Origin of the sequence: Thauera sp. WB-2, assembly GCF_027594845.1 — a bacterium.
GTDB classification, from domain to species: Bacteria; Pseudomonadota; Gammaproteobacteria; order Burkholderiales; family Rhodocyclaceae; genus Thauera; species Thauera mechernichensis.
This window is the reverse complement of sequence record NZ_CP088935.1, coordinates 512,897-627,421: the sequence shown is the minus strand read 5'-3', so window position 1 is coordinate 627,421 and position 114,525 is coordinate 512,897. Positions and strand designations below refer to the sequence as shown.

Here is a 114,525-nt window from a genome sequence, read left to right as displayed (position 1 = left end):
CGTCTTCAACCCTGCCGGGTTCGGGATGCCGGGTGAGCCCTCGCAGCCAGTGTCGCTGCCCGCCCGCATCGCAGCCCGGCCATAGCATGGAGCTTCACATGAACGCTGTGGCTGACACCAACTTCACCGACTACGTCGTTGCCGACCTCTCGCTCGCCGACTGGGGGCGCAAGGAAATCCGCATCGCCGAGACCGAAATGCCCGGTCTGATGGCAATCCGCGAGGAATACGCCGCCAGCCAGCCGCTCAAGGGCGCACGCATCACCGGCTCGCTGCACATGACCATCCAGACCGCGGTGCTGATCGAGACGCTGACCGCGCTCGGCGCCCAGGTGCGCTGGGCCTCGTGCAACATCTTCTCGACTCAGGACCACGCCGCCGCCGCCATCGCCGCCGACGGCATCCCGGTGTTTGCGGTCAAGGGCGAGTCGCTGACCGACTACTGGGACTACACCCACCGCATCTTCGAGTGGTCGGACGGCGGTTACTCCAACATGATCCTCGACGACGGCGGCGACGCCACGCTGCTGCTGCACCTGGGCGCACGTGCCGAGCAGGACATCTCCGTGCTGGCCAATCCGGGCTCGGAAGAGGAAACCATCCTCTTCGCCGCGATCAAGGCCAAGCTCGCCACCACCCCCAACTGGTATTCGACCCGCCTGGCGCAGATCAAGGGCGTGACCGAGGAGACCACCACCGGCGTGCATCGCCTGTACCAGATGCACGCCCGCGGCGAGCTCAAATTCCCGGCGATCAACGTCAACGACTCGGTGACCAAGTCCAAGTTCGACAACCTTTACGGCTGCCGTGAATCGCTGGTGGACGGCATCAAGCGCGCCACCGACGTGATGATCGCCGGCAAGATCGCCGTGGTGGCCGGCTACGGCGACGTGGGCAAGGGCTCGGCCCAGGCCCTGCGCGCGCTGTCCGCGCAGGTGTGGGTGACCGAGATCGACCCGATCTGCGCGCTACAGGCGGCGATGGAAGGCTACCGCGTGGTGACCATGGAGTACGCTGCCGACAAGGCCGACATCTTCGTCACCGCCACCGGCAACTACCACGTGATCACCCACGATCACATGGCGAAGATGAAGGACCAGGCCATCGTCTGCAACATCGGCCACTTCGACAACGAAATCGACGTCGCCAGCGTCGAGCAGTACCCGTGGGAAGAGATCAAGCCGCAGGTCGATCACATCATCTTTCCCGACGGCAAGCGCATCATTCTGCTCGCCAAGGGTCGCCTGGTTAACCTCGGCTGCGCCACCGGCCACCCGAGCTATGTCATGTCGAGTTCCTTCGCCAACCAGACCATCGCGCAGATCGAGCTGTTCACCCGCACGGCCGACTACCCGGTGGGCGTGTATACCTTGCCCAAGCACCTCGACGAAAAGGTCGCCCGCCTGCAGCTGAAGAAGCTCAACGTTCAACTGACCGAGCTCACCGACGCACAGGCGGCCTATATCGGCGTGCCCAAGGAAGGTCCGTACAAGACCGACCAGTACCGCTACTGAGCGCCCTCGACGCAACGGCTGTGGGGCGGCGCACGCGGGTTTCCCGCGGCGCCCCACAGCCCATGACGAGCCCTCCGCGATGAGCATGAACTCCTTCCACGCCCGCCAGGGCAAGCCGAAACCGGCCGCGCAGGGCAAACACCCAGCCGACCGGCACGGTCTGCTGCGCGTCGACCAGCTGCTGGTGGCGCAAGGGCTGGCGGCCTCGCGCACGGCAGCGCGCGCGCTGATCGACGCCGGACGCGTCAGCCATGACGGCAAGCCGGTCACCAAGCCGGCGCTGGAGCTGCCGCCCGACGCCCGGCTCAAGGTGGTTGCGGACGACAGCGACCGCTTCGTTTCCCGTGGCGCACTCAAACTCGAAGGCGCGCTCGCGCGCAGCGGGCTGGACGTGCGCGGCGCACACTGCCTGGACATCGGCCAGTCCACCGGCGGCTTCACCGATTGCCTGCTGCAGGCCGGTGCCGCAAGCGTGGTCGGTGTCGAGGTCGGCCACGACCAACTCCACCCCCGCCTGCGCAAGGACAAGCGCTGCGTCACGCTGGAAGGCCTGAACGCGCGCCAACTCGGCGTGGCCGAGCTCGGCGATCATTGCCCGGCACACGGCTTCGACCTACTGGTGTGCGACGCCAGCTTCATCTCGCTCGCGCTGCTGCTACCGCAGTGGCCCGCGCTGCTGTCTCCTGCCGGCCATGTACTCGCCCTGGTCAAGCCGCAGTTCGAGGTCGGCCCTCAGGGGCTGGGCAAGGGCGGCATCGTGCGCGACACGACACTCTATGCCGGCGTCGAACAGCGCCTGCGTAAGGCCGCACACGAGGCCGGACTGATCATCCTCGACTGGTTCGATTCACCCATCACGGGTGGCGATGGCAACCGCGAGTTCTTCTTCCATGCCATCCGCACACCGGATGTCCACGACACCTGACACGCCATGAACACCGAACTCTCGATCGAATTCTTCCCCCCGCAAACCGCCGAAGGCGCCCACAAGCTGCGTGCCACCTGCGCACAGCTCGCCGCCCTCGAACCCGCCTTCTTCTCCGTCACCTACGGCGCCGGCGGCTCCACGCGCGAGCGTACCTTCTCCGCGGTCAAGGAGATCGCCGCCGCTGGCCATGAGGCCGCCCCACACCTGTCGTGCATCGGCTCCACCCGCGACAGCATCCGCGACATCCTGCAGGAGTACGCAGACGCCGGTATCCGCCGCATCGTGGCGCTGCGCGGCGACCTGCCCTCGGGCGCAGGCGCTGCGGGCGAGTTCCGCTACGCCAATGAACTGGTCGAGTTCATCCGCGCCGAAACCGGCGACCGCTTCAGCATCGAGGTGGCCGCCTATCCCGAGTGGCACCCCCAGGCCAAGAGCCCGAAAGACGATCTTGCCGCTTTCAAGCGCAAGGTCGACGCCGGCGCCAACTCGGCAATCACGCAGTTCTTCTACAACCCGGACGCCTACCTCAACTTTGTAGAGGCGGCGCGCAAGATGGGCATCACCATCCCGATCGTGCCGGGCATCATGCCAATCGTCAGCTTCAGCAAGCTCGCCCGCTTCGCCGATGCCTGCGGTGCCGAGATCCCGCGCTGGATGCGCAAGAGCTTCGAGAGCTACGGCGACGACAGCGAATCGATCCGCGCCCTCGGCCTCGATGTGGTCACACGCCTGTGCGAACGGCTGATCGCCGAAGGGGTGCCCGGGCTGCACTTCTACAGCATGAACATGGCCGGGCCGACCATCGAGATCTGCACCCGGCTGGGGCGCAGCCTGCGGCAGGACTGACCCGGCGCCGGCGCGAAATGATGTGCTGCGTGAGTTTCTTGCTTAAGGAACCCGGCACGGATGGCGTAAATTGATGTCCAGGGGCGCCGACTGCCATCACCGCCCCGAGACAGCCTGGCAATGACCAACACCACACCGCCATCGATCGCCCCGCCCCAACGCGCCAGCGCGACAACCCAGCGCGGGTGCGCTGGGGTGCCCGCGCCGGGCGGCAGGCTGCGCCGCGCGCTGCTGCTTGCGGTATTGGCGTCGGCCGCAGCCCGTCTCGATGCGCGTGATCTCGAGGAACTGCTCACGACGCCGGTGCCACGCCCGAGCCCGTTCGAGGTGATCAAGGCCGAACCTGTGGTCGGCGCAGCAAAGTACGAGCAGCGCCAGAGCGAGGTTGCCGCAGCGGCAACGGTGATCAGCCGCGAAGAGATCCGCAGCTTCGGCTGGCGCACCCTGGACGAGGCGCTCGCGACCCTGCCTGGTGTATTCAAGACCTACGACCGCCAGTACAGCTACCTCGGCGTGCGCGGCTTCGGCCTGCCCGGCGACTACATGACGCGTGTGCTGCTCACCATCGACGGTGTGCGCGCCAACGAGCCGCTGTATGACAGCGCCCCCCTGGGCAGGACCTTTCCGCTCGACCTCGACCTGGTCGAGCGCATCGAATTCATCCCCGGGCCCGGTGGCGCCCTCTACGGGCAGAATGCGATGTTCGGCATCATCAATGTCGTCACCCGCAAGGGGGCGGGGCTCGACGGCGGCGAACTGGCGCTCGCCCTGCAGTCTCCTCAAACCACTCGTGAGGGCCGCGTGAGTTGGGGCAAGCGCCTGGACAACGGCGTCGACCTGCTGATCTCGGCCTCGGCCCTGCGCTCGGACGGCGAGGACCTGACCCTCGCCTTCGGCGACGGCGAACGTGGCGTCGCGCGCGGACTGGACGGCGAGCGCGACGACGAGTTCCTGTTCAAGGCCAGCCGCGGCCCGTGGTCGTTCACCCTCATGCATGGCGACCGCCTCAAGGACGACGCGGTCGCCACCTACGGCACCGACCGCTTCTCACCCGGCAGCCTCCAGCGCGACCGGACAACGTTTGCCAATCTCGACTATCGCGACACCTTGTCGGCCACCCTGTCGATCTCGGCGCGCCTGTTCGCCGGCAGCCACCGCTACGACAGCACCCTGATCTATTCCGGTCAGCCCTATGGCTATCCGGGCCTGGCCGACTGGCAAGGCACCGAAGTCCAGCTGCTGTCGACCGCGTTCGCCGCACACACACTGATGCTGGGGCTGGACTACCAGCGCAACAGCCGTATCGAACAGCACGTCGTCGATCTCTCCGACACATCCTCCGCAAGCAACTGGCGTGACCGTCGCAAGGGCTACAGGCTTGGGCTCTACGCCCAGGACGACTGGCAGATCGGCGAAGACGTGACGCTGACCCTCGGTCTGCGCATGGATCGCAACGACCGCATCGGCACTCGCCTGAGCCCGCGCGCCGGCCTGATCTGGCACACTGCGCCGCGGACCACGCTGAAGCTGCTCTACGGCCGTGCCCACCGCGCACCGAACGCCTACCAGAGCTACTACGCTGACGGCGACTACATGGAAGCAAATCCGGACCTCGGCGGCGAAACGGTCGACACCGTCGAGTTGTCGATCGACCACCGCATCGGTCGCGAACTGCATCTGCGCGCCTCGCTCTACCAATGGCAGGTCGATGACCTCATCGCACTGAGCGAGGGCCATGGCGGCATCGTCCAGTACCGGAGTGCAGGCAAGCTCAGCAGCCGCGGCCTGGAGCTCTCCGCCGAGCAGGCGTGGTACAACGGCGCCCGCCTGCGCGGCAGCGTCTCGGCGCAGAACACCATCGACGCCGACGGCGCCTGGGTGCAGAACTCGCCACGCGTTCTCGGCCGCGTCAACCTCTCCAGTCCCTTGCCCCGTACCCGCCTGCGCACTGGCGTGGAACTCGCCTATGACGGCATGCGCCGCACCGCCAACGGTGAAACGGTCCCGGCACACTGGCTGGCCAACCTGCATGTCGTCGCCGAGCGCTGGATTCCTGGTGCCGAGTTGTCGCTGAGCGTGCTCAACCTCTTCGACAAGGACTATGCCCACCCCGGTGCAGGTGAGCGCACTCATCAGATGCATGCCATCGGCCAGGACGGCCGCAGCATCAGGCTGCGTCTCGACTACCGCTTCTGACCCGCGCACATGGGCTCACGACACCACGCCTTCAAGACCCTCCGTGCCGGTGCGAGTCGCGCGCTCGCGGGCCTGCTGTGCGGGATCTCGCTGGCGGTGCTGCCCGCAGCCGCAGGCTTCGCCCAGGCGCCGGAAGGAGACGACGAGTACAGCCTCAAAGCCGCCTTCCTGATCAACTTCGCCAGCTTCGCTACCTGGCCGGACAGCCATCGTCCGGCACTCCATCTTTGCATCTACGGCGAGGATCCGTTCGGCGCACACCTCGATGCGCTCGAACAGCGCACCGTCGGCACCCGCCCACTGCAGATCCGCCGCACACTGCGGGTCGACGGCCTGGGCGGCTGCGACATGGTGTTCATCACCCGCTCGATGATCGGCAACCTGAATCGCGTGCAGGACCGGATCGATGGCCTTCCCGTGCTCACGATCGCCGACAGCCCGGGCGCGATGCAGAGGGGCGTCATGCTCAACATCGAGACCCTGGGCAACCGCATTGGTTTTTCCGTCAACCTTGCCGCAGCGCGCAACCACGGCGTGGGGCTGAGCGCCCGACTGCTCAAGCTCGCATCCGAGATCCAGCAATGAACCTGCAGTCTCCCTCCCCTGGCCATGAGCAGCGCATGACGCTCGGCGAGAAGCTGCGCCGCGTCAGCCAGCGCGCGGTGGGCGCTGCCGTGGCCCTGCTGGCGGTCCTGATCACGCTCGGCGGCCTGGTGATCAGCGCACTCGCACTCGAGAGCAACACCCGCGTGATGGCACGCGTGCTCGCCGACAACGCCGCCGCAAGCCTGATGTTCCTCGACAACGCCTCGGCTGGCCGCATTCTTACCGCGCTGGAGCACCTGCCCGACGTGCGCGGCGCGGCCATCTTCGACGTCGACGGCGCAGAATTCGCCCGCTTCGGCGAGTTCACCGCCCAGGGCCGCAAGGCATACAGCCTGGCCACCGAGCAGGCGCGTTTCGATCTCGGCACGCTGCGCATGACCCAGCCGATCATCGAGAACGGCAACGTCCTGGGCGTGCTCGACCTCGACCTCGACCTGCGCCCGCTCTACATCCAGGTCTTCGCCCATGGGTCGATCGCCGCGCTGGCCGCCGCACTTGCGCTGCTGCTCGCCACCCGCACCCTCAGGCGGCTGAACCATGCGGTGCTGCAACCGCTGTCGTCACTGTCGTCACTGATGGACAAGGTGGCACACGACGAGGACTACAGCGCACGCGCAGCCCCAAGCAGCGTCATCGAACTCGACTCGCTGGCCGCCGGCTTCAATCGCATGCTCGGCCAGATCGCCGAGCGCGATGCGCGCCTGGCCGCCCACCGGGAGCAACTCGAGGACGAGGTCGCCAGCCGCACCGAAGAACTGCGCCGGGCCAAGGAGGCGGCAGAAGCGGCCAGCCAGGCCAAGAGCGACTTCCTGGCGACGATGAGCCACGAAATCCGTACGCCGATGAACGGTGTGCTGGGCATGACCGAACTGCTGCTCGACAGCGGACTGAACCAGGAGCAGCGTCATTTCGCGGAGGCGGTCGAGCACTCCGGCCGCCACCTCCTTGGCATCATCAACGACATCCTCGACTTCTCCAAGATCGAAGCTGGCCATCTCGAGCTCGAGGCGGTGGAGTTCGAGCTCGGAGATCTGCTCGAGGGCACGCTGGCGATGTTTGCCCAGCCCGCCGAGAAGAAGGGCCTGGAGCTGGTCGCCGACCTGCCAGCCGAGGTCCGCCGCGGCCTGCGCGGCGACCCCTTCCGCTTGCGCCAGGTCATCGGCAACCTGATCAGCAACGCGGTCAAGTTCACCGCCCGCGGCGAGGTCGTCGTGCGTGCCCGCCTGCTCGACGAGAGCGAGCACGACTGCCACTTGCGCATCAGCGTCGAGGACACGGGGATCGGCATCCCGGTCGATGCCCAGCAGCGCATCTTCGACCAGTTCTCACAGCTCGACGGCTCCACCACGCGCCAGTTTGGCGGCACCGGGCTGGGCCTGGCGATCTGCCGCCGCCTGCTCGGATTGATGCACGGCGAGATCAGTCTCGACAGCGCGCCACACGAGGGCGCACGCTTCCACGTCGACCTTGTCCTGCCCAAGGGCCTCAGCAGCCCGGCGTCACTGCGCAGCAGCGTCGAGCTCGCCGGAATCCGCGCATTGGTGGTGGACGACAACGCCACCAACCGCGAGATCCTGCTGCGCCAGCTGCGGGCCTGGGGCATGCAGGTCGACTGCGCGGCGGATGGCGATGCTGCGCTCGAGTTGCTCGCACGCACGGCGGCGGCGGGCGAACAGGTCGACATCGCGGTACTGGACATGCACATGCCACGCATGGATGGCCTGAGGCTTGCGACCGAGATCCGCAACACGCCGGCGCTTGCCGCCACCCGCCTGGTGGTGCTGACCTCGAGCTACTCCAGCGCGAGCGTGCGCGAACGTGAGCGCGCCGGCATCCTGCGCTGCGTGCACAAGCCGATCCGCCAGGCCGAGCTGCACGAGGTACTGTCGAGCGCACTGCGCGCACCCGGCCAGCAGGCCGCCACCAGGACACAGGCCGACGCCGCGGCGGCGTCACTTGCCGGGCGCGTGCTGCTGGCAGAGGACAACCCGGTCAACCGCCATGTCGGGCAGGCCATGCTCGAACGCCTCGGCCTGTCGGTGTGCTTCGCCGAGAACGGCGAGGAGGCCTTGCGCCTTGCATCGAGGGAAGACTTCGATCTCATCCTGATGGATTGCCACATGCCGGTGATGGATGGCTACGAGGCCAGCGCGGCAATTCGCGCGCAACGCCGCCAGCCGCGCGTACCGATCGTGGCCCTGACGGCGAACGTGATGGAAGGTAACCGCGAGCGCTGCATTGCCGCCGGCATGGACGACTTCCTGGCCAAGCCCTACGCGCTGGAGCAACTGCGGGCCATGCTCAAGCGCTGGCTGGCGGCGCCATCGGCCGGCACGCTGCCCTCAGCCCCGCCCGTTGCAGTTCCGAGCGATCCTGAAAGCGCGCAGGCGGTGATCGATCCTGCCTTCATCGAGCAGTTCCGCGCCCTCGATCCGAACGGCGGTATGACGCTGGTCCAGCGCATCCTCGGTGTCTTCCTCGAAAGCAGCAACCCGCTGCTGGCGGCGCTCGAGCAAGCCGTTGAAGCAGGCGACGGCGCGGGGCTGCGCCAAGCCGCACACAGCCTCAAGTCGAGTTCGGGGAATATCGGAGCAAGATCCCTTGCCGCGCTGTTCAAGGAGTTCGAGATGATGGGCAAGAACGGGCGCGCGGAGGAGGCGCACGCAAGGCTCGACGAACTACGCCACGAGTACGCCCGCACGCTCGACGGAATCCGCAGGCTGCAACAGACGCTTGGCCATTGAACCGAACGCCTGCCCTGTTCAATCAGTAGGAAGGCGCACCTTACGAGCCAGATCAAGCAAGGCGGCACCCGGTTTGAGACCGGCGCGCCGGCAGCGCTCGACATCGACCTCGAAGGCCAGCCGGCTGCCCTCGGGAACGATGCGGATCGCGACGTCCTGCAGCGACGGCGCATCACTGACCGTCAGCACCGGCGCGTCGCCCAGCGCGTCGACGATGCGAGACAGGTTGGCCTGTTCGCCGGCGCCAACGAAGAGCACATCGCAATCGCGGATCGCCGACAGCGCCGCGAGCGGCACCGCCGACACCACGCGTCCATGCAGGACCTTGCCCTCGAGTCGCCGCATCGCAAGCGCAAGCTCATCGTCGCCAAGAACACAGAGATTGAAGCTTGTCCGCGCCGACGCGGGCCACTGCGTAAGCGCAGCAAAGTTGTATGCGTAGGTCGCCTTGAGCTCATGCTCGGGAACGGCCTGGCCCCGCGCCCCCGACACGGCGGAGACGACCAGCAGCAGGCAGGCGAGCGCGCGCAACCTCATAGCGCGTAGCCGAGTTCCAGCCACAGGCTGCGGCCATCCATGCGCAGACTGTCCTGCGCCACGCCGCTGTCGGGCCGCCAGCCGAGGCCGGAAACCGTCTCATAGCGGCGGTCAAACAGGTTGCGTACGCTCAGGGACGCGAATACGCCATGCCAGGCCTGTTCGGTGGAAAGCGTCAGGTTCGCGAGCGTGACGCCACCGAGCATGCGCCGCTCGCGCGTCAGGCGTGGACCGAGATACTGCATCTCGAAACCGGTGCGCAGCGCTTCGCCCGGCAGCAGAAAGGTGAAATTGAGCTTGCCGAGCAGGTCGGGCGAATTGACCGCATCGCGCCCATCGACGTCGCGCGCATGCTGTCGGGCAAGGCTGGCGCGCAGGCGGGCTCCTCGCGCCCACAGGTGCTCGATCTCGACTTCGGCGCCGCGCGCCCGGCTGCTGCCTTCAGCAACGTAGTCATCGACCGCTGCGCTATACACCGGCAGATCGCTCCGCCGATAGTGGTACAGGGAGCCGGTCACGCGGGTTTGCGGCGACAGCTGGTGCTGCAGCACCCACTCGGTGGCGGCGACGTACTCGGGCACGGCGGTGTCACCGGATGTCCAGCGATCGTTCGCATTGGGCATCTTGAAGGCCTCGCTGTAGGAAACCTTCACCGACGTGCGCGCGTCGGGGGACCAGATCAGCGCCACACGCGGACTGAGATTGCCGTCGAGATCGTCGGCGTCGTCATAGCGTGCGCCGATGTTCAAGGTCCAGTGCTCACTCCAGCGATAGTCGTCCGCGAAGTAGACACTCGCCGTCCGGCGCGACAGCGCGCCCTCGTTCTGGCTCAGCACCTCGCGGCTCGGTGACAGGTAGCGCACGCTGAAGGCCTGGCGGTGGTCCTTGCGCAGCTCCGCCCCGAAAACCAGGGTGTGCCCGGCGAACCAACGCCCGACGAACTTCTGGTCGAAGCGCCACCAAGCGCCCTTGTAGTCGCGGACACCGAATTTCTCGCCGTCGAAGTAGCCATAGGGCACACCGCCAGCATCGTTCTCGCACGACACGATCCGCGGCTCGTCCTCTGCACACTCTTCCCTCGCATACTCGCGTTCGTTCCAGTACGCGTAGCGGCCCAGCATCAGACTGGACGACGAATGCAGCCGCAGGCCCAGATCCATCTCGTGGCGCACGCCTATGAACGCGCTCTCGTCCCGGATCGGGAAGGGGGTGTTGAACGCGGTGTACTGCGAGGGGTTCGTCGGCACGCCCTTGCTGCGCTCGACCCATGCCCCGTGCACCGTCCACCCGGACCACGACAGCTTGCCGAACACCCTTTGGTTGCGTTCGCCGTCGCGGCCCTCGGCGACGCCGCGGTTGGTGGCGGGGGTGTCGTAGGCGGGGAAGTAGAGATTGCGGCCGTCGATGTCGAGCATCGACGCCGAGAGCAGGACCTCCGCACCGCTCTCGAGCCGCTTGCCCCAGGTGGCGCGCTGACCGCTGGCGCCCTGGCTGGAGAACTGGGCGGACACCCGCGCGCCGTCAAAGTCACGCCCCTTTCGCGTCACCACATTGATGATGCCAAGCAGTGCGTTGTTGCCGTAGGTGACCGATCCGGTCCCCGGCACATACTCCACGCGCTCGACCAGTTCGAGGTCGATCAGGCCTGACTCATCGATGAAGGCCTGGTCGAAGAGATTGTCCTGGACCGCATAGCCATCGACCAGCAGCATCACGCGCCCCGCGTAGTCCTCGGCATCGCCGAAGCCCCGGCCACCCATGTACTGATAGCGACGCTCGTCTGTGACATAGAGGCCGCGCATGCTGGCGATGACCTCGGCCAGCGTACGATAGCCATAGGCGCGGATATCATCTGCGGTGACGATCGCCACCGCGGACGGGGCATCGCTCACCTGGCGTGCAAGCCGCGAGGCGGAGATGAAGTCGCGCTGCAACAGCGCCTCGAGCGGCAGCGCAGTCAGGTCTTGCGCTGCCGCAGCGCCCCCGGATGCCGCGAACAGGATGCCGAATCCGGCCAAGCAGACCTGCAGACGGCGGAAGATCACGGTCGCAGCAGCTCCTCTCTTCGAATTTGCATAATACACACCCTTTGAATCGGTTATTTTATCAGTCTCTGCAAGGGCCCAAGCTCGCTGACGATGAAGAAGCTCGAACAAATTCCGCTGGACGGTGATCTGCCCAGCCCGAAAGGCGTTGCGCTGGCCATCCTCGACCTGTGCCGCCGGGAAGATGCGACCTTCACCGACCTGGCGCAGCTTGCCCAGACCGACCCCGCGCTCGCAGGCAGGCTGCTGCGCCAGGCCAACTCCGCGGCAATGGGCGGCGGGCGCCCGGTGGCGTCGGTGCTGGAGGCGATCCGCCGCCTCGGCCTGGGCACCGTGCGTAACCTGGCACTGGGCTTTTCACTCGTCGACCAGCATCAGCATGGCCCCTGCCAGGGTTTCGACTACCAGTCGTTCTGGTCACACTCCTTGTTGATGGCAATCGCCGTCCAGCAATTTGGAACGACGATGAACCTCGGGTCGGGCGAAGAACTGTTCGCCTGCGGGCTGCTTGCACAGGTCGGCCGCCTGGGGCTGGCCACGGTATACCCGGCCGCCTATGGCCGCCTGTTGCAGGATACCGACGCACACAGCCCGCTCGTCGAGCGCGAACGCGAGCACCTGCACACCGACCACAACGAACTGACCGCAGCCCTGCTGACCGCATGGGGCATCCCCGGCGCACTGGTGGAACCGATCTACCACCACGAAGCCCCCGAAGCCTCCGGTTTCCTGGCTGGCTCGAGACCGCAGCAACTGACCAGCGTCTTCCACTTCGCCCGCTGCATCGCCGACCTCGGCCTCGCACCGGAAAGCGAATACGGCAACCGCAGCGCCGCGCTGCTGCTGCTCGGCGGCAAGCTGGGCCTGGATGCCGATGCGCTGGACCACGCGATCAACGAGCTGATGCCGCGCTGGCGCGAGTGGGGCAACCTGCTCAAGGTCCCGGCGGCAGCGCTGCCCACCTTCGCCCAGATGTCCGCCGCAGACGCGCGCCGCCCCGAACTGTCCGGCACCCCCGCTGCCCTGCGCGTGCTGCTGGTGGATGACGATGCCACCTCGCGCTGCATCGTCGAGAGCGTGCTCCGCGACGTGCTTGGGCATACGGTCATCAGTGCCGGAACAGGTGCGGAGGCACTCGCAGTCGCGGTAGACGCGCAGCCCCACATCGTCATCACCGACTGGATGATGCCAGGCATGAGCGGCCTCGAGCTCACGCACGCGCTGCGTGCCACCGAGTGGGGGCAGACGATGTACCTCATCATGCTCACCGGACTGGACGCCGAAGACGAGATCGCCGAGGCCTTCGAAGCCGGCGTGGACGACTTCCTGACCAAGCCGGTCAATGTGCGCACCCTGCGCGCCCGGCTGCGGGCCGCGGGCCACTACGTGCAGCTGCTCGAGGCCTGGGAGCGCGACCGCGCACAGCTCAAGCAGTTTGCCGCCGAGCTCGCAATCAGCAATCGTCGCCTGGAGCACACGGCCATGACCGACCTGCTCACCGGTCTGCCCAACCGGCGTGCCGGCACGGACGCGCTCGCCAAGGCCTGGCCGGCGGCCAGCCGCTCCCAGCAGCCGCTCTCGGTGCTGGTGCTCGACATCGACTATTTCAAGCGCATCAACGACACCCATGGCCATGCAGTCGGCGACAAGGTCCTGGTCGCGGTCGCACAGGAGCTCCAGCGCGCGGCGCGCAAGAACGACGCCGTATGCCGCTGGGGCGGAGAGGAGTTCCTGATGATCTGCGAGAACACCGACCTCAAGGCCGCCCTGCTCGCAGCGGACCGGCTGCGGCGCACGGTCGAGTCGATGAAGATCGACGCGGGGGGGAGCCCGATTCGCACCTCGGTCAGCATCGGGGTAGCCAGCCGCGAAGCGTCGATGATCGATGCCGACAGCCTGGTCAACGCCGCCGATCGCGCGCTTTACCGCGCCAAGGAGTCCGGGCGAAACCGCTCATGCATCATCGTGCAGGGGCAGTTGCGCTGCCTGCCGTGAGTTGTGCAGCCTCAGACGGCAGCGACACCGCCGACGGCAGCATGGCCGGCGCGAACAGCCAGCCCTGGAAGCGTTGGCACCCCATGCCAACGAGCAGTTCGAACTGATCCTCGGTTTCCACACCCTCGGCGACGACCTCCAGCCCAAGCGTGATCGCCAGGGCATGGATGGTCGCGCAGATCTCACGGTCTCCGGCGTCGGTCGCAATGTCCCTGACGAAGGCCTTGTCGATCTTCAGTTCCGTGATCGGCAACAACTTGAGCTTGACCAGGGATGACTGCCCCGTCCCGAAATCGTCCATCGACAACTTGAAGCCGGCGCGGGACAAGGCCTCGACGGACGGCAGCATGCGATCCTCCAGGAGCTGGGTCTCGGTCACCTCGAGGACGAGATCCGCGGCAGCGACGCCGGCTGCATGCACAATCTGGACGTAACGCTGCGCAATCTCCGCTTCGATGAGCTGGCGTGCCGATACGTTCACCGATACCGGCGGTACCCAGCGCCCCTGCGCACGCCAGGCAAGGATCTGCCTGCAGGTCGTCTCCAGCACCCACTCCCCGATCGCGACGATCAGGCCACTTTCCTCGGCGATGGGAATGAACTCGTCCGGCGGCACCGGCGCTCCGTCCACCGTCCAGCGCAGCAGCGCCTCCAACCCAACCAGATTGCGCAAGGCGTCGTACTGCGGTTGATAGACAACATGAAACTCGAGGTCCGGTCGCGCAAGGCGCAGCCTGTTGCGCAGCTCGAGCTTGCGCCGGGTGACCTCGGTATAGGCCTCGATATAGAAGCGATAGGTGCCACGCCCGGCGGACTTGGCTTCGTTGAGTGCCGAGTCGGCGTTGCGGATGAGCTCGACCGCATTGGCGGCATCGTCGGGATACAGGCTGATGCCGATGCTCGCGCCGACGATCTGTTGCGCCATGGCTGCATCTGCCCACGGACAGTCGACCCTATCGAGCAAGGCTTGAGCAAGGGCCGCGACATCGGTGCGCGAATGCATCCGCTCGACCATCACCATGAATTCGTCACCGCCCATGCGCGCCAGCGTTGCATCGCTGCGCAGGCAGGACTGCAGGCGCATCGCGGTCTCACGCAGCAGGCGGTCGCCGAAACGATGGCCGAAGGTGTCGTTGACCTGCTTGAAGTGGTCGAGATCGATGAGCAGCACCGCCACCTGCCCCCCACTCAGCGCCGCCTCGCGCAGGCTGTGTTCGAGACGATCCTCGAACAGGCGGCGATTGGGCAGTTCGGTCAGAGTGTCGAAATTGGCGAGTCGGTACATCTGCGCCTCGTTGCGCAGGATGGCATTCTCAGCATTGCGCAGGCGTTCGAGAACACCGACCACCAGGGTCTGGCGCACGGTCGTCAGCGTGAGCGCCAACAGACAGCAGGCAAAGATGACGCGCTGGGCCACGCCGGCATCGTCCCCGCTGCGCAAGAACAGCAGCACCAGGCTCAACAGCGCAAGTGCCATGGCCGCCAAGGGCAGGTACGCCATCGTACGCTCGCGCCAGCATTCATCGCCGCGTAAGTCGGCCTCGATCCGGAAGCGACAAGCACCCAAACCGAAAAGCACCGCGGACAGGGTGAAGGCGGCATTGAAAAGGCTGCCAGGCACCAACGCGTCCTCCAGTGCCAGAAGGTTCCAGTGCATCCAGCTCAGACCGTAGGTTGTCGTTCCCACAAGCACGAGCAGATGGAAGCGATCAGGCCTCAACTGCAAGGCGGGCACCACCAGCACCGCGAGTCCTGCAGCCAGCAGGAACAGGACAGGATAGAGCGCCAGCACGATCAGGCTGCCGAAGGCCAGGTCGGCCCCGGAAGGGAAGTAAAGGGTGAGTACGGCCGCCATGAGGGCACTCATGGCCCCCCCGATGTCGAGCAGCGACGGCAACAAGCGCTCGCGCGGCAAGCCCCTGACGAGCGCGGCCAACCAGCCTGCCGCCCACGCCACCGGCGCAAGCAGAAACACTGCATCCGCCGGCGCCGGGAATGGATTCCACCCCGACGCCACCTGCACCATCCAGACCAACTGCCCCGCGAAGATCATCAAGGCACCGGCAAACAGACCTATCCGCAAGGGTCGGTCGATGACCCTTGCGCCCGCCAGCCCCCGCCAGGCGAGCCATGCAGACCCACCAAAGGCAAACGTCCACTGCAGGTTGTCGAAGATGCTCGCCCACATGGCCGACGGTGCCAGCCGTGCGGCAACGACGAGCGCAGCCATCACGGCGACCCATCCAACGAAGACGCTGCCTCCCCGAACCGTCATCGGCCCCTCCAGCCCCACAACCCGCGGCCGTCAGGCCTGTGCTGCAATCCTACTCCAAGTCCTGCCCATCGCTGCTGCTGCCGGATCCGCGCTGCGCGCCTATCGGCGGATCGGTTATGCTGCGCGGTCTCCACGAACATCGCATCGCGTCAACCTCAAGATGAGAAAGCTCGAGCGCATTCCGCTGAACGGCAAACTCCCCAGCCCGAAGGGCGTGGCGCTCGCAATTCTCGACCTGTGCCGCAGCAGTGATGCCGACTTCAAGGACATCGCCCGCGTCGCCCAGACCGACCCCGCCCTGACCGGCCGTCTCCTGCGCCAGGCAAACTCGGCGGCCAGCGGCGGACGTTCCGTTGCTTCGGTCACCGATGCGATCGCCCGCCTGGGCCTGGGCACCGTGCGCAACCTTGCGCTGGGCTTCTCACTCGTCGATCAACATCAGGACGGCCCCTGCCCCGGATTCGACTACGCAGGCTTCTGGTCCCACTCCCTGCTGATGGGCGTTGCGATGCAGGCCTTCGCGAGCGTGTCCAGCGGCGGCGCCGCAGACGAACTGTTCGCCTGCGGCCTGCTGGCACAAGTCGGCCGGCTCGCCCTGGCGACGGCCCACCCACAGGAATACGGTGCGCTGCTTGCCCACCCGGACGCCGCAAGCCGGCTCGTGGAACTGGAGCGCGAGCACCTGCACACCGACCACACCGAGCTCTCCGCTGCGATGCTCGCCGACTGGGGCCTGCCGATGGCCCTGGTCGAGCCGATCTACTACCACGAATCACCCGACGACTCGGGCTTCGCCCCCGGCTCCAGGCCGCATCAACTGGTGCACCTGTTCCATCTCGCACGCTGTGTCGCCAACCTTGGAACCGCCTCGGAAAACGAGCGGGGCGAGCAGATCCCCGGTTTGCTGCTGCTGGGCAGCAAGTTCGGCCTCGATGCCGACGAGATGGGGCGCACCATCGACAGCCTGATGCAACGCTGGCGCGAATGGGGCGAGTTGCTCAAGGTATCGACCGCTGCGCCGCCCGCCTTCGCGCTGATGACGGACGCCCAGGCAAAGCGCGGAACCAACGAATACGCAATGCGCGTGCTGTTGGTCGAGGATGACGCCACCACACGGACAGCCCTGCACGCAGCACTGGAGAAGAACCTGGGGCATCAAGTCACGTGCGCATCGAATGGTCGCGAAGCGCTCGCGCTCGCACTCGAGACCATGCCTCAGGTTGTCCTGACCGACTGGCAGATGCCGGGGCTGAACGGGCTGGAGTTGTGCCGGGCACTTCGCGCATCGGAGTGGGGGCGGACGATGTACATCGTGATGCTCACAGCCAGCAACAACGAGCAGGAGGTCATGGAGGCCTTCGAGGGCGGCGTGGACGACTTCCTCGCCAAGCCGGTAGACATGCTCATGCTGCGCGCGCGCCTGTTCGCCGCCCGCCACCACAACCAGCTACTGGAAGACTGGGACCGGGACCGCGCCAAGCTGAAGCAGTTCGCCGCCGAACTCGCGATCAGCAACCGCAGGCTCGCCCATGCGGCAATGACCGACCTGCTGACCGGCCTGCCGAACCGGCGCGCAGGCATGAACAGCCTGTCCAAGGCATGGGCGGCAACCGACCGCTCGGGTGAAGCACTGGCCGTGCTGGTGCTGGACATCGACCACTTCAAGACGATCAACGACACCTATGGCCACGCCATCGGTGACACGACCCTGCGTCAGGTAGCCCAGGCGATCGAGCGCTCGGCGCGCAAGAACGACAGCGTCTGCCGCATGGGCGGCGAAGAATTCCTGGTCATCTGCCCCAACACCGACATCAAGGCAGGCCTGCTCGCTGCCGAGCGCCTTCGCCGCGTCATCGAGAACCTGCGCGTCGATACGGGAAAGAGCATGATCAGCGTCACCGCCAGCATCGGCGTGGCCGCGCGCGAGCCGAAGATGACCGACACCGACAGCCTGGTCAACGCAGCGGACCGCGCCCTCTACACGGCCAAGCACTCGGGGCGCAACCTGAGCTGCGTCTGGGTCAACGGCAAGCAGCGCTGCGGCCCCTGGTAGGACCCGGCTACTTGGGCCAGTTCAGCGCTTGCCGCCGCCCAGCAGCGAACCCAGCAGCCCGCGCACGATCTGGCGGCCAATCGAACTGCCGATGGTGCGGGTGACCGTCTTCGCGGCGATCTGCACCAGGCCGTCGCGCTGCCCACCGCGCGGTCCGGTAGAGCCGAACAGGATCTCATTCATTCCTCCCCCCGACCCGGACGCCGCCTGCTGGCGCGCTGCAGCCTGCTGCTCGGCCGCTGCTGCCGACGCCGCCGCCTGCGCGCGCAGCATCTCGTAGGCGGACTCGCGGTCCACCACCTGCTCGTAGTGGCCATGAACCACTGAGCCGGTGATCGCCGCGCGCCGCTCGGCCTCGGTCAGCGGCCCCAGGCGCGAGTCGGGCGCGATCACGAAGCAGCGCTCGGTGACCTCGGGGCGACCCTTGTCGTCGAGGAAAGACACCAGTGCCTCGCCCACGCCGAGTTCGGTGATCGCCTGCGCCGCGTTGAAGGCGGGGTTCGGCCGCATGGTGTCGGCAGCGGTCCTGACCGCCTTCTGGTCGCGCGGTGTGAACGCGCGCAGGGCGTGCTGCACGCGGTTGCCGAGCTGGCCAAGCACGGACTCCGGCACGTCGAGCGGGTTCTGGGTGACGAAATACACGCCCACGCCCTTCGAGCGGATCAGGCGGACCACCTGCTCGATCTTCTCGACCAGCGCCTTGGGCGCATCGTTGAACAGCAGATGGGCCTCGTCGAAGAAAAACACCAGCTTGGGCTTGTCGGGGTCGCCGATCTCCGGCAACTGCTCGAAGAGCTCGGAGAGCATCCACAGCAGGAAGGTCGAGTAAAGCTTGGGCGAGTTGTAGAGCCGGTCGGCGGCCAGCACGTTGATCACGCCACGGCCCTCGGCATCGGTCTGCATCAGGTCGTGGATGTCGAGCATCGGCTCACCGAAGAATACGTCGCCGCCCTGCTGCTCGAGCGCGAGCAGATTGCGCTGGATGGCGCCGATCGAGGCCGGGGAGATGTTGCCGTATTCGGTGGTGAAGCTCTTCGCATTCTCCCCCACGAACTGCACCATCGCGCGCAGGTCCTTGAGATCGAGCAGCAGCATGCCGTTGTCGTCGGCAATCTTGAACACCAGCGTCAGGACGCCAGTCTGGATGTCGTTGAGATTGAGCAGGCGGGCGATGAGCAGCGGGCCCATGTCGGAGATGGTGGCGCGCACCGGATGGCCCTGCTCACCGAACACGTCCCAGAACACCGCGGTGTTCGCACGTGGCGCATACTCGGTGATGCCGATCGCCTCCAGGCGCTGCAGCAGCTTGGGCGCCGCAGTACCGGCCGCGCCGATGCCCGAAAGGTCGCCCTTCACGTCGGCCATGAACACCGGCACGCCGATGCCGGCGAAGGCTTCGGCGAGCTTTTGCAGGGTCACTGTCTTGCCGGTGCCGGTGGCGCCGGTGATCAGGCCATGGCGGTTGGCCAGCCGCGGCAGCAGCAGGATGTCCTTGAATGCGGCGTCCTGGGGCGATCGGGCAATCAGCATCGGTTCGGCCATGGCATGCTCCTCGGGTCGGAATCGGTCGATCGTAAAAGTGTAGCAGCGCCAGCGTGGCCACGGCCCGCCCGCGTGGCCCGGCGGTATAATGCGCCCCTCTTCAATCGCAGATGCAGCACAGAGGTTTTCTATGGCGGGTCATTCCAAGTGGGCCAACATCCAGCACCGCAAGGGTCGTCAGGACGAGAAGCGCGGTGCGGCGTTCTCCAAGCTGGCCAAGGAGATCACCGTTGCCGCCAAGATGGGCGGGGGTGACCCGGGCTTCAACCCGCGCCTGCGCCTGGCGGTGGACAAGGCCAAGGGCGTGAACATGCCCAAGGACAAGATCGACAACGCGATCAAGAAGGGCACCGGCGAACTCGAGGGCGTGAGCTACGAGGAGATCCGCTACGAGGGCTACGGCATCGGCGGCTCGGCGGTGATGGTCGATTGCCTTACCGACAACAAGACCCGCACCGTCGCCGACGTGCGCCACGCCTTCTCCAAGTACGGTGGCAACATGGGTACCGACGGCTGCGTGGCCTTCCAGTTCAAGCATTGCGGCCAGCTGCTGTTCGCCCCCGGCACCAGCGAGGACGCGCTGATGGAAGCCGCGCTCGAGGCCGGTGCAGAGGACGTGCAGACCAACGACGACGGCTCGATCGAGGTGATCACCGGCCCCTGGGAGTTCACCAGCGTCAAGGAGGCTCTGGAGCAGGCCGGCTTTACCGCCGAGTTCGGCGAGGTGACGATGAAGCCCGAGAACGTGATCGAGCTCGCCGGCGACGAGGCTGCGCGCATGCAGAAGCTCCTCGACGCACTCGAAGGCCTGGACGACGTGCAGGAGGTGTATACCTCCGCCGAGTTCGCCGAGTAAGCGCGGGGGCTGCGCCCTGCCCTGAAGGCTCGCGGCTTGCGCCGCTCCCACGGAGTGACCGGCATCACAGTGGGAGCGGCGCAAGCCGCGAGCTTTTTTCATTCGACACCCTGCCACCCCAGCCTCACTCCCCCATGGGAGGCGCAGGCCTCACGCGAGGCACGCGATGCCAGTTCCCACCCAGCTCACCCGCCTGATGCCCCTGTTGTTCGTCGTGCTGTGGAGCACCGGCTTCATCGGCGCGAAGTACGGCCTGCCCTACGCCGAACCGCTCACCTTCCTGGCCGTGCGCTACGTGCTCGTCATCGGCCTGATGACCCTGCTGGCGCTGGCCATGCGTGCCCCCTGGCCGGCAAGCCCGCGCGATGCGATGCACATCACCGTCACCGGGCTGCTGGTGCATGCGGTGTATCTGGGCGGGGTGTTCATGTCCATCCACCATGGCCTGCCGGCGGGTATCTCCGCACTGGTGGTGGGCATGCAACCGCTGCTCACCGGCGCACTGGCGGGCGCGCTGCTGGGCGAGCGCGTGTCGTCACGGCAGTGGGCGGGGCTGGCGCTGGGCTTTGCCGGCGTGGCCCTGGTGGTGGGAAGCAAGGTCTCGGTGGATGGCGTCGCCACCGACGCGCTCGGCCGCATGCTGCTGCCGGCGCTGGCCGCGCTGGTCGGCATCACTGCGGGCACCTTGTACCAGAAGCGCTTCTGCCCGCGCTTCGACCTGCGCACCGGCTCGGTGCTGCAGTTCCTGCCCAGCCTGGCGCTGACCGCCCTGGTGGCGAGCCAGGTCGAGACCATGCAGATCGACTGGAGTGGCGAGTTCGTCTTCGCCTTGCTGTGGCTGGTGCTGGTGCTGTCGCTGGGCGCGATCAGCCTGCTCAACCTGCTGATCCGCAGCGGCAGCGCGGTCAATGTGGCCAGCCTGTTCTACCTCACGCCGCCGACCACCGCGCTCATCGCCTGGGCGATGTTCGGCGAGACCCTCAGCCCGCTCGCGCTCGCCGGCATGGCGATTGCGGTATCGGGTGTATGGCTGGCGCGCAAGGGCTAGAATCGACCGGCCCGCGCCCTGGAGGCCGTCCATGAGCAACGCCACCCGCGCCGTCGTCACCCGCATCCTGGGCCTCGACCCCGGGCTGCGCATCACCGGCTTCGGTCTCATCGACCAACTCGGCAGCCAGCTGCGCTATGTCGCCAGTGGCTGCATCAAGACCCGGGACGGCGAACTGCCCGGACGCCTCAAGACCCTGCTCGACGGCGTGCGTGAGGTGATTGCCACTTACCAGCCCGATGTGGTCGTGGTCGAAAAGGTCTTCGTCAACGTCAACCCGCAATCGACCCTGCTGCTCGGCCAGGCGCGCGGCGCGGTGATCTGTGGCGCGGTTTCCTGCGACCTGCCGGTGGCCGAATACACGGCACTTCAGGTCAAGCAGTCGGTCGTAGGGTACGGCAAGGCGCACAAGGAACAAGTCCAGCACATGGTGCAACGGCTGCTGACGCTGGACGCCAGCCCAAGCTCCGATGCCGCCGACGCGCTCGCCTGCGCCATCTGCCACGCACACGGCACCCAGGGCCTGGGCAGCATGGACGGCATCGGAACGCGCCGTCGCGCAGGTCGCATTCTCGGGTAATTCTTCACAAAGGCGGCTAACCGCAGGCTTCCCTTAATCGCAATTTTATGCCATAAACGCCATAAACGATTCAATCGAGGCGCCATCATGGATGAAACCCTGCTTTTCTCACCGGAGCCCACCAGCAAAGCCTTGTTCCGACTTGCCGAGCAGGCGCTGGCGGACGGTGCGCAAGCCTTGATGATTCTCGCGGCCGATGGCAACCGCTATGACCCAGTCGAGCTTTCATCCTGGCTGCAGGCACTGCCAGTGCCCGTGTGCGGTGGCATCTTCCCGCAGATCGTGTTCGGTCGCATGCATCACGAGACCGGCTGCATCGTCCACGGCCTCAAGGGACCGGTGCGCATTATCGAAACCAACGGTTTGTCGTCCTCCCAGGCAGACTACTCCGCCGAACTCGAATCCGCACTGCAGGACCTGCCATCGCCGCAAACCGTGTTCATCGTCGTAGACGGACTTGCACAGCGCATCGCAGCCTTCCTGGACGGCGTCTACGACATGCTGGGCAGCGACCCGGTGTATTTTGGCGGTGGCGCCGGCAGTCTGGACTTTCAGCAGCGCCCCTGCATCTTCAGCAACAAGGGCCTGCTCGTCGACCACGCCCAGATGGTGCTGATCGATCGACCCACGCGTGTCGGCGTCAGGCATGGCTGGCAGAAGCACGCCGGCCCATTCGTCGTTACCCAGGCTGAGCGCAACCGCATCATCAGCCTCGACTACCAACCCGCCTTCGAGCTCTATCGGACACTGGTCGATGCAGACTGCGGGGACAGTATCAACAGCGAGAATTTTTTCGAAATCGCCAAGGGCTATCCGTTCGGAATGGAAAGAGCCGGCGGCGAAGTGGTGGTTCGCGATCCGATCACGGTTGTTGACGGAACCTTGGTGTGCGTCGGCGAGGTCGGCCCGAACAGCATCGTGTTCCTGCTCAAGGGCCAGCCAGAGGCGCTCATCGCCGCTGCCGAATCGGCCGCACTCGCCGTCAAGGACGCAGGAGACGCTCCAGTCATCATGATCGACTGCATCAGTCGAGTCCTGTTCCTGGAGGCTCGCTTCGAGGAGGAGCTTGCGGCGGTCGCTGCCCAGCTGGACGGTAGGGCGCTGTTCGGCGCCCTGACCCTGGGCGAGATTGCCAACCGCGGAGACGGTTGCCTGGAGTTCTTCAACAAGACCATGGTGCTGGCAGGCAGCTAGCCCCCATTCAGGCCCAACGCCCATGAACCCGCTCGACCCCAGCCGCCTCAGCCTGCTTTCCCTGCAGTATGAGCTGGCATTGCTGATCGGCCAGTCTCCGCGCCTGAGCGCGATGCTGCGCAGCTTCATGCCCAGCGCACTGAAGCTGCTCGACTGCCGGGCCGGCCATGTCTGGCTCGACACCGGGACGGGCACGGCGGCGCATTGCTTTTCGTTTCCGGCGAGAGAGAAGGCGACCCTGTCGGAAGACACTCAGCTCGCCCAACTCATCGAGGCACATCAACACCGCCCCGACGCCGCCCACGCTCTGACTCGCGAGCAAGGCAGGCAGTTGTACCTGCTGCCCATGCCGGGGAGCGGATTCGTCATTCTGGTGCGCGAAGGGACTCCGCTCGAGAGCAGGCTGCTGACGGCACTCGCGCCCATTCTCGCGCGCCTGGACACAGCTTGTCGGGCCTGCCTGGAGTTCGAGCGTACAGAGCAGTTGCGCGCGCACGCCGAGGAGGCACGCCTCGCCGCCGAGGCGGCCAACCGGGCCAAGAGCGAGTTCCTCGCGGTCATGAGCCACGAGATTCGCACCCCGCTCAACGGCATCCTCGGGATGGCGCAGTTGCTCGAACTGAGCCCGCTCGCCGCGGGCCAGCGCGAGTGCGTGAGCACCATCCAGCAAAGTGGCACAACCTTGCTGAGCCTGATCAACGACATCCTCGATTTCGCCAAGATCGAGGCTGGCCGGCTCGAACTCGAGGCGCGCCACTTCGCACTGCGCGACGAGATCGACGCCCTGCTCGGCCTGATACGACCCCTCGCCCAAGGCAAAGGCCTGGCGCTGACGCTGCACTATGACAACCAGCTGCCGCCGAACGTCATCGGCGACAGCACCCGTCTGCGCCAGGTGCTCTGGAACCTGCTCGGCAATGCAATCAAGTTCACCGCTCACGGCCAGGTCGCACTCGAGGTGCGCCAACTGTCGTGCGACGCACAGTGCACACAGGTGCATTTCGTGGTCCGCGATACAGGCATCGGCATCTCGCCCGAGCAGAGCCAGCACCTGTTCAAGGCCTTCTCCCAGGCCGACAGCTCGACAACCCGACAGTACGGGGGGACCGGCCTTGGCCTGGCAATCAGCGCCAGCCTGGTCGAAGCGATGGGGGGTGCGATCAAGCTCGAAAGCGAACCCGGCAAGGGTGCGTGCTTCGACTTCGCGCTCGAGCTGCGGGTATCTGATACACCCGCCAGCCCCCAAGTTTCGGGCAAACCCTCGGCAGCCCGGCTGGCATTGGAGCGCAGCACCCAGTCGAAGCTGAAGGTCCTGATCGCCGAGGACAATGCGATCAACCGCTTGCTCGCCATCCGCCTGCTACAGCAGGGCGGCCATACCCTGGAGACGGCCGAAAACGGCCGCATTGCCGTCGACAAGGCGCAGCAGGGCGACTTCGACCTGATCCTGATGGACATGCAGATGCCCGAACTCGACGGCGTGGACGCGACACGGGCCATCCGCACGCTACCCCTCAGACGCCAGCCTCACATCGTCGCGATGACCGCCAACGCCTACGACGCCGACCGCAAACGCTGCCTCGAAGCCGGTATGAACGACTTCATCGCCAAGCCCTTCAGTGCCGAACAGCTCTTCCTCGCCCTCGACAAGGTGCCGCGCAATTGAGCGCAGCGCCGCAGGCAGCGTCAAATACCTTGCGGCAGCTGTTGCAGTACGCCGAATCTTGCGTATAATCGCGGTCTCTTGATCGACGGAAACGCCGATCTGCCGCAAGGCACCGGGGGTATAGCTCAGTTGGTAGAGCAGTTGACTCTTAATCAATTGGTCCTAGGTTCGAGTCCTAGTGCCCCCACCAACAAATTCAAGCACTTAGGCCAATCCTCCGGGGTTGGCCTTTTTGCTTTCCGGGGCCATGTAGCCACCATGTAGCCAAATCCGGGCGATGTAGCCACGCGGCCGGCCTCGATGGCGCAAAGTGCGGACTCGGGAGGTCGGCGGCGTTCGCCAGGGAGGGCGGCGAGTATGCGCGGATGGCATCCAGGCCAGAGCATCCCGATTCGGGGCTAGGGGGCGAGCTTCCGGGTCGCAGTCCGTGACTTGGTAAAACCTGCCTATTGCCGGTTTTCGGACTGTGCTTGCTCAAGCGGTTTTTTGTGGATACACGTTGGTTACCACTGCCGACACCGCTCAGGCGCTCAAGGAAGCGTGAAAGGCAGTTCACAGATTCGAGGCGACAGGCAGCGGGAGCCGTGCAAGGGCGAGTAGAGGACTTTCACCTCCAAGTGAGTGCGCCCTTCCGGGCGCACCAAAGCAACAAACCCGCCACTCGGACGGGTCTGTATATGCCACTTAGGGCCGTTCAAATCGTGATGTCCTCTCGCCTCAGTAGGCGCTCACGCAGAAGAAACGAAGCCTCCGAGCCAACGAGAGCCATGCCGGCAATCGCTTCGAGATGGTGCCTGATCGACCACAACAGATCCGCGGCGCCCTGCTTGTCACGGAAGCTCCCCGCACCGCCGATATCCTCGTCTGCATCGACCAAACAACCGACACCTTCGAGGACATCACCGAGCCTGAGTGCCTCGGTAGAGGCATGTTCCGACAATTGAGATAAGCTCCTCAATTCCTCTGTCGTCAAGTGGCTCTGTGCATGCGCAAACAGCAGCAACATCGCATCGTAGGTCGGACGAATCATGCTTCACCTCGGGCTTTTTCTGCCTGCTGGGCGACCAGACACAGACTGGTCGCAGAACCTTGAGCTTTGACGACCTCTCCGAGACTTTCGATCACGCGGGCGACGGAAAAGGAATGCTTATTCATCAGATAGGCCCGGCGACGTTAAGAACGGCGTGGATAGCGACTGCGCCGCCTGCAACAACTGCCAAGGTTTTGGCATTGTCTAGCGCCGTCGAGGCGCCGCGGCTCAAGCGGTAAGCCATCACCGGATTGGTGATCCGGCGCAGCGTACGATAAAAGGCAAAACGAGAATGAAGGGGGGCGGACTTGCCCTTTACGCTTAGATGCATGGTGCATTCTCCTGGTCGATTGAGTCGGCCAGTACCCGCCGCCAAGCGGGGTGACTGGCAACTGCAAGGTTGGCGGACCGGGACCAAGGCACCGGCAAGCCCGAAGGCTTCCTCGCAGCGCCAGCCATTGCACAAGCGCATGCGGTGGACGAAAAAAATCCGCCGGATTGGCGGAATTGTCCGCCTTGGTCATTTACGAGCCGCCAAGCTCGCGCCGCCCCTGTTTCAGCGACGTGTGCATGATCTATCGACCGACCCGCTTAAGTCAAGTGGTCTATTACTTGGATACCACACCGGTGTCACCCCGCTATAGGCGGCAGTGATTGCACGCCCCGCTGATCGACAAATTGCCCGGTTTGGTTGTTGAACACCATTGACGGGCGCGTGTATGCCATGCCTTGCGGGCTGATTTCCTGCCCACCCGGCACCACCGTGAATCGATTGGGCATCTCACGTCCGGTCAGCGCACGAAGCTGCTCGGACAGCGCGGCTCGATCTTCAGGCGATTCCGCTTTCTCCAGCCTTGCCTGAATGTCCTCGATGCGTCGGGCGTTGCGAATGTCGAATCCGCGCGCCTCGAGATCCGTCGCCGTGCGGGCGCGATCCAAACCAAGCCGGTCACGATCAGTCGACAGACGCCCCGCTTCCGTTTGCGCGGTCAGTTCCCGGTTTGCCCGGCCTTCCGATGCCCGGAAGCCAAGTTCCTCGCGGGCCTGCTCGCGCTGAAGGTCAGCGTTGCGCATGGATGCGATTGCGCCTGCCCGCGAACGCCCTGCGCCGCGCATCGACTCTTGCAGCCGGGATTCGCGGAATCGCGCGTTCGTCTCTTCCACCGCCGAGTTTCCAATGCTCGCGGCCTTGGGTCCGCCAAATGAGTCCAGGTACTCCTGTCGGATGGCGTTGGCGCGGGCCATGCGCTCATTGCCGGTCGCAAGGTCGGCGCTCGACATCTGCCCCTTGCCTTGCATCTCCGACACGGCCTGCCCTGCGGGGACGTTGGTGAAGAGTGGGCTACCAAGTCCGGGCGCCCTGTCGATGCGGTTGATCCCTGCGGCCGACGTGGGGCGTGCTGTCATGCCAAGCGCCGGACCTTGTTGCTCGGCAGGCGTGAAGCCGTAGCCCTGGCGCGTTGCTGGCCTTTGGGTCGGCTCGGAAGGCGTCGTAGCGGGGGGCGCAGTTGTTGGGCGCGGTGATGTGACGACGCCTCTGGCACGGAGTTGCTTATCCGCCTCCGGCTCTGGCAGGAGGCTAAAGCGAGGGGTCGGGATACTCTTTGGAGCAATCGAGTTGTTTTGGTAAGAAAGTTTCGGCGACTTCAAAGAAGCTGCATACTCTTCCTGCGAAATTCGTCCCGCCATGAAATCTTGGGCGCGGCGCTGCTCGTCTTGTGCGGCAAGCTCGCTGCCAGTGCCCGAGCGCGGCGCACGCCGAGTCGCTTCTTCAGCAGGCGTGAAGCCATAGCCTTGGCGTGTGCCGCCGAGATTGGCATTTGACGGCTCCCCGCCCATACGCTCGACGCCGCGCACATTGCCTAGCGCGACAGCGCCCATTTGCGAACTCGGCCCAATACGCCGACGCTCTTCGTCAGAAGGCGAACCGCCGTTTACGAAGAACAGCCTGTATTCCTGCGGCTGGAACCCCTCGGCAACCGGCGTGTGCGTCGCATCGCGCATCTGGTTCAGTGCCTGCACGCCCACGGCATGGACTTGCTCAGGCGGCAATTCGTACTCGCCGTTGCTCACATTGACCGGCACCCGAGCGCCCAAGTCCTGCATCTGATCCGCGCCAATCTGCTCGGTCGAGTCCGCAGGCATGATGTAGCTGCCTTTCGGAATCTCCTTCTTGATGCTGTCAGATGTGCCGGTACCCCGCCCTTGAATGCGTCCTCCCTGCAATTTCCTCTCGGATGTGAAGCCCGGTTTGAATCCGTACATGGTTGGTAGCCTTAGACGATGCCATTGGAACTTACCGAATTATTGGGTTTGCTTGCCCTCAACACCACACCTACAAGGGGAGCTGTCGAGAGAGCCCGCAGGAACGCATCTATCGGACTTCTCACCAATCAACCCTGGCACTCAATCATGGCAACCACCGGAAGATCGTCATCTTGCCAACGCGTCAGCATTCCGGCGTTAATCTCGTCGGCGGCCTCTCCCTTTTAAGGGCACCTCGAATAACGCGAGGTTTTCGTTGAATCCCGCCGCCAAACAATGACAGCGACCGAACTCGGTTCAATTTCTCCGGCAAATCACCGCTTTTCTCTGCGGTGTCGCTCCGTTTTCTCTTCGAATCGCCCGGGAAATCGGCGATTCGGCCCATTTCGGGCGTCAGAAAGCCTCGATTCCGGCCTTCTGGAAGTACACCAGCCGCTTCAGGTTGTAGCAGGCGGCCATCATCGTCATCGCAAAGTTCGCTCGCGCCTGGCCGATCGTGCGGATCAGCTTGCCACCCATCTGATCGATGGCCGCGAACACGTGCTCGACACGGGCGCGCGTCTTGGCGATGCGATGGTTACGCCCTTGCTGACACTCAGACAGCGGCTTGTTGCGCGTACCCTTTCTCTGAATCTGGTTCCGGTAACCCTTGTCCTTCAACCAGTCTTCACGCCCCTTGGACGTGTAGCCCCGGTCCGCATAGACGTCTCGGCTCGTGTTCAGGGTGTAGAACACGCTCTCGAAGTGCTGGCTGTCGTGGATGCTGGCCGTACCCGTCTCGATCTTGCGGATGACCTTGTACTTCTTGTCGACGTTGATCGAGAGCTTGTAGCCGAAGTGACTCTTGCCGTGCTTCTTGGTCCAGGTGGCATCGGTGTCTTTCTGGCGCCGTTTGGCCGGTTTCCAGTCGGCCGGCATCGCCCCTTCCTTGACGAGCTTGTTCTCTTCACGGCTGTTGCGTTGCTTGGGCGCGGGCACCAGCGTGGCGTCGATGATCTGACCACCGCGGGCGATGAAACCGCGCTTGAGCAGTTGGGCCGACACGCCGTCGAACAGGACCTTCGCGCCGGCTTCACCGATGCGATTCTCGAACGTCCACATCGTCGTTCGATCCGGAATATTGATCGCGCTGGCCAACCCGCAGAAGCGCTTGTAGCTCATCCGGTCAAGCAACTGATACTCCATCTGTTCATCCGACAGGTTGTACAGCCGCTTCAACACCAGAATGCGTACCATCGTCTCGGTCGGATACGGCGGACGACCGCCTTGCGGACTCACCGGACGCGGCGCCACCCGATCCACTTCCGCCGCCAACGCCCCGAAGTCGATGTACGACTCGATTTCGGCCAGTGGATCTCCGAGCGTGTCGATCTTCTTGCGGTGATGCTCGTCGGCGAACAGGTCGGTCTTGATGGCGGTGCGTTTCTTCATGGCTGGTGGCAGAGAACGAAATCAGGACAATCCAATTTTACCAATCACAGAGGTGCCGAGGTTTTTCGAGGCGCCCTTAAGGACTCGTAAAACTCTCTCTCACGCACGTACACGCACGTACTGGTCGCAAGATGAAGCTCTCTGAGGACCTAGATTGGTCAGGCGGCACGTAACCGGTCACTGAGCGGCGTTCTTTTTCCGCTCGCGCCCACGCGGAACAATCCCTCCCATGTTCATGAGGGAGGAGCCGGCAGTGACTAGGGCGACAGCGACCAACAACAAGTGGCGGCGGCGTAGCCGTCAGGAATGGCAAGCAGTCATCGCGCGGTTTGCCGAGAGTGGCCTGGGGATCGAGCCGTTCTGCACCCGCGAGGGGCTCAGCGAGTCGAGCTTCCGGCGCTGGCGTAGCCTGCTGGGCGAGCCCAGTACGCAGTCCGCCGCGCCGGCGATGGAGCGGATCGGCTTCGTCGACGCCGGCACGCTCAAACTCGGCGGCACGGGTCGCCTCGAGCTCCGACTCGATCTGGGCGAGGGCGTGATCCTTCACCTGTCGCGCGGCTGATGTTCTTCCCCGAAGGCGCGGTCCGGGTCCATGTTTATGGCCAGCCGGTCGACATGCGCAAATCCTTCGATGGCCTGTACGCGCTCACCCGCCAGGCGCTCGGCTGCGATCCGCTGTCGGGCGAGCTGTTCGTGTTCATCAACCGGCGCGGCACGCAGATGAAGGTGCTGTACTGGGACCGCACTGGGTTCTGCGTATGGGCCAAGCGCCTCGAGCAGGGGCGCTTCGTGTCGAACTGGACGCATGTGAGCACGCGTCAGACGGACTGGACCGGGCTCAAGCTGCTGCTCGAAGGCATCGAGCCGGTCCGCTACAAGCGCCGGTTCCGACTGTCCGCAAACGCCGTGCAACCCGCATGAATGCTGGGCTCTACGGTAAAATGTGCGCTATGTCCGCACCGCACTGCACCCCTGTTCCGACCCTTGCCGAGGCCGCCCAGTGGGCGCCCGAGCAGATCGTCGAACTGGCCCAGGCGAACATCGCCTTGCAGCGCGACATGGATGCGATGCGGCTTGAGTTTGCGGCGCTCAAGCATCAGCTCGAGTGGTTCCGCCGCCAGCTCTTCGGCCAGAAGAGCGAGAAACGCGTGGTTTCACCCGACCCGGCGCAGTTGCATCTGGGCGAGCTACCGATCCCCGACACGCAGCCCGATGTCCCCGGCAAGACCGTGGCGGGACACACCCGCCGTGCGTCGCGCACCGACTACGCACAGGACAAGGACGAATCGGCGCTGTTCTTCGACGAGACGCGCGTCCCGGTCGAGACCATCACGCTCGCCAACCCCGAGACCGAGGGGCTTGCCGCCGACCAGTTCGAGGTGATCGGCGAGAAGGTCAGCCATCGCCTGGCGCAGCGCCCGGGCAGCTACGTGATCCTCAAGTACGTGCGCCCGGTCATCAAGCGCCGCGACACGCAGACGATCCACTGCCCAGCGGCGCCCGTCGGGGTGATCGAGGGCAGCCGCGCCGACGTGAGTTTCCTGGTCGGGCTGCTGCTCGACAAGTTCGCCTGGCACCTGCCGCTGTACCGCCAGCATCAGCGCCTGGCTGACGCTGGCATCACGGTCAGCCGCGCCTGGCTCACGCAACTGGCTGCGCAGGCGGCCGCGCTGCTCACGCCGATCTACGAGGCGCAGCTCGCGTCGATCCGTGCCAGTCGCGTCAAGGCCATGGACGAAACCCCGATCAAGGCCGGCCGTGCCGGCCCGGGCAAGATGAAGGCCTGCTACTTCTGGCCGGTGTATGGCGAACTGCACGAGATCTGCTTCCCGTTCTTCGACAGCCGCGCCCACAGCAACGTCGAGAAGGTGCTCGGGCTCAAGCCCACCGAAGGGGGTGTGCTGCTCTCGGACGGCTACGGCGCCTACGAGACCTACGCGAGCAAGACCGGGCTCACGCACGCGCAGTGCTGGACGCACTGCCGGCGCGAATTCATCCACGCAGAAGCGGCCGAGCCAGCGCTGGCGGCCAAGGCGCTCGAGTTCATCGGCGCGCTCTACGCGGTCGAAGCGAAGATCCGCGACGACAAGCTCAAGGGCGAGGCCAAGCGCGAGTACCGGCTCGATCACGCCCGCCCGATCGTGGCGGCCTTCTTCACCTGGGTACAGGAGCGCCTGGACGCGCAGGGGCTGCTGCCGAGCAGCCCGCTGACCAAGGCGCTGATCTACGCGCACAAGCGACGGGCGGCACTGGAAGTGTTCCTGGCCGACCCGGATGTGCCGATCGATACCAACCACCTCGAACGGGCGCTAAGGCCGATTCCGCTGGGTCGCAAAAACTGGATGTTCAGCTGGACCGAGCTCGGCGCCCAGCACGTTGGCGTCGTCCAGAGCCTGATTGCGACCTGTCGGCTGCATGAGCTCGATCCCTACGACTATCTCGTCGACGTACTGCAGCGCGTCGCCCAGCACCCGGCCGCCGACGTCGCGCAGCTCACGCCCAGACTGTGGAAGCAGCACTTCGGGAAAGCGCCGTTGCGCTCGGATATCTCAAGCCGCGCTGCGTAGCAACGACGCCGCTGGGTGAGCGCTTACGGCGGCACTACCTTTATGGACTCGGAAATCTAAAGCTTCCTTTGCACCTAGTAACGGAATACTGAGTACACCCCCAGAACGCTTTCCATTTATCATCAGACCGCGGTCGAACTAACCTCATTGGCGCGCCACACTTAGGACACAAGGGGGCTGATTTAGTGGCTTCAACTTTCTCTTTATGCTGTTTACGCTTTAGGGTTACTACGTTACCGCTCCACATGCCCCATGTCGCAGCCCTTCTTTCGGAGAGCATGTCCCATCTAGCCCTCCATCTACCCCTATTCCGAGTAACGCCCAAAACTTCGGCTAGCAGCGGACCGGTTTCCTCAGCGAGTTGTTGCGGCCCCTCTGTCGCACTCCCACATGCAGGGCACTCAACCTTGATGCGGTTCTTATCGCCATTTAGCCGGAATTGGACTCCGGTCTCGCCGCAGCTGGGGCAACAGAAGCCATAGACCATCGCCAATTCGCGCAATTCGTCTAGTGAGACAAGTTCCAGCCGCCGGAGGTGGGCAGGGCAATCGCACCTTCATGTCATAACCCCAAGCAGCTCGGCGCGAAATTCGTCAATCGTCGCCGCCAGCATGCGCTTGGACTTGATGCTCGCCTTGCGCGTCGTGTTGAGCCGCAGCAGGTTCATCGCGATGTGACGAACGATGGCGAAATTGTTGGCGGCGTAGCCGCTGCGCACCCGTGATTGATCCTCGTTAAACTGCACATCCAGACACCAGTGAAGCCGATTCTCCACCTCCCAGTGACTGCGCACGGCCCGAGCGATGCGCTCGGCGTCGGCGGGCAGGCTGCTGATGTAGAAGACGCGCTCGGTGCTGGTGTGATCGCCCACGGTGCGAATGCGCTCGACCACCGCGAAACTGGCCATATCCAGCCAGTCCTCGGACTTGTAGAGGCGGTCGATCGCGGCGTAGGCGCGGCATCGGCGGATTTCGATGCGGCCGTGGTCCTTGATCATGGTCTCGTGGGTCGAACTCGGCGTCAGCGGCCCTCGCGGATCGATGTCGGCGAACAAGATCGAGTCGTGCAGGTTCGGATGGTTCTCCTTCACGCACAGCACGTAATGCGCGCCGCGCTCGCGGATCGTGCGGGCGATCTTCGTCTGGGTGCCCATCGCGTCGATCGTCACCACGCAGCCCTCGATCGCCAACTTGGCAAGCAGTTCGGGAATCGCGGTGATCTCGTTCGACTTCTCGGCGGTCGCCGTCTGGCCCAGCACGACGCCCATGCCCGCCGCAAACGCGCTCACCAGGTGCAACGGGCTGGCGTCGGTCCTGCCCTTGCCGCCCGAGCGCCGGCTCGTCTTGCCGTCGATCGCCACGACCGTATCCCCGGCCAGCGCCGGCACCACCATGCCCACCCAGCGCCGGAACGCGGACTCGAACTCGTCGGGCGCGATCAGGCCGAACACGCGTCCGATCGTGTCGTGAGACGGGATGCCATGCTCAAGCTTCATGAAGCCTCGCAACCAGTCGATCTTGGCCTCGGCCCACAACTCGATGTCGACGAAGTCGTCGACACCCGAGAGCACCGCGCACACCGCCACCGTCAGCAACTCGGCCAGGTCGTGGCGCGCATGCCGCGCGCTGCGCGGGTCGGAAATCGAGACGAACACCTGCGTCAGCGGCATGATGTTTCCTGCCTTCATGGGATGCCCAAAAAGGTAGGAAACTACACACTTTATGACAATGTGAACAGAGGTCTCGCAAGGTCATGAAAGTTAAAGAGTTATTGATTGGGGCTATGCGAAGTCGGTGCGATTGCCCTGCGGAGGTGGGCACGTACTTGATAACTTCCACCGTCTACCCGATTGCTTCTTTCGTGAGCGGAAACGAGTGTAAAGTATCTCGTCTTGATCTCGCCCCAAATCCTTTCGTGACCCTTTTCTGGCTCTAAGGCATGATGAAAATCGCACAGTGAAACGAGGTTTTCTGGCGAGTGCGGGCCACCTTCTCCGACTGGACGGATATGGTGAACATGCAACCCTAGCCGTGATGGACAACCCGTTACTTGGCAGCGATTCGAGTCTTTGCCTAGCACTACCGACCGAAGATACTTCCAGAATGGCGGATATCCAGGCCAGTGATTAAAAACCCTAAGAATCTGGCGATCTCGTTCCGTCAAAATAGCTGCTGGATCATGAAAGTGCTTAAGTGCCGGCTCCGACGGAACCGGGTTTTCATTTTCCCACTGAGCCTTTCTAACCAACCACTGTTCATACTTCTTCTTTTTTGCAGAACTGCCGGAATAGCCGACCACCAGAAGAGCAGCGGTCAAGACTAGGAGCGCAGGATTGGCAAGCGCGAAAAGCAGAGACACCCAGCCAACGAGCACCAAAACGCTTCCTTCCGATTTGCACTCAAATCTATTCCGAAATCCTTCCCACGCAAGCCTCCGCGCCTCGGTCTCCACAACGAACTGACGACGCAGCAATTCGTATCTCTCTGGATATGAAATCAAAGCCACGTCGGAGTAACACTTCTGGCAAAGGAACGATTTGTCGTTCAATAGAATGCCGTGCGAAGTATGATTTCCGCACAGGATGCAGGGCGACCTTGCATCAGTAATGAAATTTGCGTTGTACGCCTCATTCCGTTCGACAAGCCGCGCAAAATTCACACGACTCAGAAACTTTGACGGATTGAACTCGGAATGCCAGCTCTCGGTATTCATTTCACCGCCAATTATCACTAATTTCTGTTGGCATGCTAATTAACTAGGCGATTGCATTAGCGAAGAAACCCCTGCTATGAGCGTTTGCGCCAGTCCCAAGGCGGTATTGGATCTCTATCTGCCCAGAGTCCGCGACCTACACCGCGCGCCTCGTCCTGCAGGCGGTAGAGCATCTTGTCCTTCACGTAGCGGTCATACACCCACGCCATGCCGCGACGCACCTGAGCGGCGTTTGCATCGACGCCAGCACAGGTAACGCGGCCGACAACACGTTTGTACCGATCCACATCGACGACGCGCACCTCGGCGCGCTTCTCGTGGTATAGCTCGCCCAGCGACTGCCGGGCGCGATTACCGAACGGCTGCCGTTTCTCCGGCGCCACACCCAAGTATCGACATGATGGACAAGTTGGGTTATCTACAAAATCAGATACTTAACGCCCTTTTACGCGTCCATCGAGTGCCTCAAGCTAATGGACAAATCAAGACGTAACTGTCCATTTTCGGATGGGGCCTCCAGAATGCTCTGGCTTTTAGTCTGGGCGGACGTCATAGGTGGGAAGTGGTGTGCGGTGATGGTGTTAGAGCGCTACAACACAGCGTTTCGAAGCAAGGAAGAAACGGGATAGAGGGTTGTGCAGCCCCGCCATCCAATCAGTGCTCACGCAGCACAGTGAGCAGGTCTGCGGCCTGCTTGTCCGTGCCGTACGCAAGGTGAAGCAAGAGCTGAACCGTTCGGGGGATGGCTCGCCCGGATTCATATCGGGAGCCTCCTGACTGGGTTACATTGATCTTGCTCCAAAACTGGGTCTGATTCAGGCGCAGCTTGCCTCGTGACGCGTCACGTCGTCGCCCGTCTTGAAACGGAGCGTTGGCTTCTTCTTGGGCTTTGTGGTGCCCCCTATTCCATTCGTCATATCCACTGTCCTCGTGCTGCTATCAATAAGCGCATGTCATGGCGCCCTCGTACTGATGCATACGAGAACATGAAAGTCAGGACGGGCTGCGTGCAGCGCACCGGTAGGGGCTGAGATGTCCGATCGTCCGGCCTCTCAGTGGCGATAAGGCCTGAGATGTGGCGAATGCAGGGGCATGTGCGAAGCGATCCCGCTGCAGCCTAAACGGTCCTCAGCCTTGTATCCCGGGAAGTCTCCGAAGAACCGTGTCGCTGTCACCGGCCACTTCAGGGGCGTTGATCACCACGAACGTAATCGTCGACCTCTTCGTGGCCGACCACAACGAACTCACTCGCGGCGTCACAAATCGGCGGCATCGAAGTTCAGCAACTCCGAGGGCGGTAGCCCCAGTGTTTCAGCCAACCGGCAGATGTTGAGGAGAGCGATGTTCCGCTGTCCTCGCTCGACGCCGCCCAGGTAGCTCCGTGCTAGGCCGCTCTCAAGCGCAAGGTGCTCCTGAGACCACCCGCGCTGGCGACGCAGCCTTGCCAGATGCTTGCCGAACTGAATTCTGGGATCGAGGGAGTGCACGTGTGGCCGTCAAGTCGATTTCGGCCGATGCTATGAACTGGCACTCTATGAGGCCACGCGCTATGAGTGACAACACGCGCGGCGCGCCGTACTATCCCACGTCATCACCCCCTAGCTGACAGACTGTGGTCCAGAACCCGAGCGGAGTCGCACTACTAAGGAAGTTGCGTGCCCATCTGCACCAGAGGGAGCACGAGGCCTTTCTGATAGCTTTCCGTTCCCCTCCGTTGCAGGCGCTGGCTAAGGTCGATGACTACGTCAAGGCGCTGGGCGGGGAGGCGCTGTGTCTCCTCATTGAGGATTGCGCGCAACCCCCAAAGCCCTTGCTAAGAGCCTACGAGACCTTTCTGCTTGCCGGAACTCTGCTTGCGCCTCACGAGGTCATTCTGGAACTCGCCGCACGACTCAAGTCGAAGACCTTGCAGTTGTTGGGGGAGCGCAACCGGTTGCTTGAGAATCGGCTCTCTCGCGCACAGACTCGCCAACCGTCGCCTCGATCGCGTCACCAGGATCTGGCGGGACCTGTACTCGAAGTGCGCCGCTTCGTGCAGAGCACCTTCATGGAGTTTGCGCCCCTCTCGGCCGCCGAGACCGCGGGGAGACGGAGATCGGTCTTTCGAAGTGACCAAGAGCGCACCTTCCTTCAGGCGTTGGCGCTTCGCTTTCCAGCCTTCATGGCACTACCCAACTATCCGTTGGACCAAGTGGCGGACGTCTCAAACATGAAGCACCTGCTTGGCGAAAAAGTCTGGGCATATGGTCGGCAATGTCGCCTTGATGCTGTCCTAGTGGTCCCCGATGATGGTCGCCCGGTCGCCGCCTTTGAACTTGACAGCGCCTACCACGACCAGCCAAAGGATCGCGTTCGCGATGAGATGAAGAATGCGATTTTTCGCCTACTTGGCATGCCCTTCTTCCGACTGCGGGTCGAGTCTCCAGGCTCAATGCGGAGTGATGAGTGGTATGCGCTTTTGACGGAGGAGGTTGTGCCCCACCTCAATCCAGGGCCACCTCTACGTTCCACGGCTTTCTAGGCGTGAATGTACCCTGCCCTGCAATTACGCGCAGGTACAGCGCGTCGCCGAATAGTTTCAGCCCAAGCTCCTAGTCGACCAGCGCCGACCACCTCAAGAAGTCTTACGGGCCCGCCCAACACCAGGCTAACTTCTCAGCTCACCCCAGAGCCAGTAACAGGGGTTCTTGCAGCTCGCAAAGATGATCACGGCGTGGCACGCCCGCGCGACACTGCCGTAACCGTCCGAGCAACCCCGTAGTTCCCGGTCAGCGCTGAATCGCCGATCGTTGCGGCTCCCGAACTCACTTCTGGAGAGCGACGATGATGGAGCAGGACAGACTGATGGCGCTGGAAGAACCACCGGCTCAGCATCGTGACGAGGTGGCCGTTCAGCGGCGGACACATCGCGACGATGCATTCTGGTGCTCGCATGAGCAGCAGCGGCGCCGGCAAGGCTTGAGCATTCCGCAGTATTGCCAGGCCACCGGCCTGGCGCTGTCGACGTTCCGGCACCGCATCAAGCGCCTGGCCGCTGCCGAGGCAGGGTCGGCAGTGGGCGAAGCCGGCGGCCGCTTCATCGCGCTCGTGCAGCCAGCCTCCTCGGGGCAGGTCGATGCGATGCAGATCGAAGTCGTGCTGCCCGCGTCGATGACGCTGCGCCTGCACGGGGCGGCTGCGCGGAAGGTGCTCGATCGCGTGCTGGCGCGGCTACCGTGATCCTGTCCTCGGCGATCCGCGCCCACGTCTATAGCGAAGCGGTGGACATGAGGAAGTCGATCGATGGGCTCGCGCAGATCGTGTCGCGTTGCATGGGCGTGAACCCGCTCTCGGGTCAGGTGTTCGTGTTCATCGGCCGGCGCCGCGACAAGGCCAAGCTCCTGGTGTGGGACCGTCATGGGTTCTGGGTGCTTTACAAGCGCCTGGAGCGCGGGCGTTTCACCGACCCCGCGCGGCTGTCGGCTGAGGGCCTGGCGATGAGCGAGTTGCTGGCCTGGCTCGATGGTATCGATCTGTCGCGGACACGCCGCCTGGCGCCGGTGGCGGCCAGCGTCGTGGGGTAAGTCGCGGCCGCGTGGGCAATCGGTGATTCACCGCATTCACCCGAGGTGCCGGTGCTGGCATGCTCATGGCCCATGAACCTGCCTGCCCCGATCGATCGCGCCAGCCTGCCCACGGAGGTTGCTCCGCTGCAGGATCTGGTGCTCGAGCTGGGGCAGCAGATGCAGGCGATGCGTGCGCAGTTCGACGCCCAGCTCGATACCCTGCGTCACCAGCTGGTCGAGTTGCGGCGACGCCTGTTCGGGCCCCGCAGCGAGGTGATCCACCTCGGGCAGGCAGAACTGTGGTCCGACCCGGTACAGATCCCCGTACCGAGTGAGGAGCGGCGCGAGGTCGGCGCTCACACCCGGCGCAAGGGCGGGCGGCCGGCGATCAGCCCGGATCTGCCGCGCCGGCGCGTCGAGCACGACCTCTCCGATGCCGAGAAGGCCGGCTACGCCTCGCTCGAGCGCATCGGCGAGGAGGTCTCGGAGTTGCTCGAGTACATCCCCGCCCGGCTCGAAGTGATCCAGAACGTGCGCCTGAAGTACCGCTGCGAGAGCGCCGACGGCCGCAGTACCGTGCGCACTGCTACGGCCCAGGGCTCGCCGCTGCTCAGGAGCAACGCCGGCGCCGGGCTGCTCGCCCACGTGATGGTGTCGAAATACCTCGATCACTGCCCGCTGGCGCGACAGTCGCGGATCTTTGCGCGCCAAGGCGTTGCCCTGTCACGTCAGACGCTGTGCGACTGGGTGCTCGATGCGACCGAGTTGCTCGCCGTGTTGATGCCCGCCCTGCAGCGCCACGTACTCGCGAGCCCGGTGATCTTCACCGACGACACCACGCTGTCCCTTCAGGCCCCGGGCAAGACGATCACCGCCCGGATGTGGGTGTATCTGGCCGGCGGGCAGCAGAAGGACGATGGGGGCCAGTGGCAGCAGGTGGCTCCGGCCGCCCTTTACGACTTCACGGCCGATCGGTCCGGGACACACCCGCGCCGGATCCTGGGCGCGTGGCGCGGCTACCTGCAGGCCGACGACTACAGCGGCTACCACGCCAGCTTCCGCGAGGGCGTCACCCATGTGGCGTGCTGGGCGCATGTGCGGCGCAAGTTCTTCGATGTTCTCAAGGCGGCCCCCAAGGGGGCGCCGCCGGGGCTGGCCGATGACGCGTTGCGCTTCATCGGGCTGATCTACCGCATCGAGCGTCGCCTGGGCGAGGCCGACCCGGACGTGCGCCTGCGCGTGCGCCAAGGGCGCACCCGACGTGTGCTGAACGCGTTCCACCGCTGGCTCACCCATCACCAGCCGACGCTGCTGCCGCGCTCGCCGCTGGGACGTGCGTTTGCCTACGCGCTGTCGAACTGGACAGCGCTCACCGTGTTTGCCGACAGTGGCCTGCTCGCGCCGGACAACAATACCGCCGAGCGGGCGATGCGCCCGGTGGCGATCTCGAGGAAGAACTGGCTGTTTGCCGGAAGTCCACGTGGCGGACGGGCCGCTGCCGTGGCACTCTCGCTGATCGAGACGGCGCGGTTGAACGGTATTGAGCCCTACGCTTACCTGAAGGATGTGCTCACGCGCCTGCCTGGCCACCGTATGGACCGGCTCGACGAACTGCTGCCGATGAACTGGAAGCCTGCGCCCTGATGGATCCCGCCACCCTCGAAGCCCTCAACCGCGCAAGCTCGCTCGAACTGTTCCACCTGTCGCGCGTGATCGAGCGCCTGATGTCGGATCCGTCGCGGATCGTGCAGATCCGGCTGCATCTGCACCTGGGGCAAAGGGTGCGCTTCGTGGACGGGAAAGCACCGGGCGCTGCGCTGCAACTGCGCAGCGGCACCGTGGTGGCGATGAAGGACACCCAGCTCACGGTGCAGGATGACGCCACCCGTGCAACCTGGACGCTACCCTACGCGGCAATCGAACTCCCGGACGACAGCCGGGCAGTGCCCCAGGCGCCCACGCCCAAGCCCGCCCAACGTCCCACCCGCGAGGACTTCCGCGTCGGCGATCGCGTCAGCTTCGAGGATCGCCATCTGCAGACGCGCATCGGCACCATCGTGCGCATCAATCAGAAGACGGCCAGCGTCGACTGCGAGAACGAGCCCGGCTGGCGCGTGTCGTTCGGACTGCTCAGGCACGTCGTCGACCTCTGAAGCCCTCGGCACCGCCGGGGAACGGGGTTGCTCGGACGGTTACACACTGCCGGCCTTTGTCCGCGCACACGGCATCAACCGAGAACAGTCATCCCACGATCCCAGCCGCGCGCGGGATGACCAATTGAACGTCCTCTCCCGTCCAAACGGCACGTCCGCTTAGCATGCGGGCACTGTCGCCCTGGTTCCACAATTCTAAGGGAATATCCTCGATCACGTCCTCGACGAAAACGTGCGTACCCGGCTCGAGGTCTTTTGGAACTACGTAGGCGGCAAGCGGGAACGGTCGGTCAGGCCGCACCCAAAACCAATCAGCTACCTGCTCCCAGGGTGACCGACCGTCGGACTGAATCTCGCGCTGATTTTCGGAGGGGGGAAATCCATCTCGATAATCCCCAGACCACCACAGTCGCCCAGTCACCGAGTGCCGATAGTGAGCATGGTCACTGCTGCTGATGGCTTTTGCCGGCGGGATGATCAAGCAGCGTGATGGCGGAGGGGGGATCCCCCTCAGGGAACTTGAACAAACGAACCCCTCGGGGGAGTCTCTGGTTACCAAGCCTAATAGGGCGGATCGGACGAAACAACTTTTCCAGAACTCACCGCCTGGTTCTGCGCATCAGCCATCTGCGCATGACCCCGTGAGAAACCGTTCAGAGCTCTGACCGCCGGCTCGATCCATTCGAGTGCGCTGTTGTATCCACCGCCAGAATCGCTGAAGGGGTTTGCCTCTCCGAAATCCCATGCCATAGGGATCGCTTGTCGGGCAAACAGATTCCGTAGCGAAGCCGTGCGGGCCGAACCCCCGGTCGATGCCTTTGTTCCCACAGGGCCGCTGTCCCAGGTACAAAGGGCGTTGTTCCGATCGGAGAAACGGCTGATACCCAAAGCGAGGAATACGCCCACTGCCTCCGCATAAGCGGCTGCACCGGATCCGCCTTGCTCAAGACTCCTCCCATGGTCAAACAGTCCAGCGCCGACAGCGTCCCGCTCGACCCGCTCGCGAACCTCATCGACCAGATCCGAAAACGTCGTTAATGCGACGAGTTGCCGGTCCGTGAACAGGTCACCCCAAGTCGTAAGACCATAGGGAGTACAGTTGCCACCGGTCATACGCGAGGCAATCTCACCCTCTGGTTTCCACGTCGGCTTGGCCGAGCGAGCCGCAGCTTCATGCTGAGCGGTCGGCGCAAGGTAAACACGACTACGTTGCCCCTCCGCCACAACCGCCATCAGTCGCGCACCCATTCGTCCGGCCCGCCCTTCGCTCTTAACGTAGTCGCCAGAAATGGGGGTTCCGGACATCAGGCACGAAAAGTTTGCTCGCGCCAGTTTTGTCCCATTCTTCGCTGCCGCTGGATTACCAGGTCTACCTGCCCTCACCGTGAACCGGTAACTGCTCCCCTCGATCACTGGCTCAACATAGGCTTCCTTCCCGGCCTTGGTCGACAAAACGAAGGTCGAGGCCAGCGGTACGTCGACCTGCGCAAAAGCAGGGTTGGGGCTCTTGACCGTGCGGGCCCAGAGCCAAGCAATCACGGTTGTTGGCGCCGGCCGAAAACTGACCACCTATCGGGGTGAATTCCGGCTTAAAACTGACCAGGGTGCTTAACCTCTCTGCCTCATTTTGAGGCAGAGGAACAGAGGTGATCACCATGGAAATGCTGGGCAAGGTCAGAAGGATGCATTACCGGGACGGGCTGTCCCGCTCGGAGATTGCGCGCCGCACGGGGCTGTCGCGCACGACGGTGAGGAAATGGCTCGGGGAGGCCAAAGCGGCCGAGCCCCGTTACCGTCGCTCGAAGGCGCCGGGCAAGCTCGCGGCCTTCGAGGCCACGGTGGTGGGCTGGCTGGAAGCCGATGCCCAGCGCCCGAAGCGGGAGCGACGGACGGCGCAGGCGATGCTCGCGCAACTGAAGGCACAGGGCTTCGAGGGCAGTTACACGCTCCTGACCGATTTCATCCGCGCCTGGCGTAGCCGCAAGGGAACGAACGACCCAGGGCGAGCTTTTGTGCCGCTGAAGTTCGAACTGGGCGAAGCGTTTCAGTTCGACTGGAGCGAGGAGCGGTTGGTCATCGGTGGGGTGTGGCGCAAGCTGCAGGTGGCGCACCTGAAGCTGTGTGCGAGCCACGCGTTCGTGCTGGTGGCCTACCCGAGTCAAGCCCACGAGATGCTGTTCGACGCGCACACGCGCAGTTTCGAGGCACTCGGCGGCATTGCCCGGCGCGGCATCTATGACAACATGAAGACCGCGGTCGACAAGGTCAAGAAGGGCAAGGGCCGGGTGGTGAATGCCCGTTTTTATGCGATGTGCTCGCACTACCTCTTCGATCCGGACTTCTGCAACGTCGCGAGCGGCTGGGAAAAGGGCATTGTCGAGAAGAACGTGCAGGACAGCCGGCGGCGGATCTGGCAACAGGCAGGCGAAGAGCGCTTTGGCTCGATGGCCGAACTCAACACCTGGCTGCTGGCGCGTTGCCGCAGCCTGTGGCAGGAATTACGCCATCCGCAGTACGCGCTGACGGTTGCCGAGATGCTCGAGCACGAGCAGGCCCATCTGATGCCGATGATCGCGCCCTTCGATGGGTATGTGGAAGCGCCAGGGCGGGTGTCGAGCACTTGCCTGGTGACGGCGGACCGCAATCACTACTCGGTGCCGTGCGAGTGGGCGGGCAAGCTGATCAGCAAGCGCTTCTACCCGGAGCGCATCGAGTTCGTGTTCGACGAGGTGGTCGTGGCCAGCCACCCGCGTCTCTTTGATCGCGAGCAGACCCGCTACGACTGGCGCCACTACCTGCCGCTACTCGAACGCAAACCGGGTGCGCTGCGTAATGGCGCACCGTTTGCCGAGATGCCCACCGCACTACTTCGGTTGCAGCGTTTGCTGCTGCGTCGCGACGGTGGCGATCGGGTGATGAGTCAGGTGCTCACGATGGTCCCCAAGGTCGGTCTGGAGCCGGTGTTGGTGGCCGTGGAACTGGTACTGGACTCCGGCATGGTCAGCATCGAGCACGTGCTCAATGTGATCGCACGGCTGAACCAGGCGCCCCTGCCGGAATCGGTCGAAACGAGCCTCGAACTCAAAGCGCTGCCGCTGGCCGACACGGGGCGCTACGACAGCCTGCGCGAACGACAGGAGGCCGATCATGCGTGATATCGGCGCGGAACTGAAAAGCCTGCGTTTGTTCGGCATGGCCACCGCCTGGAACGAGATCAGCGCCGACGACGGTGCGGCGGTACAGAGCGCACGCTGGCTGATTGAGCAACTGCTGCAGGCCGAAGGCACCGATCGTGCGATGCGTTCGATCCGCTACCAGATGAGTGCGGCGCGTTTCCCGGTGCACCGGGATCTGGCCGGGTTCGACTTCGAGCAGTCGTGCGTCGAGCGCAGGCTGATCAGCGAACTGAGCGATCTGGGCTTTGCCGACCAGGCCCACAACGTCGTGTTCGTTGGCGGGCCGGGCACCGGCAAGACGCATCTGGCGACCGCACTGGGCATCTCAGGCGTCACCCGTCATGGGCGGCGGGTGCGGTTCTACTCCACCGTGGACCTGGTCAATGCGCTCGAACAGGAGAAGGCCGCCGGCAAGGCCGGGCGTATCGCGCTGTCGCTACGCAACGTCGATCTGGTCATCCTGGATGAACTGGGTTACCTGCCGTTCAGCCAGGCCGGTGGTGCCTTGCTCTTCCACCTGCTCTCCAAGCTCTATGAACACACCAGCGTGATGATCACGACCAATCTCACCTTTGGCGAGTGGGCAAGCGTGTTCGGTGACGCGAAGATGACCACGGCCTTGCTCGACCGCCTGACCCACCACTGCCACATCATCGAGACTGGCAACGATTCCTGGCGCTTCCAGCACAGCAATGCGGCAGCCAAGTCACGCATCCAGTCGCGGGAGAAGGCCCGGCGGGCCGCGCCGCCAAGTGAGGCCGAAGCATCTGAGCCGTTCTGAGTCGGCGCCGCGCGGGGGAATCTGCTTCGGGCTACGCCCTTCGCAGATTCCCCCGCGCCACATCACCCGCTCGAGCACATCGAAACGTGAGTCAGGAGGAAATTCCCAACCCAGAATCCGCTACACTTATCCACAGTCGCCGCAATGACAGGCGGCTATAAGCCCTGGTCAGAATTCAACCGGAACACCTGGTCAGTATTGGACCGGCGCCAACATACGCCAGCTTGCGTGACGCACGCTTGCCCAGGCCGGTGTGCGATCGGTTCTTTGTGCGCGAGGACGGCCACGCGGTCAATCAGGCAGCCATCCGCTACGCACTGCAGACGCTGTGTCGGCAACTGGGTTGGCGGCCTCGTGGCGACTATCCCCATCATCGACTGCACGACTTGCGGCACACCTTCGTCGTGCGTGCCACGCTGCGCTTCTACCAGCAAGGCATCGATGTCGATCGAGCGGTCCTGGCTCTCTCTACCTACATCGGTCATGCGAAGGTCAGCGATACCTACTGGTACTTCACTGGCATTCCCGAACTGATGGCCATCGCCGCTGAACGTTTCGAGCGTTACGCAGAGGGAGCACCGCAATGAACGCCTTGCTCACCGAGCCCACCGAATTCGCCTCCTTGCTCCAGCGGTTCTTTGCCGAACGGTTGCTACAGCAGAAGAATGCCAGCCCGCGAACGATTGCCGCCTACCGCGACACCTTCCGGTTGCTGTTCGGCTATGCCGAAAGAGAAAGGGGAACGCCGCCGGCCAAGCTGACGCTGAACGACTTCGATTCGACGCTGACCCTCGACTTCCTGACCTATCTGGAAACGGAGCGTCGTAATACGGTGCGCAGCCGCAACGCACGATTGGCCGCTGTTCGCGCCTTTGCCCATTACGTCGCGCTGCAATGCCCACCAGCCTTGCATCTCATGCAGCAGATCCTGGCGATCCCAATGAAGCGTTTCGAGAAACCCCTCCTCGGGTTTCTCTCCCGCGACGAGGTTCAAGCGCTCCTCGCTGCCCCAGACACCACGACCTGGTGCGGTCTGCGCGATCGGATGATGCTCACGCTGCTCTACAACAGCGGCGCCCGCGTCTCCGAAATGATCGGCATCCGGGTCGCCGACGTCACCCTCGCAACCACGTCATCGGTGCGCCTGCATGGCAAAGGCCGCAAGCAACGAACCGTCCCCCTCTGGAAAGAGACTGCTGCCGAAATCCGGCGTTGGTTGGCGTATGCGGATCTGAAGGCCGAGCACCCACTCGTACCGACCCGCAAGGGCCTGCCGATGACACGCACGAATGTGGCTGAACGGCTTGCCCTCGCGGTCAGTGAAGCGACAGAACGATGTCCTCAACTACAAGGTCGCCGCATCTCGCCACACACATTGCGCCATACGACCGCAATGCACTTGCTACAGGCTGGCGTCGATCTCACTGTCATCGCCCTGTGGCTGGGGCACGAAAGCCCAGTCACCACCCACGGATACGTCGAGGCCGATCTCGCCATGAAGGAGCGTGCGCTGGCCACCATCGCACCGCCCGGGGCGAAACGCCAACGCTATCGCCCAACTGACGCCGTCCTCAAGTTCCTCGAAAGCCTCTGAAATTATGCAAAGCCAAACACGTGATCTTCCGCAGAGAACAGCACTCGAGGCCGAAGGGCTTGCATAATCGAGGGCCGCGCATAATTCCGACCCAGGGCGACCGTGCGCAGCGCCCGTTCGGCGGCGTTGTTGTCGATCTCGATGCGCCCGTCGGTGCTGCAGCGCACGAGCGCGTCCCAGCGGGCGAGCGCATAGCGGATCGCCTCGGCCAATGCCGATTTCTGCGAGAGTTGTTTGAGCGTGGCGTCGAACCAGGCGCGTAGCGCGACCAGCACGGGGCCAGCGCGCGCCTGCCGCTCGGCCCGGCGCAGTTCGGGCGGTTTGCCGCGAATCGCCTCTTCAACCGCGTACAGCATGCCGATCTGCTTGAGCGCCTCGGCCGCCAGGGGCGAGGCCTGCGCCTTGTGCAGATCGTAGAACTTGCGCCGCACATGCGCCCAGCAGGCGGCCTCCTGGATGGCCCCGCCCAGATAGGGCGGCGCGAATCCGGCAAAGGCATCGGCCTGCAGCACGCCCTTGAAGTGCGCGAGGTGGCGTTGCGGGTGCTCGCCCCGGCGATTGGGCGAGTAGGCGAACCACACGGCAGGGGGTGTCTCATCGCCTGCAGGGCGGTCATCGCGCACGTAGGTCCACAACCGACCGGTCCGGGTCTGGCCTTCACCCGGCGAGAGTACCGGCACCGGGGTGTCGTCGGCATGCAGCTTGGTGGCCGAGAGCACATGCTTGCGCAGCGCCTCAACCAACGGGCGCAGCAGCGCATTGCATTGCCCCACCCAGTCGGCCAGCGTGGAGCGCTCGAGTTCGACACCCTCCCGAGCGTAGATGGTGCTCTGGCGGTACAGCGGCAGGTGATCGCAATACTTCGCGACCAGCACATGGGCCAGGAGCCCCGCGCCGGCCAGCCCCCGGGCGATCGGTCGCGCGGGCGCGTTCGCCTGCACGATCGTGTCGCAGCGGCTGCAGGCGAACTTCGGGCGCACATGACGGATCACCCGGAAGCTCGCCGGCACGTACTCGAGCATCTCGCTGACGGTCTCGCCCAGCTTCTTGAGCGAGGCGCCACAGGCTGGGCAGTCGCACGCCGAAGGCAGGTGCTCCTCAATGTCGCGTGGCAGATGATCGGGGAGCGGTTTGCGGGGCGGGGGCACCTCGCGCATATCGGCTGGCGCGGGCGGTTCGGCCGGGGTCTCGGCACGCAGGGTCTCGAGCTCCTCGAGCGAGAGCTCCAACTGGCCGAGCATCTCGTTCATCTGCTCCGAGCTGCGGCCGAACTGCATGCGGCGCAGCTTGGCGATCACCAGCTTCAGGTGCTCGATCTCGGCGGCCTGTTCGCTCACCTTCGCCCGCAGGGCGATGACTTCGTCAGGAGAGGAAACAGGGGTGTTCGACATGGCGACATGACACCGGAGCATGCCGCCCAAAGCCGCCAAATGACGCTAAAAAGCTCCTATAAGCCGCTATGCAGCGCGATTCGGCGCCGTTCTGATCGGACGCCGCCAGTCGATGCCCTCGAGCAGCATCGACAACTGGGCCGGCGTCAGCGCCACGGTCCCATGAGTCACCTGAGGCCAGACGAATTTGCCGTGCTCGAGCCGCTTGGCGAACAGGCACAGCCCGTCGCCGTCCCACCACAGCACCTTGATCCGGTCTCCACGCCGGCGCCGGAACACGAAGATCTGTCCGCTGAAGGGATCGGCCTGGAGTTGGGTCTGAACAAGCGCGGCCAGACCGTCGAAGCCGCGCCGCATGTCGGTGATCCCGGCTGCGATCCAGATCCGCGTGCCAAAAGGCGGGACGATCACCGCAGCAGCACCGCGAGAACCTGCGCGAGCACCTGGGCGTCGGGACGTCCTTCGACAGTCAGCCGTGCGCCCTTGCGCTCGATCGTCAGCCGACCGAACGCGGCCGCTGGGGTATCGAGCATCTCGGGCGCGTCCTCATCATCGGTGTCGGCGAGGATGATCGGCACGAACGCAGCCACCCCCAGGCGACCTTCCTGGTAGGCCTTGCGCCACGCGAAAATCTGGTTGGCGTTGACGTCGTGTTGGCGCGCGAGACGCGACACGGAGGCGCCCGGCTGCAGGGACTGCTCGACCACTGCACGCTTGAAGTCGATCGAATGGCGGCGGTATGGCCCGCGCGGGCCGCGATGCGGGCGTCACACCCAAGTCGACGTTCAATGGACTTGGCTCATTATCTGTAAACTCAACGACATAGCAATTCTTCACCTGTCCATCAAACTTTGCAGATCGATGGACAGATCCAGTCCGTTTTGTCCATTTTTCTGACCGCGTGGATTGAGGAACTTCATAGGTCGTAATCCGACATTTTCTGTTTGCAATCGTCGCTGGTGCGAAATCGCTTCTCGGTGACCATCGAATCGCAATCGAACTGATCGGGGTCGTCTCAGAAAACGGAAAATAAAGCACGTTAAGCCGATTGCATTGGCCGCCGAATCGTAGTGGTAGGCGAGCCTCTTGCCACCGGCCGTGGTGTTGGTGAGCCGTCCCAGACGTAGTTGATGGTGTGGCTGTTGTCGGCGTACTTGGCTTGGGTGCGACGGCCCAGCAGGTCTTAGGCGAAGGCGATGTTGTCGGCGGCCGTGGGGTAGCTGCGGCTGGTCAGGCGGTGCAGGTTGTCGTAGGCGAAGGTGACCGTCTCGCCGCTGCGCTTCCTGTGGCTCGTGAGGCTGCCGACGGCGTTGTAGCCGTACTGCTCGTAGTCGGTGGTCGATGAGGTATTGACGGTGCTCGGGTGCGGGTAGCGCAGCCTGACCCGGCGGTCGTGGCCGTCGTATTCAAAGGTGGTGCGGTTGCCCTTGGCGTCGGTCAGCCAGCTGGGCCGCCGTGCGGATCAGCCGGCCGTCGTTGTCATAGCCAAAGCGCGTCTGCTTGCCCAGCGCGTCGGTCGTCTGCGTGATGCGGCGCTGCGCATCGAAGGCGTGCGTGGTGGTGTCGGTGACGTCCGTGCGCGGGCCGTTGACCTGGGTGAGGTTGCCCACCCCGTCGTAGGTGAAGGCGGTGGTGTGCGCTCGCTCGCCAGATCCCGGCCGTCGTAGGCGGTGAGAGGTGGCCCTGGGGGGCGCCGACGACGCTCGGGTGCGGCTGCCTTGCCGGGAGGCAAAAGACAAGACCTGACCCTGTGCGCCCTCATGACCCTGTGCGCCCTCAGGAATTACGAGGGGATCGCAAAGTCAAACGGCTCATCGTCGATGGTCTCGCCACGAATGTGTCCATGTTCAATGGCGAATGTCTTGATTGGCCCGCTTGCCAATGAACTCCAGCATTCCTTCCCGTCCTTGGAGATTCCGATGAATCCGATCTCATCGCGAACAATAATCGGTTCTGCCAGCGAGACGAACTCGTGGAACACTGACGGCATGCGATAGACGAACTGCCGCTGAAGGGTATTCATGTCAAAGCTCGCGAGTACCTCATCTACGCCCACAAGCAACCGGCAATCGAAGAGCGCAGCAACCGGCGGCAGCCCCAGGTTCGCGTAGCCAACTACGAGAACCTTGCCGCTTGGCGAGCTGAAGAAACCCCACGAGTTCGGATCTGCCGTCACCAACTCGCTCGCGACCTCTTCATTGGCGAGGGCGCTCAAGAGTGCGCTCTTTGACTCAACGGCGTTCCACAATGGCGCATCTGTGTTCATGAGCATCCTTTCACTTTGCGATGATGGTGATCACCTTACCGCCCTGCTCAACGAACTGAATCTTTGATCCAGTCCCAGTGACGCCGGGAAGGAAGAACTCGCGAACATTGCTGCCGGGCGCCTTTCCCGGACCAACGATTGATGATGGATCTCGGAAAGCTTGATTGAAAAGCCTCGTGACCTCGGCTCGGTTTGCCGCTGTATCGGCGATGCCTATCCGTTCTGCATTGCCCGCAGCGCGCGCCGCGTTATACGCGTTGGACTGATCTATGCCTTTGTTAAACAGGAAGTCGAGCTTCCGTCCAAAAGACAACTCTCCGGCACCCTTTGCGGCACTCCTCGTCGTTCCGAGCAGTGCTGCACCCAGCAGTCCGGTATCCGGTCCTGCTCCGATCCCCGTAATGGTATTGGCAATATCGAAACCAATCAAACCATACGCCACGATCTCCGTGCCCGTATCCACGATGCTTCGCGTGATCGAACCGATATTGGCCGCGGTCGATGGGGCCTCCATTACGCTGCGCGTATCAAAGAAGCCACTCGCAAAGTTCCGCCGAAGCATGTCGGCCTCGGCCGCGGCCAACCCCGTCGGATCACTGAAGTTGACCGGGTTGTTGCCCACATACGCATACAGGTTCAGGTCATCGGCCGTGCCGATCGGGTCCGTCTGCAGGAAGCGCCCCAGCGCCGGCGAGTAGAACCGTGCCTTGTAGTAGTACAGGTTCAACCCACCCAGGTACTGCTGCCCGGTGTAGCGGAAGCGCACGCCGGTGGTGACGTTGGGCTCGCCGAAGGGGCCGTAGCTGTGGATCGCGGTGCTGGTGCCGGCGCTGTTGGCCGTGCCGATGATGCTGCCCAGGTGGTCGGCGTAGAGCCAGCTCTTGGCGGTGGTCGTGCTGCCTTCGTACCACACCAGCGGTTCGTCGATACCGGGGCCGTGCACATAGCGGCGCAGGAGCGTACCCGCGCCGTCGTACTCGGCCACCAGATCGACGCCGTCGTAGGCGAGATCGGTGATCGCGCCGGCCAGGGTGGTCCGGCGCAGCCGGCCTTCGGCGTCGTAGGCGAGTGTGGCGGCGTAGCCGGTCTTGGTCGCGCTCTTGAGCTTGTTGTCGGCGTCGAAGGTGTAGGTCCACACCCCGTCGCCGGTCAGGTTGCCCCGGGCGTCGTGGGTGAGCGTGGCACCGGCTGCGGTGGTGTATTGGTTCAGGCCGTTGGCGGTGTAGCTCTGGGTGCCGTTGGCGTAGCCCGTCCATTGATACAGGTCGTTGGTCCAGCTCTGGCCCACGATCTCCTGCACGGGGTTGCGGGTGTAGGTGAGGGTATGGTCCTGCGCGGTGCCGGTCAGGTTGTGGGTGAGGCTGGCGAGCGCGCCCTGGGGGCTGTAGCCGTAACTGGTGGTGGTGCCGTTGCCCAGCGTGACCGTGGTGCGACGGGAGAGGTCGTCGTAGGCGTAGGTGGCCAGGTTGGTCGTGCCCAGTTCCTTGATCGCGCTCGGACGGTTGAGCGCGTCGTAGGTGGTGGTGACGTAGAAGCTGGTCTCGGGCCAGGTCAGACGGGTGCGGTTGCCCGCTGCGTCGTACTGGTAGGCGAGCGTCTTGCCGCCGGCGGTGGTGCTGGTCAGGCGCCCGGCCGCATCCCACACGTAGGCCACGGTGTGGCTCGCGTCGGCGAAGCTCGCCTGGGTGCGACGGCCCAGCAGGTCGTAGGCGAAGGCGACGTTGTCCGCGGCCGTGGGGTAGCTGCGGCTGGTCAGGCGGTGCAGGTTGTCGTAGGCGAAGGTGACCGTCTCGCCGCTGCGCTTCCTGTGGCTCGTGAGGCTGCCGACGGCGTTGTAGCCGTACTGCTCGTAGTCGGTGGTCGATGAGGTGCCAACCGTGGTGGGGTGCGGGTAGCGCAGCTTCACCCGGCGGTCGTGGCCGTCGTATTCAAAGGTGGTGCGGTTGCCCTTGGCGTCGGTGAGCGTGACCGGCAGGCCGTTGGCGCTGTAGGTGGTGGTGGCGTAGGTTTGTGCCAGTGCCGTGCCGACCGCCCGCTTGACCTGATGCACGCTGCCGTCGGCGTTGTACACCGTCTCGGTGACGCGGTTGCCGCCCTGCGCCGCCGGGAGCGCCTCGGTGACGCGGATCAGCCGGTCGAGGTCGTCGTAGGCGTAGTCGGTGACCGCAACCGGAGCGGCGGCCGTCGGGCAGGTGGTCGCCGCAGCGGTCACTGCCGGGCCCCAGGCCTTCAGAAGCTTGCCGGTGGCGGTGTAGGTGCTGCACTAGATACTGAAGTTAAAGGTGCGCTGCGAGGGCAGCCGCAACACATGGTCGGCCTTGAGCTTGACGCGTGCCTTGGACGCATCGCCGGCGTCATCCATAACGATGATTTCGCCGCTCTGATGTAGTTCGAGCAGCGTCGCCTCTACCATGTTACGCGTTGCTGGCGTCGTGTTGATCAGCCCGAGGAAAAACTGCTCGAAGGTCATGCCATCGGCGCCCTCGAATAGCATGGCGGGAATCTGCGCCATCATGGTTTCCTTGCTGACTGTTGCTGCTACTTCGCTGAAATCGAATCCCATCTGTAGTCGGTTCTCATCGTCGATCTTGCCGATGTAGCCCGTGCTGAACATGTGGAAACCAGCCTTGCCGTAGTGTGCAAAGTGGTTGTGGTGTTGCCAGTGGGTAGTCGCCATCACATCGCGCGCCTTCCAGTGCTGCGAGAGATGCAGCAGCCAGAAGTCGCCATGCCCGCGCTCGGGCCTGATGAAGAACGGCGTGTAGAACTGTGCCGAGCACTGGCTGGTCAGGCTCTGATACAGGGAGGATTGCAACTGCACTCGCCAACGCGGCGACTGCTTGATCTCGTCCAGATCGGCAGCACGCACTGACGAGCGCATGCCAGTCGACAACTCGAAGTCTGCGAGGTTCTTCTCGTTGAGGTAGCTGATCAGGCTGTCGATGTAGAAAGTGAGGATTACCTCGGCGTGCTTTAGTTTGGCGAAAATGTCGCGCAGACAACTCATCGGCACGGCGGAGTAGCCATACTGGTCGAGCACGAACAAGCCGCGTCCCGAACGTGGGCTGCGAGAGTGCGCCCGCTGGATAGCAGTTCCGCAATGGTCGGCGAACTTGCCTTTGACCAGCTTGATGATACCTGTGGCTACGCCTCCACCATACCCCCGTTCATCGAGGACATGCCCCAGGTAGTCCAGCGCATAGCTGCAGTCATCGATGCAGATCAACTCCACATCAATCTTGATTGGCTTGCGGCGCTCCTGACGCACATTAACCAGGACCTCGGCCTCTCGAATTGCCTCAAGGATCACCAGTGGGGAGCCTGGCACCTCCTGGCCGGACTCGTTTTGGTAGAGCCCCCCTCCGCAGAAGCCATCTACTATGGTCAGCTGGATCTTGTCCTGCTGTGGCATCGACACAAGCGTCAGGAAGTAGTCGATCAGGTAGTTGCGCAGAAGCGCGTGTTTGACTTCACTGTGCCGTTTCAGCAGCGGGGGCGGGTCTCCCCAAATCCAGTCGTAATGTGGCATTGAACGGCGCGCTGAGAGTGCTCTGATGGTCCCTGCGCAGCAATGTGCCTGCGGAGCTTCTCATAATCAAGCACATTGTCGTAAAGCTCAGAAGGCGCTGACGCGATGAATGGCCGTCACCGGCATTTCGTCCCATGTCCGGCCGTTCAACTCGCGGCCGTTGGCTGCTTTTGCGCGTTTCTTGCCATCTGCTCCCCAGCCGCCCCACTGCTTGAAGAAGAAGGCCACGTCCTGCTCCTGGCACTGTTCGCGTACGGCCTCGACCCACTCCATCTTCATTGGCCGCGCCCTAGGTCCGGACTCCCCGCCAACGATGACCCAATGGATGTCCGTCAGGTTGAGTTCGCCCACATCGGAGAGTAGAGGCTCGACCGATAGGAAGCGGATGGTGGCTGGCACTTGACGGAGGTAGTCGATGCGAGGCACCCCGGAGTCGCGGTCTTCGACGGAAACGCCCAACCAGGCATTGTTCGGCACCGAGCGCGTCCGGAAATACCGAGCCATGCGCGCGGCGCGTTTGGTGAGGATCTGATACGTGTGGTGAGGTGTCTGCGCGATGACCTCAAACACCTTGTCGATGTAGTGATCCGGCACCCGATCGTGGAACAGGTCCGACATCGAGTTCACGAAATACACCGTTGGCTTCTTGCGCTTAATCGGGTCATTGAGCCGTTCTGGCAGTAGGGTCAGCGCAAATCCGTTCTCATAGCCAGGCGTGCCCATGGCGTTCAAGCGCTTGGACATGGCCTCGGCATAGCAGTGCTTACACCCCGGAGATATCTTGGTGCACCCAACGGTCGGGTTCCAAGTCTGCTCCGTCCACTCGATCTTGCTGGTTGTTGTCATCGCGATACTCCCTGCGTTGCTAGCTTAGCTTGACCCGCTTGCGACGGCTTGTAGCTCCGGATGATTCCCCTGACAACGCCGAGGATGTTCAGCGTCTCTTTGGCTCTCATGCTGGGCATGCCCCCTCCGTGTGCGGCCAGGTGCGGTTGACCACGGTCGGTTCTGTATTCCTTGATGGTGTGGCTGCCATCGATCTCGGCCACTACCACATCACCGTGGACGGCCTGCATGCTCGTCTCCACCACGGCCACATCACCGCTGAGGATGCCGGCGTCGACCATCGAGTCGCCACGCACCTTCAGGAACATGGTCTTCGACGGCCTGGCTATCAGCAACTGATCTAGCGCCTGCGCATGAAAGAGATAGGTGGCATTGCCTTCACAGCCAAATCCGGCTCGCACCTCGCTATCACTGACATCGACGGTGAAGAACTCGGGGCCGGGCACGAGCCGGGCACCCACGGATTTTTCCAAATGGCCTGAGGCAATCAAGCGCTTGGTCAGTTTGAAGGCCGCGTTCTTGGCTTTGAAGCCCAGCGCCTTGGCCATTTCGCTGTACGAGGGGATGCAACCCACGCGGGCGTAGAGGTCACGGAGGCGGCGCAGATGCAGAGCGTCATTGTTGGTTCGAGCCATGACAAAATTATAGTGTCCATTCGTCCACTAATCAAGGACAGATGCGCGCAGGACGCTGTGGCGTCCTGCGGTTGCAGGCGTGATCAGTTAGAGAACAGGTCCAGATTCCCGCTGCGGGCGATGTCGTTCCAGATGCGGTCCGGCAGGGGATGGCGCGAGAAGAAGACCAGGCGGTAAATCGAGCGCCCTTTGCCGTCGCTGATCAGCGGCATCTGCCCGCTGATCCTGAATCCCAAGGCTCCAACCGCCCTGCACCAAGCGTCGAAGAACCAGGTGGGGAGTCTCGACTTGGACAGCTCGTCGATCGGTGCGGCAAGGCGCCAGCCCGGCAGCGCATCGTCAAACCGGTCCCGCTTGGGGTCCAGTTCCATGTCGATATTGCGCGTCAGGTCCATCAAGCTGAAGTGGACTGCGAAGTCCACGTACTGTAGCTTGGCAAGCCGCTCGATAATCGAGAATGACAGGAACTCTAGGTTGTAGGGATCAATGTATGCGAGCGCTAGGGCTCCAAAAGGGACAGCCTTGGCCATCTCGTCAACGGTCTGCTTGGCCGGTCCCACGAAGCTTTGTATGTTTGCGCCCGCGGCCTTAAGCCTCATTTCGTTGGCGTGGACTCGGTCGGGTTCAATGTCGCCCACGAGCAACTTTGTGAATGGTGCGCCGGAGCGTACAGACTGGCGGTAAGCCGCGACCGAACCGCCGTCCCGCGTGAAGCTCTCGCCCTCAACCTGAACGCGACCAGGACCGCAGAATGGGTCAATCAGCACCCGCTGCTTGAACTTCTTCTGCGCTTCGCGCGTGGCGTCTAGGTAGCGTGCTAAGTAACGGTGCTTCTCATTCACTACCCAGCGCCCTACGCCGCGGCCGTGAGGTCCTCGTTCTACCGGCAGTTCGGGGTAGGGATCGGGCGATACAACGTCAGGTATCTCTGTTTTCAAGCTATCTCCAAGCACAGCGCGACCGGAGATGACGACGATCCGATCGCATGTTCAAAATGTGATAGTCGCAAAATTGTTGTGTTGCAGCCTGCAGGCAACTCGGGAGGACGTGCGTGATCACGTCAGGAACAAGGCAGCCTGTCGGAGGCGCTCTGCCAGCGCTGTCATGACTTTTGCGTAGGATTTCGGTGCTCTGGCTCAACGTGCTGCCGCGAGTATGATAAATCTATACAGAGTATCCCCCACCGTTACTGCGTAGTTCATGTTTATCAAGCGCTGGGGCGTGGGTTCGTAAGCACCCGGCAAACTCACCTTCCCGCAACTGCTTAGCCCATTGAAGATCGTGTCCATCAATTTTGATGGTGGACACTATGGACGTCGTTATCTCGCGCCGAGCCCGGCGTACGCACAGCGAGGTATTCAAGCAGTCGGTGGTCGCAGCCTGTCGTGAGCCCGGCGGCTCGGTGGCCGGTGTAGCCCTGGCCAACGGCCTGAACGCCAACCAGGTCCATCGCTGGATGCGCGAGCGCGGCATCAAGCCACCGAGCCGGCACAAGGCTGACAGCGCAGCGCTCACCGCGTTGGCTGAACCGGGCTTTGACCCCGTGCAGATCGCTCACGCAGCCGAGGTACCGGTGATCCGCGTCGAAGCGCAGCGTGGCAACGCCCGCGTCAAGCTCGAGTGGCCGATCCAGGCCGCCGATGCGTGCGGGACGTGGTTGCGCGAGTGGCTCGCATGATCCGCATCGAGGCGCTGTGGCTGTCGGCCGCGCCACTGGACATGCGCGCAGGCATGGACACGTTGCTCGCGCAGGTGGTGCGCGTGTTCGGCGAGGCGCAGCCGCATCACGCCTATCTCTTCAGCAATCGGCGCGGCACCCGCTTGAAGGTGCTGGTCCATGATGGCTTCGGGGTGTGGCTCGCATGCCGGCGCCTGAACCAGGGCCGGTTTCACTGGACCGAGGGCCAGGGCGGTGTCGCACTCACCCGGGCGCAGTTCGACGCGCTGGTGCTCGGGCTGCCGTGGCAGCGCCTGGGTGATGGCGGTGTAGTCAGGCACACCACGGTTAAATCACTCCTCCAAACCGTGGCGCACCCCTATTTCCTTCGCATCTCTTGTGGCAGGAACAAAAGTCGATCAGCAGAATGCAGGCTGAGCTGTTGTTAACAATTCACCTTCAACCGACAACTCAGGGTCTGCGCGAACGATGGCAAAGTGGGGAGCATCCCATTTGCCGAACGTTAATCGCACACGGGTGCTATCAGTGCCTTCGGGCTGCAGGAACTCGCAGCGCAAAAGATACGAACCAGCCGGCAGAGACAAAGGGATCGTTTCGACGATACTCCCAACCTCGACCGCCCCATCAGCGGGAATGTCAAAAGGCACCTCCACCGCACGTAAAGCCTTGGGATGAACAGCCCCAACATGGTCGGTAACGATGATCTCGACCGAATGCCGGCCCGCCTCGTTCATGGAGCGAAACGAGACACTGCCTGGCCGCCAGGCAAACCCTTGCGAAACGTGACGATCAGTCCAATCGTTAAACGGCAGCTGGAGGGCACTGGCGAAGACCACAAGTTGGCTGTACGCCACTTCAAAACTAATCGTCGTCGCCACCCTCAATCTCCAACATTGATTCGAACACGGCTACCATCAGGCAAGCCTCGGCACGCATTTCCTAAGCAAGCGCCAGCCGACATGTTATCCCGTGGATTGATCGGCCGAACACTCGCACCAGCTCCGCCCTCTTTGAACATGGCGGGCGGGTACTCGTCTAAGTGCTTCCCCGGGACCTTAGCAAAAGCACCGATAGAAGCCTGCCGATTTGCTGCTGCCCCAGCACGATCTATCGTTAGAACGCTAGGCTTACCCGCGTTGATTGCATCAGCAGCATGCTGAGCTGCTTCACCATGAAGCGCGCGCGATAGCGTTACTTCCTTTGCAACGGCCCCAACCAGATTATCCCCGGCCTTGAGCGCCAACCCTGCGCCCTTGCCCATGCCAGGAATGATGCCCAGCACCCCGATGCCGTAGTCGAGCATCGATGCGTTCGGGTTCTGATAGGCCGAGTAGAGATCATAACCGGGGACGAAACCCAGGGCGAATTGCCCCTCGCTCGTGGCCCCCACCTTGCCAACCAACATCTGAGCCTCGGCCGCGATCAACCCTGTCGGATCACTGAAGTTGACCGGGTTGTTCCCCACATACGCATACAGGTTCAGATCATCGGCCGTGCCGATCGGGTCCGTCTGCAGGAAGCGCCCCAGGGCGGGCGAGTAGAACCGCGCCTTGTAGTAGTACAGGTTCAACCCACCCAGGTACTGCTGCCCGGTGTAGCGGAAGCGCACGCCGGTGGTGACGTTCGGCTCGCCGAAGGGGCCGTAGCTGTGGATCGCGGTGCTGGTGCCCGCGCTGTTGGCCGTGCCGATGATGCTGCCCAGGTGATCGGCGTAGAGCCAGCTCTTGGCGGTGGTCGTGCTGCCTTCGTACCACACCAGCGGTTCATCCACGCCGGGGCCGTGCACATAGCGGCGCAGGAGCGTACCCGCGCCGTCGTACTCGGCCACCAGATCGACGCCGTCGTAGGCGAGATCGGTGATCGCGCCGGCCAGGGTGGTCCGGCGCAGCCGGCCTTCGGCGTCGTAGGCGAGCGTGGCGGCGTAGCCGGTCTTGGTCGCGCTCTTGAGCTTGTTGTCGGCGTCGAAGGCGTAGGTCCACACCCCGTCGCCGGTGAGGTTGCCCCGGGCGTCGTGGGTGAGCGTGGCACCGGCTGCGGTGGTGTATTGGTTCAGGCCGTTGGCGGTGTAGCTCTGGGTGCCGTTGGCGTAGCCCGTCCATTGGTACAGGTCGTTGGTCCAGCTCTGGCTCACGATTTCCTGCACGGGGTTGCGGGTGTAGGTGAGGGTCTGGTCCTGCGCGGTGCCAGCGAGGTTGTGGCTGAGGCTGGCGAGCGCGCCCTGGGGGCTGTAGCCGTAACTGGTGGTGGTGCCATTGCCCAGCGTGACCGTGGTGCGACGGGAGAGGTCGTCGTAGGCGTAGGTGGCCAGGTTGGTCGTACCCAGTTCCTTGATCGCGCTCGGACGGTTGAGCGCGTCGTAGGTGGTGGTGACGTAGAACGCCGTCTCCGGCCACGTGGTGCGCGTGCGGTTGCCTGCCGGGTCGTACTGGTAGGCGAGCGTCTTGCCACCGGCCGCGGTGCTGGTCAGGCGCCCGGCCGCATCCCACACGTAGGCCACGGTGTGGCTGTTGTCGGCGTACCTGGCCTGGGTGCGACGGCCCAGCAGGTCGTAGGCGAAGGCGATGTTGTCGGCGGCCGTGGGGTAGCTGCGGCTGGTCAGGCGGTGCAGGTTGTCGTAGGCGAAGGTGACCGTCTCGCCGCTGCGCTTCCTGTGGCTCGTGAGGCTGCCGACGGCGTTGTAGCCGTACTGCTCGTAGTCGGTGGTCGATGAGGTATTGACGGTGCTCGGGTGCGGGTAGCGCAGCCTGACCCGGCGGTCGTGGCCGTCGTATTCGTAGGTGGTGCGGTTGCCCTTGGCGTCGGTCAGTGTGACCGGCAGGCCGTTGGCGCTGTAGGTGGTGGTGGCGTAGGTTTGTGCCAGCGCCGTGCCGACCGCCCGCTTGACCTGGTGCACGCTGTCGTCGGCGTTGTACACCGTCTCGGTGACGCGGTTGCCGCCCTCGCCCGCGGGCAGTGCCTCGGTGACGCGGATCAGGCGGTCGAGGTCGTCGTAGGCGTAGTCGGTGACCGCAACCGGGGCGGCGGCTGTCGGGCAGGTGGTGGCCGCGGCGGTCACTGCCGGGCCCCAGGCCTTCAGAAGCTTGCCGGTGGCGGTATAGTCAGACGCGCCACCGGCAAGTCACTTCCCTAAACCGTGGTACGTCCCCTATTCCTTTTCGACGGCCAAGTCACTCCCCTAAACCGTGGTGCGTCCCCTATTTCTTCTAGCGTAGCTGGTGACTGCGACCGGGCCGGCCGCGGTCGGACAGATGGCGGTGTAATCAGGCGCACCACGGTCAAGTCACCCCCAAACCGTGGTGCGTCCCTTATTTCCCTCGAATATCCCCGCAACCAATTCGTACAGCAACTTCCTGCGCTCTGACCTTCCACGCACCCAGCGCCTTGCGCTCCAACTCAGCCAGTGCTGTACAAGCAGCGCCGATATCGCCTAACTGAGAAAGCAGCACTGCGAAGCAAATCGACGACAGCGGGTTCTTCGCCGATGGCATGCCCGTGGAGGCAAGCCAATCGCGCATCGCTTCCAACGACCGCATGTGTTCAAGGAACGGGAGAATCCGCGCTACAAGGCAATCGGCCATTTCGTCGGCGACGCCTGTGCTGCTTACGTCCCACCAACGATCCTTGCCATCCAGGAGTTGCCCCACACGCGCACGAACCGTGCAGAAAGGTTCTTCAACGAACGCATCAGCATCGCGACCCCAGCATGCGAAGTAGATCGGTCGAGATAGAACGCCTACGTTCATGGTCACCGCATCACCAACCTTGCTAGTCTGGATGTCGATGACTTCCACCAACGAATGCTGCTCACGATTCCACGTGGTCTTCTCTCGGCTAAAACCAATCGGGGCCAGCTCGCAATCAAGGCGAGCAATAATCGAAGCCGCGCTCATCGCCTGGGCTCGTAGTAGATAACGCGGCCACGCATACCCAGTTGCTCCTCGTAGTTCTGGACTTGGCGTGCACCAGCCGAGCGACCTGATGGTGTATTCGGCTTCAGCTCAAGAATACGCCCCCCCGGCGTGACAACATCGGGTTTATAAACCTTCCCATCGGCACCGACAAGTCTGGGTTCGGACTGCCAGCCTGGCTTCTGTGCCACACGCTCGGCCAGATCTTTGTGCGCCTGCCGGCCAGTAGCCGCAGCGGCGTTCTCGCCACCACGTACTACCCCCTTTGCGGCCTGAGTTCCAGCACCAGTCCTCCCAATCACCCCCGGCCCAACGCCCACATAGCCTACAACATTCCCCTGAGCATCATGCATCGGCAGGTTAAGCGGACTATTGGCGGCATTCTCCAGGCCCTTGCTGACCATCCATCCGAAGAAGTTGCCTGCCGAGGGATTTGAATCGACGACGCCCTGTATTCCACGGCCAAAGGACGAGTCGCTGATCTTACCGATCAGCATGTCGGCCTCGACCGCGATCAACCCCGTCGGATCACTGAAGTTGACCGGGTTGTTGCCCACATACGCATACAGGTTCAGGTCGTCGGCCGTGCCGATCGGGTCGGTCTGCAGGAAGCGCCCCAGCGCCGGCGAGTAGAACCGCGCCTTGTAGTAGTACAGGTTCAACCCGCCCAGGTACTGCTGCCCGGTGTAGCGGAAGCGCACGCCGGTGGTGACGTTCGGTTCGCCGAACGGGCCGTAGCTGTGGATCGCGGTGCTGGTGCCGGCGCTGTTGGCCGTGCCGATGATGCTGCCCAGGTGATCGGCGTAGAGCCAGCTCTTGGCGGTGGTCGTGCTGCCTTCGTACCACACGAGCGGTTCATCCACGCCGGGGCCGTGCACATAGCGGCGCAAGAGCGTGCCCGCGCCGTCGTACTCGGCCACCAGATCCACACCGTCGTAGGCGAGATCGGTGACGGTGCCGGCCAGCGTGGTGCGGCGCAGCCGGCCTTCGGCGTCGTAGGCGAGCGTGGCGGCGTAGCCGGTCTTGGTCGCGCTCTTGAGCTTGTTGTCGGCGTCGAAGGTGTAGGTCCACACCCCGTCGCCGGTCAGGTTGCCCCGGGCGTCGTGGGTGAGCGTGGCGCCGGCCGCGGTGGTGTATTGGTTCAGGCCGTTGGCGGTGTAGCTCTGGGTGCCGTTGGCGTAGCCCGTCCATTGGTACAGGTCGTTGGTCCAGCTCTGGCTCACGATTTCCTGCACGGGGTTGCGGGTGTAGGTGAGGGTCTGGTCCTGCGCGGTGCCAGCGAGGCTGTGGCTGAGGCTGGCGAGCGCGCCCTGGGGGCTGTAGCCGTAGCTGGTGGTGGTGCCGTTGCCCAGCGTGACCGTGGTGCGACGGGAGAGGTCGTCGTAGGCGTAGGTGGCCAGGTTGGTCGTACCCAGTTCCTTGATCGCGCTCGGACGGTTGAGCGCGTCATAGGTGGTGGTGACGTAGAAGGGGTCAGCTCACGAAACGGAAAAATCGTATGGTCGTGGCGTGGCCATGTACGGCGATCTGCCGTATCATTTCGGCAGGAGGACAAGACTATGCCCGCAGCCATTTCTACCGCTCGCCTCGAAGCCCGGATCAGCACCGATCTGCATTCGATGCTCAAGCGCGCCGCTGAACTTCAGGGGCGCACCATGACTGATTTCGTGGTCGCTGCCGTCCAGGACGCCGCGCAACGCGCCATCGAGCAAGCCGAGGTCATCCGCCTGTCGCTGGCCGATCAGGAGTGCTTTGCACAAGCGTTGCTGTCGCCGCCGCAACTGGGCCCGGCCTTGGAACGCGCTTTCGCCCGTCGCCGCAAGCTCTTGCGTACTGAATGAGCAGCGCACCGTTCCGGCTCACGCCGCTCGATGCCGCGCATGTTCGCGCAGCGTTCAACTGCGGTTCAGAACCGCTTGAGCGCTATCTGCGGGAACAAGTCACCCAAGATGTTCGCCGCCGTGTGGCTGCCTGCTTCGTGGCATTGGCGGAAGGGCAGCGCATCGCGGGCTACTACACGCTGGCGTCGGCAAGCCTGCTGCTGACCGATCTCCCGGCCAGTGTCGGCAAGAAGCTGCCGCGCTATCCGACCGTCCCAGCGGTTCGCATGGGCCGCTTGGCCGTCGATCAGGCTTTCAAAGGGCAAGGGCTGGGCGGCGCACTGCTGGCCGATGCGCTCGACCGTGCTGTCCGTTCCGAGATTGCCGCCTATGCCTTGATCGTGGATGCCAAGGACGAGGCGGCAGCGGCCTTCTACCGACATCATGGCTTCATCGCTTTGCCCGACTCACCGTTCACGCTCTTCCTGCCGCTGGCAACGGTGGAGGCGTCTCGGAAAACGGAAAATCGAGCGCGCTAAGCCGGTGGCATTCGTGCGCGTCAGGCTGGGCTATACCCTAACCGGGCGTCAGGTCGCCCGGCACCAATGCGTCAGGATAGAGTCCTATCACGCATTGATTGACGCATGCCGCCAAGGGTTATAGATTTGTTCCTGACACATCGCCCGCAGGAGGCCCCTTGCACGGTCAGCGTATCGGCTACGTCCGGGTCAGCAGCTTCGACCAGAACCCGGAACGCCAACTCGAGCAGGTCACGGTGGACCGGCTGTTCACCGACAAGGCGTCGGGAAAGGACATACAGCGCCCCGAGTTGGAGCGACTGCTCGCCTTTGTACGTGAGGGCGACACGGTGGTGGTGCACAGCATGGATCGCCTGGCGCGCAACCTCGATGACCTTCGCCGCCTGGTGCAGGGCCTCACCCAGCGCGGCGTGCGCATCGAATTCGTCAAGGAGTCCCTGACTTTCACCGGCGAGGATTCGCCGATGGCGAACCTGATGCTGTCGGTGATGGGCGCCTTCGCTGAGTTCGAGCGGGCGCTCATCCGCGAGCGGCAGCGCGAGGGGATCGCGCTCGCCAAGCAGCGCGGGGCCTATCGGGGGCGCAAGAAGTCTCTGAACAGTGAAAAGATCGAGGAACTGAAACGGCGTATCGCGGCGGGCGAGCAGAAGGCCAAGCTCGCCCGCGAGTTCGGCATCAGCCGCGAAACGCTTTACCAGTACTTGCGAGAAACCTGACATGCCTCGCCGTTCGATCCTGTCTGCTGCCGAGCGCGAAAGCCTGCTGGCGTTGCCGGACACCAAGGATGAGTTGATCCGTCACTACACGTTCAGCGAGTCTGACCTTATCCGGCAGCGGCGCGGCTCGGCCAACCGCCTCGGCTTCGCCGTTCAGCTTTCCTACTTGCGGGTGCCTCGAAAAACCTCTGCTCCGCCCGCCTTTGGTAAAATCACGACGTCCTGAACCCTGCAGCCTGCACCGATGAAACCGCGTAGCGCTATCAAGACTGACCTGTTCGCTGACGAGCATCACCGCAAGAAGATCGACGCGCTGGGCGACCCGCTGACCGACATCGAGTCGCACATCGACTTTGCGTCGTTGGCGGCCGAGGTGGATGAGGTTGCGCCGCGCCCGGTGAGCGCGCAGGGCGGGCGTCCGCCGTACCCGACCGAGACGATGGTACGGATCCTGGTGCTCAAGCGCCTGTACAACCTGTCCGACGAGCAGATGGAGTACCAGTTGCTCGACCGCATGAGCTACAAGCGCTTCTGCGGACTGGCGAACGCGACCCACGTCCCGGACCGCACCACGGTGTGGACCTTCGAGAACCGGATTGGTGAAGCGGGCGCCAAGGCGCTCTTTGACGGTGTCTCGGCGCAGTTGCTGAAGAAGGGTTTCATCGCGCGCGGCGGTCAGATCATCGACGCCACTTTGGTCCCCGCCCCCAAGCAGCACAACAGCCGGGGCGAGAAGGCGCTGATCGAGCACGGTGCGATGCCCGCCGACTGGAAGCCGGCCAAGCGCCGCCAGAAGGACATCGATGCGACCTGGACGAAGAAGCACGGCAAGAACCACTTCGGCTACAAGCTCTCGATCAACGTCGACAAGAAATACAAGATCATTCGCCGAATCGAGACCGACACCGCGAGTACGCACGATAGCCAGCACTTCGACAACGTCTTCGATGCGGGCAACACGAGTCGGGACGTCTATGCCGACCGGGGCTACCCGTCCGAGGCGCGTGAAGCCTGGCTGAAGGAGAACGGCTTTCGTAACCAGATCCAGAGGAAGGGCAAACGCAACAAGCCGCTGACCGAGTGCCAGCAGCGGCGTAACCAGCGCATCGCCAAAACGCGCGCCCGGGTCGAGCATGTCTTTGCCGCCATCGAACAGATGGGCGGCAAGTTGCTGCGTACCATCGGTCGGGCGCGGGCGAACTTTGCGATGACGATGATGGCTGCCTGCTACAACTTGAAGCGGCTGGTCTACTTCCGGAAGGCCGGAATCGAGGCCTTCTGACGCCCGAAATGGGCCGAATCGCCGATGCCTGGGGCGATTCGATGCAAAAACGGGGCAACTCCGCCGAGAAACGCGGTGGTTTGCCAGAGGAATTGGGCCGAAATTGGTCGCCGTCATCATTGCGTCGTGGGATTCACTGAAACCCTCGGGTTATTCGAGGTGCCCTTGCGCTTTCCCGGCATCATCCTTGGCGTCGATCAGTCGCCGTTCCCGCCATTGCTGAAACTGATCGCCGACCAGCTCAAGGTCGGCGTCGAAAGCTGGGGCGAGTATGGGCAGCGGGAACAGACCCGGCGCGAGCACTTGATCGAGCTGCAAACGGTATTCGGCTTTCAGACCTTCACGATGAGCCACTACCGGCAGGCGGTACGGACGCTGACCGAATTAGCCATGCAAACCGACAAAGGCGTCGTGCTGGCCGATGCCGTGATCGACCATCTGCAGCGGCAGTCGATCATCCTGCCCGCGTTAAACGCCATCGAGCGCATCTGCGCCGAGGCGATCACCCGCGCCAACCGGCGCATCTACGACGCCTTGGTCGATCCGCTGTCGGACGCGCATCGCCGCCGCCTCGACGATCTGCTCAAGCGCCGTGAGAGCGGCAAGGCGACCTGGCTGGCCTGGCTGCGTCAGTCTCCAGCCAAGCCGAACTCGCGGCACATGCTTGAACACATCGACCGCCTCAAGGCGTGGCAGGCACTCGATCTGCCTTCCGGCATCGAGCGCCTGGTACATCAGAACCGCCTGCTGAAGATCGCTCGCGAGGGCGGCCAGATGACGCCCGCCGACCTGGCAAAGTTCGAGCCACAGCGCCGCTACGCCACCTTGGTGGCACTCGCCATCGAGGGCATGGCCACCGTCACCGACGAAATCATCGACCTGCACGATCGGATTCTCGGCAAACTGTTCAACGCTGCCAGGAACAAGCATCAACAGCAGTTCCAGGCAGCCGGCAAAGCGATCAATGCCAAGGTGCGCCTGTTCGGCCGCATCGGCCAGGCGCTGATCGAGGCCAAGCAGGCGGGCAGCGACCCGTTTGCCGCCATCGAGGCGGTCATGTCGTGGGACGCCTTTGCCGAGAGCGTCACTGAGGCGCAGCGGCTCGCGCAGCCCGAGGACTTCGATTTCCTGCATCGCATCGGCGAGAACTACGCAACGTTGCGCCGCTACGCGCCAGAATTCCTCAACGTGCTCAAGCTGCGGGCCGCGCCTGCCGCCAAGAACGTGCTCGACGCCATCGAGGTGCTACGCGGCATGAACAGCGACAATGCCCGCAAGGTGCCCGTCGATGCGCCGACCGACTTCATCAAGCCGCGATGGCAGAAGCTGGTGATGACCGACACCGGCATCGACCGGCGCTACTACGAACTGTGCGCACTGTCGGAGCTGAAGAACGCGCTGCGCTCGGGCGACATCTGGGTGCAAGGCTCGCGCCAGTTCAAGGACTTCGAGGACTACCTGGTCCCGCCCGCGAAGTTCGCCAGCCTCAAGCAGGCCCGCGAATTGCCGCTGGCCGTGGCCACCGACTGCGACCAATACCTGCACGACCGGCTGACGCTGCTGGAAACCCAGCTCGCCACGGTCAACTGCATGGCGCTGGCCAACGAACTGCCGGACGCCATCATCACGGGGTCAGGTCTGAAGATCACGCCGCTCGATGCGGCGGTGCCCGACACCGCGCAGGCCCTGATTGACCAGACGGCGATGATCCTGCCGCACGTCAAGATCACCGAGCTGCTTCTGGAAGTGGACGAGTGGACGGGCTTCACCCGTCACTTCACGCACCTCAAGTCGGGTGACCTAGCCAAAGACAAGAACCTGCTGCTGACCACTATCCTGGCCGACGCAGTCAACCTCGGCCTGACCAAGATGGCGGAATCCTGCCCCGGCACGACCTACGCCAAGCTGGCCTGGCTGCAGGCTTGGCACATCCGCGATGAAACTTACTCGACGGCGCTGGCTGAGCTGGTCAATGCGCAGTTCCGGCATCCCTTTGCAGAGCACTGGGGCGACGGCACCACGTCCTCGTCGGATGGCCAGAATTTCCGAACCGGCAGCAAGGCCGTGAGCACGGGCCACATCAACCCGAAATACGGCAGCAGCCCTGGGCGAACGTTCTACACCCACATCTCCGACCAGTACACGCCGTTCCACACCAAGGTGCTCAACGTCGGCGTGCGCGACTCGACCTACGTGCTCGACGGCCTGCTATACCACGAATCCGACCTTCGCATCGAAGAGCACTACACCGATACGGCGGGCTTCACCGATCACGTGTTCGCGCTGATGCACCTGCTGGGCTTTCGCTTCGCGCCGCGCATCCGCGATCTGGGCGACACCAAGCTCTACATCCCGAAGGGCGAGGCTGCCTATGAGGCGCTGAAGCCCATGATTGGCGGCACGCTCAACATCAAGCATGTCCGTGCCCATTGGGACGACATCCTGCGGCTGGCCACCTCGATCAAGCAGGGGACGGTGACGGCCTCGCTGATGCTCAGGAAGCTTGGCAGCTACCCGCGCCAGAACGGACTTGCCGTGGCCTTGCGCGAGTTGGGGCGCATCGAGCGCACGCTGTTCATTCTGGACTGGCTGCAAAGCGTCGAGCTGCGCCGCCGCGTGCATGCCGGGCTGAACAAGGGCGAGGCCCGAAACGCGCTCGCCCGTGCCGTGTTCTTCAACCGCCTGGGCGAAATACGCGACCGCAGTTTCGAGCAGCAACGCTACCGGGCCAGCGGCCTCAACCTGTTGACGGCCGCCATCGTGTTGTGGAACACGGTCTATCTGGAGCGGGCGGCGAACGCCTTGCGTGGGCATGGCCACGCTGTCGATGACGCCCTGTTGCAGTACCTGTCGCCGCTGGGCTGGGAGCACATCAACCTGACCGGCGATTACCTGTGGCGCAGCAGCGCCAAGATCGGCGCAGGTAAGTTCAGACCGCTGCGACCAATGCCATCGGCTTAACGTGCTTTATTCTCCGTTTTCTGAGACGACCCCTGATCGGCTCAAATCGACCCCTATGCGCAGATCCCAACTATGCACACACGCCCTGAGAATCGCAGCACCGGCCGCTGTTCAGGCCGGCGTTGCTGCGCATAGTTACAGCGTTTTCAGAAAACGCATGAGTGAATCCGGCGCCTGATACCGAGGTATCCGTGTGTCGGGCGCTTCCAGTCGGGCGAGCGCCTTCTCCTTCATTGCGAGGTCGGCTTCGACGTAGCGATGGGTGGTCGTCGTGCTCTCGTGCCCGAGCCACAGCGCGATCACGTTGAAGGGGACGCCCGACTGCAGCAGGTGCATCGCTGTGGTGTGGCGCAGCACGTGCGGCGAAACCCGCTTGTTGAGGAGGCTGGGTTCTTGGACAGCCGCACGAGCGACAGCGAGAGTCAGACGCTGGGCAACGTTGGATCGCGACATCGCTCGCCCATCACGGTTGGGCAGCAGGGCAGCCTCGCCGCGAAGCGTCGGGTTCAGCCGCAGCCAGGCGCGAATCTCCACGACAGTACGAGCCCACAGCGGCACCGAGCGCAACTTGCGCCCCTTGCCTTGCAGGTGGACGCAGGCGGCGCCGTCAAGGACGACGTCGACCACGCGCACGCCAATGATCTCGGAGACCCGCGCGCCGGTGTTGTAGAGCATGGCCAACAGTAGGTGATCTCGCTGCGTGGACCAGCTTTCTCCGGGTTGCCCCAACACCGCGACCATCTCATCCCGCGTGAGGTAGCCCAACATCGGCCGCTCGAACCGTTTCATTGGAATCCCCAATGCCTGCTCGACCACATGCAGCGAGGCCACGTCGCGCCGTCCGGCGAATTTCAGGAACGCACGCAGCGCGGTCAGTCTCAGGTTCCGGCTGCGAACCCCGTTATGCCGCTCCTGCTCAAGGTGATCCAGGAACGCCAGGATCAGTTCGGGCCGGATGTCGATCAATTGCAGGCTGGTCGGCGTCTTGCCCAGCTTGTGGCTGGCGAAGTCCAGGAACAACATCAAGGCGTCGCGGTAGCAGGCCACCGTGCGCGGGCTGACCGCCCGTTGCGTGACCAGATGCTCGGTGAAGAACTGTTGCACCAGTGCGGCAAACGACGGCGGATTGGGTGCGATGGCATTACGCATGGTGCACCTCCGATAGCGACATGAACGTCTCGAATCGCCCTGCGGCCAGCGCCATCAACTCCGGTACCGCCGAGAGGTACCAGTAGGTGTTGGTCACCATCGCATGCCCGACGTAGGTCGATAGCGATAGCATCGCTTGATCGACGTCCACCCCCTGTGCCTGCCACAGCAGGATGCGGCGCACGACGAAGGTATGCCTCAGGTCATGGATGCGCGGGGCATGGTGAGCGCCCCGGTTGCGCCAGCCCAACCGTTCTCGCAATTCGGTGAAGACGCGATGCACTTGCCGGTCGCCCAGAGGCGTTCCCCGTCGGCGACCTCGCGTGCCGACGAAGAAGGGGGCCTCGTCCCGTGCAGATAAGCCAGCCAAATCGCACTGCCCTCGATAGAGGCGCAGGGCTTCCACAGTGCTGGGGTGTAGGGGAATCTGACGCGATTTACCGAACTTGGCCTGGTGAATCGTGAGCATCCCGCGCTTGAGGTCGACATCGGCGTTGGTGAGTGCCAGCGCCTCGGAGATCCGCATTCCGGTGCTGGCAAGCAGGCCAAACAGCGTCTCGTAGATGATGCCGCGCGGACCGGGCGATGGACCAAGCTGCCGCGCGGCAGCCAGCAGGTCGATGATCTCCTGCTCACTGTAAATGTGTGGCGCCTGCCGCTCGGGCAGACGGCCGAAGATGGCATCGCCGGGAACCTCGGTTGACGGCTCGAACTGGACCAGCCAATGCGTGAATGAGCGCAACAGCTTCAGCCGACGCGCCCAGGTGTGCGGATCGCTGCTGGCATGGCTGTCGCAGCGCGCCCAGCCAGCCATGACATCCAGCGTAATCGGGCCATGATGGCCGACGGCCTGGACATGGCGGACGAAGCTGCGCAGGGCATAAGCCTGGGTCTGTGCGGAGAAGCCCAGCCGGTGACGTTCATCCAGATATCGTTCGACCAGCGCCTGCAGGGTGGTGTCCGGGCTCATGCTGCGCTCCCCGGCCAAGCCAGGGCGACCTCGGCGAGGTTGCGGCTGTCGAGCTTGGCGTAAATCATCGTGGTGTTGAGAGAGCGGTGACGCAATACGTCGGCCACTTCCTTGAGGGAGGCACCACCTGCCAGCAATCGATTGGCCATGGTGTGACGGAGCAGGTGCGAACGGGTGTAGGGCAATCCGGCATGCGCAAAGGCCTGGCGAATCGCCTTGCGTACCAGGTCCGGTCCGACGGGTTCACCGCGCGGCGTTTGGTGGCGCACGAACACCGCTCGATTGCGGGTCTTGGGACGTTCCTGTTCCAGGTAAGCCACGATGGCCGCGCCGGTGGTCGCTGGCAGCGGCAGGACATCGTCACGGCGGCCCTTGGTGTGGCGCAGCGTAATCGTGCCAGCGCGCCAGTCGATGTCATCGAGGCTGATATGGGCGATCTCGCCGCTACGAAGTCCGAGATCCAAGGCGCAGCGCACGATGGCGTCGGTGCGTCGCAGTGATCGGCCCGGCTTGCCGAGCGAGTTGACCAGTTGCTCGACCTCCCCGGGCATGAGCGTCTTGGGAAGCGAGGACAACTGCCAGTTGGCGGGGTAGGACAGCACGCCGATCAACCCGTGCACCGCGTCGCCCAGGGAAACGCGGTAGCGGAAGTACCCGCGTAGCGACGCAATCACCGTGCCGGTGCTTGCCGGTTTGCTGTAGAGCTTGGCCTGTTGCGCGAAGAAAGTGCGAACCTGATCAGGCTCGATTGCGGCAATGTCGATGGCCGCGTCGCCGAAGCGGGCCGTCAGCAGCCTTCCCACGATGCGCAAGGCCGCCTCTCGGGTCTTGGGTGCCAAGCCCCGCACATGGTCCATGTACGCATCGTAGCGGCGGAGTTCTTCGTCCACGGGCTTCGAACTCACCATGACTGGAGCAATGGCGCCCTGAGCACGCAACACAGCCAAGAGATGCCCCAGCGCGGCGCTGAGCGTACGACGATCTCGCTGAACCGGACCCGAGCAGTGGCAACGCGGCAGATGCTGATCAGTAAACTTGGCGACCAGCGCTTCGTCGATGCTTTGCAACCGTAGCCGACGACCGTGCATCCACTGCGCAAAGTGGCTAACAACGCCGAGATAGTTGCAGAACGTGTTCGCTGCGTAGTCCCGGTTTGCGAGATACAGCATGAACTCATCGATGTGCGGGGCAAGTGGCCCTTTGGCGAGCCAATCGATGCTGGCGTGCTTGGACGAACGTGTGTTTCCCATGGCGGTCTCCTCAAGTGGGACCACCACTGCACAAAACGGCGGAAACTATGTCCAGATCGGCGTTGCCCAGCCGGGCCTGATGCCACGCTGGCTCTGAATCAACCAAGCCCTACTCATCCAACATCCGCATAGTTGGGATCTGCGCATAGGGGTCGCTATGGAGAGATTTGCATAGCGACCCCAAGCTGCCGGATGAGTCTCTGGGGCTCCAGTGGCAGGTGTATGAGTGGAGCGGCCGCCCGTGGGCATAACTCACGGACAAGACCTCTGCCTGAGTTGCTGCCCAGCTTGCTCAATTTGAGCAGCTGCAATCCGGCCGACACCTGCCGCTTGAGGCTCTCAGCGAGCGCGAACTGCAAGTCCTCGATCCTGCGACCTGACCATTCCAGCGCCACCTCGGCTTTCAATGCCGGCGAGTGGTTCCAGCGTGGTTTTCTGCTCATGCTACGGTCTCCTTGTCGGCACGATTCTTGGGCTTTATCACGGAAGCAGCATTCACTTCTCGCCCTGTTCAGATTTCCGGGGCCTCCTCAAATTTCAACGCGCAAAGACATCTAGGCATCAAAGCGCTGCTGAATGCGCCGGATGAGCGCGAACAGTTCAGCATCGACAAGCGCGGCAAGCAATTCGCCGCCCTCGCCGCCGGCCTGGGCTCACAAACCCTTCGGCGAGCGCGAGCGAATTTCGCGCCCTGTTCCGACTCGCGGAACAACCACTGTTGGAAGTCCCTGATCTTGGCCAGATCGGCCCGGGGCCTCAGCATGTTGAACGTGTAAACCCGCATTTGCGGCCCGAAGAGGCCGAGCGGTGCCACAAGCTCGCTGGCCTCGAGATCTCGCCGGGCCAGCAACAAGCTCTATAGGCATACGTCGAGCCCGTCGACCGCCGCGCTGATAGCCATGAACGACCGATCGAAGAGCAGGCCGCGGGAAATGTCGAGCTTGACCGTGCGGTGTCGCCGTATCAATTCTCGCCAGCCGACCAGACATACCTCGCCGTGGATCAGGGTATGGAAGGCGAGGTCACGGGTCTTGCGGATCGGATGATCGCCGTTTATCAGCGCCGGCGCGCACAGGGGCACGATGGTCTCGGGCGGGAGCGGCACCACCATCGTCCCGGGCGGCTGCAGGCGTCGCATGCCGTAGCGGATGTCAAAATCGGTCTGTGTGGTCTCCAGATCCACCGTGCAGGTGCTGAAGTCTGCGGGCCCGTTCCCAATCACCGTGGTCGCAGAGATCCTTGGCTGCTGCCTGCGTGATTTGTGCGTCGAGGCAAATGCTTGAGCGACAAATTGGCGCCGCAAACTTCCGCACCTGCAAACACTTCCTTCTGCACTCTGACCCGCGTTTCTCCGCCCTGGTAATCGATCGCTTATCGCAGAACAGCCGCAACGATCGGCTTCGTTGCTTTCCTGCCCAGAACGGGTTGCCGCTGCTCCTTCACTCTTGACAAGAAAACTGGGCGGGTTGGCTAATCACCGCACCCCGAGCTACATACTAGTCTGTCAGCTTGATTGGTAATACCGGCGCCAGCAAATGCAGCGCGGCTGGCGCCCCGTCTGCAACTTCAGGCTGACCGCAGTCGGTCCTCGCGGATCATCTGCGCGCCGCGTGCCGCGATCATGATCGTCGGCGAGCTGGTGTTGCCGGAGGTGATGGTCGGCATGATCGATGCATCGACCACGCGCAGGCCGCCCAACCCCAACACTTGCAGGCGGGCATCGGTCACCGCGCTCGGATCGTCTTCGCGCCCCATCTTGCAGGTGCCGACCGGGTGGAAGATCGTGGTGCCGATGTTGCCTGCGGCGACCGCCAGATCTTCGTCGGTCTCGAAGCCCGGGCCGGGCAGGTGCTCGACCGGCTTGAACGGTGCCAGCGCGGGCTGGGCCGCGATCTTCCGGGTCAGGCGGATCGCTCTGGCGGCCTTGGCGCGATCTTCCGGATCGGTGAGATACATTGGCGCAATGCGCGGCGCGCTCGCCGGGTCGCGGTCGCGGATCGTGACGTGACCGCGCGATTTCGGGCGCAGGTCGCAAACGCTGGCGGTGAAGGCCGGAAACTTGTGCACCGGGTCGCCGAACTTGTCCAGCGAGAGCGGTTGCACGTGGTATTCGAGGTCTGGGTTTTCGACCGAGGAGTCGGAACAGGCGAACAGGCCGAGCTGGCTCGGCGCCATGGTCAAGGGGCCGCGGCGGAAGAAGGCGTATTCCAGGCCCATCATCGCCTTGCCCCACAGGCTGTTGGCCTGCTGGTTCAGGGTCTTGATGCCGCTCACTTTGAAGATGCTGCGCAGCTGCAGGTGATCCTGCAGGTTGTTGCCGACCCCCTTCAACTCATGGGCGAGTGGAATACCGAGCTCTTGCAGTGTTGCGCCGTCGCCGATGCCCGAGCGCTGCAGGATCGCCGGCGAACCGAGCGAACCAGCCGCAAGCACGGTCTCGATGCGTGCGCGGGCGACGCACTCCTCGCCATCGCGGCGGAAGATGATGCCTTTCACCCGCCGCCCGTCCATCAGCAGCCGGTCGGACAGCGCACCGGTGACGATGGTCAGATTAGGCCGGTGGCGCACCGGATCGAGGAAGCCGCGCACTGCGCTCCAGCGGGTGCCGCGTTTTTGATTGACCTCGAACTGGCTGACGCCGAGGTTATTGCCGCGGTTGAAGTCTTCGGTCATCGGAATGCCCGCTTCCGCGGTAGCTTCGGCGAAACGGTCAAGGATGTCCCAGCGCAGGCGTTGCTGCTCGACCCGCCACTCGCCGCCGCTGCCATGGTGCTCGCTGCCGCCGCGCCAGTTGTCCTCGACGCCCTTGAAGTGCGGTAGTACCGCGTCCCAACTCCAGCCGGCGTCGCCGGTGAGCTCGGCCCATTCGTTGTAGTCGCGGGCCTGGCCGCGCAGGTAGAGCATCGCATTGATCAGCGTCGAGCCGCCGAGCCCCTTGCCGCGGGCGTAGATGATGCTGCGTCCGTTCAGGCCCGGCTCGGGCTCGGTCTTGTAGCACCAGTCGGTGCGCGGGTTGTTGATGCAGTAGAGATAGCCGACAGGGATCTTGGTCCAGATCCATTTCTCGTCGTTGCCGGCTTCGAGCAGCAGCACGCTGACGTCCGCGTCGGCCGAGAGGCGGTTGGCCAGCACGCAGCCCGCAGCACCGCCGCCAACGATGACGTAGTCAAATTCACCGATATCTTTCATGGGAAGTTCCTGAATTCGAATTTTGGAGGGCCGCCGCCCGGCGCGCACGGGGCCGGCGGGATTCCAGCCGCATACGGCGTCGGACCCGATCAGTAGGCGGCGGGCCGAAGCCCGCCGTACAGCTTGTCTTTTCAGTGAAAGGTCAATTGACCGGCATCACGAATTCCGGCCCCTTCGAACCGCTATCCGGCCAGCGTTGCATCACGCTCTTGTAGCGGGTGTAGAAGCGCACGCCTTCCTCGCCGTAGCTGTGGTGATCGCCGAACAGGCTCTGTTTCCAGCCACCGAACGAGTGCCAGGCCATCGGCACCGGCAGAGGCACATTGATGCCGACCATGCCGATCTGGATCTTCTGCGCGAACTCCTGTGCGGTGCGGCCGTCACGGGTGTAGCAGGCGACGCCGTTGCCGAAGGCGTGCGAATTGACCAGCTCGACCGCCTCGGCGAAGGTGTCGACCCGCACCACGCACAACACCGGGCCGAAGATTTCCTCGCGGTAGATCTTCATGTCCGGTGTGACGTTGTCGAACAGCGAGGCGCCGAGGAAGTAACCCTGCTCGCGGCCCGGCACGACCAGCCCGCGACCGTCCATCACCAGCGTCGCCCCTTGCTCGACGCCCGAGGCGATGTAGCCTTCAATGCGCTGCTTGGCTTCGGCGGTCACGATCGGGCCCATGTCGGCACCCTCGGCTTCACCGTCGTTCACCCTCAGCGCGCGGGCACGGGTGGCAACCTTGTCGACCAGTTCGTCGGCGATATGGCCGACCGCGACCGCGACCGAGATCGCCATGCAGCGTTCTCCGGCGGACCCGTAGGCGGCACCGATCAGCGCGTCGGCGGCCTGATCGAGGTCGGCGTCAGGCATTACCACCATATGGTTCTTCGCACCGCCCAGTGCCTGCGAGCGCTTGCCGTTGCGGGCCGATGTCTCGTAGATGTACTTGGCGATCGGGGTCGAGCCGACGAAGCTCACTGCCTGCACGTCGGGGTGGTTCAGCAGACGATCGACCGCGAGCTTGTCGCCTTGGACGACGTTGAACACGCCGGCTGGCAGTCCGGCTTCGCGGAACAGCTCGGCGGTCAGCAGCGAGGGCGAGGGGTCGCGCTCGGAGGGCTTGAGGATGAAGCTGTTGCCGCAGGCGATCGACACCGGCGCCATCCACATCGGGACCATGAACGGGAAGTTGAAGGGCGTGATGCCGGCGGTGACGCCCAGCGGTGCGCGCTGGCTCCAGTTGCTGATGCCGCCACCAACGTTGTCCGAGTACTGCCCCTTGAAGAGCTGGGGGATGCCGCAGGCGAACTCGATGATCTCTAGCCCGCGCTGCACTTCACCCTTGGCGTCCGGGAAGGTCTTGCCATGCTCGCGGGTGATCAGGCGGGCGAGGTCGTCGGTGTGGCGCTCGACCAGTTCCTTCATCTTGAACAGCACCCGCGCGCGCTTCTGCGGCGCCATCGCGCCCCAGGCGTGCTGTGCGGTGGCGGCGCTGGCGACCGCCGCGTCGACTTCCGCTTCGGTGGCCAGACCGACCTGACGGGTCGAGCGACCCAAAGCCGGGTCGAAAACCGGCTGGCTACGCTCGCCGGCCGGACGGGGTTCGTTGTCGATCCAGTGGCCGATGTGCTCGGGGGCGTTGATGTAAGTAAGGCTCATGTCTCTTCCTTCGCTGTGTGACGGTTGTGACGATGGATCGTATTTAGAACCATGTACTACAGAGGGTCCAATGAGTTATTCTTGATTTCGTTATTCGAATTGCTAATTACAGAATGGACTACTCAGGACTGCGCGCGTTCGTCACCGTGGCACGCGAGGGCAACCTCACCCGCGCCGCGGAGCGGCTCTTCGTCACCCAGCCGGCGCTCAGCCTGCAGCTTAAGAAGTTGCATGAATCAATCGGTGTCATGCTCTTCGAGCGGCGACCGCGCGGCATGCGCCTGACCGAGGCGGGGCAGAAGCTGTTGCCGGCCGCCGAGCGGGCGCTGACTGCCGCGGCCGAGTTCCGCGCCGCGGCGACGAGGCTGAAGGGTTCGGTGACGGGACGGTTGCGGCTCGGCACCATCGTCGATCCCGAGTTCCTGCGCATGGGGCCGTTCCTGCGCCTGCTGGCGGAGCGCCACCCCGGTCTGTCGTTCGAACTATCACACGGCATGTCGGGCGCGGTTGCCCGCGAGTTGGAGGCGGGGCGGCTCGACGTTGCTTACGCGCTCGGCCCACCCGGGTTGGCGGAACTGAAGGATCGCTTTTACGTTGTCACGCTAACCGCGTTCGTTTATCGCGTCATTGCTCCGGCAGGCTGGAGCGGCCAGGTGCGGGGGAAAGGATGGCGCGACCTTGCGCGGCTACCGTGGATCGGTACGCCGCCCGACTCAGTCCATTCGCGCCTCTTGAGCCGCATCTTTGCCGCTGAGGGCGTTGCGCAGCGGGTCGTCGCACGGGTCGATCTCGAGCCCTCGATGATCGATCTGGTGAAGTCGGGTGTCGCGCTGGCGCTTGCGCGCGAAAGTCTCGCGCTGCGTGCTGCGCACGCCGAAGGCATCGTCATTGCCGATGCGGTGTCGGTACCCGCCGAACTTGGCTTCATTTGCCGTCAGGAATGCCAAGAGGAGCCACTGATCGCGGCGGCGATGAACATCGTCGAGGAGGTTTGGCACGGCGGGGGTAGAAGCGGCGCGAGTTGATCGCGTGGGCGGCGCGCGTGTAGCAGGTACGATTGGTGAAACGTGAAAGCGCCGTATCGCGCTTTGAAGAAGGGTTCTCTCGTCACCTGATGGAATGGTGGTCGCCAGTTCCGATTTTGCAGTCGGCCTGTCGCTTCAACTCCACGTTGAGAGGTCGCTCTTGCAGCGCTCGGCCGGCTGCCGAGCGTCGAATCTGTGAGTCCGAAGCATCAAGGACCTGCAGTTCGCCCACGCTGAGCGCCGTGTAGCAGGTGTCGGCCGGATTGCCGCCGCTCGATGGGCAGGTCCCTCAGGTCGAGTTGCTCCCGTAGGCAGGACGGCAGTTTTTTGAGTGGAGCTACCTCTCGATCGGCAGCTTGATAGTAAACGCGATGGGCCGGTCGTGGCCGAAAGGTCAGCGGAGATCTTGCAGCTGGCTCACATCCGTCCCGTCTTGCTGATCGGGGTGACCTTGCCCCCGGTCAGCGCCGCCCGCTCCTTGACCCACGCTTCCCGTTCATCCCAAAGCTGCTTGAGCAGCGACACCTCGCGGGCCAGCGCCTCCTCCCACAACGCCCGGTAGCGTGCAGCTTCGGCCTTGGCCTCGTCCAGCCGCTCCCGCATGTCATCACGGTGCTTGGCCTCTGCCTTGGCGGCAGCATCGATCGCCTCGATCAGGTCGCTGAAGATCGGCCGTGATTTCTTGATCGTGCCCTTCTTGCGTCCCGCTTCCAGAGATACTGAATCGTTGGTGATTCTAGTCCCTTTGGGGACATTGGTCGGCTTGCCTTTTTTTAGGCGTTCCAGCGCCTCGAAGTAATCCTTGAGGATGTCAGGCATGTCCGTCTCCTGTCGGGGCCGCTGCAAGGCCTTCCTGGGGTCGCCATTCGCGTTCCACACGCTCCAGCGCCTCCAGTTCCTCACGCTCCATCGCTGCGGTGACTGAACCGGGCGTGATGTGAGCCATCGCCGCACGTTTGAGCCGGATCGTCTGCACGATTTTCGAGTGCTTGCCGATTAGGTGCTTGCAGCCATCGGTGGCGCAAACGGTGTCGATGAGGTTCAGGCCCTTGCGTGTCTCGCACACCCCCGGTCGCGTGCAGCCGCCCAGCGGGCCTTCCCGGTAGGCGAGCAGCCCGGCCTTCATCTGCCTGGCAACCTCCTCGCGCGCCATGACCTCGCCGCGCTCTCGCTGGCGATCGTAATAGTTGCCGGCCCCGCCAAACATCTGCTCTTTGCTGTGCAGCACGTCGCGCACGAAGGCCAGCACTTCGGCCTCCTCGGCGCCGTCCTGCCACTCGACCGCGACGTGCTTGTTGTAGCCCTTCGGGTCGTCCTCGATGAAGTTCTTGCAGAAGGTGCTGCCGCGCCCGTAGTACAGGGTCATCTCGCGCGTGATATGCTGCAACTGCCGGCGCAGGGAGGAGAGGCGAACCAGGCCGCTGGCGTTGGCATACACCGCCAGGCTGCGGCGCAGTTGGTGGGTGGTCAGCGGCCAGGGCCGGCCGATCCCGAACTCGGGCTCCTCGCACCAAGCGCGGAAGGGGTCGATCTCCTCCAGTTCCGCGATGTCTTCCTCCTCGATGGCCGGGCACAGGCGGCTTAGAAGAGAATCACTTGCACCGCCAAGATATCCCTTAAAGGCGGCGATCCGACGCTCCGGCGAGACTTGGCGCTGCATCCAAGGCAGGTACTCGACCGAAGGGAACAGCGGGTGCTCGTCCTTCAGGTCGTCAGCCTTGCTCGGCATGACACCTCGGTCCTCGTAGATCGCGGCGGCGAACTCTTGGGCCAGCCGGATCGCCCGGAAGCCGTCGCGCTCGGTGGTAACCCACTTTGTCCGCAGGCGCCTCCCATTGTTGAACTTGGTCGTGGCGCCGGCAATCAGGCAGTGCTTGCGCCCGTGCAGGCCGCGCTCGGGGCTCATGCAGTGGTACGGCAGATGCCGGGCTTCGGAATTCCGCATGCCGCTGAACACATGAATCTGCAGCTTACACATAAGGAAGATCTCGCCGATGGCGCTGGCCATGTCCATCAAAGGTCTCGGCCCGGTGAAGCCGCGCCTGCCAAGGTAGGCGGCGAGACCGTGCTTCTCGACCAGCGCGGGGCCGATGCAAATCCTGTTCTGGGCCGCCTTGGCTTGTCGATGCTCGACAATGGCTTCCCGTAGCGCCGCTAGCAACCGGGGCTTGTGCGCCTCGATATCGTCGAGTTCCGCCGCGAGGTTGTTGATCAGCGCGGCGTAGATCCGGGTCGGCAGGGGAGCGTGCTGCCGAAAGTCGTTGCGAAACTCCTTGACCCGCCGCTCCAGGTCCTTCCACTGCTTCGGGGTCGCCAGTGTGAAACCCAGTTGCGTTTCAGGCTCGATCTGGCCAAGGAAGGTGAGCCAACCCATCCATTTGGCCACGTAGGTATCTGGCAGGCTTGCGCCGCAGGCATCCAGGAGGGTCGTTTGCGTCAGCACGTCGCGCACCATGCAGGATCGCGCCTCGGCAAAGCGCGCGGCGTGGTGCAGCGTGCGGAGTTTGACGTCCAGCGTGATTGGCGCGTTTTCGTTGCCGTAATAGATCAGGCGCGTCATCAGGAACTGCAGCTCGCGAATGCGGGCTTCGCGCTCGGGCGAAACCACCAATGTGCCCTTGACCGCTCTGCCTTTTGTCTGCTTCCAGTAGAAGAAGTGCAGGTAGAACTTCTGCCGGTGGGCCGTATAGGCCGTCCATGGCCAGACGAACTCGCCGACCGTGTGCGGGGTACCATCCACGTCGCGGCAGATGACGTGGTCCAGCGGCAGGCAGATGCCCCGGTCGTCGTCCCACGGGTCGGGGCCTTGGGCGCCGTGCTGCTCGATGCGCGCCTCGATCTTCATGCGATGACTCCCAGTTCGAGGAACAGCTGGTACTTGTCTGCGAAGAATGGCGTGAGGTTGCCGTTCTCGAACACGTCCTTGCGTACCTGCACCACCATTGCGCGGCAGTTGCGGAAGTTGGCAATCTTCTCAAGGTCCTCGTCGCACTTGGCGATCAGTGGCCGCAGGGCGGCTTCGTGTAGCGGGCCGAGGATCACCTGCTCCATGACGAAGGCGGCAGAGGCGACCTTGCGCGCGTCCTCCTCGCAGGCGACCAGCACCCGGCGCTTGCAGAACAGGCAGCCTTGGGAATCCTTGCAGTCCGGCTTGACCGGCGCGTTGTCGGCCAGTGACTCGGGATGGCCGAAGCTGTCGCAGCGTCCGCCTTCCTCTAGCGGCGGAGCGTCCGCTCCCTCCGCCTTGACCGCGATGACGCGCTGACGTCTTGCAGACTCGGAGACTGACGTCAGGAATAGCGACAGTTCCTCGCGGTGATCAGTGGCCGAGCCGGAGTCGTAGCGCTTCTGCGCGGTCTGTTCGGTGTTCTGGAGCACCTTGGCCGTGACCGACGCGTCGTGATGGCGCTGGTACCAGTCCGCCACACTGGCACGGAGCTTTCTCACGGGCATGCGGGGCAACTGCGAGTCGAGGGCGCGAAGCTGGTTCTCGTACAGCGAAGCAAGCGGGCTATAGCCGATCTGCGTGGGCGGGTTCTCGTTTCGTGGTCCAAACGTAAAGAACAGGTAAGGGAAGTTCTTGCCCTGGAGGAGGTACCGGCGCAGTTCCATGAAGCGGCGCAGGGACGGCATGAAGGCAGCCGGCACGGTCAGCGTCACGGACTTGCCGCTCGCCCGGAATTTGATAGATCGGAATTGCTGGTTGCTGGTGGCTGCGTCGACCTCGCCGTTCGTCTCGATTTCGCGAGTGACCGACTCGTTGGCAGCGGTGTTGCAGAAGAAGAGGAACAGGAAGGCCTTGTGGGCGATTATGCCGAGCATAGTCCGGTGCCTGTCATGCACGTCGGCATTGGCGGTGTCGATTCGGGCCTGTGCTCTCTTGATGGCCTCCTTTGCATCCTCGCGCTGCTGCGATGGATAGCGTCTCGTGGCATATCGATGCGCGATCGCGTCGGGCGTGGCGAGGCGGCCGTTAGCGTAATCGTAGGCCCAACAGGCCTGCTTGCCGAGTTTTTCTCGTTCGGCGCCCCATTGGTGCGGAGGCAGGCGCCACTGATTAATAGGAAAGAGCCAGAGGTGGCTTTCCTCCCAGCCAAGGGTGCCCGGGAGCTCCAGTTTGTAGGGGAAGGGGCGCTGTTCCAGCACCAGGTCGCACAGGCCGTCGAACAGCGCCTGGTTGAGCGCCACGCCATGCGCGAAGTCGTGCGGCGCCAAGGGTTCGGTGCCGCCATTCGGGTTCCAGCGTTCCTTGACCTTGCCTATGCCGCGGCCGAGCGCTTCAAGACCGGTCGCGGCTTCCAGAAGTTCGCGGATGAAGTCAAGTCGGTCGTTGTGCGCCCTTTGACCAAACTCTTGCCGGAGATAGCGTTCGCGGGTTTCGGTCACCCAGGCACGATAGGCATTGCGCGTGGCCTCGCCGCCTGAGAGGCAGTCATGCAGGCCGTTGGAATCTGACCAGTCGAGGAACGACTTGAGCTGATGCGCATAGTTTCCCACTGTTATCAGGCTTTTGCCGTCATCTTGGACTAGGCGGGAGAGCGCCTTGATGAGTTGCAGGATTTCTTTGGGGCGCTGCTTGAGGAGGGAGCCGATCACAACCCCGCGCGGCTGGCCGGGCTTGCGCATCTTGCTCGAGCGCAGCGAATAGCAGAGCGCGCCGAGGTCGTGGGAAACGGGGCCGATTTTGAGGATGACATGCTCCGGATGCAGGAGGCGGGTGTTCTTGCCCAGCGGCAGCTCGATGGTGACTGTCGAGCGTGTGGCGAAGATGGGCTCGACGGGCTTATTCATCGATCGCCATGCCTTTCATCGCCTGGTCGATCCAGCGCTGCAACTGCTCGCCGTACCCATTCACCGCCTCGTAGATGGCATCCATCTGGCTGCGGTAGTTGAGGTAAAGGTCCGTGGTGGCAAAGCTCTCGTGCCACAGGAGATCCTTCACGGTCATGCGCGCCCGGTTCAGGGTGATCGATCCCGATTGCACCAGTTCCATCAGCAGTTCGGTGATGTTCATGCCGAAGCTGGCCCGCAGGTCGTGGATCCGGTAATGGAAGTGCTTGTCGTGGTGCGCACGCACGTAGGGAATCACGTGCTCCCTGAGGAACTGGCGAACAGGCTGGCCGGTTTGCCCATGGCGGCGGTCGAGGTCGGGGTTGAAGCGGAGGGTCTCGGCCTTGGCCGTGTAGTAGGGGCTGCCCTGCTGCGTCAGGAACAGGTAGGGGTCGGGATGCTCGCCGTGCTTAGCCATGAACCGGTTTCGGCGTACTTCGGCTCGCCTTGACAGGGCATAGGTGTGCAGCAGTTCATAGAGGGGGCGCGGGACCTGCAGCACGCCGGTTTTATCGTTCTTGGTGTCAATGCCCGTCCCCGGCCCTGCTTTCAGCTTGTAGAGCTCCCCGTCGCCCGTGAGTAACTTGGAGAATCGCGGGTTCTGGCTGGTGAAGTGCCGTAGGCGCAGCGTGCTGGCCGTCTGGATACGCGCCCCCGTGGCGAGCATGAAGAGCTGTATCAGGTAGCACTCGGTGTTGCCCTTGGCCTCGGTCGCTTCGAGAATCCAGACCTGTTCCTTGCCGGTGAGGGGCCGCAGCTTGCCGCCATCCTGGATGGTCCCGGCGAATGGGTCTTCCGACTTGGGCGCGCGGATGCCCACGTCCGTGCTAACCACCCTTTTGGAGACCGCCACCCCCTCGGTCGTCTTGAAGGCAAGCTGGTATTGTGTCTCCTCCCACGGCGGGTATTCGGGCTGGAAGTAGTTGTTGGCAATCAGCCAACGGTAGAAAGAGACGACGGTTCCGATGCGTCGCTTCGCCGTGCTCGGTGCCAGTACGCGTGCCTGAATCTGCTGTTGCAAGTAACCCCGGTAGCGGTAGGTCGGCCGTCGTAGCTTGATCTTGGGGAACTGAAACAACAAGTCGTCGGGGTTGTTCTGTGTATCCAGCCACTCCTTGTACGCGGCCAGGTCGTCCGCCCTGCTCTGGTAGGTCGTCATGGCAGGGGTCGTTTCCGCCTCAAGCTGCGCCAGGATGAAGAGGCTGCCGAGCGGCCAAGGAACGGCGTTTCGGTCCAGGACGACCGGAAACAGGTTGTAGTTGAAGCCCCGTCCAGCATGATCGTCCCAAACAAAACGATAGTGGTAGGTCAGGGCAGGCCGTCCCTTGCCCTGCTTGATGGCCCGAGTGAGCGCGCGTGGATCTTCCGCTGTAGTCACTTCCGACAACTGAAAGACAGGCAGGAGAACCTTGCGGCGCTGTTCCTTCACTAGCCAAGCCCAGGAAATCGACGCCGCAGTTCGCGTATCTGCTCCAGCGCGGCGGATGCTGGGGTGATTACCACAGAATCGGGGATCGTCAGGCCAAGCACCTTGGCCAAATTGGTCGGATAGAGCCGCCGCCGGCCTGCGAGTCGACCGCACGCCTCCTGCACCGCCACAAACCCCACCTGCTCGATCATCCAGGCAATGGCTCTCTTGTCACGGGCGTTGAGAACCAAGACGCCTTCGGGCTGCTGCCCTGCGGCGTCGGTCGGTCGCCCTGCTGGGCTCCCTCCCAAAGGCTCTTGCTCACCCTTCAAACCAGAAACCCCCGGAAATTTGCATTCACGCGATCCAGTCTGTCCATTCTAACAAAACTTCGTTGTCAGGACTTTTTTGATGGAACTTGCATGTCGGGCGCGTCGATCTCGGCAAGCCGAACCTTGATCTGCTGGAAGTCATCGTTGAGGACGGTCAGCGTGTCGCCATCGGCGACGGCAACCACGAGACCGACGATGAGGGTTGCGGCGGCCGCCACTATTCCGCTTCGCCCTGAGCGACCTTGGGTTTCTCCTTAGGGCGGCCGAACTCGCGCAGGTCAGTAACGATGCCGACGGACTTAGCATCGGCCCCGAAAACGATGTTCAAGAGCGCCTGAACCGGCCGAGGTATTTCCCGGCCCGACTCATAAGGGCACCTCGAATAACGCGAGGTTTTCGTTGAATCCCGCCGCCAAACAATGACAGCGACCGAACTCGGTTCAATTTCTCCGGCAAATCACCGCTTTTCTCTGCGGTGTCGCTCCGTTTTCTCTTCGAATCGCCCGGGAAATCGGCGATTCGGCCCATTTCGGGCGTCAGAAAGCCTCGATTCCGGCCTTCTGGAAGTACACCAGCCGCTTCAGGTTGTAGCAGGCGGCCATCATCGTCATCGCAAAGTTCGCTCGCGCCTGGCCGATCGTGCGGATCAGCTTGCCACCCATCTGATCGATGGCCGCGAACACGTGCTCGACACGGGCGCGCGTCTTGGCGATGCGATGGTTACGCCCTTGCTGACACTCAGACAGCGGCTTGTTGCGCGTACCCTTTCTCTGAATCTGGTTCCGGTAACCCTTGTCCTTCAACCAGTCTTCACGCCCCTTGGACGTGTAGCCCCGGTCCGCATAGACGTCTCGGCTCGTGTTCAGGGTGTAGAACACGCTCTCGAAGTGCTGGCTGTCGTGGATGCTGGCCGTACCCGTCTCGATCTTGCGGATGACCTTGTACTTCTTGTCGACGTTGATCGAGAGCTTGTAGCCGAAGTGACTCTTGCCGTGCTTCTTGGTCCAGGTGGCATCGGTGTCTTTCTGGCGCCGTTTGGCCGGTTTCCAGTCGGCCGGCATCGCCCCTTCCTTGACGAGCTTGTTCTCTTCACGGCTGTTGCGTTGCTTGGGCGCGGGCACCAGCGTGGCGTCGATGATCTGACCACCGCGGGCGATGAAACCGCGCTTGAGCAGTTGGGCCGACACGCCGTCGAACAGGACCTTCGCGCCGGCTTCACCGATGCGATTCTCGAACGTCCACATCGTCGTTCGATCCGGAATATTGATCGCGCTGGCCAACCCGCAGAAGCGCTTGTAGCTCATCCGGTCAAGCAACTGATACTCCATCTGTTCATCCGACAGGTTGTACAGCCGCTTCAACACCAGAATGCGTACCATCGTCTCGGTCGGATACGGCGGACGACCGCCTTGCGGACTCACCGGACGCGGCGCCACCCGATCCACTTCCGCCGCCAACGCCCCGAAGTCGATGTACGACTCGATTTCGGCCAGTGGATCTCCGAGCGTGTCGATCTTCTTGCGGTGATGCTCGTCGGCGAACAGGTCGGTCTTGATGGCGGTGCGTTTCTTCATGGCTGGTGGCAGAGAACGAAATCAGGACAATCCAATTTTACCAATCACAGAGGTGCCGAGGTTTTTCGAGGCGCCCATAACGGCTGCCACCGGATTGGGTGGTGTGGAAGTGCGCCCAGAAATCCGCTTGGTTCATGCGGAGCTTCTGCCTAGGCTCGCGGACTTCACTGCCGGTGTAGAGCTTTAGCTTCATGGCAACTCATCAGCATCCGAAAGCGCACATGATATGCGAATCGGCTGGCTCTGCCAGTCCTCTCTGGGACTCAAGAAACGCCACCCCCCATGCGCGCGAGGGATAGTCCAACTGAAGTTTGCTAAACCCGTCTATCGGCGGCAAGACTCCTTTTAGGTACGCGGAGAGCTCCGGACGCAGCCTCGCTCGGACGGAACGCAAAGTAGCCCAAAGCCGACGATGCGTAGGTTTTGTGCTTCGTGCGTGAAGGATGAGCCGGAAACCGCTGGCGAACCCGCTCAGGCACATGAGATCGCCCCTGGCAAACACGCACGCGAGAAACGAAACCCCGGCACATGGCCGGGTGAAGGTACTGGCCGTCGTCAGCTGACTTTCTTCAGCACCTCAGCCTGATCTCGAAGCGCCCTCCGCAGTTCGCGCAGCATGGCCCTGGTGCCGCCCTTGTCGGCGTTGCGGGAAACGATCTGCTTGCCCAACTCTGACTTCGGCCCCGTCGAGTGCTCCCAGGGTTTCCAACGTCGTATCGCCTCCGCCTGTCGTGCCCGATGCTCGGGTGTCCTGAAGTAGCTCATGGTTGCCCTCTGATAGTTTGTTCGGCTCGGTTTCGATTTCCCGCTTGCGTGATGGTGCCTCCGTGCGGTTGTTGATTTGCTGCGGCCCCGTAGTCACATTCGCCTGTCGTGCGTAGACAATCGGCGGGTTCCTGATCGCCGCCAGGGTTTCGAGCGTTGCACGGGATTGCGACTGAGCACGCAGTGCAAGTTTTAGGAAACTCTCGAAGTTCGGCATGTAGTCTGCACTGAAAGCCCTCTCGGTCAGCCGGGCGAATAGCGTTTGCAGTGCTGCCGCTTGCGCCGACAACATTGCTTCGGCGTGCCGCATGTCGCCACCGCTGAACGCCTCGCCCTGATCCTTGAACATCTTGAGCATTCCCGGCACGTCGACCTGGTTGGTGAGCTCTGGCAGTTCGCAAGCCATGGTGACGCGGTATGCGACGACCTCCGGCGATGTGATCGCCTTCGCATACCTGTGGCCCGCCTCATCCGGATCTGGCGATGCTGTAACGGGGATCGCCTTGCGCGGCTTCGGGATCGTTGTTGCCTTTCTCTTGGTCATCTCATGCCTCATTCGTTCTTGATGTAGCTGGCGCGGCCCTCGCCCTGGTCATCAGGCAGTTTGCGCAGCGGGTGATGCAGCCCATACGCGCCAGGAAGATCGTCACGCCCGCCGCCGCAGTAGCCCACCGACAGGCCCGGCCTCCTTCGGTGCCGACACGTCGAGCAGCCCCGCGCCGCCATTTCCGTGCGTACCTGGTTGCATACTGGCGTGCGTACCTCGGGCAGCGGTTCAGCCGCCACTGCATCCCGGTACGCGGCCACCGCGCACCGCATGCGGCAGGAACTGTGCGAGGGCGGGCTTGGTTATGTTGGCGAATTCCCTTCAGTGTTCTTCGTCGGACGTTGCGGTGTCCCGCTCAGGTGGTCGAGCCAGTCTCCGGGCTCGGGTGGAACAATAACCTCCACCTCGATGCCGCGCAGCGCGAGCCGATGTGCGGTTCGGTAGCCTGCTGCCTGTCCTGCGAAGTTGGCGTCGTTGTCCGCGAAGACGATGACGTGCTCGACGCCAGCCGGCGGCTCAAAGCTCTCGATCCCACTGGTGCTGATGCAGCTCCAAGTCGGCACCTCGAACAGCTCGGCGGCTGCTAGCGCAGTCTCGATGCCTTCAGCGATTCCCAGGGTCAGGGAGACCGGCGTCAGTCGGATTGCTGCGCCAGCAATGGGCAACCCCTGCATCAGCTTCTTCGGCGCGCTCACAGGCGCTTTCCTGCCGTCCTGGATGTAGGTCCGGTGCAGCGACACCGCCTTGCCTGCAGGACTGGTCACGGTGGCGAGCATCGTTGGAAACGTGCTCAGTACCTTTCCGTCATCACGGTACGCCATGCCCGGATGCAGGCGGACGTTCTCGGGCAAGTCGTACAGTGCGAGATCTCGCCCAGCCAAGTAGCGGCAAGCCTCGTCGTCGCGCTCGATGGGCATCGATTCCCGGAAAGCCCTGCGCAGCGCGGCTAGCTTGTCCTCGTCGGTACGCTCTGATCTGGTGGCGGTCGGGCGGACGGTGCCGGCAATGCGCTCGATCTCTGCTGCGACGTCACGGAAAGACAGTCCGGTGAAAGCCATTGCGAGTTGCACGCCGTCACCGGGTTTGCACGAGGGGCAGTAGTAGGTGCCGCGCCCCTCCTTGTCGTCGAACCTGAATCTGTCCTTGCCGCCACAGACCGGGCAGGCGCAATGCTTGCCCGATAAGGCGCGCTCATCCATACCGAGCGCCGACAGGATCGAGCGCCAGCGGCCTTGCGCGATCTGGCGGACGTTGAGCCGGTCACCCATGATCCACCTCGCTCGTGATGGCCGACACGATCTTGGCGCCTTCCTGCACCGGGTCGAAGCGCCTCGCCTTCTCTCGCGCCTTGGATGTCGCAATCTGGCGGCTCTTGATCCAGTTCAGAATCTCCTGCGTCGGCTTGGCGGCGACTTGGCGCAGTCCGCGCGGCTCTCGACCCATCAGGTCGTCATACGCATGAAAGGCCCACCCGCGTTTGTAGTTCTTGGACTGAGCGTACCCAAGCAACTGGCTGTAGATGTGCTGCCCGGTCTCCTTCTGAATCGGCTTACGTCGATCCAGCTTTACCAGTTCGCCGTCTTCGACTTCGACGTCGCTCTGTCTCGCAGGCGCAAACCCACACTTCGGGCAGACATGGACCCCGGCAGGGCGCACGAACTTGCACGAGGGGCAGGGCTTAGGCTCCGAGACCTTGCGCTCCTGTTTCTGCGTCTTCGATGAGCCCCCGCTGCCGTCGTCCAGTTCGAGCGGTAGATCGTCGGTCGGAAAGCCCAGGCGCAACACGGTCCCACTGTGATCGAGGATCAGCGCGCGCTCTTTGCCCGGATAGGGGCGCAGCACCCGACCTGCCATCTGAATGAACCGGATCAAGCTGCGAGTCGGCCGCGCCAGGATCATCACCTCGGCGTGCGGCGCATCCCAGCCTTCGGCCAACAGCGCCGAGTTCGACAGCACCGTAAAGCGGCCTTCGTTGAACCCATCGAGGATGGCTTTGCGCTCGTCGTCGTCGGCGTGATAGTCGATGTGACATGCAGCAATACCTGACCGCTGGAACTCCGCAACGATGTGTTGGCTGTGCGCGATGTTGGTCGCAAACACCACGGTCGGCTTTCCGGCGGCGTGCTTTTTCCAGTGGGCAACGATGTCACCGATCAGCGCCGGCTTATCGACCGCCTCCGCGAGCTGCTTCTCGTTGTAGTCGAACTCACCACCCATCCCGCGCTGGGACTTCACGCCGGTCAGATCAGGGACGGCGGGTGCAAACACGTCGCAATCGACAAGGAAGCCGAGGTCGATCAGTTCGCGAATCGTGGCGGCAATCACCAACTCCTGAAACAGCGCCCCCTTCAACTCGCCGTAATGCTTGCCCAGGCCAGGGGCGAATGGCGTAGCGCTGAGGCCGACGACAGGAACACGGTTGTGCTTAAACAGGAGGCGCTTGTACTTCGCACTTCCCGCGACCGCGTGCGCCTCGTCAACGACGATCAGCGCAATGTCGTCAGGGATGCCACGCCGGGCGATTGTGTCGATCGAGCACACCAACACCTTGGCGCCCAGGTGACGAGTGTTCTCCGCCTGCAGAATGCCGTGCTCGATGCCGGCCCGGGTCAGGTGCTCTGACGCCTGTCGAACAAGCTGCTTGCGGTTGGCGATGAACAGCACGCGCCCACCCTTGGCGACGGCACGACGGATCATGTCCTCGCCCATGGTGGTCTTTCCGCTGCCGGTTGGGCTGTAGAGCATCAGCCGACGGTTTCCCCTAGCCAGGGAGGCGCGTAGCTTGTCTATGGCCTGATCTTGGTATGGACGCAGGTCGGTCATTGTTCGACCTCCTGCTCGGGGTCTTGGGTGAAGTCAGAGAACCCCTTCCACCCAGTACCTACTACCTCTGTGTACCTATCTCCAAGAACTTCATTCCTTGGCTGGGCTGTGCTGGGCTGTACTGTACTAAGGACCCGAGGATGACCCGGCGGCATACCCGACGACATACCCGATGGGTTACTCGGCGGGACAGCCGAACTACCGCGCCGCTTCTGGGTTTTGGCCGAATTGGTGACGTCTGCGCCACGCTTACCGCCTTGCGATTTCCGCTCACGAACATGGTCAAGGTAGGCGCGATAGTCATCAAGCTCTGGCGAGGTGATGCGACCGTTCTTACACGCAAAGAACGGCATGACATAGGGGAGTTCGGCGGCTACTTCCTTGGGGTCGTAACCCAGAACGCGGGCCAGCATTTCGGGTGACTCGGGCAGGAAGTTGTTCACCCAGCACTCAAGGCGCATCGAGTACAGCAGGCCACGCTGAGGCAGCGTCAGTACGCGGTACTCGATCCGGCTCATCATCGCCGCGGCGTATTCCTGGAATGCGGGCGGCGTGCGGTTCTGCGCGCTCATGCTGCACCGCCTTTGCGCCTGCGATAGCAGGCAGCGGCCTCACGGGTTGCATCGTCCTGAAGATCGAGCGTGTATTCGGCTACGGTGCGGCCGTTCTCGGCGACTTCACGGCTGATGATCGCCCAGCCGTCATCCTTCAGGAAGCGGACGTAGGCGGCGAGTCGCCACGATCGGACGAATCCAGATTGCCGAATGGCGCCACCGACCAGAGCCAGCAGTGCGCACTCCTTGACGCTGTTCGGCTCGGGGAAGATCGGAGCAGGCCGGGGCGGAAGCGTGTCCGGAAACAGATCTCGCGCGATAGAATGGCGGCGCGGTTCCAGGGCGCTCGCTTTCACTTCGGTGGGGCGGGCGCTTCGCATTTAGGCCACCTCGCCGCGCACAAGGGCGTCAATTTCGGCAGCGTTCCAGCACAGGAAACGCGAAGGGAGTTTGTGCGGACGGACGCCTGCATAGTGCCCGGCGCGGCAGACAGCGGCGCGCAGGGTCTGCGGCTTGACCTTCAGAATCGCGGCGGCTTCTTCGGTCGAGTAGTTGCGCAGGATGCTCGCATAGTCCGTGCGCTGGGTCGGGGCAGTGTGGAGTTGCATTTCTGGTGCTCCGTCGAGTGGTGACGGTTCCCATTGAATACAGCTCAATTTCCCGGTGTAACTGCACCACACTGCACCATAAATTCATTTTTGGTGCAGTGTAAGGCGCTCATAAGGCGATGAATCTAGGCGACTTCCCTGCCCTTCTTGGGCATGTGGCGCACATCCAGCGTTACCCCTAATTTCGGTGCAATGCGAGGCAGTGCCAGCCGGTAAAAGTCTGTCGGCTTCGGATATGGTGCCAATGCACAGAGGCCGGCGCGATAACCGGTGAAGGTGGCAGGGGCGCGATTGAAGACGCGGGGGTAGAGGCGAGCGCACAGCCAATGAAAGCCCCCCTCATCGTCGGCGGACTTCCCCAAGGGGCCGGGCATCGCATGGCGGTCGAAGTCCTGCCCGGTCGTCGCGGCATAGCTCTCCAGGGCATTAAGGATTTCCGCCAGCAGGGCCGGGGCGACGGATAGCTTGCGGCCGGGTTTCTTCTTTTGCACAGCCTCTCCCTGCCGCACATCTTCGACTTCAAACAATGCCCGCACCATGTCCCTACGCCAGCGTTCGCGCTTCTGCTCAGCCTTGGCTTTCAGCCCATCAAATTCTTTCTCCAGGCATGCCACCGCGGCTTTTGCTCGGTCGCGGCGAGCGCTTGCCTCATCACCAGAAATCCCCGGCTCGAACACCCGTTCCCGCTCGTTGGCCTGGTCGGTTGCGTCATCGAGTTGCCGGCCAAGTAAAACCGCCGCCCTCTCCGCTTCATCATCAAGCGGCCCGACCACCGCCCGCGCACGACCGGCTAATTCATAGGCTTCGCGCAGTGCTTGGCGTGCCCACTCGTCCCGCATTCCACCGACATTTTTTAGCGCGGATTCGTCGAGGACGCCATCTGTCCCGAGGAAGTCATGGATGAACGTACCAACCCCGTAGACGAGGAAAGCCGCCAAATCTCGCGCACTGAATGTCGCGGGCAGCACCGGCCATGTCGCTGGGTCCGGCCCGTTCTCCAGGTCAACGGCAGGGTTCCAAGCGAGTAGCCGCCCGGCCTCGATGCCTCTGGCACCGGACGGCAGCATGTCGACGTAGGGCTCCGATATGAAAACTCCCGGAACCTCTACGTTATCGCGGAATTCTAGAAAGCCAAATTCGCCGGTAAGCTCATTTGCCAGCTTCATGACGACCCTTGCCTGGGCAGCCCCGTATTGTTTCGGCTGTGTTGGCTTGCTGGATTTCAAGAGACGCGCTCCTTCGATGCGCTCCTTCGTTTGGGTGCCGCGCCAGCCGGGTGAAGGTCTCCCGGTTTTCTCCCCGTCGGGATAGGCGCGGCATGCTCGGTCAGGCCGCGTGCTCTTGCTTTGGCTCGAAGCGAATCACCAACCTCTGCCCGCAGGCGTCCGCGTACTTGCGCAAGGTCGCCAGGGAAGGGGCGTGCTTGCGACTGCCGATGCTGCCCTCGATGCGGGCCACGACAGGCTGCGACACACCCATGCGCTCGGCCAACTCCGTCTGCGTCAGGCCGGCACGCTGGCGGGCGCGCAGCAGCTCGGCAAGGGCTGGACGATGCGCTTGCCGACGACTGTGCAGAACAAGGCGCGTCCGATGCCTTCCTGCCCCTTGGCGCGAATCTCGAACAGCCCATCACCCATTGCGCGGGTGTAGGGGTTCGCCAGGATGCGGGCCTTCAGGGCGGCAAGCTCAGTCATCGGTCAGGTGCTTATCATCTCGGGCGCACGCTCCACCGCAGGCATGCCGGCAGCGCGGGCCTTCCACAAGTCATAGGCGGCTTGCTGCGCAATCCAGGCGTCTGCGCTGCCTCCGTTCTCCACGCCGAGCCAGCCTTCGAGGCGCAAGGCCATTTCCGGCGAGATTGCAGCATGGCCGTTCAGCACGCGAGACAGCGCAGCGCGGGTCACGCCAAGTTGCGCGGCGGCGTCGGTCACGGTCAGGCCCAGAGCAGGAAGAACATCCTCCCGGAGCGTTTCGCCGGGGTGCGGCGGGTTGAACATCGTTGTCATGGTGCTGCCCTCAGTGATAGTCCTGGTAATCGACCAGAACCGCGTCTCCGCCGTCAAAGCGGAACGTCAGACGCCAGTTGCCATTCACGAAAACCGAGTAATGGCCTGCCAGACTTCCGACAAGCGGATGCAGACGCCATCCCGGCACGTTCATGTCCTCGGGCACCTTGGCGGCGTGAAGTCGTGCCAGCAATCGGGCCAGCTTTGGCGCGTGATGCGGCTGGATGCCTGCCTTGCTGCCAGTCTCAAAAAAGGCTTGAAGCCCTTTGTGCTCGAAGCTCTTAATCATGGCTTAGTGTATAGCGTAACGTTTCACAACTCAATACAGCCCAGTCAAGCGACCACGCGCAGCGCAGGGGCGGCGCACTCGGTCAGGCGGCGCGCAGGTGTCGCACGTTCGCGGGTTGTCTCTCGGCTTGCACGATGGCGGCTAGCCTCGCCTCCCAGGCCACCAGCGCGGCGCGCTTCTCGTCGGTGTATGCGTGCCGGTCGTAGTGCGCGGCCTGCACTCCGCTGATGCCGTGGGATAGCAGTTGCGCGCGGGTGTCCTTGCTGATGCCCAGGCCGGCTAGCATCGTCTCCACCGTGCGGCGAATGTCGCGCACATTGAAGGGCTCGCCACCGATGCCGGCGCACACTTCGGCGGCACGGTTGCTCACGGTCTCGGGGTTCATCGCCACGCGGCCATGTGTCGAGAAAAGCCACAGGCCAGCCAGCTCGGGTGCGCGACCTTCCTGCTTGGCGCGCTCGGTCTCTCGGGCCTTGGCGCGCGCCACAAGGGCGGCCACCATCGCGGCGGCATGCGGCGCCAGCGGCAACAGGTGCTCGCGCGGTTGCGTGCGCTTGCCCTTGCCATCCCACAGGCGAAGCGTTGCGGTGTCCTGGTCGAAGTCTCCCACCTTGGCGCGCAGCAATTGCGCCATGCGTTGCCCGCCCGCATGCAGCGCCAGCAGCAAAGCCACGTCGGCAAGCTCGGGGCCGGTCTCTTGCCCGATGCGTAGCAGGTGCCCGATGTATGCGCGCAGTTCGGCGGCGCTCAGGGTCCGGTCGCCTCGTTGCACGGCGATTGCCGGGATAGCGTCGACGGGGTTGTGCTCGATGCCGAAGGGAATCAGGTCGGCAGGCAGAGCGGAATCGAAGGGTGCACGCTTGGCGGCATTGAATGCGGCGCTCAAGTAGCTGCGCAGGACTCCGGCGGCGCGCTCCTTGCCGGCTTCCCTCACCCGGCGCACCAGCGCGGCTACCTCGTGCGCGGTCACGGCTCGCGCGGGCCTGTTCGCGGTGTCCTGGTCGACATGGCACTTGAACAGGCTCCGCGCTCCGGCGGCGCTCTTGCCCTTCCCGGCGCGCTCCAGGGCGCTCAGGTAGGCATCGCACAGCGCGCGCAGGGTGTAGCGCGCCTGTCGGTCGGCCTCGGCTTTGGCGGCCTCTGCTGCGGCGCGCTTGGCTTCGGCGGCGGCGATGCGCTCGGCTTTCTGCTGGCGCGGGTCGTTGCCCTGGTCAATCTCGGTTTGCAGGCGGCGCGCTTCGGTGCGGGCGTCGTCAAGGTTCCAGGCGCGCACGTCGCCAATCGTCACGCGGACGGTGCGCCGGTCTAGCTTGCTCTCGAAGATGAAAGACTTCGCGCCAGCGGTCGCACGCACGGCAAGGCGGGGCGCTTCGGTGTCCCACAGGAAGGATTGCGCGGTGCCATCGGCGCAGGTGAAGCGGCGGATTCTCTCGGGGGTCAGGCGCTCGCGTTGCATGGTCTATGCGTCCCTCATTTTGGCTACACCGTGGCTACACAGCGGCTCATGTAGCCACCATGTAGCCAGACTCTAGCAACATAGCTCAACATGAATCAACCTTGTGATTCATGTAGCCATAGCCAAATCAGGGGTTTGTGTCCTTTTTCGGGGTCTTGCGGCGCGGTCGGCGTTGATGGAAATTGACAGAAAATGTGACTCTTAATCAATTGGTCCTAGGTTCGAGTCCTAGTGCCCCCACCAACAAATTCAAGCAAAAAGGCCAGTTCTCGCGAGCTGGCCTTTTTGCTTTTGGGCTTGCAAGTCAAGCCCCGAGTCCTGACTGGTCAAAGCCCTATTTCGTGCGACTGACCTGGGTGTGCCAACCGTTCAGACGCCGCCCCTCCCGCGTCAGGACGGTCGACTCGCCATTGACCGTGACCACGATGCGGCCGTCCTTTTCCTCGGTGTAGGTACCGGCGGCGGTATGTCCGGGTTCATGCACGAACACCCGGGTGCGATCAACAAATTCGAAACGGTGCGCCTTGTCACCTGTTTCATAGACCCGGCCTCGCATCGCCCCTGCCTCGGCCTTATCGACCGCAGCAAGGATCTCTGCCCGACGCTTCCTGACCCCTTCCTCGAACCGAGGCTTGAACGGCGCTGCGCTCGCTGGCCAAGCCGCAATCGATCTCAAGGCGGCGTCGACCGAATCGAGCGCGGCATCGGTCGCGGGCAAGGCGCCCAGTTTCGTCGTCATGTCACTGAACAACGCATCGGCAACCACCTGGCGGCGGGTCTGAGCCGCATCATGGACACGCGCGGCCTGCGCCTGGGGCAGCTGTCGCAGCAGGTTGCCGTCCGCAGCCTGATCGATCTGCGCAAAGGCATCGAAGTCCCGAGACGATTCACCGATCTGCGCCACCAGCACATCCGCGATCTCGGTCGCGATGTGCGCCCGCCGTTCGGTCACGGCGCGCAGCATGCTCTCGGTTGCCTCCTTCCCCAGCGCCGGCGCGTAGTCACGCGGCAGCGCCTGCGCCATGCGGTCCAGTAACCCCAGGCCTGGCAGGCTGACCGGCACCGCTCGCACTTCCGTAAGCAGGGCCTCGACCACCCCATCACGCATGGCAAGCGCCGTCCGCGCTGCAGGCTCTGCCACCAGCGTCGCGATCTCGGCTTCCGGCAGGTCCCGCAGCGCGGCAATCAATTCACGCGCAGCATTCGACGCCGCGGGCGCCAAGCCGCTGGCGGCCGCCGGCAGGCGTGCATACCCTTGCGCCGTTGCGGCCTGCTCGAGCGCGGAGTGAAAGCTCAGCAAGGGCAAGGAAGGCGGCGCACTCTGCAGTGCGTTCATCGCTGTGCCGGCCCTGCCCCGAGCATCGGCCAAGGCCTTGGAGAAGTTGGCGACGCGACTGACCAAGGCGCTCTGCATCGCGTTGTAGGCGCCGGACAACTCGCGATCCTTGGTTGCCTGACGACAGGCCAGCACCACCTCCCGAACGCTCATGACATCCGCTTCGGTCCAGGACAGCATCGGCTTGCCGAACAGCGCCTCCGTCTCCTGCGACACGAAGAGCCTGGGCAGGCGGTGACGACTGCCCAAGGCATTCGGCTGCCATTCGTCATTGCGATCGAAGCCGGCAGCCCAAGGCGCAACGGCCTCGCAGTCCGGCCTCGCGACCTGAGCCTGGGCACTTGCGGCCATCCCCATTGCACCGACAAGCACGGCAGCCACCCCCAGCATCCTGCGAACATGCCCGGTCCGGGGGCGCACCACGTAGCTCACGGATATGGCAGTCACTTCTGGTCTCCTGCTGATCGACGCACGTCGCACCAAACCGGTCAGTCCGTGAACTTACCCAGCCCCTTGAAAACCTCCCCCAGGCGGACGCATGAAGGCAACTTCATTCATCCCCAGTGCAATTCGCGCACAGTGTCGCTAATACACATCAGACTCAATATAGACAGCTCTTCGATACCTTGCCCAGGAAACTGAAGGCCCACCACAGGCTCCCGCCTGGGCTCCCCGAAAGCAAAAAAGCCAGTCCAAGAGGAACTGGCTTTTTCTTCATTGGGCCCACATCCGGGCCCGTCCATGCAGACCCTGCGCTGCTTATGCCGCGCTCTTGAACAAGGACACCGTAGCACTGGTGGTCTTGCTCACGGCATCGACCGCAACAGCGGCAGCCTGGTCGGCATTGGCCTGGGCGACCTCGGAGACCTGCTTGACCACCTCGCTTGCGCCCTCGTAGGCCGACGAGGCGTTGGCGACTGCGGTCTTGAGGACCTTGACCGCCAACTCGGAACCGGGCGCTGCGCGATTGAGCGTTTCGAGCGTGACGATGACGCCCTGCAGCCATTGCGACATGCCTGCCTCGACGAGCTTGAAGAGCTCGACCTGTGCCAGGCTGGCGATGCCACTGGCGCTTTTGCCGTAGTCAAAGCCGCGCTTGAGTGCGGGGGTGATGCTGCCGACCTGGATGGCGAGCAGGTCGCGCGGCTCGCGCGCGGCACAGATCGACTGCTGGAGCACGATGGTGTCGTCGAGCGCCGCGCGCGCGGTGTTGAGATTGAGCGCGGTCAGGTGTTCGACCATCGACAGCAGGCTGCCGCTGGCCAGGGCGACATCATTGACACGCCCCTCGGCGACGGCACGGGCGGAGGCGAGCATTTTCTCGGGCGAAGCATTCATGGTGTTCTCCTGACGGATAGGTGACACCGTGGGTTGAATCGGTGTGGTTTTATGTTGCACTGCAACATAATAAATCGCAAGTGTTTTCTTGCACCACTTGCGTGCCCTGACGCCCTCTGCGCTGGCGCTCAAGCCTCGCTGCTGCGGGCAACGCTGGCCGTCACCACTTCGATGCGGGACGCTGCCGCCTCCTCGCCGGGCCAGCGCGACCAATCCGGGTCGGGCAGGGCCTCGAACACCTTGCGCAGGTTCGCACCCCACTCCTTGTGGATCATGTCGAAATAGGGATTGTCCCAATCCACGTTCAGATGACGGGCGACGCGCAACTCGTCGCGGCGATAGATGAGGAGGTCGAGCGGCAGGCCCACCGACAGGTTGGAGCGGATCGTCGAATCCATCGAGATCAGCGCGCACTTGGCGGCCTCGTCGAGCGAGGTCCGGGCGCTCACCACGCGATCGATGATCGGCTTGCCGTACTTCGACTCGCCGATCTGGAAATAGGGCGTATCGACCGAGGCCTCGATGAAGTTGCCCGCGGCATAGATGTTGAACAGGCGCGGCGGCTCGTCGCCGATCTGGCCGCACAGGATGAAGCTGGCATTGAAGTCCACGCCGAACTGCTTGAGGGCCTCGGCGTCCTGGCGATAGACGCCGCGAATGGTCTCGCCGACCAGGCGGGCGCACTCGAACAGGGTGGGCGCGTTCCACAGGCTGTCGCGGTCCTGCACCGCGGCATGTTCGCGCAGGATGTTGATCACCGCCTGGGTGATGGCGAGATTGCCCGCGCTCATCAGCACCAGCACGCGATCGCCGGCGCGTTCGAACACGGTCATCTTGCGGAAGGTATTGATGTGGTCCACACCCGCGTTGGTACGCGAATCGGACAGGCAGACCAGGCCTTCGTCGAGGCACATGGCGACACAGTAGGTCATCGAGTCATCCCGATTGGGTCATTGATCGAAGAAGCCGCCGCGCGGGCGGCTGCGCTCAGGCGGCGACAGGAACGAGAAAGTTATCGCCGATGCTGTCGCCGAGGCGGTTGATGCGCACCAGGAAGCGCTCCAGCCAGGCATGCAGCCCGGTGGCGAAGATATCGTCCATGCGCCCGTAGTGCAGCGTGGCATGCAGCTCGCCGGCCTGCCGGGCGGCCTCGGCCGAGTGCAGGTTGGCGATCTCGCCGAGGATGTCGTTGATCTCGTCGAGACAGGCATGCAGCGAGCGCGGCATGGCGGCGTTGAGGATCAGCAGCTCGGCGACCTTGTGCGGCGTGATGACGTCGCGGTACACGTGGCGGTAGGTCTCGAACGCGGACACCGAACGCAGCAGCGCGCCCCACTGGTAGAAGTCGGTTGAGCTGCCCAGCCCTTCGGCCCTGGGCAACAGGCTGTGGTACTTCACGTCGAGCAGGCGGGCGGTGTTGTCGGCGCGCTCGAGGAAGGTGCCCAGGCGCACGAACTTGAAGGCGTCATCGTGCAGCATGGTGCCGAAGGTCACCCCGCGCAGCAGGTGGGAGCGAAACTTCACCCACTCGAAGAACTCGCCCAGATCGGTGGCCTGCAGCTTCTCCGGCGTCATGTCGCGGATCTCGAGCCAGGTGGCGTTGGTGGTCTCCCACATCTCCGCCGTCAGCGTGCCGCGCACGGCGTGGGCATTCTCGCGCGCCGCACGCAGGCAGTTCCACACGCTCGACGGGTTGTCGCGGTCGAGCACGACGAACTCGATCACGTCGCGCGGCGTCAGCGGCCGGCCGGTGCGGGCGAAGGCGTCCGACAACTCGCTGATGGCCAGGATGGCCGACCAGCCATCGGTGTCGCAGCCATTGGTGCCCGGCAGCAGCGACATGCGGTAGGACACGTCCAGCATGCGCACCGTGTTCTCGGCACGCTCGGTATAGCGGGCCATCCAGTAGAGGTGGTCGGCGGTTCTGCTCAGCATGATCGTTCTCCGTGATGCGCGCGGCGTGAAGGCTTCAATTGACGACCCAGGTGTCCTTGGTACCCCCGCCCTGCGAGGAATTGACCACCAGCGAGCCCGCCTTGAGGGCAACGCGGGTCAGCCCGCCGGGGACCATGCGGATCTCCTTTCCGCCCGACAGCACGAAGGGGCGCAGGTCGATGTGGCGAGGGGCGATGCCCGCATCGACGAAGGTGGGACAGGTCGATAGCGACAGGGTGGGCTGGGCGATGTACTTCTCGGGCGCGGCCAGAATGCGGGCGCGGAACTCCTCGATCTCGGCGCGCGTTGCCGCCGGCCCGACCAGCATGCCGTAGCCGCCGGCGCCATGGACCTCCTTGACCACCAGTTCGGACAGGTGGGCAAGCGTGTAGGCCAGGTCCTCGGGCTCGCGCAGCATGTAGGTCGGCACGTTGTTGAGGATGGGCTCCTCGCCGAGGTAGAAGCGCACCATCTCCGGCACATAGGGGTAGATCGACTTGTCGTCGGCCACGCCGGTGCCCACGGCATTGGCAAGGGTCACTCGCCCGGCGCGGTAGGCCGACATCAGGCCGGGCACGCCGAGCATGGAATCGGGGCGGAACACCTCGGGGTCGAGGAAGTCGTCGTCGAGCCGGCGGTAGATCACATCCACCCGCCGCGGCCCCTGGGTGGTACGCATGAATACGGTGTCGTCCTTGACGAACAGGTCCTGGCCCTCGACCAGCTCCACCCCCATCTGCTGGGCGAGGAAGCTGTGCTCGAAATAAGCGCTGTTGAAGGCACCCGGCGTCAGCAGCACGGCCGTGGGGTCGAGCACACCCGCGGGCGCCACCGCGCGCAGGGTCTCGAGCAGCAGGTCGGGGTAGTGCTCGACCGGCTGCACGTTGTAGCGCGAGAACAGGTCGGGGAAGAGCCGCATCATCATCTTGCGGTTCTCGAGCAGGTAGCTCACCCCCGAGGGCACGCGCAGGTTGTCCTCGAGCACGTAGTACTCGCCCTTGCCGTCCGCCCCCGCTGCACGCACCAGGTCGATGCCGGCGATCATCGCGTACAGCCCTCCGGGCACTTCCACCCCCTTCATCTCGGGGCGGAACTGGGCATTGTTGAGCACCTGCTCGGCCGGCAAGCGGCCCGCGCGCAGGATTTCCTGGCCATGGTAGATGTCGGCGAGGAAGGCATTGAGTGCGCGCACGCGCTGGCGCAGGCCGGTCTCGAGGACGCTCCACTCGTCGCCGGGGATGATGCGCGGCAACAGATCGAAGGGGATCAGCCGCTCCTTGCCACCGCCCTCGCCATAGACGTTGAAGGTGATGCCGACACGGTGAAAGGCGATGTCGGCTTCCTTGCGCTTGCGCGCAATGTTCTCGCGTGGCATCTGCTCCAGCCAATCGGCGTACGGGGCGTAATGCGCCCGCACCGTACCGTCGGCAGCATGCATTTCGTCAAAAGGTCTGGCGGCTGTCATTGTGCTGTCTGCGCTCATGGTTGGACTCCCTTGAACGAGCATTCAGCATGAAGCGTGCCATGCACTCCAGGCGCGCAGTTGCGCGCTCTGCGGGCTCACGAGCAGGAGTGCACCGGCTTGGTGCGCACCAGGATGCGCTGAGCGTGCATCAATTTGGTGCGCGCACACCCTCATCGCTCGGTGTCACCGTCACCGCAACCTCGACACTGTGCCCCCCCCCGCCCAGGATCACCCCCCGCAGCGGCGCCACGTCGCCATAGTCGCGCCCCCAGGCCAGGGTGATGTGATCCGCACCCGGCTGCAGGTCATTGGTCGGGTCGACCTCGATCCAGCCCAGGCCGGGACACCACACGGCCACCCAGGCATGCGAGGCGTCGGCGCCCACCAGTCGCGGCTGCCCCGGCGGCGGCTGGGTCAGCAGGTAGCCCGAGACATAGCGCGCCGCCAGGCCGAGCGCCCGCAGGCAGGCGATCATCAGATGGGAGAAGTCCTGGCATACCCCGCGCCGCTTGGCGAAGACCTCTGCCACCGGCGTGGCCACGCTGGTGGCAGAGGCGTCGAAGCGGAAATCGGCATGGATGCGCGCGCACAAGGCCAGCAGCGCGTCCACCAGCGCGCGCCGCGGCGTGAAGCAGCGCGTCGCATAGCCTGCATAGGCAGCAGCCTCGTCGCCCAGCGCCACATAGGGCGAGGCGAAGCGATACTGCCCGGCGTCGCGCGCCTCGGGCTGGAGGGGTGCATGACCGGACAGCCCATCGCGAAGGTGGTCGCGTGCGTCCTCCCAGCTCGGTCCGCTGCCCGCGACCGGCCAGTCGCGAACGCCGACGCGGACGCGGCTGTGAGCCCGCACAAGCAGCCGGTCGTGCGGCGTGTCGAGCGCGAAACGCGTTACCGGATTGCCGAAGAAATCGACGGCAGCGCTGCGCTGAGCGGGGGCGGGAGACAGCTCCAGCGTGTGCGCCAGGCAGCGCTGGTAGGCGAGCTCGCGTGGATGCAGGTGGGCAATGTGCTGCGACAGCGTGACCAGACTGTCGTAGCGGTAGATGGTGTCGTGGCGGATCTCGAACTCGGGCATCGCAGGCCACCGCTTCAGGACGAGGCCGTCGCCCGGCTACGGGCGTCGAGATGGGTGAAGTACCGGTGCGACAGCGCATCCGCCAGACGATTGCCACATGCCCAGGTCTGGGCGAGGAAGTCGTGCAGGTCGGCACAGCGCGCGTGTTCGGCAGCGCCGCCTGCGGCACGCCCGGCCGCGTCGACGATCAGGCAATCGCACAGCGACAAGGCCTGCAGCGTTTCCAGCTGCTGCGTCAGCGGCTCGGCCAGCACATCGCCCTCGGGCAGCAGGCGCAGGTGCTCGACCAGCGACTCGAGCTGGTAGCGCAACGCACGCGGGTTGTCCGCATCGAGCATCACCAGTTCGGCCACCGGCAGCGGCGCCAGCCCGCGCGCATGGCGGCTGCGGTAGCGCAAGTCGCCGTCGGTCACTGCGAGCAGCGCCTGCAGGGCCTCGGCACTGGGTGCCGTCAGCAGCGCCGACAAGGCGGCGGCCAGAAACTGCAGGCGCTCGATACGCCGGCCGATCGACAGGAAGCGCCAGCCGGCGTCGCGCGGCATGCTCTCGATGACGAAGCCCGACAGCGTCACCAGCGACAGCAGCGACTCATCCAGGCGATGCAGCGCGTCACCCAGGGCGAGCGCCTGCGCGGGCGCGGCAGCAAAGTCCGACAGACGGTTGTAGATGCGCCAGCTATCGGGCGAGAGCCGGTCGCGCACCTGCGCCGCCAGTCCCAGCACCACGCGCAGGTTGGCCACCACGCTGCCGCTGCAGTCGGGGTCGAAGAGCGCGCCTGCGAGCGTCCCCGCAGCAATCGGCACGGGTGCGCGCGCCGCACCGGCCTCGACCGGCGCCTCGGCAGGCAGGATCGCCAGCCGGCGGCACAGCCCCAGCAGCGCGGCCAGCGCCGGGTCGGCCGCCGCCGCGGCCTGCGAGACGCGCTCCGGCCGACCACCCTGCAGCACAGGCGCCGCAGCCGCGCCGCCCGCGAGTCCGCCCAGGCGGGCCAGGGTCTCGCGGCCGAGGCGCGCAGCGGCATCGGCCCGCTCGCTGTAGCGCCCGAGCCAGAAGAAGTTCTCCGCCACCCGGCTCGACAGCCCCAGCCTGCGCAGCCCGCCCGGAGGGGGCGCAAGCTGGCCGGGCACGATGTGCTGCGGTGGTCGCTCCACCGCGGTCGGGCTCAGCACCCAGGCGTCCTTGCTGCTGCCGCCCTGCTGCATGGACACGATACGCATGTCGGAGCCCGAAGCCACGCGCGTCAGCCCGCCGGGCAGCACCCGGAAGCCGTCGGCCCCGGCCGCCACGAAGACGCGCAAGGCCACGTTGCGGGCCACCATGCTGCAGCCCGGGAAGTCCGCCGAACGCCGACCGTCGGCGCTGCGCTCGCCGGGCGCCTCGCCATCGACCGCAAGCACCGGGGCCTGCGAGATGTTCACCATCTCCTGGGCGACGAAGTCGAAAGGTCGGGCGGCAATGCGGGCGGCCAGCGCCGCCAGCTCGGCTTCCGGCAAGTCGCGGCAGAACACCGGTCCCGCGCCCAGCTTCGGGTAGGCCGGCTTCACCACCAGCTCACGCAGATGCTGCAGGGCGTAGTCGCGTGCCGCGGGCTCGCCGCACCACCAGGTCGCCACCGAAGGCATGCGCAGCTTCTGTCCCAGCACCGCCTCGCACAGGTGCGGCAGATAGCCGAGCAGGGCGCCGGTCTCGAGGATGCCGCTGCCGAGCGCATTGGCCACCGTCACCTTGCCCGCACGCACCGCGGCCACCAGCCCGGCAACCCCCAGTGCCGAATCCTCGCGCAGCTCGAGCGGATCGCACCAGATGTCGTCCACCCGGCGCAGGATCACGTGCACCCGCTGCAGGCCGTCGAGCGTGCGCAGGAAGACGGCCTCGTCGCGCACGGTCAGGTCCTGGCCCTCGACGAGCGGGAAACCCATCTCGCGCGCCAGGAAGGCGTGCTCGAAGTAGGTCTCGTTGTAGGGGCCGGGCGTCAACACGACGATGAGGGGATCCTCGTCATCTCCCAGGGCGCCAGCCGGCGCCAGCGCCGCCAGGTTGTCGCGGAAGCGCTCGAAGAAGGGCACCAGCGGCTGCACCCCGGTCGCGCGGTAGAGCTCGGGCAGGGCACGTGCCAGCACGCTGCGGTTCTCCAGCGCGTAGCCGGCCCCGGACGGCGCCTGGGTGCGGTCGGCCACCACCCACCAACGCCCGTCAGGCGAGCGCGCAAGGTCGGCGGCGTACAGGTGCAGGAACAGGTCGCCCGGCTGCTTCGCCCCCACCAGCGGACGCAGGAAGCCACTGTGGCCGTAGATCAGCGCCGGCGGGATCAGCCCTTCCTGCAGCAGGCGCTGCTCGCCGTAGAGGTCGGCGAGAATGTGGTTGAACAAGGTGGCACGCTGGATGACGGCAGCCTCGATCTGCGCCCACTCCGAGGCCGGCAGCATGAAGGGCAGCAGATCCAGCTCCCACGGGCGCTGGAAGCCACGCGGATCGGCATAGACATTGTAGGTGATGCCGTTCTCATGGACCTGACGGCGCAAGGCGGCACGGCGCGCCGACAGCTCCTCGGGCGGCATCGCCGCCACGCCGTGGAAGAAGTCGCGCCAATGCGGCCGCACCACCACCACGCTGCCGATGCGCTGGCACAACTCGTCGTAGCGGTCGGGCCGTGCCGTATAGCCGGCGAGCAGTTCGGACGGGCGCTGTAGCTGGACCTGCATGGACGCGCTCAGCCGCCCCTGCGGCGCAGATCAAGGGTGAAGGGGAAGTCGGCGTTGCTCTGCGCAGGTACGGGCTCGATCGCCCCCGGGGTGTGCCCCGTGGTGGTGAAGCGCGCCAGCCGCCGGCCTTCGGCCTCGTAGGGGTTGACCGGGTAGGTCTCGTGGTTGCGCCCGCCCGGATGCGCGACGTGATAGACGCAGCCCCCCATCGAGCGCCGCATCCAGCCATCGACCAGGTCGAACACCAGCGGCGCATGCACGCCGATGGTCGGGTGCAGGCAGGACGGCGGCTGCCACGCCCGGTAGCGCACGCCGGCGACGAACTCGCCGACCACACCGGTGGGCTGCAGCGGCACGGCGCGGCCGCTGCAGGTGAGCACATGGCGATCGTCATTGAGGCCGGACACCTTCACCTGCACACGCTCCACCGAGGAATCGACATAGCGCACGGTACCACCGGGCGCGCCCTCCTCGCCCATCACATGCCAGGGCTCGAGCGCCATGCGCAACTCGACATGCACACCACGCGCGGCGAACTCACCGTACTTGGGGAAGCGGAACTCGAAGTGCGGCGCGAACCAGTCGAACTCGATCGGGTAGCCGAACTCACGCAGCTCGGTGACGACGTCGCGGAAGTCCTCCGCCACCCAGTGCGGCAACAGGAAGCGGTCGTGCAGTTCGGTGCCCCAGCGCCGCAGCCGGCCGGGCGCATAGGGCTGCTGCCAGAAGCGTGCGATCAGCGCGCGCAGCAGCAACTGCTGGGCGAGGCTCATGCGCGCGTGCGGCGGCATCTCGAAGGCGCGCAATTCCAGCAGGCCGAGGCGGCCGGTGGCAGTGTCCGGGCTGTAGAGCTTGTCGATGCAGAACTCGGCGCGATGGGTGTTGCCGCTGGCATCGATCAGCAGGTTGCGCAGCAGACGGTCGATGAGCCAGGGCGGTACCGCCGCGCCGGGCGCGGGGAACTGCTGGAAGGCCACTTCCAGCTCGTGCACCGAGTCGTGGCGAGCCTCGTCCACCCGCGGCGCTTGCGAGGTGGGGCCGATGAACAAGCCGGAGAACAGGTAGGACAGGCTGGGGTGGTTGTGCCAGTAGCTCACCAGACTGCGCAGCAGGTCGGGCCGGCGCAGGAAAGGCGAATCGGCCGGCGTGGCGCCGCCGAGCACGAAGTGGTTGCCACCGCCGGTGCCGGTGTGGCGGCCGTCGAGCATGAACTTCTCGGTCGACAGGCGCGACTGGTGGGCCTCCTCGTAGAGCGTGGTAGTGCGCTCCACGAGCTCGTCCCAGCTCGCCGCAGGGTGGATGTTGACCTCGATCACGCCCGGGTCGGGGGTGATGCGGAAGTTCGCCAGGCGCGGGTCTGCGGGCGGCTCGTAGCCCTCGAGCACCACCGGCAGCTCGAACTCGGCCGCGGTGTCCTCGATGGCGGTGACGATCTCGAGGTAGTCCTCCAGCGCCACCGTCGGCGGCATGAACAGGTAGAGCAGGCCGCCACGCGGCTCGGCACACAGCGCGCTGCGTGTGATCCAGGCGGCGGATTCGTGCGGGTTCGGGCGACGGGCGGGATCGATGCGTTCGTCACGCGTCGCCAGCTCGGCCTCGGCCGCGCCGGGCAGCGGCATGGCCGCCCCGCCGTGCGCGCCCTCGGCCTCATGAAAGCCGGCATGCTCGACGCGGCCGGGCGTCCAGCCGCCACCGTGGGCAGTGAAGCCAAGGCCGCTGTCGGCGCCGATGGTGGCGCTGGCCGCACCGCCGGACGGGCGCAATTGCTGGCGCAGTTCGGCATGGGCGGGCAGCACCGGGAAGGCCTGGTTGGGGTCGGCGGCGTGAACCCACGGGTAGTCGCCCTTGGCCGCCCACGGCTGCGAATCCAGCGGCAGGCGGTAGCCGATCGGCGAATCGCCGGGAATCAGGTACAGGCGCTCGGCACGCAGGAACCACGGCCCGCTCTGCCAGCGCGGACTGCGACCCGCGATGCCGATGTGCTGGCGCACGATCGGCAGCACGTGGCCGATGACCTGCTTGAGCCCCTGGTCGAAGACCTTGGCCAGGCGCGCGCGCTCGAGCGGATCATCCACGCGCGCGTCGTGCGGATCGACATTGGCCGGCAGCCGGCGCTCGCGCCACAGGTAGTACCAGGCGTCCTCGAAGGCCGGCATCATCCATTGCGTATCCACGCCCAGGCGCTCGCCGACGCGGGCGAGGAAGCGCGCCGCCATGGCCTCGTCCACCGCGGTGCCGGAGAGTTCGCGCGCAAACAGCGCCGGGTTGCGCCAGATCGGTTCGCCGTCACGGCGCCAGTAGCAGTTCAGCGACCAACGCGGCAGCTGCTCGCCGGGGTACCACTTGCCCTGGCCGAAATGCAGCAGGCCTTGCGGCGCATAGTGGTCCTTGAGGCGGAACATCAGGTTCTCGGCCAGGGTGCGCTTGCTCGGCTTGCTCGTGTCGCGCTGCTGCGGATCGAGCGCATCGCTGTTCCAGGCCGCGCCGTCGCGGTCGTCGAGCGACACGAAGGTGGGCTCGCCGCCCTGGGTGAGGCGAACGTCGTTGACGTTCAGGTCGCCATCGATGCGCTGCCCCAGGACCTCGATTGCCGCCCACTGTTCGTCGGTGTAGGGCTTGGTGACGCGTGGCGCCTCCCACACGCGTTCGACCCGCATGTGGTGTTCGAACTCGCACTCGCACTCGTCGGTGAAGCCCGTGATCGGCGCAGCGGACGAGGGCTCTGGGGTGCACGCCACCGGGATGTGGCCCTCGCCGGCAAACAGTCCCGATGTCGGGTCGAGCCCGACCCAGCCCGCACCGGGCAGGTACACCTCGCACCAGGCGTGCAGGTCGGTGAAATCGACCTCGGTGCCCGATGGACCGTCGAGCGATTTCACATCGGGCGTGAGCTGGATCAGGTAGCCGGACACGAAGCGCGCCGCCAGCCCGAGGTGGCGCAGCAACTGCACCAACAGCCAGGCCGAGTCGCGGCACGAGCCGCTGGCCAGGGTGAGCGTCTCCTCCGGCGTCTGCACGCCGGGCTCGAGGCGCACCAGGTAGCGGATGTCCTGCTGCAGGCGCTGGTTGAGGGCGACCAGGAAGTCGACGCTGGCCCGGGGCGTGCGCGGTATCGCGGCCAGATAGTCGTCGAACCTCGGGCCCAGCGCATCCGCCGGCGCATGCAGGCGGTAGGGCGCCAGCTCCACGCCAAGCCCCTCGTCGTAGGCGAATGGGATCTTTTCCGCTTCAGGCTCGAGAAAGAAGTCGAAGGGGTTGATGACCGACATCTCGGCCACCAGATCCACCTCGATGCGCAACTCGGTCGTCTTCTCGGGGAAGACCAGGCGGGCGAGATAGTTCGACTGCGGGTCCTGCTGCCAGTTGATGAAGTGCGTGCCCGGCTCGACCTTCAGCGAATAGGCATGGATGGGGGTGCGGGAGTGCGGCGCCGGGCGCAGGCGCACGAGTTGCGGCGACAGGGCCACGGGACGGTCGTAGCGGTAGTGGGTGACGTGGTTCAGTTTGACGTGGATGGACACGGAGCCCTCGCGGCGTGCAGGTGGTCGATACAAGCTCGACAGCAAGATTCGTGCAACCGACAAACCAACCGCAGCACAAGGCATCGCCAGCAGCAGGGGGCGGTTTTTCGCGGACTGGCGCACCACGCCCGCCCGCACGCGCACCAGGTTGGTGCCTGGCACCATCGCGCTGCGCCAACGGCGAGCCTTGCATCGTCCGAGCGCCCTGCGCCGATGCAGCAAGTCGTGTCATTGCCCGGCAACCCTCACCTACCCTGCCTTGTCCACCCTCCGTTGCCGTTACACTCGTGGGCTCGTCTGCCCTCTAACGATGCCCGCCAGCACATCATCATCCCTGCCGCGCGCCCTGGCGCTCGCCTACGCCCTGCTCGTCGCCTATGCCTGCCTGCATCCGCTGACCGGATGGCGCGACAGCGGGCTGCCGGCGTTCGACTGGTTGTGGGCGCCATGGCCGCGCTACTTCATCGCCGAGGACTTCCTGTTCAACATCCTCGGCTACCTGCCGCTCGGCTTCCTGTTCGCCGCCGCGCTGCCGCAAGGCTGGGGCATGGCGCGCAAGCTGGCGGTGGCAACGGTACTCGCAGGCCTGTTCAGCTTCGGCCTGGAAGCGGCGCAGAACTACCTGCCCACCCGCGTCGCCAGCAACCTCGACCTGGGCGGCAACATCGCGGGCGCACTGGTGGGCGCACTGCTTGGCGCACGCTGGGGCGGCGCCTTGTTCGGCCCGCAAGGCCGGCTGCAACGCTGGCGGGCGCAATACGTCATCGGCGGACGCAGCGGCGAGGCCGGGCTGGTGCTGCTGGGCCTGTGGCTGCTCGGCCAACTCACCGCCAACGACTTGCTGTTCTCCAGCGGAGACCTGCGCAGCCTGCTCGGCATCCCTGCCCCCCTGCCCTTCAGTCCGGAACGCTTCATCGCCTTCGACACCGCGCTCACCGCCAGCGCACTGCTCGCCGTGGGCCTGTTCGCGCGCTGCATGACACGCGGCGCCAACCCGGCCCCCGTACTGCTGGTGCTCGGCCTGGGCGTGCTCGCCAAGACGCTTGCCACGTGGACCTTCTTCGAACCCGCCGCGCCGCTGGCCTGGCTCACCCCCGGCGCCGAACGCGGCATGTTGATCGGCGCTGCCCTGCTGCTGCCCTGCCTGCTGCTGCCGCGCTATGCACAGCACGCGCTGGCCGGCGCGGGCCTGTTGCTGGCCACCGCACTGGTCAACCTGATCCCGGAGAACCCTTACCTGCCCTACAACCAGCAGCTCACCAGCTACAGCAACTTCCTCAACTTCCACGGCCTCACCCAGCTGGTCGACAGCCTGTGGCCCTACCTGGCACTGGCCTATCTGTCCGCGCTCGGGCTGTGGCGCGGCGAACGCCTCGCCAGCCCGGCACACCCGCGCCGGCGCCACCTATAATGGCCGCCAGCGCAGCGCCCCCGCCGCTGCCCCGCCCAAGAGAGATGGCATGAGCTACTTCAAACACCACGTTTTCTTCTGCTGCAACCAGCGTCCGGCAGGTGAGTCCTGTTGCAACGACCATCGCGCCAGCGAGTTGCAGACCTACGCCAAGGAACGCACCGCAGCGCTCGGCCTCAAGGGCCAGGGCAGCGTGCGCGTCAACAAGGCGGGTTGCCTGGGACGCTGCGACGACGGCCCGGTGATCGTCGTGTACCCGGACAACGTCTGGTACACCTACGTCGACAAGGAAGACATCGACGAGATCATCGACAGCCACCTGCGCGAAGGCCGCATCGTCGACCGCCTGCGCCTGCCCGAGGGCACGGCATGAGCCGGCCGCTGCCCACCGAGCCCGCCCTGCTGCGCGGCCCCGCCGGCCACATCGAAGCACTCATCGACGCCCCCGAGGCGGTCAGGGGCATCGCCCTGGTATGCCACCCGCACCCGCTCTTCGGCGGCGCCAACACCAACAAGGTGGCGCACACCCTGGCGCGGGCCTACCGCGACCTCGGCTACGCCGTGATCCGCCCCAACTTCCGCGGTGTGGGCAAGAGCGAGGGCACCCACGACCATGGCGAGGGCGAGACCGAGGACATGCTGGCGGTGATCAGCTGGGCCGAATCACGCTGGGGGGCGAAGCCGCTGGCGCTGGGCGGCTTCTCTTTTGGCGGCTACGTGCAGGTACGCGTCGCCAACCGCCTGGCCGACGGCATCGCACCGCCGCGCCAGCTCGTCCTCGTCGGCATGGCCGCAGGCGACACCACCGGCAGCGGACGCAGCTACGACACCCCCGCGCTGCCGAAGAACATCCCCGCCCTGGTCATCCACGGCGAGCACGACGAAACCGTGGCGCTGGCCAACGTGCTCGACTGGGCGCGACCGCAGGAGCAGCCCATCGTGGTCGTCCCGGGCGCGGACCACTTCTTCCACGGAAAGCTGCACCTCATCCGCGAGCTGATCGCACGCAACGTCGATCCCGCCTGAGCGGCGCACCCAGGTGCGGGGTAAGGGAGCGGCGGGAGACCTGAGCGAATGCAAGGCTTCGGGGTTTCCCTGCGCCCCCAAGCCTCGAGCGCGGCCTCAGAGGGCATCGGCATCTCCGATCAGCATGATTCTGGGCTTGTTCAACACATCCTGGAGGAAAGCATTGCGCTCCGACCTCTTCGCCTGCCATTCGCTTGCGCTCATCACCTTGGGGTTGATCTCGCGTCCGAGCGCAGCTTGCGCCTCATAGGTCGCATCCACGATCTCAGCGAAGCCGGCATCGCCAACCACCATGAGGTCGATGTCGCTCCCGGCACGCTCCGTACCGCTAGCCATGGAGCCGAAGATGAAAGCCGCATCGATCCGGTCGACGAGCGGAGCGAGGCTGAGCCGCAAGGCATCGGCCAGGCCAATGGTCTTTCTGATCAAGGCCTGCAACTCCGGGAACACCGGGTGCGCGGTGTTCGCACAAAACCGCACCTGGTTGCCCACACGCTCGGCACGCAGCAGCCCGGCGTCGCAAAGCGCATCCAGCTCCTTCTTGAGCGTTCCGGGTGCGGCCCCAATTACCCGGGCAAGTTCGCGTAAATGAATCTGCTGCTCGGGTCGCATGAGCAGCAGCCCCAACACCCTGCGCCGGTACTGGTTAGGGAAGAGCAGGTCGGAAAGGCCAGATTCTGTTTTCACAATGGAAACGGTCGTTGCCTGTTGAGAAACAATTGCATTGTACGGCAGGGGAACGCAGTTGGGAGAAAACGGGAAACGGGGTCAGCCCTCGATTACGCTGCCGCCGGGCGTTCGCCCACAAGCTCTCCGGTTTCCCTAATGTCGGCGGCCTGCGGCGTGGCGTATCGTGTTCTTCACCCCTAGGGAGACACGCCGCCATGAAACTGCTCGCCTCGCTCACCAGCCCCTACGCCCGCAAGATCCGCATCATCCTCGCCGAAAAGGCATTGCCTTTCGAGCTGGTGGTGGATTCGCCCTGGGAGGTCAACACCCGCATCCCCACGCTCAACCCGCTGGGCAAGGTGCCGGTGCTGATCACCGCCACCGGAGAAACCTTCTTCGACTCCCCGGTCATCGCCGGCTACCTGGAAACCCTCGCCGCGCCGCCTGCCCTGCTGCCGGCCGACGCGCTCGACGCCGTGCGCGTACGCCAGACCGAGGCCCTCGCCGACGGCGTGACCGATGCCGCGGTCGCCGCCTTGCTCGAATCGCGCCGCCCCGACGGCGAACGCAGCGCACGCGAGATCGAACGCCAGAAAGACAAGATCGACCGCGGCCTGGCCGAACTCGAGCGCCGCCTCGACGACCGCCACTGGTTCAACGGCAGCGCCATGCAGCTCGGCGACATCGCCGTGGGTGTCGCCCTCGCCTACCTCGACCTACGCTTTCCCGACCTCGACTGGCGCAGCCGCCACCCCGGGCTGGTCCCCTTCGCCGACCGCCTGTCTGCGCGGCCCAGCTTCGCAAACACCCAGCCGCCGGCGGGGTGACGCGGGGATCATGGCGCGCAGAGGCGATGTCTCCACGGACTTCGATCGCGAAGGGCTCGAACGCTTCGACAACCTCCTCAGAGCGAGACGCGCTGTGGAAGCGGTCGATACCGCGGACTTCGACCGCGCCAGAGGCCGGATTGCCGACTGCCGCAGCAGACTACGTGCGCGCGATGCGCTGCATCTGGCCGTATGCATGCGCTTGAGCGCGACACTGTGCACAGCGGACGACACGCTGGCGCGGACGGCAGACAAGGTCGGCGTGGCCGTGCAGCGGGCGGGGTGAGCAGATGAAAGACCTGATCCCGGGATCTCTCTCCTACCCCTGCCGATTCAACCACTCCGAAAACTCCGCCACCGTCAGGATCGGAATCGGGAAGTCCGCCTTGACCGCATGAAGGTCGCCGTCCCCGCTGACAAGCGCATCGGCCTCGGCAGCAACCGCCAGTGCCAGGAAGACCACATCGTCGGGGTCCCGAATATCCGGAAGCCCCTCAGGCGGCGTCTCGATGCCGACGGTCTCGACATAGGGCAAAAACTCGGCCAGCAGCGCCTCCTGCTCGTCACGCGACAGCTTGAACTTCGGATAGTTGAGCACACGCAACAGCTCGCCGACCGTATCGCGACTCGCCAGCGGAACACAGCGCCCACCCTGCCAGGCCTCGCGCAGCCAGGCGAAGCAGCCGCGGGAAAAGATCAATGCCGACACCAGGCAGTTCGTGTCGAGCACGACGCGCGGCCGCGTCATGCGCGTTTTCTCGCCCAGGCAATCGCATCCTCGACATCATCCTGCGTGATGCCGAGCGCCTCGAGCTTCGCCCGCACGGCATCGGCCTGCTGCAGCCGGACCGGCGTCAGCACGATCTTTCCATCCTGGACCGTGACGTCGTAGTAGTCGGCTTCGCCCACGCGCTGGACGATGGCCTTGGGCAAGGTGACCTGGTTCTTGCTCGTACGCTTGGCCAACATGACTGCCCCCGAAAAGTAATGAAGTAAGGAACTTGATATTAGCCTCTTCGCGACGGAAGAGCACTGATGCACGACCCTGATCCCTCGCGCAGATGCGGCGCGGGGATGAGCAAATGAAAGACCCCAGTCCCCCAACTGACCCAGGCCCCTATGAAGCCAACCAGTTCTCCACCACCAACCCCGGAACACGACCGAACTCCCTCACGTTGTCGGTCACCAACATGGCACCCAATGCAAGCGCCTGCGCGGCAATCCAGAGATCGTTGCCGCCTATCGGCGTGCCCTGGCGCTCGAGCGCGGCGCGAATGCATGCGTAGTGCCCACTCACCGTCGCATCGAGCGGTGGCACCGCAAGACCCGCCACGACCTCATGCAACCGCGCGCGGTTGCGCTCGACCTGCGCGCTCTTCTCCACGCCGGTTTCGAGTTCGCCGAGCACGATGGGCGAGACCACGATCGAAGAAGCCGGCACGGACTCGAGCCGCGTTCGCACCGCCGGGTGCGCCTTCAGCGCGGCGATGAAGATATTGGTATCGAGAAGATAGTGCATGTCCGATCATTCCCAGCCCGCAACCGACTCTGGCGGCGCATCGGCCGGCTCTGCCAGATCCAGCCCGCCCTCCCGCCAGCAGAGTCGGAAGACGTCTGCCGCCGAGCGCGCCGCATCGGGCACCAATCGAGCCACCACCCGCCCTCGCCGAGTGATAGCCACTTCCTCACCACTCTCGACCGCTGCCAGCAGCGCTGAAAACTGACTCTTGGCTTCGACTACCGCTACAGTACGCATGGCGACTCTCCAGATGACCACATGGACAGATCATAGCAGTGCGTCCGCTTTCTCGGGGGTGGGCAAATGAAAGACCTGACTCAGGTGACACCACGCACCAAGTTCGCCAGCGCCGCGGGGATCATGGCGCGCCGGGGCGATGTGTCGACGGACCTCCATCGCAAGGGGCTCGAGCGCTTCGACAAGCTCGTCAGTGCGCGACTCGCTGTGGAAGCGGTCGACACCGCGGACTTCGACTGCGCCAGAGGCTGGATTGCCGACTACCGCAGCGGACTACGTGCGGGCGATGCGCTGCATCTGGCCGTATGCATGCGCCTGAGCGCGACACTGTGCACAGCGGACGCCACGCTGGCGCGGGGGGCAGACAAGGTCGGCGTGGCTGTGCAGCGGGTGGGGTGAGCAAATGAAAGACCTGACCCCAAGCCCCCACCACGAGCCCCCACTCACTCCGCCAGCAAGGCTCTGAGGTCCTTGAGCATCAGGAACAGGTGGTAGGGGTCGGTGGGGCTTGGCTCGAACTCCCAGGACGCGTACCACTGCCGAGCGGCCTCGTCTTTAGCGTGAACCAGCACGCAACGAATGCCCGCGATTTCGGCAGCTTGGGCAGTGCGCAGCAGCGCATCCTTGAGCAGCGCCTTGCCCAGGCCAACCCCCTGGTGATCACGATCCACTGCGAGTCGCGCCAGAATCATTACCGGAACCGGATGCCGGGCCAGACTCTTCCTGACGCGTGCAGGGGCTTCCCCCGAGTCGACGCTGCCGACTGCGAGACTGTAGAAGCCCACCACCTTACTGCTCAGACAACAAACGTAAGTCTGCGCACTGTTCGCCTTCTGGCTGACGAGCGCATGGCGCTGCAGGAACTGGTTGAGCGCAGGCTGCCCGCAGTCGAACGCTTCTGTCGAATCCGCCGGCGAGAGTTTGCGGACCGGCTCATACCCTGCACTCAATCCAGAACCCCAGGTTCGCCCAGTAGTTTCTTCAGGCGCGGCTTGGCTTGCACAGGACGGTCCAGCGCTTGCTGAAAGGCCTGCCATCGCTCGTCGTCCAGCCCGAATCGACGACGGTCCGCCAAGGCCTGGTCGGCCGCAATGATGCCAGCCTCCAGCAGAAACTCGCTGACGTTCTTGTGACAGGAACGTGCGGCTTCCTGCAAGAGTTGTTTGACGGCGCTGCTGGCGCGGACATCGATCCGTTCGGTTTTGGAGAGGCTTGGGGTGCTCACGGCAAGCTCCATGTTCTGAAACTGACCCCATCATAGCGTCCGGATGGTGTACTGACAAGCTAAGCTCAGGCCGCAGTTGTGTGAGTTGTGAGCAAATGAAAGACCTGACCCCGGGATCTCTCCTGCCGATTCAACCACTCCGAAAACTCCGCCACCGTCAGGATCGGAATCGGGAAGTCCGCCTTGACCGCATGAAGGTCGCCGTCCCCGCTGACAAGCGCATCGGCCTCGGCAGCAACCGCCAGCGCCAGGAAGACCACATCGTCGGGGTCCCGAATATCCGGAAGCCCCTCAGGCGGCGTCTCGATGCCGACGGTCTCGACATAGGGCAAAAACTCGGCCAGCAGCGCCTCCTGCTCG

General features: G+C 64.3%; 107 protein-coding genes, 1 tRNA gene and 4 pseudogenes (1 of these 112 running past the window's edge). 41 read left to right on the top strand and 71 right to left on the bottom strand.

The genetic code is table 11. From position 1 onward, the window contains the following. Positions 1–98 precede the first annotated feature (98 nt). From ahcY to LQF09_RS02775, 6 genes are all read left to right on the top strand, one after another. Entirely contained in the window at positions 99–1,514 is a 1,416-nt protein-coding gene (gene ahcY, locus LQF09_RS02800) for an adenosylhomocysteinase (protein WP_002932619.1), read from the top strand. A 79-nt stretch (positions 1,515–1,593) separates the two neighbouring features. Then, entirely contained in the window at positions 1,594–2,439 is an 846-nt protein-coding gene (locus tag LQF09_RS02795; RefSeq protein WP_270069141.1) for a TlyA family RNA methyltransferase, read from the top strand. Between the two features lie 6 nt (positions 2,440–2,445). After that, positions 2,446–3,288: a methylenetetrahydrofolate reductase [NAD(P)H] gene (gene metF, locus LQF09_RS02790; protein WP_002932617.1), complete on the top strand. Its 843-nt coding sequence runs from the start codon at positions 2,446–2,448 to the stop codon at positions 3,286–3,288. A 120-nt stretch (positions 3,289–3,408) separates the two neighbouring features. After that, positions 3,409–5,484 (top strand): TonB-dependent receptor plug domain-containing protein, encoded by a 2,076-nt coding sequence (locus tag LQF09_RS02785; protein ID WP_270069140.1) that lies wholly within the window; start codon positions 3,409–3,411, stop codon positions 5,482–5,484. Between the two features lie 9 nt (positions 5,485–5,493). Next, positions 5,494–6,069, top strand: a complete 576-nt coding sequence (locus LQF09_RS02780; RefSeq protein ID WP_270069139.1) for a YfiR family protein — start codon at positions 5,494–5,496, stop codon at positions 6,067–6,069. Then, a complete protein-coding gene (locus tag LQF09_RS02775; RefSeq protein ID WP_270069138.1) occupies positions 6,066–8,834 on the top strand; it encodes a hybrid sensor histidine kinase/response regulator in 2,769 nt (922 codons plus the stop codon). The genes LQF09_RS02780 and LQF09_RS02775 overlap by 4 nt, the downstream gene beginning before the upstream one ends. Before the next feature lie 18 nt (positions 8,835–8,852). Here the strand turns inward: LQF09_RS02775 and LQF09_RS02770 are convergent, their stop codons facing one another. Continuing rightward, positions 8,853–9,371, bottom strand: a complete 519-nt coding sequence (locus LQF09_RS02770; RefSeq protein ID WP_002932611.1) for a YfiR family protein — start codon at positions 9,369–9,371, stop codon at positions 8,853–8,855. Further along, the gene (locus LQF09_RS02765; RefSeq protein WP_270069137.1) at positions 9,368–11,416 is read right to left on the bottom strand and encodes a TonB-dependent receptor plug domain-containing protein; all 2,049 of its coding nucleotides are present in this window, start codon (positions 11,414–11,416) and stop codon (positions 9,368–9,370) included. Before LQF09_RS02765 ends, LQF09_RS02770 begins: the two co-directional genes overlap by 4 nt. A gap of 93 nt (positions 11,417–11,509) precedes the next feature. Between LQF09_RS02765 and LQF09_RS02760 the strand changes: the two genes are divergently transcribed. After that, on the top strand, positions 11,510–13,411 hold the full coding sequence (locus tag LQF09_RS02760) for a GGDEF domain-containing response regulator (protein ID WP_270069136.1): 1,902 nt from the start codon (positions 11,510–11,512) through the stop codon (positions 13,409–13,411). Here the strand turns inward: LQF09_RS02760 and LQF09_RS02755 are convergent. After that, complete coding sequence (locus tag LQF09_RS02755) at positions 13,377–15,686, bottom strand: putative bifunctional diguanylate cyclase/phosphodiesterase (protein ID WP_037985005.1); 2,310 nt, start codon at positions 15,684–15,686, stop codon at positions 13,377–13,379. The two genes, LQF09_RS02760 and LQF09_RS02755, sit on opposite strands and share 35 nt — an antisense overlap. A 160-nt stretch (positions 15,687–15,846) precedes the next feature. Between LQF09_RS02755 and LQF09_RS02750 the strand changes: the two genes are divergently transcribed. After that, entirely contained in the window at positions 15,847–17,739 is a 1,893-nt protein-coding gene (locus LQF09_RS02750) for a diguanylate cyclase (protein ID WP_270069135.1), read from the top strand. Between the two features lie 21 nt (positions 17,740–17,760). Here LQF09_RS02750 and LQF09_RS02745 read toward each other — a convergent pair whose 3' ends face one another. Next, the gene (locus LQF09_RS02745; RefSeq protein ID WP_270069134.1) at positions 17,761–19,281 is read right to left on the bottom strand and encodes a helicase HerA-like C-terminal domain-containing protein; all 1,521 of its coding nucleotides are present in this window, start codon (positions 19,279–19,281) and stop codon (positions 17,761–17,763) included. 130 nt (positions 19,282–19,411) lie between these two features. Here LQF09_RS02745 and LQF09_RS02740 point away from each other — a divergent pair, with 130 nt between their 5' ends. From LQF09_RS02740 to LQF09_RS02715, 6 genes are all read left to right on the top strand, one after another. Further along, positions 19,412–20,137 (top strand): YebC/PmpR family DNA-binding transcriptional regulator, encoded by a 726-nt coding sequence (locus LQF09_RS02740; protein ID WP_270069133.1) that lies wholly within the window; start codon positions 19,412–19,414, stop codon positions 20,135–20,137. 166 nt (positions 20,138–20,303) lie between these two features. Next, positions 20,304–21,185, top strand: a complete 882-nt coding sequence (locus LQF09_RS02735) for a DMT family transporter (protein WP_270069132.1) — start codon at positions 20,304–20,306, stop codon at positions 21,183–21,185. Between the two features lie 31 nt (positions 21,186–21,216). Next, positions 21,217–21,765, top strand: a complete 549-nt coding sequence (gene ruvC / locus LQF09_RS02730) for a crossover junction endodeoxyribonuclease RuvC (RefSeq protein ID WP_004248801.1) — start codon at positions 21,217–21,219, stop codon at positions 21,763–21,765. An 87-nt stretch (positions 21,766–21,852) separates the two neighbouring features. Beyond that, positions 21,853–22,959, top strand: coding sequence for an FIST signal transduction protein (locus tag LQF09_RS02725; RefSeq protein ID WP_270069131.1), 1,107 nt, complete (start codon positions 21,853–21,855; stop codon positions 22,957–22,959). 22 nt (positions 22,960–22,981) lie between these two features. Next, positions 22,982–24,625, top strand: coding sequence for an ATP-binding protein (locus tag LQF09_RS02720; RefSeq protein WP_270069130.1), 1,644 nt, complete (start codon positions 22,982–22,984; stop codon positions 24,623–24,625). Positions 24,626–24,739: 114 nt separating this feature from the next. Then, positions 24,740–24,815: transfer RNA gene (locus LQF09_RS02715), tRNA-Lys, on the top strand. A 504-nt stretch (positions 24,816–25,319) separates the two neighbouring features. Here LQF09_RS02715 and LQF09_RS02710 read toward each other — a convergent pair. The 4 genes from LQF09_RS02710 to LQF09_RS02695 form a co-directional block, all read right to left on the bottom strand. Continuing rightward, on the bottom strand, positions 25,320–25,655 hold the full coding sequence (locus LQF09_RS02710) for a hypothetical protein (protein ID WP_270069129.1): 336 nt from the start codon (positions 25,653–25,655) through the stop codon (positions 25,320–25,322). 124 nt (positions 25,656–25,779) lie between these two features. Further along, a complete protein-coding gene (locus LQF09_RS02705; protein ID WP_270069128.1) occupies positions 25,780–25,986 on the bottom strand; it encodes a hypothetical protein in 207 nt (68 codons plus the stop codon). Positions 25,987–26,285: 299 nt separating this feature from the next. Further along, the gene (locus tag LQF09_RS02700) at positions 26,286–27,920 is read right to left on the bottom strand and encodes a hypothetical protein (protein WP_270069127.1); all 1,635 of its coding nucleotides are present in this window, start codon (positions 27,918–27,920) and stop codon (positions 26,286–26,288) included. Positions 27,921–28,313: 393 nt separating this feature from the next. After that, positions 28,314–29,351, bottom strand: coding sequence for an IS5 family transposase (locus LQF09_RS02695; RefSeq protein ID WP_270067868.1), 1,038 nt, complete (start codon positions 29,349–29,351; stop codon positions 28,314–28,316). A 253-nt stretch (positions 29,352–29,604) separates the two neighbouring features. Between LQF09_RS02695 and tnpA (LQF09_RS02690) the strand changes: the two genes are divergently transcribed. From tnpA (LQF09_RS02690) to tnpC (LQF09_RS02680), 3 genes are read left to right on the top strand one after another with little or no spacing between them, the layout of a single operon-like run. Continuing rightward, on the top strand, positions 29,605–29,913 hold the full coding sequence (gene tnpA, locus LQF09_RS02690; RefSeq protein ID WP_333482882.1) for an IS66 family insertion sequence element accessory protein TnpA: 309 nt from the start codon (positions 29,605–29,607) through the stop codon (positions 29,911–29,913). Beyond that, entirely contained in the window at positions 29,913–30,272 is a 360-nt protein-coding gene (tnpB, locus tag LQF09_RS02685) for an IS66 family insertion sequence element accessory protein TnpB (protein WP_270068870.1), read from the top strand. Before tnpA (LQF09_RS02690) ends, tnpB (LQF09_RS02685) begins: the two co-directional genes overlap by 1 nt. Before the next feature lie 29 nt (positions 30,273–30,301). After that, positions 30,302–31,918 (top strand): IS66 family transposase, encoded by a 1,617-nt coding sequence (gene tnpC / locus LQF09_RS02680; protein WP_270069126.1) that lies wholly within the window; start codon positions 30,302–30,304, stop codon positions 31,916–31,918. 556 nt (positions 31,919–32,474) lie between these two features. Here tnpC (LQF09_RS02680) and LQF09_RS02675 read toward each other — a convergent pair. From LQF09_RS02675 to LQF09_RS02660, 5 genes are all read right to left on the bottom strand, one after another. Beyond that, positions 32,475–33,605, bottom strand: a complete 1,131-nt coding sequence (locus tag LQF09_RS02675) for an ISAs1 family transposase (protein ID WP_270068686.1) — start codon at positions 33,603–33,605, stop codon at positions 32,475–32,477. 80 nt (positions 33,606–33,685) lie between these two features. Continuing rightward, a complete protein-coding gene (locus tag LQF09_RS02670) occupies positions 33,686–34,630 on the bottom strand; it encodes an HNH endonuclease (protein ID WP_270069125.1) in 945 nt (314 codons plus the stop codon). A 74-nt stretch (positions 34,631–34,704) separates the two neighbouring features. Continuing rightward, on the bottom strand, positions 34,705–35,013 hold the full coding sequence (locus LQF09_RS02665; RefSeq protein WP_270069124.1) for a thermonuclease family protein: 309 nt from the start codon (positions 35,011–35,013) through the stop codon (positions 34,705–34,707). A gap of 271 nt (positions 35,014–35,284) precedes the next feature. Next, positions 35,285–35,422, bottom strand: a complete 138-nt coding sequence (locus tag LQF09_RS19680; RefSeq protein WP_443081786.1) for a hypothetical protein — start codon at positions 35,420–35,422, stop codon at positions 35,285–35,287. Between the two features lie 464 nt (positions 35,423–35,886). Beyond that, positions 35,887–36,117: a helix-turn-helix domain-containing protein gene (locus LQF09_RS02660; RefSeq protein ID WP_270069123.1), complete on the bottom strand. Its 231-nt coding sequence runs from the start codon at positions 36,115–36,117 to the stop codon at positions 35,887–35,889. A gap of 164 nt (positions 36,118–36,281) precedes the next feature. Between LQF09_RS02660 and LQF09_RS02655 the strand changes: the two genes are divergently transcribed. From LQF09_RS02655 to LQF09_RS02635, 5 genes are all read left to right on the top strand, one after another. After that, positions 36,282–37,151: a DUF2726 domain-containing protein gene (locus tag LQF09_RS02655; protein WP_270069122.1), complete on the top strand. Its 870-nt coding sequence runs from the start codon at positions 36,282–36,284 to the stop codon at positions 37,149–37,151. 302 nt (positions 37,152–37,453) lie between these two features. Next, positions 37,454–37,849, top strand: coding sequence for an IS66 family insertion sequence element accessory protein TnpA (tnpA, locus tag LQF09_RS02650; protein ID WP_181853543.1), 396 nt, complete (start codon positions 37,454–37,456; stop codon positions 37,847–37,849). Beyond that, complete coding sequence (gene tnpB / locus LQF09_RS02645) at positions 37,846–38,193, top strand: IS66 family insertion sequence element accessory protein TnpB (RefSeq protein ID WP_181853532.1); 348 nt, start codon at positions 37,846–37,848, stop codon at positions 38,191–38,193. Before tnpA (LQF09_RS02650) ends, tnpB (LQF09_RS02645) begins: the two co-directional genes overlap by 4 nt. Positions 38,194–38,265: 72 nt before the next feature. After that, a complete protein-coding gene (gene tnpC / locus LQF09_RS02640) occupies positions 38,266–39,819 on the top strand; it encodes an IS66 family transposase (RefSeq protein ID WP_181853531.1) in 1,554 nt (517 codons plus the stop codon). Further along, positions 39,819–40,328 carry a hypothetical protein gene (locus LQF09_RS02635; protein ID WP_270069121.1) on the top strand — a complete coding sequence of 170 codons (510 nt, stop codon included), beginning with the start codon at positions 39,819–39,821 and terminating at the stop codon, positions 40,326–40,328. Before tnpC (LQF09_RS02640) ends, LQF09_RS02635 begins: the two co-directional genes overlap by 1 nt. Before the next feature lie 561 nt (positions 40,329–40,889). On the opposite strand, the gene LQF09_RS02630 is transcribed toward LQF09_RS02635, so the two are convergent. Further along, a complete protein-coding gene (locus LQF09_RS02630) occupies positions 40,890–41,867 on the bottom strand; it encodes a hypothetical protein (RefSeq protein WP_270069120.1) in 978 nt (325 codons plus the stop codon). 116 nt (positions 41,868–41,983) lie between these two features. Here LQF09_RS02630 and istA point away from each other — a divergent pair, with 116 nt between their 5' ends. The 4 genes from istA (at position 41,984) to LQF09_RS02610 (ending at position 45,879) form a co-directional block, all read left to right on the top strand. Beyond that, the gene (istA, locus tag LQF09_RS02625; protein ID WP_270069911.1) at positions 41,984–43,483 is read left to right on the top strand and encodes an IS21 family transposase; all 1,500 of its coding nucleotides are present in this window, start codon (positions 41,984–41,986) and stop codon (positions 43,481–43,483) included. Continuing rightward, a complete protein-coding gene (gene istB, locus LQF09_RS02620) occupies positions 43,476–44,285 on the top strand; it encodes an IS21-like element helper ATPase IstB (RefSeq protein ID WP_270069119.1) in 810 nt (269 codons plus the stop codon). The genes istA and istB overlap by 8 nt, the downstream gene beginning before the upstream one ends. Before the next feature lie 224 nt (positions 44,286–44,509). Next, positions 44,510–44,872 (top strand): hypothetical protein, encoded by a 363-nt coding sequence (locus LQF09_RS02615; protein WP_270069118.1) that lies wholly within the window; start codon positions 44,510–44,512, stop codon positions 44,870–44,872. Further along, positions 44,869–45,879 (top strand): site-specific integrase, encoded by a 1,011-nt coding sequence (locus LQF09_RS02610; protein WP_270069117.1) that lies wholly within the window; start codon positions 44,869–44,871, stop codon positions 45,877–45,879. The genes LQF09_RS02615 and LQF09_RS02610 overlap by 4 nt, the downstream gene beginning before the upstream one ends. Before the next feature lie 80 nt (positions 45,880–45,959). On the opposite strand, the pseudogene tnpC (LQF09_RS02605) reads toward LQF09_RS02610, so the two are convergent. From tnpC (LQF09_RS02605) to tcmP, 10 genes and pseudogenes are all read right to left on the bottom strand, one after another. Further along, positions 45,960–47,270, bottom strand: a pseudogene (gene tnpC, locus LQF09_RS02605) (IS66 family transposase); the annotation flags it as partial. A 66-nt stretch (positions 47,271–47,336) separates the two neighbouring features. After that, entirely contained in the window at positions 47,337–47,681 is a 345-nt protein-coding gene (gene tnpB, locus LQF09_RS02600; protein WP_270069116.1) for an IS66 family insertion sequence element accessory protein TnpB, read from the bottom strand. Next, positions 47,678–47,965: pseudogene (locus LQF09_RS02595) on the bottom strand (transposase); the annotation flags it as partial. The pseudogene LQF09_RS02595 and the gene tnpB (LQF09_RS02600), both read right to left, overlap by 4 nt. Before the next feature lie 711 nt (positions 47,966–48,676). Next, positions 48,677–48,880, bottom strand: coding sequence for an RHS repeat domain-containing protein (locus LQF09_RS02590; protein ID WP_270069114.1), 204 nt, complete (start codon positions 48,878–48,880; stop codon positions 48,677–48,679). A gap of 173 nt (positions 48,881–49,053) precedes the next feature. Continuing rightward, a complete protein-coding gene (locus tag LQF09_RS02585) occupies positions 49,054–49,536 on the bottom strand; it encodes a hypothetical protein (protein ID WP_270069113.1) in 483 nt (160 codons plus the stop codon). A 10-nt stretch (positions 49,537–49,546) separates the two neighbouring features. Continuing rightward, positions 49,547–51,748, bottom strand: a complete 2,202-nt coding sequence (locus tag LQF09_RS02580) for an RHS repeat-associated core domain-containing protein (RefSeq protein ID WP_270069112.1) — start codon at positions 51,746–51,748, stop codon at positions 49,547–49,549. Between the two features lie 51 nt (positions 51,749–51,799). Next, positions 51,800–53,065 (bottom strand): three-Cys-motif partner protein TcmP, encoded by a 1,266-nt coding sequence (locus LQF09_RS02575; RefSeq protein ID WP_270069111.1) that lies wholly within the window; start codon positions 53,063–53,065, stop codon positions 51,800–51,802. Positions 53,066–53,152: 87 nt separating this feature from the next. Continuing rightward, the gene (locus tag LQF09_RS02570) at positions 53,153–53,911 is read right to left on the bottom strand and encodes a DUF5131 family protein (protein ID WP_270069110.1); all 759 of its coding nucleotides are present in this window, start codon (positions 53,909–53,911) and stop codon (positions 53,153–53,155) included. Then, positions 53,908–54,546, bottom strand: a complete 639-nt coding sequence (locus LQF09_RS02565; RefSeq protein ID WP_270069109.1) for a LexA family protein — start codon at positions 54,544–54,546, stop codon at positions 53,908–53,910. Before LQF09_RS02565 ends, LQF09_RS02570 begins: the two co-directional genes overlap by 4 nt. Positions 54,547–54,629: 83 nt before the next feature. After that, positions 54,630–55,484 (bottom strand): three-Cys-motif partner protein TcmP, encoded by an 855-nt coding sequence (gene tcmP, locus LQF09_RS02560; RefSeq protein ID WP_270069108.1) that lies wholly within the window; start codon positions 55,482–55,484, stop codon positions 54,630–54,632. A 371-nt stretch (positions 55,485–55,855) separates the two neighbouring features. Between tcmP and LQF09_RS02555 the strand changes: the two genes are divergently transcribed. After that, positions 55,856–56,224, top strand: coding sequence for a transposase (locus tag LQF09_RS02555; RefSeq protein ID WP_270069107.1), 369 nt, complete (start codon positions 55,856–55,858; stop codon positions 56,222–56,224). Continuing rightward, the gene (gene tnpB, locus LQF09_RS02550; RefSeq protein ID WP_270069106.1) at positions 56,221–56,652 is read left to right on the top strand and encodes an IS66 family insertion sequence element accessory protein TnpB; all 432 of its coding nucleotides are present in this window, start codon (positions 56,221–56,223) and stop codon (positions 56,650–56,652) included. Before LQF09_RS02555 ends, tnpB (LQF09_RS02550) begins: the two co-directional genes overlap by 4 nt. Here tnpB (LQF09_RS02550) and comJ read toward each other — a convergent pair. The 4 genes from comJ to LQF09_RS02530 all read right to left on the bottom strand — a co-directional run bounded on the left by comJ (position 56,623) and on the right by LQF09_RS02530 (position 61,355). After that, a complete protein-coding gene (gene comJ / locus LQF09_RS02545) occupies positions 56,623–57,102 on the bottom strand; it encodes a competence protein ComJ (protein ID WP_270069105.1) in 480 nt (159 codons plus the stop codon). The two genes, tnpB (LQF09_RS02550) and comJ, sit on opposite strands and share 30 nt — an antisense overlap. 2 nt (positions 57,103–57,104) lie before the next feature. Continuing rightward, a complete protein-coding gene (locus tag LQF09_RS02540; RefSeq protein WP_270069104.1) occupies positions 57,105–59,279 on the bottom strand; it encodes an RHS repeat-associated core domain-containing protein in 2,175 nt (724 codons plus the stop codon). A gap of 250 nt (positions 59,280–59,529) precedes the next feature. Further along, positions 59,530–60,114 (bottom strand): DUF4304 domain-containing protein, encoded by a 585-nt coding sequence (locus LQF09_RS02535; RefSeq protein ID WP_270069103.1) that lies wholly within the window; start codon positions 60,112–60,114, stop codon positions 59,530–59,532. Further along, a complete protein-coding gene (locus LQF09_RS02530) occupies positions 60,111–61,355 on the bottom strand; it encodes an RHS repeat-associated core domain-containing protein (protein ID WP_270069102.1) in 1,245 nt (414 codons plus the stop codon). The genes LQF09_RS02535 and LQF09_RS02530 overlap by 4 nt, the downstream gene beginning before the upstream one ends. Positions 61,356–61,691: 336 nt before the next feature. On the opposite strand from LQF09_RS02530, the gene LQF09_RS02525 reads away from it, so the two are divergent. From LQF09_RS02525 to LQF09_RS02500, 6 genes and pseudogenes are all read left to right on the top strand, one after another. Beyond that, positions 61,692–61,973: a type II toxin-antitoxin system TacA family antitoxin gene (locus LQF09_RS02525; RefSeq protein ID WP_168988743.1), complete on the top strand. Its 282-nt coding sequence runs from the start codon at positions 61,692–61,694 to the stop codon at positions 61,971–61,973. After that, positions 61,970–62,491 carry a GNAT family N-acetyltransferase gene (locus LQF09_RS02520; RefSeq protein WP_168988744.1) on the top strand — a complete coding sequence of 174 codons (522 nt, stop codon included), beginning with the start codon at positions 61,970–61,972 and terminating at the stop codon, positions 62,489–62,491. The genes LQF09_RS02525 and LQF09_RS02520 overlap by 4 nt, the downstream gene beginning before the upstream one ends. A gap of 158 nt (positions 62,492–62,649) precedes the next feature. Next, positions 62,650–63,207, top strand: a complete 558-nt coding sequence (locus LQF09_RS02515; RefSeq protein WP_270069101.1) for a recombinase family protein — start codon at positions 62,650–62,652, stop codon at positions 63,205–63,207. A 1-nt stretch (position 63,208) separates the two neighbouring features. Beyond that, positions 63,209–63,385, top strand: a pseudogene (locus LQF09_RS02510) (DUF4158 domain-containing protein); the annotation flags it as partial. Positions 63,386–63,451: 66 nt separating this feature from the next. Next, positions 63,452–64,489 carry an IS5 family transposase gene (locus LQF09_RS02505; protein WP_041105710.1) on the top strand — a complete coding sequence of 346 codons (1,038 nt, stop codon included), beginning with the start codon at positions 63,452–63,454 and terminating at the stop codon, positions 64,487–64,489. Positions 64,490–64,654: 165 nt separating this feature from the next. Continuing rightward, positions 64,655–67,450 (top strand): annotated as a pseudogene (locus LQF09_RS02500) (Tn3 family transposase); the annotation flags it as partial. A 135-nt stretch (positions 67,451–67,585) separates the two neighbouring features. Here LQF09_RS02500 and LQF09_RS02495 read toward each other — a convergent pair. The 6 genes from LQF09_RS02495 to LQF09_RS02470 all read right to left on the bottom strand — a co-directional run bounded on the left by LQF09_RS02495 (position 67,586) and on the right by LQF09_RS02470 (position 75,662). Further along, the gene (locus LQF09_RS02495) at positions 67,586–68,599 is read right to left on the bottom strand and encodes a tyrosine-type recombinase/integrase (RefSeq protein WP_270069099.1); all 1,014 of its coding nucleotides are present in this window, start codon (positions 68,597–68,599) and stop codon (positions 67,586–67,588) included. Beyond that, complete coding sequence (locus LQF09_RS02490) at positions 68,592–69,569, bottom strand: tyrosine-type recombinase/integrase (protein ID WP_270069098.1); 978 nt, start codon at positions 69,567–69,569, stop codon at positions 68,592–68,594. Before LQF09_RS02490 ends, LQF09_RS02495 begins: the two co-directional genes overlap by 8 nt. Beyond that, on the bottom strand, positions 69,566–70,819 hold the full coding sequence (locus LQF09_RS02485; protein WP_270069097.1) for a site-specific integrase: 1,254 nt from the start codon (positions 70,817–70,819) through the stop codon (positions 69,566–69,568). The genes LQF09_RS02490 and LQF09_RS02485 overlap by 4 nt, the downstream gene beginning before the upstream one ends. An 856-nt stretch (positions 70,820–71,675) precedes the next feature. After that, positions 71,676–72,002: a hypothetical protein gene (locus LQF09_RS02480; protein WP_270069096.1), complete on the bottom strand. Its 327-nt coding sequence runs from the start codon at positions 72,000–72,002 to the stop codon at positions 71,676–71,678. 383 nt (positions 72,003–72,385) lie between these two features. Continuing rightward, positions 72,386–74,008 (bottom strand): GMC family oxidoreductase, encoded by a 1,623-nt coding sequence (locus LQF09_RS02475; RefSeq protein WP_270069095.1) that lies wholly within the window; start codon positions 74,006–74,008, stop codon positions 72,386–72,388. A 142-nt stretch (positions 74,009–74,150) separates the two neighbouring features. Beyond that, entirely contained in the window at positions 74,151–75,662 is a 1,512-nt protein-coding gene (locus LQF09_RS02470; protein WP_270069094.1) for a CoA-acylating methylmalonate-semialdehyde dehydrogenase, read from the bottom strand. A gap of 146 nt (positions 75,663–75,808) precedes the next feature. Between LQF09_RS02470 and LQF09_RS02465 the strand changes: the two genes are divergently transcribed. Beyond that, the gene (locus LQF09_RS02465) at positions 75,809–76,687 is read left to right on the top strand and encodes a LysR family transcriptional regulator (RefSeq protein WP_270069093.1); all 879 of its coding nucleotides are present in this window, start codon (positions 75,809–75,811) and stop codon (positions 76,685–76,687) included. 417 nt (positions 76,688–77,104) lie between these two features. Here the strand turns inward: LQF09_RS02465 and LQF09_RS02460 are convergent, their stop codons facing one another. From LQF09_RS02460 to LQF09_RS02330, 29 genes are all read right to left on the bottom strand, one after another. Next, positions 77,105–77,506 (bottom strand): hypothetical protein, encoded by a 402-nt coding sequence (locus LQF09_RS02460; RefSeq protein WP_247733388.1) that lies wholly within the window; start codon positions 77,504–77,506, stop codon positions 77,105–77,107. Beyond that, on the bottom strand, positions 77,499–79,532 hold the full coding sequence (locus LQF09_RS02455; RefSeq protein WP_270069092.1) for a hypothetical protein: 2,034 nt from the start codon (positions 79,530–79,532) through the stop codon (positions 77,499–77,501). Before LQF09_RS02455 ends, LQF09_RS02460 begins: the two co-directional genes overlap by 8 nt. Further along, entirely contained in the window at positions 79,529–81,478 is a 1,950-nt protein-coding gene (locus LQF09_RS02450) for a hypothetical protein (RefSeq protein ID WP_270069091.1), read from the bottom strand. The genes LQF09_RS02455 and LQF09_RS02450 overlap by 4 nt, the downstream gene beginning before the upstream one ends. Continuing rightward, positions 81,471–82,946 (bottom strand): hypothetical protein, encoded by a 1,476-nt coding sequence (locus tag LQF09_RS02445; protein ID WP_247734471.1) that lies wholly within the window; start codon positions 82,944–82,946, stop codon positions 81,471–81,473. The genes LQF09_RS02450 and LQF09_RS02445 overlap by 8 nt, the downstream gene beginning before the upstream one ends. Then, complete coding sequence (locus LQF09_RS02440; RefSeq protein ID WP_270069090.1) at positions 82,946–83,176, bottom strand: cryptic plasmid protein A; 231 nt, start codon at positions 83,174–83,176, stop codon at positions 82,946–82,948. Before LQF09_RS02440 ends, LQF09_RS02445 begins: the two co-directional genes overlap by 1 nt. Before the next feature lie 146 nt (positions 83,177–83,322). Next, complete coding sequence (locus tag LQF09_RS02435) at positions 83,323–83,475, bottom strand: thermonuclease family protein (RefSeq protein WP_270069089.1); 153 nt, start codon at positions 83,473–83,475, stop codon at positions 83,323–83,325. Further along, a complete protein-coding gene (locus tag LQF09_RS19675) occupies positions 83,475–83,678 on the bottom strand; it encodes a hypothetical protein (protein WP_443081785.1) in 204 nt (67 codons plus the stop codon). Before LQF09_RS19675 ends, LQF09_RS02435 begins: the two co-directional genes overlap by 1 nt. 115 nt (positions 83,679–83,793) lie before the next feature. Further along, entirely contained in the window at positions 83,794–84,831 is a 1,038-nt protein-coding gene (locus LQF09_RS02430; RefSeq protein WP_270067868.1) for an IS5 family transposase, read from the bottom strand. 37 nt (positions 84,832–84,868) lie between these two features. Continuing rightward, positions 84,869–84,967: a hypothetical protein gene (locus LQF09_RS19670; RefSeq protein WP_443081784.1), complete on the bottom strand. Its 99-nt coding sequence runs from the start codon at positions 84,965–84,967 to the stop codon at positions 84,869–84,871. A 441-nt stretch (positions 84,968–85,408) separates the two neighbouring features. Continuing rightward, a complete protein-coding gene (locus LQF09_RS02425; RefSeq protein ID WP_270069088.1) occupies positions 85,409–86,140 on the bottom strand; it encodes a hypothetical protein in 732 nt (243 codons plus the stop codon). 305 nt (positions 86,141–86,445) lie between these two features. Beyond that, the gene (locus LQF09_RS02420) at positions 86,446–87,411 is read right to left on the bottom strand and encodes a DUF7146 domain-containing protein (protein ID WP_270069087.1); all 966 of its coding nucleotides are present in this window, start codon (positions 87,409–87,411) and stop codon (positions 86,446–86,448) included. After that, the gene (locus tag LQF09_RS02415; RefSeq protein ID WP_270069086.1) at positions 87,404–88,966 is read right to left on the bottom strand and encodes a DEAD/DEAH box helicase; all 1,563 of its coding nucleotides are present in this window, start codon (positions 88,964–88,966) and stop codon (positions 87,404–87,406) included. Before LQF09_RS02415 ends, LQF09_RS02420 begins: the two co-directional genes overlap by 8 nt. Further along, the gene (locus LQF09_RS02410) at positions 88,963–89,538 is read right to left on the bottom strand and encodes a hypothetical protein (protein ID WP_270069085.1); all 576 of its coding nucleotides are present in this window, start codon (positions 89,536–89,538) and stop codon (positions 88,963–88,965) included. Before LQF09_RS02410 ends, LQF09_RS02415 begins: the two co-directional genes overlap by 4 nt. Next, complete coding sequence (locus tag LQF09_RS02405; RefSeq protein ID WP_270069084.1) at positions 89,535–89,900, bottom strand: hypothetical protein; 366 nt, start codon at positions 89,898–89,900, stop codon at positions 89,535–89,537. The genes LQF09_RS02410 and LQF09_RS02405 overlap by 4 nt, the downstream gene beginning before the upstream one ends. Further along, complete coding sequence (locus tag LQF09_RS02400; RefSeq protein ID WP_270069083.1) at positions 89,901–90,128, bottom strand: hypothetical protein; 228 nt, start codon at positions 90,126–90,128, stop codon at positions 89,901–89,903. Positions 90,129–90,253: 125 nt separating this feature from the next. After that, on the bottom strand, positions 90,254–91,354 hold the full coding sequence (locus LQF09_RS02395; RefSeq protein ID WP_270069082.1) for a hypothetical protein: 1,101 nt from the start codon (positions 91,352–91,354) through the stop codon (positions 90,254–90,256). A 100-nt stretch (positions 91,355–91,454) separates the two neighbouring features. Next, positions 91,455–91,607 (bottom strand): helix-turn-helix domain-containing protein, encoded by a 153-nt coding sequence (locus LQF09_RS02390; RefSeq protein ID WP_333482886.1) that lies wholly within the window; start codon positions 91,605–91,607, stop codon positions 91,455–91,457. A gap of 23 nt (positions 91,608–91,630) precedes the next feature. Further along, positions 91,631–91,822, bottom strand: a complete 192-nt coding sequence (locus LQF09_RS02385) for a type II toxin-antitoxin system RelE/ParE family toxin (RefSeq protein ID WP_270069080.1) — start codon at positions 91,820–91,822, stop codon at positions 91,631–91,633. Positions 91,823–91,825: 3 nt separating this feature from the next. Next, complete coding sequence (locus LQF09_RS02380; protein WP_270069079.1) at positions 91,826–92,134, bottom strand: HigA family addiction module antitoxin; 309 nt, start codon at positions 92,132–92,134, stop codon at positions 91,826–91,828. 10 nt (positions 92,135–92,144) lie between these two features. After that, positions 92,145–92,423, bottom strand: a complete 279-nt coding sequence (locus tag LQF09_RS02375; protein WP_270069078.1) for a type II toxin-antitoxin system RelE/ParE family toxin — start codon at positions 92,421–92,423, stop codon at positions 92,145–92,147. Between the two features lie 82 nt (positions 92,424–92,505). Further along, on the bottom strand, positions 92,506–93,879 hold the full coding sequence (locus LQF09_RS02370; protein WP_270069077.1) for an integrase family protein: 1,374 nt from the start codon (positions 93,877–93,879) through the stop codon (positions 92,506–92,508). A 334-nt stretch (positions 93,880–94,213) separates the two neighbouring features. Then, entirely contained in the window at positions 94,214–95,662 is a 1,449-nt protein-coding gene (locus LQF09_RS02365) for a hypothetical protein (protein WP_270069076.1), read from the bottom strand. Positions 95,663–95,974: 312 nt separating this feature from the next. Then, positions 95,975–96,553: a TIGR01841 family phasin gene (phaP, locus tag LQF09_RS02360; protein WP_004248804.1), complete on the bottom strand. Its 579-nt coding sequence runs from the start codon at positions 96,551–96,553 to the stop codon at positions 95,975–95,977. Between the two features lie 128 nt (positions 96,554–96,681). Next, positions 96,682–97,485, bottom strand: a complete 804-nt coding sequence (locus tag LQF09_RS02355; protein WP_270069075.1) for a proteasome-type protease — start codon at positions 97,483–97,485, stop codon at positions 96,682–96,684. Positions 97,486–97,540: 55 nt separating this feature from the next. After that, positions 97,541–98,488: an alpha-E domain-containing protein gene (locus tag LQF09_RS02350; protein WP_002933514.1), complete on the bottom strand. Its 948-nt coding sequence runs from the start codon at positions 98,486–98,488 to the stop codon at positions 97,541–97,543. A gap of 34 nt (positions 98,489–98,522) precedes the next feature. After that, on the bottom strand, positions 98,523–99,953 hold the full coding sequence (locus tag LQF09_RS02345; RefSeq protein WP_270069910.1) for a circularly permuted type 2 ATP-grasp protein: 1,431 nt from the start codon (positions 99,951–99,953) through the stop codon (positions 98,523–98,525). Positions 99,954–100,101: 148 nt separating this feature from the next. Further along, positions 100,102–101,028 (bottom strand): transglutaminase family protein, encoded by a 927-nt coding sequence (locus tag LQF09_RS02340; RefSeq protein WP_002933511.1) that lies wholly within the window; start codon positions 101,026–101,028, stop codon positions 100,102–100,104. Between the two features lie 14 nt (positions 101,029–101,042). Next, entirely contained in the window at positions 101,043–103,730 is a 2,688-nt protein-coding gene (locus LQF09_RS02335; protein ID WP_270069074.1) for a circularly permuted type 2 ATP-grasp protein, read from the bottom strand. 8 nt (positions 103,731–103,738) lie between these two features. Then, the gene (locus LQF09_RS02330) at positions 103,739–107,251 is read right to left on the bottom strand and encodes a transglutaminase family protein (RefSeq protein WP_270069909.1); all 3,513 of its coding nucleotides are present in this window, start codon (positions 107,249–107,251) and stop codon (positions 103,739–103,741) included. Positions 107,252–107,561: 310 nt separating this feature from the next. Between LQF09_RS02330 and LQF09_RS02325 the strand changes: the two genes are divergently transcribed. The 3 genes from LQF09_RS02325 to LQF09_RS02315 are packed head-to-tail and all read left to right on the top strand — an operon-like array spanning position 107,562 to position 109,688. After that, on the top strand, positions 107,562–108,662 hold the full coding sequence (locus LQF09_RS02325) for a VanZ family protein (protein ID WP_270069073.1): 1,101 nt from the start codon (positions 107,562–107,564) through the stop codon (positions 108,660–108,662). Between the two features lie 49 nt (positions 108,663–108,711). Further along, positions 108,712–109,035 carry a (2Fe-2S) ferredoxin domain-containing protein gene (locus LQF09_RS02320; protein ID WP_270069072.1) on the top strand — a complete coding sequence of 108 codons (324 nt, stop codon included), beginning with the start codon at positions 108,712–108,714 and terminating at the stop codon, positions 109,033–109,035. After that, positions 109,032–109,688, top strand: a complete 657-nt coding sequence (locus LQF09_RS02315; RefSeq protein WP_002931860.1) for an alpha/beta hydrolase — start codon at positions 109,032–109,034, stop codon at positions 109,686–109,688. The genes LQF09_RS02320 and LQF09_RS02315 overlap by 4 nt, the downstream gene beginning before the upstream one ends. 96 nt (positions 109,689–109,784) lie before the next feature. Here LQF09_RS02315 and LQF09_RS02310 read toward each other — a convergent pair whose 3' ends face one another. Next, positions 109,785–110,375, bottom strand: a complete 591-nt coding sequence (locus tag LQF09_RS02310) for a nucleotidyltransferase domain-containing protein (RefSeq protein ID WP_037983318.1) — start codon at positions 110,373–110,375, stop codon at positions 109,785–109,787. A 197-nt stretch (positions 110,376–110,572) separates the two neighbouring features. On the opposite strand from LQF09_RS02310, the gene LQF09_RS02305 reads away from it, so the two are divergent. Together LQF09_RS02305 and LQF09_RS02300 are read left to right on the top strand one after the other, a co-directional pair. Beyond that, on the top strand, positions 110,573–111,184 hold the full coding sequence (locus LQF09_RS02305) for a glutathione S-transferase (protein WP_270069071.1): 612 nt from the start codon (positions 110,573–110,575) through the stop codon (positions 111,182–111,184). Positions 111,185–111,194: 10 nt separating this feature from the next. Further along, positions 111,195–111,470: a PIN domain-containing protein gene (locus LQF09_RS02300; protein ID WP_270069070.1), complete on the top strand. Its 276-nt coding sequence runs from the start codon at positions 111,195–111,197 to the stop codon at positions 111,468–111,470. A gap of 33 nt (positions 111,471–111,503) precedes the next feature. Here LQF09_RS02300 and LQF09_RS02295 read toward each other — a convergent pair whose 3' ends face one another. The 4 genes from LQF09_RS02295 to LQF09_RS02280 form a co-directional block, all read right to left on the bottom strand. Then, the gene (locus tag LQF09_RS02295) at positions 111,504–111,932 is read right to left on the bottom strand and encodes a putative toxin-antitoxin system toxin component, PIN family (RefSeq protein WP_270069069.1); all 429 of its coding nucleotides are present in this window, start codon (positions 111,930–111,932) and stop codon (positions 111,504–111,506) included. Beyond that, a complete protein-coding gene (locus LQF09_RS02290; protein WP_270069065.1) occupies positions 111,929–112,153 on the bottom strand; it encodes an AbrB/MazE/SpoVT family DNA-binding domain-containing protein in 225 nt (74 codons plus the stop codon). The genes LQF09_RS02295 and LQF09_RS02290 overlap by 4 nt, the downstream gene beginning before the upstream one ends. 148 nt (positions 112,154–112,301) lie before the next feature. Continuing rightward, positions 112,302–112,703 carry a PIN domain-containing protein gene (locus LQF09_RS02285; protein WP_270069064.1) on the bottom strand — a complete coding sequence of 134 codons (402 nt, stop codon included), beginning with the start codon at positions 112,701–112,703 and terminating at the stop codon, positions 112,302–112,304. A gap of 6 nt (positions 112,704–112,709) precedes the next feature. Further along, positions 112,710–112,940 carry a type II toxin-antitoxin system Phd/YefM family antitoxin gene (locus tag LQF09_RS02280; protein WP_270069063.1) on the bottom strand — a complete coding sequence of 77 codons (231 nt, stop codon included), beginning with the start codon at positions 112,938–112,940 and terminating at the stop codon, positions 112,710–112,712. Positions 112,941–113,006: 66 nt separating this feature from the next. On the opposite strand from LQF09_RS02280, the gene LQF09_RS02275 reads away from it, so the two are divergent. Next, complete coding sequence (locus LQF09_RS02275) at positions 113,007–113,339, top strand: type II toxin-antitoxin system VapC family toxin (RefSeq protein ID WP_002945665.1); 333 nt, start codon at positions 113,007–113,009, stop codon at positions 113,337–113,339. A 44-nt stretch (positions 113,340–113,383) separates the two neighbouring features. Here the strand turns inward: LQF09_RS02275 and LQF09_RS02270 are convergent, their stop codons facing one another. The 3 genes from LQF09_RS02270 to LQF09_RS02260 form a co-directional block, all read right to left on the bottom strand. Continuing rightward, positions 113,384–113,890, bottom strand: coding sequence for a GNAT family N-acetyltransferase (locus LQF09_RS02270; RefSeq protein WP_270069068.1), 507 nt, complete (start codon positions 113,888–113,890; stop codon positions 113,384–113,386). Continuing rightward, positions 113,887–114,165 (bottom strand): type II toxin-antitoxin system TacA family antitoxin, encoded by a 279-nt coding sequence (locus LQF09_RS02265; protein ID WP_270069067.1) that lies wholly within the window; start codon positions 114,163–114,165, stop codon positions 113,887–113,889. The genes LQF09_RS02270 and LQF09_RS02265 overlap by 4 nt, the downstream gene beginning before the upstream one ends. 65 nt (positions 114,166–114,230) lie before the next feature. Next, positions 114,231–114,525, bottom strand: partial view of a putative toxin-antitoxin system toxin component, PIN family gene (locus LQF09_RS02260; protein WP_270069066.1) — the 3' portion only. It continues 167 nt past the right edge of the window; 295 of the gene's 462 nt are visible here — the last part of the coding sequence; its start codon lies off the right edge, out of view; the stop codon is at positions 114,231–114,233.

Bases quoted from the DNA above. Each gene is read 5' to 3' on its own strand.
- LQF09_RS02295 (WP_270069069.1), bottom strand. From the start codon at position 111,932: ATGACGCGGCCGCGCGTCGTGCTCGACACGAACTGCCTGGTGTCGGCA.
- LQF09_RS02505 (WP_041105710.1), top strand. From the start codon at position 63,452: ATGAAACCGCGTAGCGCTATCAAGACTGACCTGTTCGCTGACGAGCAT.
- LQF09_RS02275 (WP_002945665.1), top strand. From the start codon at position 113,007: ATGAAAGACCTGACTCAGGTGACACCACGCACCAAGTTCGCCAGCGCC.
- LQF09_RS02740 (WP_270069133.1), top strand. From the start codon at position 19,412: ATGGCGGGTCATTCCAAGTGGGCCAACATCCAGCACCGCAAGGGTCGT.
- LQF09_RS02700 (WP_270069127.1), bottom strand. From the start codon at position 27,920: ATGTACGGATTCAAACCGGGCTTCACATCCGAGAGGAAATTGCAGGGA.
- LQF09_RS02420 (WP_270069087.1), bottom strand. From the start codon at position 87,411: ATGGGTGACCGGCTCAACGTCCGCCAGATCGCGCAAGGCCGCTGGCGC.
- tnpA (WP_181853543.1), top strand. From the start codon at position 37,454: ATGATGGAGCAGGACAGACTGATGGCGCTGGAAGAACCACCGGCTCAG.
- LQF09_RS02460 (WP_247733388.1), bottom strand. From the start codon at position 77,506: ATGCCTGACATCCTCAAGGATTACTTCGAGGCGCTGGAACGCCTAAAA.
- LQF09_RS02280 (WP_270069063.1), bottom strand. From the start codon at position 112,940: ATGCGTACTGTAGCGGTAGTCGAAGCCAAGAGTCAGTTTTCAGCGCTG.
- LQF09_RS02720 (WP_270069130.1), top strand. From the start codon at position 22,982: ATGAACCCGCTCGACCCCAGCCGCCTCAGCCTGCTTTCCCTGCAGTAT.
- LQF09_RS02450 (WP_270069091.1), bottom strand. From the start codon at position 81,478: ATGAATAAGCCCGTCGAGCCCATCTTCGCCACACGCTCGACAGTCACC.
- LQF09_RS02300 (WP_270069070.1), top strand. From the start codon at position 111,195: ATGGCGCGCAGAGGCGATGTCTCCACGGACTTCGATCGCGAAGGGCTC.
- LQF09_RS02555 (WP_270069107.1), top strand. From the start codon at position 55,856: ATGGACGTCGTTATCTCGCGCCGAGCCCGGCGTACGCACAGCGAGGTA.
- LQF09_RS02735 (WP_270069132.1), top strand. From the start codon at position 20,304: ATGCCAGTTCCCACCCAGCTCACCCGCCTGATGCCCCTGTTGTTCGTC.
- istA (WP_270069911.1), top strand. From the start codon at position 41,984: ATGGAAATGCTGGGCAAGGTCAGAAGGATGCATTACCGGGACGGGCTG.
- LQF09_RS02565 (WP_270069109.1), bottom strand. From the start codon at position 54,546: ATGGCTCGAACCAACAATGACGCTCTGCATCTGCGCCGCCTCCGTGAC.
- LQF09_RS02380 (WP_270069079.1), bottom strand. From the start codon at position 92,134: ATGACAACGATGTTCAACCCGCCGCACCCCGGCGAAACGCTCCGGGAG.
- ahcY (WP_002932619.1), top strand. From the start codon at position 99: ATGAACGCTGTGGCTGACACCAACTTCACCGACTACGTCGTTGCCGAC.
- phaP (WP_004248804.1), bottom strand. From the start codon at position 96,553: ATGAATGCTTCGCCCGAGAAAATGCTCGCCTCCGCCCGTGCCGTCGCC.
- LQF09_RS02390 (WP_333482886.1), bottom strand. From the start codon at position 91,607: ATGGGTGTGTCGCAGCCTGTCGTGGCCCGCATCGAGGGCAGCATCGGC.
- LQF09_RS02335 (WP_270069074.1), bottom strand. From the start codon at position 103,730: ATGCAGGTCCAGCTACAGCGCCCGTCCGAACTGCTCGCCGGCTATACG.
- LQF09_RS02470 (WP_270069094.1), bottom strand. From the start codon at position 75,662: ATGAGCCTTACTTACATCAACGCCCCCGAGCACATCGGCCACTGGATC.
- LQF09_RS02770 (WP_002932611.1), bottom strand. From the start codon at position 9,371: ATGAGGTTGCGCGCGCTCGCCTGCCTGCTGCTGGTCGTCTCCGCCGTG.
- LQF09_RS02725 (WP_270069131.1), top strand. From the start codon at position 21,853: ATGGATGAAACCCTGCTTTTCTCACCGGAGCCCACCAGCAAAGCCTTG.
- tnpB (WP_270069106.1), top strand. From the start codon at position 56,221: ATGATCCGCATCGAGGCGCTGTGGCTGTCGGCCGCGCCACTGGACATG.
- tnpB (WP_270068870.1), top strand. From the start codon at position 29,913: ATGTTCTTCCCCGAAGGCGCGGTCCGGGTCCATGTTTATGGCCAGCCG.
- LQF09_RS02430 (WP_270067868.1), bottom strand. From the start codon at position 84,831: ATGAAGAAACGCACCGCCATCAAGACCGACCTGTTCGCCGACGAGCAT.
- LQF09_RS02750 (WP_270069135.1), top strand. From the start codon at position 15,847: ATGAGAAAGCTCGAGCGCATTCCGCTGAACGGCAAACTCCCCAGCCCG.
- ruvC (WP_004248801.1), top strand. From the start codon at position 21,217: ATGAGCAACGCCACCCGCGCCGTCGTCACCCGCATCCTGGGCCTCGAC.
- LQF09_RS02370 (WP_270069077.1), bottom strand. From the start codon at position 93,879: ATGCAACGCGAGCGCCTGACCCCCGAGAGAATCCGCCGCTTCACCTGC.
- LQF09_RS02705 (WP_270069128.1), bottom strand. From the start codon at position 25,986: ATGCATCTAAGCGTAAAGGGCAAGTCCGCCCCCCTTCATTCTCGTTTT.
- LQF09_RS02350 (WP_002933514.1), bottom strand. From the start codon at position 98,488: ATGCTGAGCAGAACCGCCGACCACCTCTACTGGATGGCCCGCTATACC.
- LQF09_RS02795 (WP_270069141.1), top strand. From the start codon at position 1,594: ATGAGCATGAACTCCTTCCACGCCCGCCAGGGCAAGCCGAAACCGGCC.
- LQF09_RS02325 (WP_270069073.1), top strand. From the start codon at position 107,562: ATGCCCGCCAGCACATCATCATCCCTGCCGCGCGCCCTGGCGCTCGCC.
- LQF09_RS02745 (WP_270069134.1), bottom strand. From the start codon at position 19,281: ATGGCCGAACCGATGCTGATTGCCCGATCGCCCCAGGACGCCGCATTC.
- LQF09_RS02490 (WP_270069098.1), bottom strand. From the start codon at position 69,569: ATGAGCCCGGACACCACCCTGCAGGCGCTGGTCGAACGATATCTGGAT.
- LQF09_RS02780 (WP_270069139.1), top strand. From the start codon at position 5,494: ATGGGCTCACGACACCACGCCTTCAAGACCCTCCGTGCCGGTGCGAGT.
- LQF09_RS02535 (WP_270069103.1), bottom strand. From the start codon at position 60,114: ATGAGCGCGGCTTCGATTATTGCTCGCCTTGATTGCGAGCTGGCCCCG.
- LQF09_RS02635 (WP_270069121.1), top strand. From the start codon at position 39,819: ATGGATCCCGCCACCCTCGAAGCCCTCAACCGCGCAAGCTCGCTCGAA.
- LQF09_RS02710 (WP_270069129.1), bottom strand. From the start codon at position 25,655: ATGATTCGTCCGACCTACGATGCGATGTTGCTGCTGTTTGCGCATGCA.
- LQF09_RS02475 (WP_270069095.1), bottom strand. From the start codon at position 74,008: ATGAAAGATATCGGTGAATTTGACTACGTCATCGTTGGCGGCGGTGCT.
- tnpC (WP_181853531.1), top strand. From the start codon at position 38,266: ATGAACCTGCCTGCCCCGATCGATCGCGCCAGCCTGCCCACGGAGGTT.
- LQF09_RS02340 (WP_002933511.1), bottom strand. From the start codon at position 101,028: ATGCCCGAGTTCGAGATCCGCCACGACACCATCTACCGCTACGACAGT.
- LQF09_RS02305 (WP_270069071.1), top strand. From the start codon at position 110,573: ATGAAACTGCTCGCCTCGCTCACCAGCCCCTACGCCCGCAAGATCCGC.
- LQF09_RS02400 (WP_270069083.1), bottom strand. From the start codon at position 90,128: ATGCAACTCCACACTGCCCCGACCCAGCGCACGGACTATGCGAGCATC.
- LQF09_RS02525 (WP_168988743.1), top strand. From the start codon at position 61,692: ATGCCCGCAGCCATTTCTACCGCTCGCCTCGAAGCCCGGATCAGCACC.
- LQF09_RS02415 (WP_270069086.1), bottom strand. From the start codon at position 88,966: ATGACCGACCTGCGTCCATACCAAGATCAGGCCATAGACAAGCTACGC.
- tnpC (WP_270069126.1), top strand. From the start codon at position 30,302: ATGTCCGCACCGCACTGCACCCCTGTTCCGACCCTTGCCGAGGCCGCC.
- LQF09_RS02755 (WP_037985005.1), bottom strand. From the start codon at position 15,686: ATGACGGTTCGGGGAGGCAGCGTCTTCGTTGGATGGGTCGCCGTGATG.
- LQF09_RS02695 (WP_270067868.1), bottom strand. From the start codon at position 29,351: ATGAAGAAACGCACCGCCATCAAGACCGACCTGTTCGCCGACGAGCAT.
- LQF09_RS02345 (WP_270069910.1), bottom strand. From the start codon at position 99,953: ATGACAGCCGCCAGACCTTTTGACGAAATGCATGCTGCCGACGGTACG.
- LQF09_RS02570 (WP_270069110.1), bottom strand. From the start codon at position 53,911: ATGACAACAACCAGCAAGATCGAGTGGACGGAGCAGACTTGGAACCCG.
- LQF09_RS02495 (WP_270069099.1), bottom strand. From the start codon at position 68,599: ATGCGTAATGCCATCGCACCCAATCCGCCGTCGTTTGCCGCACTGGTG.
- LQF09_RS02760 (WP_270069136.1), top strand. From the start codon at position 11,510: ATGAAGAAGCTCGAACAAATTCCGCTGGACGGTGATCTGCCCAGCCCG.
- LQF09_RS02785 (WP_270069140.1), top strand. From the start codon at position 3,409: ATGACCAACACCACACCGCCATCGATCGCCCCGCCCCAACGCGCCAGC.
- LQF09_RS02455 (WP_270069092.1), bottom strand. From the start codon at position 79,532: ATGAAGATCGAGGCGCGCATCGAGCAGCACGGCGCCCAAGGCCCCGAC.
- LQF09_RS02670 (WP_270069125.1), bottom strand. From the start codon at position 34,630: ATGAATACCGAGAGCTGGCATTCCGAGTTCAATCCGTCAAAGTTTCTG.
- LQF09_RS02385 (WP_270069080.1), bottom strand. From the start codon at position 91,822: ATGACTGAGCTTGCCGCCCTGAAGGCCCGCATCCTGGCGAACCCCTAC.
- LQF09_RS02285 (WP_270069064.1), bottom strand. From the start codon at position 112,703: ATGCACTATCTTCTCGATACCAATATCTTCATCGCCGCGCTGAAGGCG.
- LQF09_RS02485 (WP_270069097.1), bottom strand. From the start codon at position 70,819: ATGGGAAACACACGTTCGTCCAAGCACGCCAGCATCGATTGGCTCGCC.
- LQF09_RS02520 (WP_168988744.1), top strand. From the start codon at position 61,970: ATGAGCAGCGCACCGTTCCGGCTCACGCCGCTCGATGCCGCGCATGTT.
- LQF09_RS02425 (WP_270069088.1), bottom strand. From the start codon at position 86,140: ATGACCAAGAGAAAGGCAACAACGATCCCGAAGCCGCGCAAGGCGATC.
- istB (WP_270069119.1), top strand. From the start codon at position 43,476: ATGCGTGATATCGGCGCGGAACTGAAAAGCCTGCGTTTGTTCGGCATG.
- LQF09_RS02320 (WP_270069072.1), top strand. From the start codon at position 108,712: ATGAGCTACTTCAAACACCACGTTTTCTTCTGCTGCAACCAGCGTCCG.
- LQF09_RS02675 (WP_270068686.1), bottom strand. From the start codon at position 33,605: ATGAAGGCAGGAAACATCATGCCGCTGACGCAGGTGTTCGTCTCGATT.
- LQF09_RS02315 (WP_002931860.1), top strand. From the start codon at position 109,032: ATGAGCCGGCCGCTGCCCACCGAGCCCGCCCTGCTGCGCGGCCCCGCC.
- LQF09_RS02610 (WP_270069117.1), top strand. From the start codon at position 44,869: ATGAACGCCTTGCTCACCGAGCCCACCGAATTCGCCTCCTTGCTCCAG.
- LQF09_RS02355 (WP_270069075.1), bottom strand. From the start codon at position 97,485: ATGACCTACTGTGTCGCCATGTGCCTCGACGAAGGCCTGGTCTGCCTG.
- LQF09_RS02410 (WP_270069085.1), bottom strand. From the start codon at position 89,538: ATGAGCGCGCAGAACCGCACGCCGCCCGCATTCCAGGAATACGCCGCG.
- LQF09_RS02405 (WP_270069084.1), bottom strand. From the start codon at position 89,900: ATGCGAAGCGCCCGCCCCACCGAAGTGAAAGCGAGCGCCCTGGAACCG.
- LQF09_RS02775 (WP_270069138.1), top strand. From the start codon at position 6,066: ATGAACCTGCAGTCTCCCTCCCCTGGCCATGAGCAGCGCATGACGCTC.
- LQF09_RS02290 (WP_270069065.1), bottom strand. From the start codon at position 112,153: ATGTTGGCCAAGCGTACGAGCAAGAACCAGGTCACCTTGCCCAAGGCC.
- LQF09_RS02375 (WP_270069078.1), bottom strand. From the start codon at position 92,423: ATGATTAAGAGCTTCGAGCACAAAGGGCTTCAAGCCTTTTTTGAGACT.
- LQF09_RS19670 (WP_443081784.1), bottom strand. From the start codon at position 84,967: ATGAACCAAGCGGATTTCTGGGCGCACTTCCACACCACCCAATCCGGT.
- metF (WP_002932617.1), top strand. From the start codon at position 2,446: ATGAACACCGAACTCTCGATCGAATTCTTCCCCCCGCAAACCGCCGAA.
- LQF09_RS02585 (WP_270069113.1), bottom strand. From the start codon at position 49,536: ATGAACACAGATGCGCCATTGTGGAACGCCGTTGAGTCAAAGAGCGCA.
- LQF09_RS02575 (WP_270069111.1), bottom strand. From the start codon at position 53,065: ATGCCACATTACGACTGGATTTGGGGAGACCCGCCCCCGCTGCTGAAA.